The following is an 86,498-nucleotide window of genomic DNA, read 5'->3' on the forward strand; positions in this document are numbered from 1 at the left end:
TCATACCAACGGTAGAATGTGGTGCGGGGAATGCCGAGTTTGGCCAGTGTCAGGCGTGCTGACATATGTGATCCTTCAACCAACCGGATGATCTCAAGCTTCTCGGATGCAGGATACCTCATTCGTGGTCGCCCCCACCGTCGAACATGCTTTTTTTGAGCAAGCGGAGTTCGAGCGTTTGTTCCGCCACGACCTCCTTCAGGTCGCGGGCCTCCCGGCGCAAATCCTTGACCTCGTCAGTCGTAGCAGCACGGGCGGTATCGCCCGCCAACCGCTTTTTCCCGGCTTCCATGAAGTCCTTCGACCATTTGTAGTAAACGCCCTGGGAAATCCCTTCGCGGCGGCACAGTTCAGCATTCGACCATTGTCCTCGGACCAATGGCGGACAAGGTCTCATTGTCCTCACCACGCAGACCGTCCAGGACGATCCTGATCTTTTCTTCAGATGAATAGTGTTTGCGTGTGGCCCGCTTGATGTCTTTGACGATCTTCTCGCCAGGGCTTTTGCGTGTTCCAGTGGTCTGTCTCATCTTCCACTCCTCAGTGGTTACGATGAGCCAAGAACACTCTCTTTTCAAATACGGCTATTTGGACCCATAGGCGCTGACGTCAGACAGAGTACAGTTAAAGCCTTTGAAACTTTTGGGACTATGTAGAATGGAGCTATTAATCGGCACATATTCCTTGCCTTTTGCAGGGGTGGACGGCAATGGCGAAGGCATCTACTCGGTCCACTTTGATACCAATACCGGTGCCCTTGGGACAGCCCAGTTACTAACGAAATGCGTGAACCCCTCGGCGCTTGCCTATGATCCGGATGGTGCAATTCTGTTCGCCGGCAGAGAGGTTTTTGGCGATGACGCCCCAGCGTTGACGTCGTTCAGCATCTCGCCCACAGGCGATATGATTGAGTTGTCCCACCCGCCGATCACCGGTGAACTGCCCTGCCATCTGGCCTTTGACCCGGTGCATAACCGCCTGGCTTCGGCCCAGTACTGGACCGGGGATGTCGCTATATGCTCGGTGGTAGGCGGACAACTGCAGGCCCCCACGTATCTAACCCGAACGGGAAGCGGCGCAAATGCTGCACGACAGGACGGTCCGCATGCGCATTTTGTGGCCTTTAGCAATGGTGGAGAGGTGCTACATCTTATCGATCTTGGCACCGACTGTATTGTCAGTCACAGATTAGATGACAATAATGACAGTGTCGAATCCGCAACCTTGTCAGTCGCTTCTGGCTCTGGTCCGCGACACATGGCCATTAATCGCGACGCAACCCGTGCATGGGTTCTTTGCGAGCTGGATGAAAGCCTCATCACATTGTCGCGCGACGGGCTTGGCTGGAGAATTGGCCGCATCCAAGCTGGATTTCAAGTGCCCGTGGACGAAGATGGCACCGGCGCTGCGATCCGGCTCACCCCAGATGAACGATACATCTATATCTCAGGCAGGCGACAATCGAGTATTGCGGGGTTCTCTGTAGACGGGGCATCTTTGGGCGAAACCAACTGTGGCGGAGTATTCCCGCGCGACTTTATCATCAGCTCTGACGGAAATTGGGTAATTGCGGCCAATCAGCTTAGCAACACGTTGTCCAGTCTGCGTCTCGACAAGACCACGGGTGCGCTAACCCCAACCGGTTTTAGCACGTCAATTGGCAGCCCCGTTGCGTTGATGGAAGTCTAAGATAGTCGAATGAGATAAGGCGTTCAAAACTGGCTTTTGCTAGATTTGGGAAATGCTGTTCAAATTGGTGAAGTCAAATCCCGGCGTTCTTGTAAATAGCTGGTGGCGAGAATGATCCGCCGCCAATTTTGTTATAGAGTAGTGTACAGCAGAGCCGCTGGTACTTCGGTGTCAGGAGGATACGAGATGACGCCGCTTTACGACATTTTTAGTGCGGAGCCTTCTGTGGCCAGGAAGCACATCACACTTGGGCAAATGCAACTGGCGATGGCTGTAAGCGGCAAGAAACAGTATTATCGGATAGATTAGATTACACCACGATACTTCCTTAGCACTGCCAAGAAGACAGGTTTGGTGGCCACGCTTGCTGGAGAGGCTTTCGATCATATTACTGGAGCCGGGCAGAGCGTAATTGATAGTGTTCAGCAAGCACTCCCAGCGGGGTTCCCAGAAAACGTTTCAAAGCCCATCTTTGCGGCAGCCAGACACCGCTTGAATCTATTGGAAGCGCTTCATGCCTCCTGACATCGGAAAATCAGCCATGGAGTTCCCATTCACGATGAATAGATGAGCTGGAATTGACAGTATCCGAATTTGTGAGCGAGGAATTCATCCGCGGAAATTTGCTTTCCAAAACCGGCTGCGTATTTAACATAATAATGTGTGGATGCCCCGTCTTACTGTGAGTGAATTCAAAGTCATAGAACGCCTGATCGGGTGCAGTCATGTGTCCGGCCTCTGGTGTGCCGCAACACTGGCGGCGGGCCCTTATGGAGATGCGAGGGGTAGGTCCAGATCACCTTAGCGGGCTCGAGGGCCGCTTTATTATCCTGGTTTTCCTACTGCCGATCTCATGATCGTCGTGTTCCGTAACTTGTCCTTCGTCCTCTCAGTCCTGCCGGTATCCGGGTCTCGCGGTTAGGCGGTGACCTGAATTTCGTAATTCTGTTCTTTGGTCATCATTGCCCAAAGCCGTCTGGCCATTCGATTTGCTAATGCAACAGCAACAACCATGCGCGGCCGCTTCTCAAGCATATTCGCAAGCCATGGATCTTCGCAACGCCCTTTGCGTTCGCTTGCGCTGATGACCGACATGGCGCCGATAATCAGCAGCTTTCGCACGTCTCGTTGACCCATCTTCGTAATGCGTCCTAGCCGATCCTTGCCGCCGGTCGAATGTTGTCGCGGAACAAGACCCAGCCAAGCTGCAAAATGGCGACCCTTCTGAAAGTTCTGAGCAGGGGGGCAGAAAGCTTGGATTGCCATTGCTGACATTGGCCCGATACCTGGCATTGTTTGCAGTCGTCGAGCATCTGCATTGTGCAGAGCGCCTTTCTTGATTTTGACATCCAGGTCGGCAACCTCACGATCGACGGCCTCGATCTGCCGGAGATAGGCTTCCACCATGGAGATGACGGCTTCCGGAGCACCGCCAAACTCTGCGCGGCATCGTTCTGCGAACAACCGGCCATTTCGACGCTGTTGCGGCAAAACGATTCAATACTCAGCCAAATGCGCGCGCACAGCATTGATGAGCTGTGTTCGCTGCCGGACGAACATCTCACGTGTTCAAAATAGCATGGCCTGAGACTGCTGATCTTCATCTTTCACCGCAACCGTGCGCATGGACGGCCGAGACGCTGCCTCAACAATTGCTTAGGCGTCCAGCGCATCGTTTTTGTGGCGTTTGACAAAAGGTTTGACGTAGAGTGCAGGAATGAGCCGGACCTCGTGATCGGCAGCCTGAGCAACTCGGCCCCAGTAGTGAGCCGATCCGCAAGCTTCCATGGCGACAATGCACGGCGGCAGCTCTGATAGCATTTTCTGAAATTGCAGACGTGACAGTTTCTGCCTTAGTTTAACATAACCTTGATTATCGGAATCACAGATCGCGAATGGGTACATTCTAAACTGGGAAGCGACTTTTCCTCTATCCTACTGGAAAATCGGGAGAACAGTTTATGAAACGAACCGAGCTAAATCTATCCGAACGGCGCAAGATCGAAGACCTTTTGCATAGAAAGGGGCATTGTTGCGTAGAGGTGGGCCTGTCTGATAGCTGTCTGCTCTGCCCTTGATCTGGACACTTGAATGCCGCACAAATTCAACGCCACCCGCCGCCACAACTTTCCAGGGAAGAGGTATCGTGTGACGAACTGGGCGGAATACAACGAGAGCCTCCGACGGCGGGGCGACCTGACTATCTGGGTCACTGACGACGCGCTGAAACAATGGCGAGCGCCGCGCCGGTCAACGCCGGGTGGTCAGTCGAAATATTCGGATCTGGCGATTTCAACCTGCCTGACCCTGCGCTCCGTCTACAAATTACCACTGCGCCAGACACAAGGACTGATGCGAAGTATCGCGCTGCTGATGGGTGTGGCAATTCCGGTGCCGGATTTCTCGACACTGTCGCGCCGCACTCAGGGCTTGAGTTTGCCGGAAAAGCCACGGATTGACAGAGCCAAGCCGATCCATTTGACAGTGGATAGTACCGGTTTGAAGATATTCGGCGAAGGTGAATGGCAACAAAACAAGTATGAAACGAAGGTGAAGCGCAAATCATGGCGCAAGCTGCATCTGGGTCTGGACCTTGCAAGCGGAGCGATCGTTTGTGCGGATCTGACGCTGGACGACGTCGGTGATCCAACGGCCTTACCCGGGCTTCTGGACCAGATTGAGGGTCCGGTTTCGCGGTTCCTTGCTGACGGTGCCTATGATGGCACCCCAACCAGTAAGCTGCTCGCGACGCATTTCGGTGATGCCGTTGAAATCGTCATCCCGCCTCCTAGGAATGCCGTTTTCACCCCGAAATCGCTTGATGATCCATCACCCCGAGACAAGCACATATTTCAGATACAAGCCCACGGCCGATTGGCCTGGCAAGCCAACAGCGGCTACAATCAGCGTAGTCGGGCAGAAGCTCAAATCGGGCGCTGGAAAGCTGTGATCGGACCGAAACTGAGGTCTCGGATCTTCGACAACCAGAAAACAGAGGCAACGATCGGCGTGCAAGTTCTCAACAGAATGACCGAACTTGGCCGGCCCAGTTTCGAACGCTCCGCCTGAATTCCGTCTCGGGTAGGGCGCGTTTCGAGCTGTAGTTGATCCCTGCAACAACGCTCTCCTGCACCATTAAAATGCGTGGTGCAGGCAATCCTAAACACCCCGGAGAACCAGCCTTTAGCTGTCTGCGAGATTGCGTCGCTTAGCCCTGTGCCACGCGAGGGCGGCCGTTCGCCTCGGCGGTCAGCTCCGCCTCCACAAACACCTGCCGCGCCTCAACCTCAGCGGTGCGGATATCACGCTCCACATGCACATGAATATCCTCGGCTCCGGCCTCTTGCGCGGCCTCTCGGGCCCGTTCTGACAACATGTGTTCCAGCAGATCCAAGGCCGTATCAAGGTCAGAAAAATCCTCAGGCCCACTCTCCAGAAACACCCGAAACCGGCCTTCGAAAGGCGAGCTGACTGTGCCACTGCGCCGCATCGAGATACGGCCAACAACAGCACCAATGGCATTTGCCACACCAGCGTGTTGTGGTAAAATCATCCGGCAATGAAGACGCTCGCCCACCGCCGGGTAATAGCCCGGTGCCGAGGCCCCCAGCCCAACCACATCACTGTTCAAGGCGGCATCCAAGGCCAGCATCCCCCGATGCCCTGCCAAACCACGTTGCATCAAAACATGGCGCGCCAGCTGCCCAGCTGGCAGGCCAAAATCCTCTGCGTCTTCCTCAATAGCGGCTTCTAACAGGGTCAAAGCCGTTTGTTTGGTCAGCTGCTCAATAATCATCTTTGCCAAATCGTGCGGCCCTGTCGCCAAGACCGCTCCACTGCCAATCCGTCGGCGCGCAAATAGCGTCAACGCTTTTGTCGCGGCGTCCTGATCCCAGCAGTTCAACCGCCCCAACACATGGCTTGCATCCGAAGGCGTGATCCCAGCCACTTGCACCAACCCGCGGTCCCACAACCGGTTCAATGCCGCCTGATCCACCCTGTTGCGCAGGACATCACCAATGGAATGCACCTGCCCTTCTAGGCGTTGTAACACCTGCTGTTCACGGTCCGTCAGACCTATGGCACCTCCCCCTTTGTGAGCAAACACAAACTGCCCATCATGTTCGCTGGGCACCGGTGCGTTCAGCTGTCGGTCCAGCGCTGAATGCACCACTTCTGCCGCATCAACGGCGATCAGAGATACGGGCAGCACCCGTCGCGGTCCCAGCATCAAACCACCCGCCAATCCCTCGGCATTGGCGTGCACCTGACTGTCGCCGCCCAGCCCCGTGGTCCGCATGGCCACCGCCTCGACCATGGTCCGAAAGCCTCCAACCCGTGCACCGTTCGGGTCAATCGCGGGCTTTCCACCGCGCAACACCGCCACGTCGGTGGTAGTGCCGCCGATGTCAGAGACCAGGGCGTCATCCATCCCAGTCAGCCACCGGGCACCAACAATCGATGCCGCTGGCCCTGACAGGATCGTCTCGATGGGCCGTTCACCCGCCTGACTGGCTGACATTAACGCGCCATCACCGCGCACCACCATCATTGGCGCAGAGATACCCAGATCCACCAAACTGTCTTGTGCCCGCCCGATCAGCTTGTCGATCATACCGATCAACCGCGCATTTAGAACCGCCGTCAACGCCCTCTTTGGCCCATTCAACTTGGCCGACAATTGATGTGAACAGGTGACAGGCACACCAGTGCGCGCCTTGATAATCCTTGCCACCTCCAACTCATGAGTCGGGTTCCGGGTGGCGAACAGGCCTGCCACAGCAAAACCAGTGACGCCTTTTGCTTCGTCTTGCAGGAAGCCTTCCAAACTGACGACGTCCAACGCCATCCCTTCGGCCCCTGCATGGTTGTGGCCGCCCTCCAAGATCAAGGCCGGATCGCCTTTTAACGCGTTGGATAACCCATGCCGGTCCAGATCGCTCTCTTTGAAACCAATATAGATCAGCGCCACCCGGCCACCTTGGCCCTCGACCAATGCATTGGTTGCCAATGTGGTCGACAATGCCGCCATCGAAATCTCATGCGGAGATGTGCCGGATTGGTCCAGAACCTCGCGAATGGCCTCGCGAATGCCCAGAGCCAGATCCTGCCGCGTGGTCAGGGCCTTGGCCGAGGCCGCCACGGTTTGTTCATCGCGGATCAGCACGGCATCCGTATAGGTGCCGCCTGTATCTACTCCCAAAAGCAATGCCACGTATTATGCTCCTATCCATTTGCAGCTGACATTCCCCAAGTGGAACAGGATGTGCCGTCGGATCAAGACTTTTCGGGGAACTTTATCTGCAAGAGATGGCAGAGCTTATCGCAACCAATTTCTGCCGACCTGGCCTTCAAATGGCTGTTCTGCAAATTCGGCTACTCTGGCCGACAGCACTAATGCCTAGGGAATCGATCCGCCAAGAAATCTACAAACACCCGGGTCTTGGGGGCAAGGTTGCGTTTGTTGGCAAATATTACAGCAATATCCGCATTCTTTTGGGTATATTCGGGAAATAATCTGACGAGATCGCCCGAGGCAATTCTTTCAGCGACAAGATAAGTGGACAATCGCGCAATTCCCAAGCCGGCCAGCGCTGCCTTATATACAGCGTCGGCGCTATTGCCTGCAAAATTGCCGGTTGCATCAACCGTATGACTGACACCATCCAGATGGGCCTTCCAGGCGTTCCGGCCGACAAAGTTGGACGTACGGAGACAGTTAAAGTTCGACAGGTCGCTAAAAGATTTGGGTCTGCCATGACGTTCGATGAAATCAGGCGAGGCACAGAGGATACGTTCGTTCTTCATGATCTTCTTCGCAATGACATTCGGGTTTGTCAGTTGCTCCGCAAAGTTGATAGCAACATCAAATCCCTCTTCTTCAAGATCGACATGCCGGTCGGTCAGCTCCAGAGACACCGTGATTTCACGATAGAGATCCAGAAATTTGGGCAAAGCAGTGATAAGCTGCGACTTCCCAAAAACCACGCTGGAGGCAACACGGATCGTGCCCTTTGGCCGATCATTGACCGTGGAGAAATGATCCTCTGCTTCAAAAAACCTATCAGCCATTGCCCGGCACTTTTCGTAATACTTCCGGCCATCCTCTGTCACGGCCACACCCGCTTTGGTGCGGTGCAGAAGTCGACGACCGATCCGGTCCTCCAGGCGCCCTATCTGTTTGCTCACGGCCGATGGTGTTTGTCCGCTCGCGCGCGACGCCGCTGAAATGCTTCCCATTTCAACGACTTTCACAAAAACCAACATCTGCGCTGATGCATCCATCATGCGTCGTACCCTTTCCCGTTTGGAAAGCCCCCTATGCACATCAACTGGATTGGAGGGGCGAAATGTTTGCGCTATCTCTGCAGTGCAGCACAAATACTGCACCGCAGCGACAAAAAAGGAAGCGCAAGATGACGATAGCAATTTCCGGTAACAATGCTCGTTTTCCAGCCATTCTGGATTACCTGCGCTCACGCTTTAGGCACTATTTGTTTGTTGCTCAGCAGGCCAACAAGCGGCGGAGCATATACCGCGCCACCGTTCACGAACTCAACAGCCTCACAAACCGGAACTTGGCTGATCTTGGAATTTCTCGGTCGCACATTCGCAGGCTGGCCCTCGAGGCCGCTCAGCTGAAGGTCGCCAAATGAACAATGATAACAGCACGCAGCACAGCTCGATGTTCTGGGCGCAATCACAGGATGTCATTGGCAGTGCCTGGTCAACATTCAGATTATGGGCAACCACGGTTCGCAATACTGCCGCGCAGTGCATGATCAGGGTAAAAATCGCCAAAATGCAGTCCGCGTTAAACCGATTGACAGACGAGCAACTGAAACAAATCGGCCTTGCCAGAAAAGATATTGCGCAGCATGCAGTATACCTGATCGGCTACGAATACGACGGTCTTTGAACATTGGATTTAGCCCAATATGGGCGCAATCCATTCCGAAATCGGTGTCTGCCCGTTAAGGGCAGGATCGACAGATGTCGGCGCTCGCTCCTCCCAGAGTTTACCTGACATCGAACCCTGACGGACTTTCCTCCCGGAACCCGTTATTTTTTGGGGCTGGCAACTTCTCCTCCTCCCGAAGGTGCCAGTCCCATTTCTACCCAAACGATTGTAACAGACTACTGTCTGTTGATCAGGAATTCCAGTGGGCCAGAACAACCACACTACCGTGGTTCAAGCACCGCGCGCAGGTGGTGTGCGAACTGATGCCCTGATAAAAAGATAATTAGCCGTTGCCGAAACCGGTTTCGGAACAAATCATCGCCTCATGAACACGAATCGCATCACTTTGGTCAAAGGCCAGACATCTTCTTCTCCAAAGATTGGGGGGAGGGTCACAATCAATGACCTAGCACGCCACCTGTGTATGTCGAAAAGCACAGTGTCGCGTGCCCTGAACGGCTATTCAGATATTTCTGAATCAACCTGCAGGCGTGTTGAGCGAACTGCGCAGAAATTGGGGTATCGGCCACTCAGTCACGCCCAGGCCATTCGTACAGGTCGGGTTCGGGCCATAGCGCTGGTTCTTCAAAATGACGAACCGGACAAGCACAATCCCTTCCTGCAAGAGTTCCTTGCCGGAGCCTGCGAAGCGGCCAGTGACTTTGGCTGGACAGTGACCATTTCAACAGCCAAGTCTGACCAAGATATGGATGCGGTGCTGAACCGGCTTATCGAAGAACGCAAAGCCGATGGGTTCATTCTGCCACGAACCAAGGTCACGGACCCACGTGTCAAGCTGCTGCGTCGGCTTGGTGTGCCCTACACCATGTTTGGGCGCACGGGTCATGGTCAGAAACAGATCGAACCAGATGTCTCTTGGTTCGATATTTCAGGCGAAACTGCAATGCACGACGCGGTTTTGCGGCTGGTCGACTTGGGTCATCATCGTATCGGCTACGTCGGCAGCGACCCCGAATTCAACTACAGCCAATTGCGCCGCGAAGGTTTTACCCAAGGATTGCACACGACCAAACTCCAAGCAGATCCAGATCTGTTAAGAAAAGGTGCCAGAACACGCGACGAGGGGACTGCCGAAACCCGCGCGTTGTTGCAATTGGACCAGCCCCCAACCGCAATTGTCTATGCAACCGACATGGCGGCACTGGGCGCTTATAAGGCCATAACTGAACTGGGACTGACCGTTGGCAAGGACGTGTCCGTAATCGGTTACGACGGCGTGCCAGAAAGCCAATATGTACGTCCAGCTTTGACAACATATGACGTCGATACCCGCATGGCCGGGGAACGTCTTGCAAGTTTGCTGGTCCGTCAGATCCGAGGGGAACCGGCTGACCAGTTACGCGAATTGCAAGAGGCTCAGCTGATCGAACGGGACTCCGATGGCCCACCTGCGCTCAGCTCAACAGAATTGGCAGAGAAAATACAAAACAGTGATCTATTTTAGGGGAGGACTAAACATGTCACGTCACTACACAGCCAAGCTAATGCTTGGCACATCCTTGGCACTGGCCATGTCGGCCATGTCAGTACAGGCGGATAGCATCCGGTTCTGGACAACAGAAGAACAGCCCGAACGGCTGGCCAAACAGCAAGAAATGGCAGACCTGTTCAAGGCAGAAACCGGGACGTCGGTCGAAGTTATCCCAGTGACCGAAAGCGATCTTGGGACCCGCGCCACAGCGGCTTATGCTGCGGGCGATCTGCCCGATGTGATCTACCACACGCTACAGTATGCACTGCCTTGGGCAGAAGCCGGCATTCTCGACACCGAAGCCGCCAGCGAAGTGATTGCTGATCTGGGCACCGACACATTTGCGCCCGGCGCCATTGCCATGGCCGCGTTCAAAGGTGAAACCGCCTCTGTTCCGGTCGATGGCTGGACCCAGATGGTTGTGTACCGCAAGGATCTGTTCGAACAGCACGGTCTGGACGCTCCGAATTCCTTTGCCAATGTGCAGGCAGCACTGGCCAAATTGCACAACCCACCTGAATTGTACGGTTTTGTTGCCGCAACCAAGGTGGACGAGAATTTTATGAGTCAGGTTCTGGAACATGTGTTCTTGGCCAACGGTGTCAGCCCGGTTGATGAAAACGGCCTGAACGCGCTGGATGAAGCCAGCACCATCGAAGTACTCGATTTTTACAAGGCCATTGCCAAAGCGTCACCTCCGGGCGAACTCTACTGGAAGCAGTCGCGCGAATTGTATTTCTCGGGTCAGGCCGCCATGATCATTTGGTCCCCCTTTATTCTGGACGAACTGGCCGGTCTTCGTGATAGCGCTCCGCCAACAATCAACGATGACCCAACATCCCCAGCCCTCGCCGGGAAAACAGGGATTGTGACCAACTTCTCTGGGCCTTCAAACCCGGATGGCGCAGCCTGGGGGGATGTTCGGTATTTTGGCATCACATCTGATGCAGACACCGATGCCGCAATGGACTTTGTGAAATTTGCGATGGATGACGGATATACCCAGACGTTGTCGATTGCACCTGAGGGCAAGTTCCCGGTTCGACGCGGCACTGCGGACAACCCAACAGCCTTTACCGAGGCCTGGTCAAAACTGCCGGTTGGCGTCGACCGCAAAGCCCCATTGGGCGGGCTGTATGAGCAATCCATGATCGACGAGATCGTCGGCGGTTTGGACGTGGCCAAACGTTGGGGCGTTGCTGAGGGACAGTTGTCTCTGGCGTCCAAGATCATCAACAGTCAGGCGATCAACCGGGTCGTGCGACAATACATCGACGATGAAATCGATGCCAAGGCTGCAGTTGCTGCGATGAACGACGAACTGTCGAAAATCAACTAAGCCGAATCTAATTTGGCAGCGGAGGTTGTACCGCTGCCATCCCCCTTCGAGGTTTTCTATGTCTACGGCACTCCCTCCTTCCGGTTCGGGGGCTCTGGCCAAACGCGAGGCGCGTCTGGCTTGGGCTCTTTTAGCCCCGACGATGATCAGTATTTCTTTGGTTGTGGTCCTGCCGCTACTGGCGATCATCTGGATCAGTTTCAAACCCTTCACCCTGACCGATCTGCGGCCACCTGCACCAATCGTACGGGAAAGCCTGCGGGGAGAAGGTGACAATTTGCGCATCGAATACCGGATTCGGAATTCCAGCCAAGAGATTGCAATTACCAGTGTGACTCTCAGCGATACTTTGCCCCCGGGGTTGACGCTAAAAGACGACCTGCCAGATCACTGCCACCTTACCAATCGCAACCTGTTTTGTGATTTCGGCGACATGGACGGTGGCGCTCGCGAAAGATTACGGCTGCCGGTCTTGGCAACTGGCGATGTGGACGCGTTGGAGGATCTGGTCAAAGAGACCAAACCTGCCATGACCGGTGCAGGCCCAAGCATGCTGACAAACTTTGAATTCAGCATGGAAAACTTCACCCGTCTGTTTGACGGTGGCGAATTTTGGTCAGTTCTCTGGATCACCCTGTTCTACACGGTTTTTGGAACAATCGGCGCATTGGTCATGGGGCTTTTTGCTGCATTACTGTTGAACAAAAGCTTTCGAGGTCAGGGGTTTATTCGCGGGTTGTACTTGTTTCCCTATGTCGCGCCTGTCATTGCCGTAGCCTTCACCTGGGTAACCTTATTTGACCCATTCTCGGGATCTGCCAATGCACTGTTACTGCAAATGGGGCTGGCACAAACGCCAATCAACTTCTTTGGCGATCGCCCGCTGGCACTGATCATGGTGACGGTGTTTGAAATCTGGCGTTATTTTCCGTTGTCGTTCCTGTTCATTCTGGCCCGGATGCAATCCATTGATACCAGCATGTACGAAGCCGCTGACATGGATGGGGCATCTCCGTTCCAGAAATTCTGGCTTCTCAGCATCCCGCAGCTGCTGGGCATCCTGTCGGTGTTGTTCCTGCTGCGCTTCATTTGGACCTTCAACAAATTCGACGACATTTTTCTGCTGACAGGCGGCAATGCCGGAACGCGCACCCTGACCGTGAATGTCTATGAACAGGCCTTTGCCATCTCAAATATCGGCGCCGGGGCTGCGGTCGCTGTGGTGATTTTGCTGTGTCTTCTTTTGTTCAGCTTTGTCTTTTTCCGTTTCATCAGCCGAGAGGAGGGTCTGTGATGCGCAATGGCTATGTAACCGGCCCGATCCTGGGCGCTCTGTGGCTGGTCGTAATCGCCTCCACCCTTGCTGTAACGATGTCTTTTGCAACTGGTGCTTTGTTCCGCCCACAGGTTACACTCAGCTTGATCTGGGGGGCCATGATTGGATGGTCATTTGTACGTTTTCCTGCTCCAAATGGATTGATACGTCTGACGGTCAGCGCAATGGTGGGTTTGGCCTGCCTGACGGAATTCGGCCCAATTTTGATCGGCCCTGAGGTAACCTTGACCTCACGCCTGATCACTCTGGTGTCGTTGGCGGCTATCCTGCATCTTTCACTTCAGGCGATCCTGTTTGATGTGCCGTTTGCCACACTGACACGCCATGAATTCGAAGCCGCCGTGATCCGGTTCTGCACTGGGTTCGGCTATATCTTCTTCACCGCTATCGTCATTATTCCTTTCTACGTAATGGTAATGACCAGCCTGAAATCACAACAAGAGCTGCTACAAAACCCGCTGGACTTTTCGATCGAACTTAGCCGCGGTTGGGACCTGTTCCGAAGTTATGCCGAGCTGTTTTCCGATTTCAATTTTGGTACCTACCTTTGGACGTCGTTTTACGTTTCGGTGCTGACTGTGTTCATCACCCTGTTGTTCAGCGTGCCCGGCGCCTATGCGGTGGCACGGTTCCGGTTCAAAGGGCAAAAGGCGTTCTCGCGCTCGATCTTGCTGATCTACATGGTGCCAATGATCGTGCTGGCATTGCCAATCTACATTGTTTTTTCAATGACAGGGTTGCGTAACTCGATCCTGGGGATCGTGATGATCTATCCAGTCACTACAGTGCCTGTGGCGCTGTACATGTTGCAGGGCTATTTCCGTGGCCTGCCAACCGAGGTCGAAGAGGCAGGTCTGATGGATGGGCTCTCGCGCTTGTCGGTGATCTGGAAAATCACCCTACCGCTCAGCCTGCCAGCGCTGGCTTCGGTTTCGCTTTATGTTTTCATGATTGCCTGGAATGAATTCCTGTTGGCCTTCATGCTGTTGGACGACCCCTCAAAGTTCACGCTGACGCGGGGTGTGTCGATGCTCAACTCCTCCGAAATCCCCAGACAACACCTGATGGCAGGCGCGGTAATTGCAACCTTACCTATCATGGCGCTGTTCCTGGGACTTGAACGTTTCATGACCAAAGGCCTGACAGCCGGATCTGTCAAAGGATGACCCAAATGACGACAACACACAGCCTAGGCCAAGCCGCCCGACAGATCCTGATCCAAAACGATAAGGGTTGCTATACCATTCCAACCAAGGGGCTATACCCCTACCAATGGAACTGGGACAGCGCGATTGCCGCATTGGGCTTTGCCGAGTTCGACATCACTCGCGCTTGGATCGAACTGGAAACCCTGTTTTCCGGGCAATGGTCAGATGGCATGGTCCCACACATCCTGTTCCACCAACCCGATCCCGGCTATTTTCCCGGACCCGATGTTTGGGGATGTGATGGTCCAATCCCATCGTCAGGAATAATTCAGCCCCCGATTGCCGCCAGTATGGCCCGCCGGGTTTGGGAAAAAGACACTGGCGCAGGTGCCACACACCTGACCGCGCTTTATCCCAAGATGCTGGCCTGGCATCGCTGGATCATGCAATGGCGACTGGATCGCGGTGCTGTCTGTACCACCCATCCCTGGGAAACAGGCCGCGACAATGCTCCCGACTGGGATAAAACCATGGCCCGGATGGATGCCTCTGACGTAGGTGAATACACCCGGCGCGACACCACACACGTCAATAGTGACGACCGACCAACAAATTTCGATTACGACCGTTATATCAAATTGGTGCAGCTGGGCCGCAACCTGCACTGGGATCAGGCCGCCCTACGTGAACAAAGCCCGTTCCGGGTGGCGGATCCAACAATGACCTTCACCACACTGGGGGCAGCACGGGATCTTTTGGCAATGGGGACTGAACTGGGCTTTGACACGACCGGCCTGACCGAGGACATTAAAACCCTTGAAGCCGGAGCCGCCACCTTGTGGAACACCGATCTTGGCGCCTTTGACTCTCGTGATGTGTTGAGTGGCGAATGGGCAGGCTGTGTATCCAGCGCATCCTATTTGTGCTGGCTGGGCGGCATCGACTCGGACCAAATGATGGACAGGCTACGCAACACGCTGGAAACCGTCCCTTACCCGGTGCCCAGCAATGATCCAGATAGCGACACATTTGATGCGCGCAGATACTGGCGTGGCCCAACCTGGGCAGTGGTCAACATGCTAATCGGCTTAGGGCTTGAGCAGCAAGGACATCACGCAGAAGCCACCGAGCTTGCGCGCAAAACGGGGGCGCTAATCTCTGAACACGGGTTTGCGGAATACTTTGACCCGCTCTCAGGCAGCCCCGCCGGGGGCAAATCATTCACTTGGACTGCCGCGGTGTGGCTGGCTTGGGCGGGGAGAACCTAATGGGAAGCATCGCACTAAAGTCCGTCGAAAAATGGTTTGGCAATGTTCAGGTGATCAAAGGTATCGATCTGAATATTCAGGATGGCGAGTTTGTGGTCTTTGTTGGTCCATCGGGCTGTGGCAAATCCACCCTGCTACGCATGATTGGCGGGCTGGAAGATACGTCGCGCGGCGCTATAGGAATCAATGGCACGGATGTCACTGATCACCCTCCGTCCAAGCGGGGGCTGACCATGGTGTTCCAGTCATATGCCCTGTACCCGCATCTGTCGGTTGCTGAAAATATGGGGTTTTCGCTCAAGGTGGCCGGTGCCCCCAAATCGGAAATCAAAGAGCGTGTTGAACACGCCGCCCAAGTTCTGAAGCTGACCGACTTTCTGGATCGCCGCCCCAAGGATCTGTCGGGCGGACAACGCCAGCGGGTGGCCATTGGCCGCTCCATCGTACGCGACCCAACCGCGTTTTTGTTTGACGAACCCCTGTCTAACCTCGACGCCGCCCTACGGGTGGAAATGCGCTATGAAATCGCCAAGCTACATCAGAAGCTAAAACGCACCATGATCTATGTGACCCATGATCAGGTTGAGGCGATGACTTTGGCGGATCGGATTGTGGTGCTGGAATATGGCCATATCGCACAGGTCGGAACCCCGCGGGAACTGTATGAAAGCCCTGCCAATCTATTTGTGGCGCAATTCATCGGCAGCCCCAAAATGAACATCCTGCCCTGTTCAATCTCGGATGGACAGTATCACCTAACGGCCGGCGGTGGTGCCTCCTACCCATTCACACAGTCGGCCAAGCATGTCGGCATCCGCCCCGAACACATTCAACTGACAACATCCAACACCGGACAGTGTGACGCCCGGGTCGAAGTCATAGAATACCTCGGCGCCGATACATTCCTGATCATGGACTACGGACGCACCGAGAAACTGACAGTACGGGTCAGCGGGGATACCGATCTTGAGGTGGGACAAACAGTGGGCTTGCTCTTCAAACCAGAGCATCTGCACTTTTTTGATGACAACAATCAAAGAGTCCGCCGCTGATACCACAAGTCATGAGGCAGATATTTTAATTTTGCCTCATAACAATCTCAAACTGAAACCCCGTCCAATAGCACTTCTCGGGATAGCGTTTGCTTCGCCCCTTCAAGTATGATCTCGCCACGTCGCAGCACCACACATTGATCCGCCAACCCATAGGCAAATTCAAAGAACTGCTCGACCAAAATGATCGCCATCTCGCCCTGGTCGCGCAGCAGTTTGATGACCTCGCCGATTTGCTGGATGATATTGGGCTGAATGCCCTCTGTCGGTTCATCAAGGATTAGCAGCTTGGGTTTGGTAATCAGCGCGCGGCCAATAGCCAGTTGCTGTTGCTGGCCACCGGACAGATCGCCACCGCGACGGTTGATCATGTCGCGCAGAACCGGGAACAGGTCAAAGATGTGATCGGGAATATGGTGTTGGTCCCGCGGCAGACAGGCAAATCCGGTTTCCAGATTCTCGCGCACGGTCAGCAGCGGAAAGATGTCCCTGCCCTGCGGAACCGAGGCAATGCCCGCACGGGCGAGAACATGAGCCGAGTCCATACCCAACTCCTGACCGTCCAACCACATCTGGCCGCCGGATCGTAAATGGGTGCCAGTGATCGCCTTCATCAGGCTGGTTTTCCCAACGCCGTTACAGCCCATGACACAGGTGACTTCGCCGGACTTGGCCTCCATCGAGATGTCATGGAGGATTTGTGAATGCCCGTAATGCAGCGTGAGGTCTTTGAGTTTCAGCATGTTATCGCCCCAGATAGACGTCGATGACGTCAGAGTTTGAGGTCACGTGATCCAGTGATCCCTCGGCCAATACCGCGCCCTCGTGAAGGACTGTGACCTTGCAGCCCAGACGGCGGACAAATTCCATATCGTGTTCCACCACCACAACCGCGCGGGTTTTGGCGGCTTGCACCAGCAGTTCGGATGTGTGTTCACGTTCTTCCGGTGTCATGCCGGCAGCAGGTTCGTCGACCAGCAGCAGGCGTGGTTCCTGTGCCAGCAACATACCGATTTCCAACCATTGTTTCTGGCCGTGGCTTAGTTCTCCAGCCAAGCGGTCAAGTTCAGCCAGCAAACCAACCTCTTCGGCCAGAGCATCGACCTGTTCATGGTCCGCCTTGCTGGGCCGAAAGAGCAGAACTGACAGAACACCCCGATCCTTTTTCAATGCCATTAGAAAGTTTTCGCGAACAGTCTGGTCCTCGAAAACCGTCGGCTTCTGAAACTTACGGCCAATGCCCTCGCGCGCAATTTGGGCCTCATTCATCCGCAGCAACGAAACCGATCTCTCACCCCAGATCACCCGCCCTTCGTCCGGGCGGGTCTTACCGGTCACTATATCCATAAATGTGGTCTTGCCCGCCCCATTGGGACCAATCACCGCGCGCAACTCAGAATCAGCTATCTGAAACGAAAGGTTGTTGATGGCCTTAAACCCGTCAAAGCTGACCGAAACACCGGATACCTCAAGAAGTGTGCTCATGCCTTGCCCTCCTTTTTTTCATAAGGTCAAACAACCCACCGATGCCTTTGGGCGCAAACAATGTGACCCCAACAAAGGACAGGCCCAGCAGCACCAGCCACCAGTCGACCCATTTAATGGTGTAGAACCCCAGCGGAATATCGGGGGCCTTACCACCAGTGAACCAAGTCGAGATTAGACTGACAAAACCCGCGCCAATAACAGCGCCATACAGCCGCCCCCTGCCCCCGATGGCGACCCAGACTGCCAGATAGATTGATGCGATGGGCACTATTTCAGCCGGATTGATGATACCTGCCTGCGGATAATACAGCGCCCCGGCGATGGCCGCGATACAGGCCGTCAGGGTAAAGATGGCCAGTTTAAAACCTTCGACCGAATAGCCAAGAAACCGCACGCGGGTTTCATTGTCGCGGATGCCACGCAGGACCGAGCCGAACTTGCCCGACACAATCCATGCGGCCAATGAATACCCCAAACCCAATGCCATGGCAGAGGCGAGAAAGAACCACATCGACACAATGGATTGTGGGGCCTCTACGCCGGGCAAATTCTGCAAACCGGACAAGCCGTTGTTGCCACGCAAGCCGCTGTCGTTCTGGAACAGATACAGCGCCAGTGCCAGCGTCATGGCTTGGGTCAGGATCGACAAGTAGACGCCAGTGACCCGGCTGCGAAAGGCAAGCCAGCCAAAGACCAGCGCCAGAATACCCGGCACCAAAACAACCAGCAGCAATTGCAGGCCCAAACTGTCGGCAAAGGTCCAGATCAGCGGAAACTCATTGCTGCCAACCACCCCAAAGATCTGACTTCCGATGCTGTCGATCACTTCACTCCCAGTTGGCGGAATCTGACCTTGCATCAATGCCTCAGTCACGATCAGCCGGGTGCGTTCATACATCAGCCACATGCCGATCATGTAGCCGCCCAGCCCAAAGAAGGCGAAATGCCCAAGGCTAAGAATTCCGGCAAACCCCCAGACCAGATCCATGGCGACCGCAATCAGACACAGGCAGAGCGTTTTACCCAGCGTCTTGATAAAGCTGGTAGAAATCACCCCGATGCCAAACCCCTCGGACAGGATAGTCACGATGATGGTAAAACTCGCCAGTGCCAGCAAGAAAACAAGCACCGATGGGTATTTTGCGATAAAGGATGTCCGCATAAGTTAATCTCCTGCCGCACGACCCTTGAGCGCGATAATGCCTCGGGGTTTGAACTGGATGAAAATGATGATGAAGATGATCATGTAAGTTTGCGCGGCCAACGTGTTGGACGGGTAGCCCCACTCGATACCTTTTTGCAGGAAGCCGATCATGGTGGCCCCGGCCAGCGCGCCCCAAATGTTGCCAACGCCGCCGACGACCACGGTCATGAAGCTTTGCACGATATAGTCATTGCCCATTTCCGAAGTAACCTTGGCAAACAGCCCGATGGCTACGCCTGCTACCCCGGCAATGCCCGAGCCCAGACCAAATGTTAGCATATTCACTCGCTCAGGGTTGATTCCCATCGAAGCAGCCATGCGCGGGTTCTGGGTGACAGTGCGGGTTTCCAGCCCCAGCCGGGTGCGTTTCATGATAAACAGGAACACGCACAGAAAAATCAACGCGAGGATGAAGATGGCGATGCGGATGTAACTGATCGACACCACGTCGTTCATAACCCAGGCCCCATCCAGCCAACCCGGCGCTGTCAGTGGTCGCGCCTGCGTGCCAAAAATGTTCTTGGCCAGCTGTTGCAGTGCGATTGAGATGCCAAATGTAGCCAACAGCGTTTCCAGTGGGCGGTTGTACAGGTAGCGGATCACCAGCCGCTCCATCACGACACCGGCGGCAAAGGTCACCGCAAAAGCCAGCGGCAGCGCCACAAGGATGGAAACCGTATGGTTTGGAATGACTTGCTGTACTACGTAGCCGGTATAGGCTCCCATCATGATGAACTCGCCGTGGGCCATGTTGATCACGCCCATCACACCAAAGGTGATGGCCAAACCGATGGCAGCGAGGAAGTAGATAGATGCCAGAGAGATCGCATCAAGCGTCAGGTCCAGCGTCTGGTTCATACCGACATTCAAGTCGATCTTGGACAAGGCCGCCTGCGCGGCATCGGTCACTGCGACGGAAGTTTCTGCGAATGTTTCATAAAACCTATAGCCCAGCAGCTTTTTGGCGATGTCTTCTTCACCAATAAAGGCGGGTACCAAGGACTGTTCCGCCAACCTGTCATAGGCCTGCCGACGGATTTCAGGATCGGACAGTTGCGCAACCGAAATTTTGGCAACCTGACCGCCGTCGATATGCGCAACCAGCGCCGCGCGGATGTCTTCGGCTGAGGTGGCAGGCGGTGCAAGTTTGCCGGCAACCAAGAGGTCATAGGCCGCAGGCATGCTCAGATATTCGCTGCCGGGTTTGATGACGCGCGCGATGTTTTCATCTGTCGGCAAATCACCAGAAGTGATGTTCATAGAAGTAACCACCAGTGGATTGAGCGTTGCCCTCACATCCACGCCAAGACCACCTTCGAAGGATTGGATCGCCGCGACACGGGTGGCCGTATCGGGATCAAAGGAAATGGTCAGCAGACGTTCCAGCCGAGATTTGCGCGCCTTAAGGTCGGCGTCCTGCTCATTATCAATCGAGAGCCGTAGCGGGGCCAAATGCATGGCAGTGGGGACGCGTTCCATCGTCTGAAGTGCCTCGGCCCGTTTGGCGGGATCTGGGTCGAACAGTTGGAACTGAACCAGGGCGGTGGCGATCAGCGCCCGCACGCCGCTGTTGGGTTTTAGCTGCTTCAACTGTTTCTTGGTAAACTCGCCAACTGCCTCTCCACTGTCGGGATCAGTCAGCTCATATTGGCGTTTGGCCACTTCGGTTCCAAAAAAGAACAACCCGTCAGATCGGCGCTGCCAAACCTGTTTGCTACCCCAGGCCTCAAGGAAAACCTGCGCCTGTGACAAATTGCTGGCGGCAATTTGCGCGATCACCGGTCCAATGGTTTTGCGCGACGATTTCTCGACCAGTTTTTTGTTTTGTTGCAGGATCTCCTGCACAGTCAGTTCCTGGGCAAGCCCGGTCTGGCACCAGCACATCAGTGCAAGGCACGCAAATAGTGTTCGTAACATAGTAATAAGTCCGCCCAGAAAGAGACGAGAGCCCAACGGCTCTCGTCATATATTTTTCGAACCTTAGTAGTTCGACAAAGTCTGAACGCAGGTCTGTGTTGTGGTGTTGTACATACCGCAACCCAGGTCTTTCCAATCGGACTTCAGAACCGAAGATTCCGGCAAGAAATCAGTCCAGGCGTCGCCTGCGACCTCATCTGTCTGGCTGATTATGTCGAACTGGCCATCATCTTGAATTTCGCCAATCAGAACCGGCTTGGCCAGGTGATGGTTCGGCAACATCACCGCAGTACCACCGGTTAGGTTGCCGAATTCCTGACCGTACATCGCGGTACGGACAGCATCCACATCCGTGGTGTCAGCAGCCGTAGCGGCGTTCACCCACATGTTGAAGCCGATATAGTGTGCTTCCATCGGGTCATTGGTCACACGTTCTTCGCCCATGGTTTCTTTCCATTTGGCGACAAAGGCTTCGTTGACCTCGGTGTCTGCCGACTGGAAGTAATTCCAGGCTGCCAGGTGACCAACGAGGTTGGAGGTATCCAGACCAGACAGTTCTTCTTCACCAACTGAGAAGGCAACAACAGGGATATCGTCAGCCGAAATGCCAGCTGCTGCCAGTTCTTTATAGAAGCCGATGTTTGCGTCGCCATTGATGGTTGAGATCACGCCGACTTTTTTTCCGTCAGCCCCCAGTGCTACAACGTCTGCAACAATTTTAGACCAGTCCGAGTGACCAAAGGGTGTGTAGTTGACGAAGATGTCGCCGTCGGAAACACCTTTGCCCTGCAGATAGGCCTTAAGAATGTTGTTGGTTGTGCGGGGGTAGACATAGTCGGTGCCCAGTAGTGCAAACTTTTCTACGCCCAATTCTTCGAGGAAGTAATCGGTGGCTGGGATCGCCTGTTGGTTTGGTGCGGCACCGGTGTAAAAGACGTTCTTCGAACTTTCTTCGCCTTCGTACTGAACTGGGTAGAACAGCAGGCCGTTCAGCTCTTCAATCACCGGCAGAACCGATTTACGAGACACAGAAGTCCAGTTGCCGAAGATCACGTCAACATCATGTACAGAGATCAGTTCGCGCGCTTTTTCAGAAAACAGCGGCCAGTCCGACGCCGGGTCAACCACAACAGCTTCCAGTTGCTTGCCCAGCAAGCCACCTTTGGCATTTTGCTCTTCGATCAGCATCAACATGGTGTCTTTCAGCGTTGTCTCTGAAATGGCCATTGTGCCGGACAGCGAATGTAGAACGCCAACTTTGATTGTGTCACCGGCGAATGCCGCACCAGTCATGACGCTCAAGGCCAGTACGCTAGCTGCGGTTTTCTTTAAAAAGGTCATCGTATCTCTCCAGACAGAGCGCGCAGGAGTACTTGCCTTTTACAGACGGCACTACTACGTCGACCCTGCAACGTTTGTTGCAAATCGTGTGGCGGCCGCATCGAGGTCCAATTCGTTTGGTCGTCACACACCTATTTTTACTGAGATCACAAAAATGATTGCGCTCTCAGTGGCACCAGAGGTTCTGCTTGACCGGATGATTGGCAACTGCGGCACCCCTTAATTTCTGGGCAAAAATTACAAATGATCAATTTCTAGGCGAATAATTGCAGGTGCGCCCAATTATTACCCACCCGCCTTTTGTGCCCCAGCTTACACTGCCGGTTTTCTAGTTATCGCTACCTTGATGTGCTCCATATTCTGTCGAGAACAGGGTATCGAGGAAACCGGCATCACCATTCGCCAAGACATAAACGCTGCAACAGCAGAGGCTGCGCAACCCCGTGCCATTGGGGCTATGCGAGTTGTTGGGCATCTCAAAAGCGGCAAATCTTGCCTAGCAAATCTGCGCCAGTCTGGTGCGCTTAAACTACTGTTCCCGCGCAGGGTTTCCGGCCTTGAGGCCGTAATGATAAATACTGCGGGTGGCATAACCGGCGGTGACCGTTTCTCCATTTCGGTAGAGGCTGTAGGCAACTGTCATATGACCCTAACCACCCAAGCCGCAGAGCGGGTATATCGCGCGCAGCCAGGACAGACTGGTCGGATGGACACCCGCCTGCGTGTTGGCACCGGTGCGCGCCTGAACTGGATGCCGCAAGAAACCATTCTGTATAACCATTGTTCCTTCCAACGCCATCTCACCGCAAATCTGGCCAAAGATGCCACGTTGCTGGTGGTCGAACCGCTGGTATTTGGCCGAATTGCCATGGGCGAAGTGCTAAGTAACGCACGGTTCAACGATTGTATCGACATACGTCGCAATGGACAGCGTCTCTATTACGATGCGGTTCGGCTGCACGGGGACATTACAGCCAAACTGTCCCGCCCCGCCGTGGCCAATGGCGCAAATGCCATGGCCAACCTGATATTCACTGCTCCGGATGCAGGGCGTCACCTGACGTTCTTACGTGACGCCTTGCCTGACACCGGAGGTGTGTCGCTGATTGGCGATGACCTGCTGGTGTTACGTATGCTCGCCAAAGACAGCTTTGTCCTGCGCAAGTCCCTTTTACCCATTCTTGACCGGCTCACTGACAACGGTCTGCCGCTGTGCTGGAGACTCTGATATGAACCTGACCCCCCGCGAGAAAGACAAACTGCTGATTGCCATGGCCGCCGAGATCGCGCGCAAGCGGTTGGCCCGTGGCGTCAAACTGAACTACCCCGAGGCGATTGCTCTGATCACCGACGCCGTTGTCGAAGGCGCCCGGGATGGCCGATCCGTTGCCGACATGATGGAAGCCGGAGCCGAGATCATCTCGGTCGAGCAATGCATGGAGGGCATCGCCGAGATGATCCCCGAAGTGCAGGTCGAGGCCACATTCCCGGACGGCACCAAACTTGTCACCGTTCACAACCCCATTCGATAAGGACATTCCGATGAAAACTCTGATATTTCTACCGTTGATCGCTTTTGCCTCCCCTGCCCTGGCCCACAGTGGCGCCCATATCCACCCGCATGAAGCCAGCAGCTGGTTGCCGGTTGTGCTGGGCCTGACAGCCATCGCTGGTGCCGCCGCGCTAGCCTATGCGCGCAGCAGCCGCAAATGATCCCTGGAGAGTTGTTTCCAGCCGCGGGCGATATGGTACTGAACGACGGAACCAAGGCGGTGACGCTGATGGTTGCCAATACCGGCGATCGTCCGGTGCAGGTTGGCAGCCATTACCATTTTGCCGAAAGCAACTCGGCACTTGAGTTCGACCGGACCGTGGCACATGGCCTGCGGCTCGACATTGCCGCCGGAACAGCGGTGCGGTTCGAGCCGGGACAACGGCGCGAGGTGAACCTGATCCCTATTTCCGGGGACCGGCGGATCTATGGGTTCAATCAAAAAGTGATGGGGAACCTGTAACTTACCGTCGCTACCAGCCGAACCATCCTCAAAAAATCCGCAAGACACCACCGTATCCGACGCATTGGAGGCCACAAGATGCCAGCCACAATCAAACGCTCCGACTATGCCGCAATGTATGGCCCCACAACGGGCGACCGTCTGCGTCTGGCCGATACCGATCTGATTATCGAGGTCGAGCGCGATCTGACCACCTATGGCGAAGAAGTCAAATTCGGTGGTGGCAAAGTAATTCGCGACGGAATGGGCCAGTCGCAAGTCACCCGCGCCGATGGGGCGGTGGATACGGTAATCACCAACGCGATGATTATTGATCACTCAGGTATCTTCAAGGCTGATGTGGGTCTGAAGGACGGGCGCATTGCCAAACTGGGTAAAGCAGGCAACCCTGACACCCAACCTGGCGTAAACATCATCATCGGCCCGGGCACCGAAATCATCGCCGGTGAAGGCAAAATTCTGACGGCGGGCGGTTTCGATAGCCATATCCATTTCATCTGCCCCCAACAGATCGAGGACGCGCTGCACTCAGGCCTGACCACCATGCTGGGTGGCGGCACCGGCCCGGCGCATGGTACCCTAGCCACCACCTGCACCCCTGGCCCCTGGCATATCGGGCGCATGTTGCAGTCAGCCGATGCTTTTCCGATGAACCTGGCCTTTGCGGGTAAGGGCAACGCCAGCTTACCCTTTGCGCTGGAAGAGCAGGTAAAAGGCGGTGCCTGTGCGCTGAAATTGCACGAAGACTGGGGCACCACCCCTGCGACCATAGATTGTTGCCTTGGTGTCGCCGACGCCATGGACGTTCAGGTGATGATCCACACAGACACACTGAATGAGTCCGGTTTTGTCGAACACACTGTCAACGCCATGAAGGGCCGCACCATTCACGCCTTCCATACCGAAGGTGCCGGCGGCGGTCATGCGCCTGATATCATCAAGATCTGTGGCGAAGAGCATGTCCTCCCGTCCTCCACTAACCCAACGCGGCCCTTTACCGTCAACACACTGGAAGAACATCTGGATATGCTGATGGTCTGTCACCATCTGGACAAATCCATCCCCGAAGATGTCGCCTTTGCCGAGAGCCGGATCCGGCGCGAGACCATTGCCGCAGAGGATATTCTGCACGATATGGGCGCCTTTTCGATCATCGCGTCGGACAGTCAGGCAATGGGCCGTGTCGGCGAGGTGCTGATCCGAACCTGGCAGACCGCCGACAAAATGAAGAAACAGCGCGGGCGTTTGGTAGAAGAAACTGGCGAGAACGATAACTTCCGGGTACGCCGCTACATTGCCAAATACACCATCAACCCGGCCATTGCCCATGGCATCAGCCATGAAATCGGCAGCATAACCGAAGGCAAGCGCGCCGATCTGGTGCTGTGGAGCCCGGCGTTCTTTGGCGTGAAGCCCGAGATGGTCCTTATGTCGGGCAGCATTGTCTGTGCGCAGATGGGCGATCCAAATGCCTCGATCCCAACACCGCAACCTGTCTACACCCGCCCGATGTTTGGCGCTTATGGCCGGTCACTGGAAAACAATGCGGTTACATTCGTATCTGAGGCGGCACAGGCAGACGGTATTCGTGAAAAACTGGGTCTGGCCAAACAGACCGTGGCGGTGCGCAACACTCGCAACATCGGCAAGTCGGATCTGATCCTGAACAATGCCACGCCCGAAATGGACGTGAATCCCGAAACCTATGAAGTGCGCGCCGACGGTGAGCTTTTGACCTGCCAACCAGCTGAGGTCCTACCGATGGCCCAACGCTACTTCCTGTTTTAAGAGGCGAAATATGCAAAGAACTCATTACGATATCTGCCCTTCCCATAGGGCGCTGCCATGAGCGCTCCGTCGATGACCTGCCGCGCCTATCACAGCCATGCCCATGACACAGCCCCGGTTGATCGGGTGGTGCTTGATTACGATGCCCGATTTATGCGCCGTAAGGTACTAACCACCGAGGCTGGTCAAAAACTGCTGGTCGATCTGCCCCAAACCACATCACTGGACCACAAGGGCGTGCTGCTGTTGGACAGCGGTGGCGAGATCGAAGTGGTCGCCGCATCGGAAAAGCTGTTGCAGATCACCGGCGATGACATGACCCAGTTGGCCTGGCACATTGGCAACCGCCACACCCCCTGCCAGATCGAACCCACCCGCCTACTAATCCAGAATGATCATGTGATCCGCGACATGTTGAAACTATTGGGCGCCGAGCTTTGCGACGTGACCGAGACCTTTACCCCGGTTGGAGGCGCCTATGGTCACGGGCGCACTCATTCCCATGCTCACTGATCCCGACCTGACCCGGCTTCAGCAATGGCTGTCTCCGTCCTACCCGATCGGGGCCTTCGCCTATTCGCACGGCCTTGAGACCGCAATCGAGACTGGTGCAATCATCAGCAGTGCTGACCTACGGATGTGGTTGATTGACCTGCTAACAAATGGTGCCGGTTACAGTGATCCAATCCTACTGGTCGCCGCCTATCGCAGTGAAGACGCCAAAGTTTTGCAGGACATCGACCAACAGGCGCGGGCCTTTGCCCCCTCCAAAGAGCGTCTGGCCGAGACAGCTCTGCAAGGTGCTGCCTTTTGCCAGACCACCTCGGCGATTTCAGGCCATGACATCCCAGATCTGACTTATCCGGTTGGCCTTGGCTATGCAGTGCAGCTACATGATCTACCGCTGGATGTGACCATGCATATGTACCTGCATGCCTTTGTCTCCAACCTTGTCGCAGCCGCGCAGCGGTTGATGCCAGTTGGGCAAGTCGAAGGGCAACGCATTCTGACAGAACTGGCACCATTGATTGCCCAAGTGGCACAAGACGCACTGACATCAGATCTCACCCACCTCAGCGGCTCCTGCTTCCTGGCCGACGTCGCATCAATGCAACACGAAACTCAATACTCAAGGATGTTTCGCTCATGAGCACTTTTAATGGCCCCTTGCGGATAGGTATCGGCGGCCCCGTCGGCGCTGGCAAAACCACCCTGACCGCCGCCCTTGCGCGCAGTTTGTCCAGAACCCACTCCATTGGAGTCATCACCAATGACATCTATACACAGGAAGACGCCGAAGCGCTGATGCGGATGCAGGTGTTGCCGCGGGATCGCGTCATCGGTGTCGAAACAGGGGGCTGTCCACATACTGCCATTCGCGAAGATGCCTCGATCAACCTCGCCGCAATTGCTGAAATGCAAACCAGACATTCCGACCTTGAAATTGTCCTGATCGAAAGCGGTGGTGACAACCTGTCAGCCACCTTCAGCCCCGAACTAGCCGATGTGACCATCTATGTCATCGACGTAGCCGCAGGTGAGGAAATCCCCCGCAAGGGAGGCCCGGCAATCACCCGTTCTGACCTGCTGGTCATCAACAAAACCGATCTGGCCCCCTATGTCGGGGCCTCGCTCGAGGTGATGGACCGGGATGCAAAGCGAATGCGTGGCGACGGGCCGTTCTTCTTAGCCAGCCTTAAACACAACCAAGGGGTCCCGGATATTATCGCTCAACTTGCTGAGGTTGGTGGATTTTCCATTACCTAAGGGACTGTTGCATTAACCAGTCTAAGATTGTGAAGTGTTTTTTGAGGCTCTGTCGCAAAGTTTTCAATCCGCTGAAGCCAAGTATTGGCCGGGTGATCCGCTTGATGAAACGATGGTCCTGCTCGACGATATTGTTGAGGTATTTGGATTGAACGATGTTGATGATACGGCCAGTTCCCGTAAATTTGAGAATGACGTTCAGCTTTTGAAGACCAGCTAAATTGGCCCCGCTTTTGTCGATGGCAATACGGTCCGGGATACCGTTTGAGCCAACTGCTCGTTTGAAGAACCTTCGTGCGGCGGCGGTGTCGCGCCGCTCTGACAACATGAAATCAAGGGTTTGCCCGTCACGATCAACTGCGCGGTACAGATACGTCCATTTCCCTCGAACCTTGATATACGTCTCGTCCATCCGCCAGGAGATAGCGGTCGGCTTTTTTCTGGCTTGGGCGTTTGCCGCAATCGTTGGCGAGAACTTTACCACCCAGCGGTTTAACGTAGCGTGGTCGACTTCCACCCCGCGTTCGGTCATGATTTCCTCCAAATCTCGGTAAGAAACTGCATATCGGACGTAGAAGAACACGGCGTACAGGATCACCGACTTTGGGTAATGGATTCCTTTGAAATCAATCGTCACGGTGGTTGCTCGCCTTCAAATTTCGAGACCTTCGGCTAACATAATTCCGCCGTCCACCCCAACAGCCAAAACTATGCGACAGAACCCCGAGTGGCGCATGATTTTGCAAACGCCCCGGCTCTGTTGATGATAGACCCTTGGTTAGTGTCTTCCGATTGTTTTCCCACAATATGCTGAAATTGCTTGCGGGAATCGCGTTATTCTTCCATTAATATACGGAATATGTGGAATAACACGATGGAAACCGTAACAAACGGTTCCGACCAAAGGCCAGAGCATGACCCAACAGATCTCCCGTATCGACCTGCTCGTCGGGCAACACGCTATGAAGTTATCTGAGCGTTTACAGGCACATAGAGCAGAACTGTTTCCGCCAGATGCCCGCAAGGAGTTGCGTCGTTTTACCTCTGGAGAGGCTGCAGAGTTACTTGGTGTTAAGGATGCATACCTGCGAAAACTGCATCTCGATGGCAAAGGACCCTCGCCCGAGATTCGCAGCAACGGACGCCGTTTCTATTCGCCGGCCGAAGTTCAGGCCCTGCGTGAATTGCTGGAAGCGGGTGCCAAAACACCCGGCACCTACCTGCCAGGACGAAGTGAAGGCGACCATCTGCAAGTGATCACTGTGATCAATTTCAAAGGTGGATCTGGTAAGACAACAACCGCCGCCCATCTGGCGCAAAAAATGGCCTTGGATGGTTATCGGGTTCTGGCAGTCGATTTGGATCCACAGGCTAGCCTGTCCGCTCTGCACGGCTTTCAGCCTGAATTCGACCTGCTCGACGGCGGCACACTGTACGATGCCATTCGCTACGATAATCCGGTGCCCTTATCGCAGGTGATACAAAACACCTATTTCACCAATCTGGACCTGATTCCGGGCAATCTGGACCTGATGGAGTTTGAACACGATACCCCCCGCGCGCTCATGCAACCAGATGGTAGTTTGTTTTTCACCAGAATAGGCGAAGCGCTGGCTTCGGTTGAACACGATTATGATGTGGTGGTGATAGATTGTCCGCCTCAGCTTGGCTTTTTGACCATGTCAGCGCTGTCAGCAGCAACGGCGGTTTTGGTCACAGTGCATCCTCAAATGCTGGACGTGATGTCAATGTGTCAGTTTCTGCTGATGGTGTCGAATTTGCTCGGCGTGGTGTCCGAAGCCGGCGGCGACATGTCTTATGATTGGCTCCGCTATGTTGTCACACGGTACGAGCCTGGCGACGGGCCGCAGAATCAGATGGTCAGTTTCATGCGTTCGATGTTCGGTGATCATGTGCTTAATCACCCGGTGCTAAAATCCACCGCCATTTCGGATGCCGGTCTGACCAAACAGACACTTTATGAAGTGGAAAAGAACCAGTTCACCCGCTCAACTTATGAGCGCGCAATGGAAAGTCTGAACGCCGTCAACGGCGAGATCGAGGCCCTGGTTCAATCAGCATGGGGACGTAACAATGGCGCGTAAAAACTTGCTCAAGGGCCTGATCGAAGGAACCACCGAAGCCGCCCCGCCTGTCGGCGAACAAAGGCAGCGTGTGGACAGTGCCAAGCCACGCTATACCACCGGGGCAATTGGCGCGGTCAATCAATCGATTGCCGCACTGAAAAGCCGTTCGGTTGCAGATATTGACGCGCGAATGATCGACACTGCCGGAATGCAAGACCGTCTGGATACGGCGGATGATGATCTGCATATGCTGACCCAGTCAATCCGGGATTACGGCCAACAGGTGCCGGTATTGCTGCGCCCCAATCCCAATGACCCAGAACGCTATCAGGTGGTCTATGGCCGCCGCCGTGTCGCCGCGCTCAGGACCCTGGGATTGCCGGTCAAGGCGTTGGTTCGGGTTCTGGATGATCGGGCACTGGTGATTGCCCAGGGTCAGGAAAACGCGGCCCGCAAAGATCTCAGCTTTATTGAAAAAGCCAACTTTGCCCGCCAGATGCGCGATGGCGGCTATGACCGCAAGGTCATTTGTGACGCGCTACACATGGATAAGACTTTGATATCGCGCATGCTTTCGGTAACAGATCGCATTCCAGTGGATTTAATCGAGGCAATCGGAGCCGCCCCCACTGTTGGGCGGGACCGCTGGCTAAAGCTGGCAGATAAAATCAACGGTCGCGATCTTCTCGCCGCCGCACAGGGCGCAAGCTCTGAGGCCCGGTTTGATGCCGCGATGGCAGCACTGGTCACACCGCGGCACACTGCCCCACCGGCACGGAGCCATACCCTGGATAGCGGGACCGAATTAGCCAAATCCGCACGCAAGGGCGGCAAGACCGTTCTAACCCTACACAGCAAGGCCGCGCCGGGCTTTGATGATTGGCTGGTTGAAAACCTCAACCAACTGCATCGTAACTGGCTCGATGGCCGTGACAACTAAATTCTTAACAAAAACAACAACAGGAGGACACCTCAGACAGAGCCAATAAAAAGCCCCCCGAAATGGATTCCGAGAGGCCTTTAGTTCGTGTTTTTGCACTTCCGAACATAGAGGATCGAGTTGACAGCTGTCAACAGGCGCCGAGTTTGGCGGGCAAGAAAGTTTTGTCATGTGATCGAATATGGAGCAATTAACAACGACGCCCTTTGGGCAGCGGCCAATGACGATTGGCCTAATCAAGCAAGCTACTGATGCCCTACACTCCGCAGACATCCCACATTGTGATAAATGGCAACTGTTTCGAGCCCTGTGCACCGCACGCCTGCATTATGGCCTCAGTGACCGTGATCTGACGGTGCTAAACGCATTGCTCAGCTTTCACAAAGGCGCCAATCTCAGCGGCAATACCAATCTGGTGGTTTTCCCCTCCAACAACGCCCTGTCCGAGCGCGCCCATGGCATGGCCGAGAGCACCCTTCGCCGTCATCTGGCGGCTTTGGTGCACGCCGGAGTGATTAGCCGCCACGACAGCCCCAACGGCAAACGCTATGCCTCTCGCAACCGCGACGGCCAGATTACCCGTGCCTTTGGCCTTGATCTACATCCGCTGCTGCGCCAGGCCCGCCAGATCACCGAGGCAGCAGCCGTAGTCCAGGCCGAAGCAGCGGAGCTGAAGCAACTGCGCGAGAATCTGTCTTTAATGAAACGCGATGCCAGCAAACTAGCTGAATATGGGGTCGAGGTCGGCGTTCAAGCCCCCTGGGACGCTGTGCAACAAGAGCTGTCTGTCATTACCAAGTTCAAGCGCCGCAAACTCGACATTTATGCCCTTGATCAGCTTGGGGATAAGTTGCGGGCACTCCTGTATCGCATCCGGAAATATCTATCGATGACAGAAAATATGAGCGGCAGTGACATCGAAAATGGGCGGCACTATCAGAGTTCAAATAAAGACTCTAAAGAATCTGAACCAGTCATAGAAACAACCGCATCTGCTAATGAGCTGTCCAACACCCCTACCCTGTCCCAAAAACAGAACCCTTTGGAAGCCCAAGAAACAACCCATACCAGCCTTCCCTTGGGCTTAGTGCTCAAAGCCTGCCCTGCCCTGATCCCCTATGCGACAGAGCAGATAAGACATTGGCATCAACTAATCGGATTAATGACAACGGTCCGCGGCTTTATGGGCATCACACAGGATGCCTGGGACGATGCCAAGCGTGTTATGGGCGCTGAAGCTGCAGCAATCACTGTCGCGGCAATTTTACAGCGCATCGACGACATTCGGTCTCCCGGAGGGTACCTACGATTTTTGACCCAAAAGTCAGCTGCCGGAGGATTTTCACCAGGCCCGATGATTATGGCCCTCTTGTCCCCAATTAGGCAGGCTTGACCAATGTTGACAGCTGTCAACTCCATGGATCCCTTTGTTAGGGGAGCATGCATCACAAAGAGGCGCAAGTTTTTTAAAAAATCGACAACAACAATTGGCACAGATGTAGGGCTCTGATGTGACGACAGTCCAATACACTGGTTGTCAGCGTCTATGTCGAGACGTTGACAGACGTTCAGGCAAAATGTGGTTAGCCGGATGCATCTTAGCTGAGTAACAAATCGGTGCCAAAAAATAAGGAACATTCCCCTCTATGCCAAAGACAATAAACACCCTGCACCAAACTTGGCGATCCGCTCAACTCTACATCTGCTTTCACCGAGACCAGAAAGGCGAGCGACGGAACGCTCCTAAAGTCTGGCCACCGAAGAACGCCAATGCGATTATTCACAATGACCCACATGAGCAAGAAACCTTTGTTGTGGTTAAAAGTGCGCAAGGGGAACCAGCTCAAGACTTGCGAATCAAACTACGGCCCGACAAGGTTGTTCTACGTGGCGATTATCCAGATGCTTAGAACGGCATTCTTGTGTCTGAGCATTCAGTCTCCGTTCCCGTGGCGGGTATAACCTTTCGCATCAATCAATATGGCTCGATCACTTGGGAAAGCGAAGGCGCAGTAAACTGGAGCGACCCAATGAGCTTCACAGATCATCCCTGGTTGCCGCTTGCATTGCATCACAAAGCGCCCTGCCCTCCTCCTGAAACAGCCCTACCAAAATCGGTTTGCACGCTTCTCTGGCAACCCCAAGATCAAACGGGTCGAACCAATGATTTAGGTTCCGTGCCATATCTCCGGTAAATACCGCCGCATATCTAATAGACAGCCCACCCGGAGCTGGATCCGGAACTACAGGCTTTGTGCTTCCGCAGGCCAAGGATTTGAACCGTACTGCTGCCTTATTACGAAGTCCCTTTAGCAGCAGCTCCACCGGCTGGTCATGTGCATCAGCCAAACGCTGAATTCGCTCTGACAGCACATTGCCCAGGTTCAAGCGATAGTTGATCTGAATTGGCCTAGTGGACTGGAGACCCCGCGGCTTGGAAGCCGACTGGTAAACTGTCGGCTTCTTCTGAGACGGGTCATGTTTGTCGGTAAACTGACCGTGGGGTTCAACCGCCGTAATGTTGGGTACCGCTGCTGCCACTACACCATTGCTCGCGGGTTTGCCATCGTCAGCGGCGTCCCGTTTCGCATAGGCATCATCAACACCCGTCAGGATCAGGCGATGTTTATCCCGCTTCATTCTTTTGTCCTCAGTGCAATGTCCATACATGCTGTCAGAAACGCGTCTGCTTCATTGAGGGCCTTCATCATGTGTTTGGGGTTCTTGGCAAAGGCTGGAGATGTTTCATTCTGTCGGGCCAAAACACGGCCCAACAGACCTTGTCGATCCATTGTCTTGTAAGCCTCTCGTTCTTGCAGCACAGCAGGAAGGATCTGCAGGACCTCTTCTGGATGATCTACGTCGATGCCAACAAGTGGGTTGGAATGGATTGTGCGAATGAGTTCAGCGTCTCCTTTTGAAGCCGTTGAGGACAATCTGTTGAGCGCTACAGTGAACGCTGGCAAGAGGGCAGGGTTGCTTGCGCGATCCCGCATGCGGAACAGGTAATTTGCAGTTCCAACTGCGGTCTCTAGATCCGACTGCGACAGCAAGATGGGGCATAAGATCAGATCAGCCAGAATGGCAAAGGTATCGTGATCCCGGCTGGCATCCCCGGCGGTATCGATCACCAGAAGGTCAACGTCACCTTCGTCCTCAATTTCCTCGACGATCTCTGCAACCTCACCTGCATCAATTGTTTGATAGGCATCGATGCCGGAGGACCAGAGGCCAGCTGCAGCAGCCCGTATGGCCCAGTTGGCGAGATTGCCAGTCTGATCCGCGTCAATGAAGGCGCAGCGCAGTCCTTTGGTATCCGCGGCGCTCAAGAGTACTCGTGCAGCGGTGGATTTTCCGGCGCCGCCTTTTTGGTTCATCAGCGTGATGGTTTGCACTTTGGTATCCTGTACTTGTGGTGACTGGCACATCGCCAATCGTCGTATTGGCGTGTAACCGAATGGCCGATTGGCTTCTATTGTCCGACCGTCTGTGGTTTTGGCAGCATGTCGTTTTGTTGACCGGGCAGTCTGTTGAACTGTCAGAGTGGCAGCCTGTTAAACCGCACGCAGACGATTTGTCGTTTGAGCGACTGTCGGCCTGTCATTCTGTCATCCCGTTAGTACGGCGGGTGTAAGGCTGTCTCTTTGTCAGGTTTACATGCAGGGAGATGTTATTCTGTTCCTGTGTCATCGTGCGATCTGTCTCACTGTTTCTGTGCGCTTTATCAGCGTGTTTTTACGGTAGGTAATTTTCAATACATGTCAAAACGGAAAAATGCGCAATATCGATTATTGCGGTTGTGCGAAGCCGTTTGAGAGGCTAGCGAAGGAGGAGAGAGAAGAGTGACGTTGGCAGGATATGCCTAATGTATGCACATTATGTCAGTGGGGTCCTGCGGCGCATGAAGAGATCAAGGCTGACAGTTGAGCAACGCCAGGAGTTGGCTCGGCGCCACGCCGTGGGCGAGGACGTGAATACTCTGTCCAAGGCTTATCAAGTGACTATTCGCCAGGTCTATCGGGTGCTGGCGGATGAAAAGGGCGACACACGGGGCAGGGCCCGGGTGTCGAAGTCTGTGTCGTTCCGGGCGCCGACTGGGGAAATAGACGTGTTTCTTGCCAGTGCGCGCGGCGTTGGCATTACTGGATCCAGCCAAGCGTTTCGGGCACTGGTGCGGATGGCTCTGGGACTGTTTGAGTTGTTTCCGAACCAATTGGAAGACTTCAATCGCTCCGTTTGGCTGATTGGCAAAGAGGGACAGTTGCTCAATCAACTCGCCAAATCAGTTCACAAAGGCAAGCTGCGGCTCACAGATGAGGACCGGATTTTGCTGTCCAAATGTATCGACGTGAACAAACGGCTTTATGATGAGCTGCGGGACATCCTTGATGAGGCCAAGACGCGGCGCGGCTATGCGCTGTCACAGCTGTCCAGAGCAAAAGGGCAGGGGGATGGGTAGGCAGGACCCTTTAAGTCTCTACCACGCAGTTATGGGGGATCTGTGGGAGGAAGAGCACCGAAGGGCGGGAGTGATGCGTGATGGTGCTAAAGAGCGTCAGGCGCGTAGCTATAAAGCGTCAGGGCGCCCATCTGTGCGCAACATCGCCAAGGCCTCTCAGGGATCACGTGCGGCGGTGTTCAAGCGCATTAGGGCAGGGGGCTGCAAGACGCGCCGCTCGCTTGGCAATCAGTTGGACTATGTGAATGACAAGGCAGTGTTCACCTTCTCAGGCCAGGCCAATTCTCTGGATGGCGGTGCCACTCTGTCAGAGGACCAAAAGACCAAGATCTTAGATCAGTGGACGGGGACTTGGCGGGGCAGCTCAAAGCTTGGGTTTACCAGTCATATGCTACTCAGCTTTCCCACGGATGTCTCTGCAGATCAGGTGCACGACATCACCTTGGATTGGTGTGAGCATTTTTTTGAGAGCGGTCACTACGGTGATGAGTGGGATTATGTCGTTGCGGTTCACACCGATCGGGATCACCCGCATGCGCATATTTTGTTGAACAATAGAGGCAAGGATCAAGGGGTGTGGTTCTCATGCTGGGCAGAGGGCGTGATGTCACCCCAGCTCATGCGGGAGAAGCAGGCCGAAATTGCAGAGAATTACGGCGTTGCACTTGATGCGACCACGCGGTTGGAGCGGGGAGTATTTTCCAAGCCTGCGGGCCTGGAAGAGATCTACGCCGCCAAAGCTGAAGGTCGGTCCGCACGTGAAATCGCGTTGAGTGAAGAAGAAGCCTCGATGGCAGAGGCGGCCGTGATCGCCTTTGCAAAAGAATATATGGACGTTGCCGACGTATTGGATCGGGCTGATGCGTCTCATTTGGCTGCAGCTGTGCGCCTTATGGCGGGCTCCCTTGCAGCGGGTAGCGCGTGGACTATTGAACAAGGAGATTTTGATTTGGCTGAGATTAGGACTGTTGGGGAGGCCATTGACTATGCCGAGACCCGCATTGAAGAAATACGAGATCATGCGGAGACCTTGGAACAACCCGAGCGCACCAGTTTTGAGCTGCGGGCAGCACCCGTGATCGCGAGCCTGTCTCAGTTGGTACCTGATCCGGAATTGCGTACAGCCTATAATCAAGAGCTAGCGGAGCCCTATCCGCCGGGATCAGACTTGGAAGGTCTGGGAGGGATACTTGCCGATGCACAAGAAAGCGGCGCGCTTGCTGGGTTCTTGCACGAGGGTCAGGAGCTGGGTCTGGATACGGATGAACTCCTGGCCCGCATGGAAGCGGGTGGCACCAAGAACCATGGGCTGGCTCAGGAGTGGGTTGAGCGGGATCTGACGGCAATCCTGGCCAAGAATGGCATTGAGATTAGCGATGCGTCAGTTGAGCAGATGGATGATGGCGTTGAGACGTTGGATGCGTTCCAGATGCGCCTTGCCAGTGCGCTTGGTGTTGAGATGCAAAGTGCCTTTGCAGATTTGGAGCTTGAAGAGCTGGATGACAATTTGGAGCAAGTACAGGAGGAGGGCGCTCGCCACACCTTGCAGGGCGAGACTGCACGAGAACAGGGTCTTCAGTTGGCCGGTGCCAGGGGCGCAGCCGAATTAGGGGACACAGCCTACGCAACGGGCATTGACGTAACCGATACTGAAGAACCGGCGAACGATTATATTCGTCAGCTGGCGCAGGAGTTGCAGGACGGTGATCTGTCTGACGAACAACAGGAGGTTAAGCAGCGTACTTTGGTGGCCGAGCTACACAAAGAACTTGGTGATGAGGGCATGGCCGAGCTGGATCGCGGCCATTGGCAGGTGTTGGAGGTGGTGCTGCCCAATAAAGTTGATCAGATCAGCGTCACCAAACAATATCTAGAGATTGCCGCAGAGGATCGTGGAGAGCCGGAGTTTGCGGAGATGGCCTCTGATCTAGCCCAGGCCCGTGCCAATGAACGCGCCAAGGAAATCTCGGTTGAGAAGGCGGCTGAGAAATCATCCGAGAGGGCCCGCGACCGGGTTCTTGATGATGATATGGGCCTGTAGGGCAGGCTACAAATGAACAATCCTGTAAAACTGAGTGCCGGCGTTTTGTTTGGCCTCCTCTGTGGTGCAATGATCGGCACCATTATCGGTAGCGCTTATCTGAGCCTAGCGCTTCGGCGCGGCGTTGCCGGTTTTGATATGTTCAGCGTTTGGGCGGCGTCTGAGGCCGTGCGAGCGGCGCACCCTGAGGCCTTCAAGGTCGCCTTCGGTGCTGTTGCTCTCTTTGCTTCGGGCTTGGGTCTCCTGGCCTTTGTCTGGAGCTGGCGCAAACAGCGTGACGACTATGGCTCGGCGTATTGGCAGACCAAGCCCGAGCTGAGAAAAAACGATATGCTGCATCCGGTGGGAAATGGCTTTGTCTGTGGCAAACTAGGGGTGCCTAAATCGAGCGCCAGTTATGTATCCTCCAAAGAGATCCCACATGTGATGATGGTGGCACCGACGCGTGCTGGTAAAGGTGTCGGCTTTGTCATTCCCAATATTCTCGCCTTCAACGGCTCCGCCGTGGTTTTGGACGTGAAGGGCGAGAACTTTGAGAAAACCGCCCGCTACCGCATGGGCAATGGCGATGAGGTCTATCGGTTCTCACCGTTTGACTGGGCCAATGGGACCCATCGTTACAACCCGCTTGCTCGCATAGCTAAAGCCAGGTCTTTTGCGGAGCAGTTTACCGAGGTCAGTATTTTAGCGGATCTGTTTCTGGACAAGGACAACAGGCAGTCAGATACATTTTCCGAGGCGGGTAAGACCATTTTTGTCGCGGCTTGTCTGTTAGCGCTACAACGTAATAAAGCCACCCTCGGCGAGGTCTGTAAGATCGTGTCTGATGGGGTCGACAAGAACGCGCAGTACCAGACCTACGCTGAGGAAGCCGTCGAGCCGACGCTGCAAACCCTTTGGAGGAATGCGGCCAGCGCCTCTGATCGACTCCTGACCAGCAATATTCAGGCGTTGAAAACCGCAGGTCTCAAACAATGGGACAACCCTGCTGTTGTCGCAGCTACCAATGAGAACGATTTTGACTTTTCCACCTTCCGGAAAAAGCCGCAGTCGCTCTACATTGCCGTGTCCGAGGACCACATTCCTACGCTGGCCCCGCTCCTGCGGTTGATGTTCGCTGATATGATTGCCAGCTTGCGAGCAAATGAACCTGGGCCAGACGAAAAATGGCCAGTGATGATCATGATTGATGAATTCCAGCAGATGGGCGCCATGCCCTATCTGGAGCGCGCGATCCACACCCTGGCGAGTTATGGTGGCCGTATTGCCATGATTGCGCAGTCTCTGGCGGCGCTGGACAAGATTTACGGCCCCGACGGGCGTGGCAGCTTAGAAAATGGCGCAGGGTTAAAGCTCTATATCACCCCGCGCGACGAGCAAACGGTGAAAGAGGTCTCGGCATCTGTTGGCAAGACCACCTGCGAAGCGGTTACCCTGTCCTATGGCCGCAACAAGGGCATTCTGGGGGAGCAATCTTCAACCAGTCGCTTGGAGGAGCGGCCTTTGCTATCTGAGACCGAGGCTCGGTTCATGGATCCGGATGATGTAATAATTCTGGCGTCTCCCCAGCATCCCATCAAAGCAACGCGGATTAAGTATTATGAGGATCCGAAGTTCATGGAGATGATGGATGTGCAGGAGGGGAGGGTGTTGCCGTATCCGCCGCAGCAACGGCAGGAGACTACCGCTCGGCAGGACCAGAAAGCTGAGGTCAACAAGCCAGGGGCTGATGGTGATGAAAGTGAAAAAACTGAATTCAAAGCCACACGATCAACACAACGAAATAGACCCTCCCGCAAAATGAAACTGGAGATACCGAAGGCCGGGGCAGGGGGCCGTGGTACTGCTCCGATTAATCTCAGCGAGTTGGATAGAGATGCGCCTGTCAGCAAAAGCCATCTGGAACTCATCCGCGAAGGGCAGGCGTTCCCGCTTGGATGACTTGTCAAAATGATCAACTCGTGCCGCATTTTGAGCCCACCGATCGTAGCGCTCAAAACTGGTTTCTGCAGATCACTCTACCACTTGTAAATAAAGCTCGGTCAGTGGTTTTCCGTCTTGCACGATTTTATCGGTTTTCTGCACCTTGAACTTGGTGTTTGGCTCGAACAGGTATTCAACCTTTTCCGGCCCATCCGACAGCGGTGTAATGTAGGTCGCGTTATGCCAAATCGTGGCGCCATCAGGGGGCGACACAATCAGCACGATGCCGTTGGAATAATGCATCGCGTCCTGTTGGGAATCCGTGAAAGACATAAACGTTTTCAACGTCACCGTATTCCCAACCGCCAGAAAGCCATTTACGGCATCAGCCAACGGCATTTCAAGCGGCGGCAAAGCTGCATTGTTGTTCGCAGGCAGTTCCAGAAAATAGGTCGCAAAATGGACCGGACCAAGATTGGCGATGGCAACCTGCCCGCTGTAGAGTTTGGGTTTTGCATGGGTTGTCGTGCGTGGCATGGATTGCATGGCCGCGGACACCACGTTGCTTTCCGATGCCACACCACTGCTAAGCGCTGGTGCCTGCACTTCAAGCTGTGCCGTGACATTCGCCAACGTGTCGGCAGGCACCATCATAAAGGAGTTCATGTAGTCCTTGTTTTGCGGCGTATAGGGTGGCCAATTGGCTGACCAAATTGAATTGGCAATACTGTTCATGTCCAAAGGCGCGTTGGTAACGCCGGTATAGGCAAAAAGGCGCATAAAATCGATGCGGGTGAAATCCGCCGTCGTCCAGTCATAAACCGACATTGCCAGTTCAAAACTATCAGAAGAATATGGAAAAAATTGAAGGCCAAGGGCTTTCAACTGTGCCGTTGTTTTACCGGGCTCGTCCGGGATGTCCTGATAGGGGATGTAATTTTCCACCATCATCTGCTTGAACGTGCTCATGTCCTGGGCTGAGACTACGGGTGGTAATGTAAGTTGCCCACCCAAGTCGTTACCATCGCCGGTGATGAGATAGGTGCCGTCGTTATTGATAGTCAGGTCAATCGCGCCTTGCCCGTCATACCAATAGATCACGGTCCCAATCAAGATCTGCCAGTAATGTGGGCCACCGGGCTGATGGCCCATGTCCGTAAAATCCAGAAAGCCGAGGCTGTCGACGAATAATCGAAACGACGCTCCCTCTGGGCCACGTACAGCGCCAATTGCATCGCCGTCTGAAAAGGCGACGGCCTGCAACGGCACCGAATTATTCGTAACGCTATTTATTGCCCACATAAAATTTCCCCCTATTAATTGCGCTTCTTCGCCTAAGAGTTGCAGCCGCATGATGGGGTAAGCCAAAAACCGATCGCGCATGTCGCACTGCAAGGTCAAGAAAGCTGGAAGCCCACACGATGGTTCCAATAGAAATTTGTTGCTTTCAAAGCTAATTCGGTTCAGCCTACATCATTAAGTTGAATAGTTCCCATACGGTTCCCCATTAGGTTAGTGAGGCAGAGTGTACTGATGAATGACATCACCGTCACTTTTCAACCAAACACAACTGAAACGATCAACTATACCGTGTGGGGAGTCAATCCCAGCGGCGGCCAATTTCCAATTGCGTCTGGTTTTACCTCTGGAACAGTACAGGTACCGGTTTCCGGCTTCCCAAGTTATTTCGTCTCAGCTCAAGTCCCTCAGTTGCAAAGCCAGGCAGAGGTTGATGATACGAGTACGGTGACACTTGTGTTTGGGTCTCAGAATGATTTCAAAACAATTTTGTGGCTGGTCTTTCAGCACATCGGAGAACAATGGGGCAATGCCGCAGAGGCGGACATGCCTGAAGTGCAGTTTAATCAAGTGATCGACTGGCAGGTTGAGCTTGATCCCAACTATGCGCTTTATTATGCGGAGACGATTTCTGAATATACCAAGCTGTTACAACAGACCGGCAGTTCTGACGCAGCGCTAAAAATTCTGTTCGCTGAAAATCAGAAAGATGCGCCCAAACTCCCCAACGTTGCGAACTTCGTGTTGAAGGAGTTCATGATCTGGCAAGTGGCGTTCGGCGGGTTTCGCGCCTTCGGCCCCCCGTATCAGAATTACACGGGCTGGATGGGTGGCGGCAATTTCAACGACATCCCCACACCATACAGGACAGCAAAAAATGGGTGAGTCTGTATACGCTGTCATTGTCGGATCCGGTGTTGCGGGCAGTTTAGTTGCGCAATCAATGCTTGCCGCAGGCAAAGGCCCGATACTGATGTTAGAGGCTGGTCCAGATATCAAGATGGGTGATCCGGGGCGCTGGTTTAAGTACGTCGCAACCGGAGACGCGCCCTATACAGCAACCTATGACGAGGCCAGCGATTTCACCGCCACCGGCATTGAGCCCTGGAATATCACCGGTGGACGGGTGCAGGGGCGCGGTGGCACAACGAACCATTGGGGCGGTTGGCTTCCACGCTATATGGAAGAAGATTTCAAACAGAACACAAATACCGGCGTTGGATTAGACTGGCCGTACGACTACAGCGACCTGGAGCCTTATTACCAACAGGCAGAACAGTATTTCGGAACCGAAGGGGACTCATCCGAAATACGCCCGCCGCGTTCAACGCCGTTCCCTTTTGACGCTGCGCCTTTCCCTATTACTGCTGATCCATATATCGATGCCTTTAAGGCACAAAACATGACCTACCGACACGTTCCGATGTCGCGGTATGGCAAATCGGGGTCTGGTTTCGGCACACCGTGCCGCACAACAGGAACCTGTGATTATTGCCCGATCGGTGGTCGTTTTACCGGTAACCAACCGCTTGATGTGATCAGCAATAGCCAATTTGAACTTCGGCTCGGGGCTGCCACGCAGGAAATCCGCATGTCCAGTAAGACCACCGCGACCGGCGTGTCATACTTGGATACAAGCACCGGCCAAACCGTGGTCGTGGATGCACAGGTTGTCATCGTGGCTGCGGGCGCGTTTGAAAACCCAAAACTTCTGCAGCGCTCGGTTTCCAGCTTTTGGTCGCAAGGACTGGGCAATGACTATGATTTGGTGGGGCGCTATTTGGTCGCCAACAAATTCTTCTTTGTAAACGGAGTTTCGCCGACGAACCCAGAACAATACGAACAAGAACTTGGGTTTCCAAACCTTTGTTCGCGATACTATGATTCACCGGCCACTCAGAAAACAGGTAAGTTTTTCCTGACGATGGACTTTTCTGAGCCAACGATTGATGTGGCTTCGCTGATGTATCAGGGCAAAACTACAGCCGAGATTCAAGCTGCGACAACGGGGGCCACCAAGTGGGAACTGTTTGGAAACCTGTCAGGCATATCGCTGGCTGCGAACAGAATATCGAACGAAACCGGGGTTACCCGCTATGGATTGCCGAAAACCCTGATTGCGACACCTTCGGCGATGTATAGTTCGACTGCGATGGAAAACTACGTTGGGATCTGCACCCAGCTGCTTCAGCATATGAAATGCACTTCGATCGACAGCGGCTCTTACCCACAGCGCGGCGATCATGCCGCCTGTACGACCCGCATGGCAACCGATCCAACCCAAGGTGTTGTCGACAAGGATCTAAAAGTCCACGGCACAGACAATGTTTATGTCTTGGGCAATAGCGTGTTGCCATCCTTGCCAGCGGCGAACCCGACTTTGACGATGGTGGCAATGATCTACAAATCGTTGACTGAGTTCAGCGATCTACTGACCAGGGAATGATGATGGCGATTACAGTTACCTTTCAGGATCTTACATCCACATCTATGTACTCCGTAGTCGAGGTTGCGCCCTCTGGCCGAAAATGGGCCAACATTGCCTATCCCGTCAGCGGTTGGCAACAAGGGCAAAACCCATCAGGCGATGTCAGTGTTCCGGTTTCCGGCTACCCGACATACACAGCCACCGTATTCCCATCTGGCAGTATGCAAACCACACCATTTTCGTCTGACGCTACTATCGCGCTAGCAGTTTTCACATCAAAAAATTGAACTCGCTGTTTATTGTCGGCCTGCCAAAGTCCCTGACCGGCATAATATATAGGGCTGTACAAAAGGCACTGTCGTTACAAGGACCGACGTGGGTCAGCGATGGGCAGATTCTCAACACCCAAAGGTTCAAATTCTCCCCGGCCTTTGATGCCGGACGATTTTTAACCCGTGATAACGATCCAGACGCATTTAGCGCGGCCAGAAATTTCCTTGATGACGCACTAAACCGCGAAGGGCACATATACAAAGATGCCGTGCAGCCGTTTGTTGTCGCGGACTATCTCGCCGATCATCCGATGAGAGTTCTGCACCTGAGACGACCACTTGATGACATCGCCTTTCACATGTTGCAGCAATTGCCATACTTAGGCGATGAAGTTCTGGAAATTCTGCCCGCTGCACAATCCAAACTTGAAGGCATCAAGGACGCAGTCACACTGGATTATGACGAGGTTATTTTTAGTGAAGACGGCGTATCTGATGCGGTTGGCGAAAGAGTGTCATATATCACGGATGCGTTTTGCGAAGAACGCGACCGTATTCTGGCATTGCGATCAAGTGACGACTACCGCGAAATCAAAGCTCGGCTGAAGGACCTAACACAAAGAAACCCAAAGCAGATCCGCATCACCCCTCCCTCGAAGATCGGCAAGGAAACGGCACTAAAAACCGTCCTTCTCATGTCTGATGCCGGTGTGCCCACAGGGTTCTCGCGGGTTGGAGAAGAGATATTAAAGGGATTATCGCACCAAACCAGCGCGAGTTTTCGGCTGCACCAAATAGGTATCAACTATTCTGGCGCGCCGCACCCACATAGCTGGCCGATTTACCCAGCATCAGCCACAGGGGTCGACCTAAAGGAGCGCGTATCTTCACTGGCCACTCAGCTGATGCCGGCTGCCATCATACTGCTGAATGATCCATGGGTCGTTGCCGAGGTTGCTGCTCATCTGGATACCGCTGGCTTCACCGGTGCAATTATCGGCTATTGCCCGGTTGACGGCGCTCCACTACCGCTTAGCGCTGCCGATGGTCTCAGCAAACTTCGATCACTTGTCGCATATACAGAATTTGGCCGAAAAGCCTTTATAGATCTGTTTGACACGGCTGACGTTACGCTCCCAGCATTGGATGTCATTCCACATGGTGTCGACACTGGTGCATTTGGTTTGTTGATACCTGACGACCCAGCGGCAAGCCGAAAAGCCGCAAAGGCACAGTTGTTTCCGACGGACCCAAAGTTTCAGGACTCGTTTGTCGTATTCAACGGCAATCGCAATCAACCGAGAAAGCGCATTGATGTGACCATGCGCGCCTTTGCCAATTTTGCGCGGGACAAGAAACCAAACGTGATGTTGTACCTCCATATGGCCAAGATTGACTTTGGCTGGAACGTCGTTGAGCTCGCAAAGCGCTTTGGAATTACAGATCGCTTAATAATGTCATCGACTGAAAATGCATTACCCAGCTTGTCGGAAAAACAGCTTAATCTGATGTATAATGCCTGCGACGTTGGTTTGAACACCAGCGCTGCCGAAGGTTGGGGACTTGTATCATTTGAGCATGCGGCTGCCGGTGCAGCCCAGATCGTACCCGGAACCGAGACGCAAAAAGAACTTTGGGGCGGCGTCGCAAAAATTGTAGAGCCATGCCTGACGACAACGGCGATTGGTCAAGTGGCGGACTGGCACCTTGTGTCAGAACATGCCGTGACCGAGGCACTGGAAGCGCTTTACCACGACAAACATGCACTGGAAAACTACGCGGCCCAATGTCGGCGCCATGCAACCGCTTCGCGTTTCTCTTGGAAAAGCATCGGCGACCGTTGGACCTGCTTGGTTGAGTCACTCTGCTAATGTGATCCCCTCCCGAAATCCGTCATTGGATTTCTGATCCAACGGAAGGGGCTAGCTCGGTTCGACAGCTTTTATCGTGTACGATCAATGCAGAACCCCGCGCGAACGACCAATTTTGTGAAGCTACACGACAACGTCGAAATGATAATCGAGTGTCTCAAAAGGACCGATGGTGGCACTTTGCAAATTACGCTTCCTACGAATATTGGCCATCTGTCGTTCTCAAGGGCATACAGCCAACCATCCAGGCTATTCCGAGCATGTGCTTCGGCAACCCTTTGAAACCAAAGCCTGAATCTACACTTTGCCGAGGTCACTTTCTGCGCATAGCCGTTGTTCATGCTAACCGCTGCGAAAGTCTTCTAGCCTTCATTTTTTTGCTGCCTGGGTCCAGAAACTTTGTTGTTCAGGCCAGTCTGTCAAAGCCGACCGCTAGTTTCGGCAGGCGGGGTTGTTTTGAAGGACCTATAGTTGTGCCAGATGACGCCTTTATCGAGCAATTGGGAAGGGATTGTTGCATTAATCAGGCAGGATGCTGGATTCCTTGGCAGCCAGAAAAGGAAAGCCAGAATGTCATTCAACGACTTGGCGAAGAAAGAGGTCGCCGACAAAAAGGCGTCGCAAGAAAAAGACCCGAAGTCACAAGCCGCAACCGAGCGAAACTCTGAGCCAAAATCCGAAGCAACCGATCCGTAAACCGGTTGATAGACGCGGCTGAGCATGTTGGCTTCACTCATATCCAGCTTACGAGGACTGGCGCTACGTGCGCTGCGATAGGTTGTCGCCAATGATGATCTCATTGATCAATTTGGCGGTTGCAGCATCCACTTTTTGCTCGGCTTCCGAGCCTTGGGCATTCTCGTGGTGTGCTGCTGCATCGCGAAGAATTCCTACGATCTCGCGTTCCGGCAACAGATTGCGATCTTGCAGCGACAGCAAGAGAGCCTCGCAAATCGAGAGGGCAGCGAGGCCTGCAGGGTCTTGTTGGTCTGACATCGGGAGCAATCCCCTTCATTTGTTGACTCGCGATCGGGCGAGGTCGTGATAATGTTGACCAACATCGCAGATTGTCCGGCATTCTTTACTGATCGAAAGCAGTCCGGAAATAGATTAGTTCTTGGAGCATGCGCTGGTTCGGGAGGGACCGATGATGAACATTGAAGCCAGTCCACTGACCCAAAAGCTCTCTGCGTTCGTTGCACTCTCAGAGACAGAACTGACCGTTCTTGAGCGCTTGCACCAGCGGAGGAAATCTTTTGCCGTAGGGCGCGATTTGGTTCACCAAGGCCAATCCGAACAGGCGGCTTACATTCTGGCGACGGGCTGGGTTGTATCTTACAAGATCCAGCCTGACGGTTCGCGGCAGATCGTTGATTTCCAGATACCAGGGGATTTTTTGGGGCTGCGCAGCGTCCTTTTGCACACATCCGATCATGGGATCGAACCGATTGTCGATATCGAAGCCGCGGAGGTGCTGCAGAGCGATCTTCTGCAAGCCTTCGCAGAGACGCCGCGGCTGGCAACGGCCATTTTCTGGGCGGTGTCACGCGACGAGGCGATGGTTGTCGAACATCTTGTTGGGCTGGGGCGGCGCGATGCGGATGCGCGCATGGCGCATTTCCTGCTGGAGCTTGGCGTGAGACTGTCACTCGTCGGTATGGGAAGCCGACAGGGCTTTGCCTGTCCGCTCACACAGTATCATCTGGCAGATGCGCTGGGGTTAAGTGCCATCCACGTCAACCGCGTCCTTCGTAAGCTCCGTGAACGTGGGCTCGTCACGTTTCAGGGAGGGCAAGTAACCTTCGATGACTACGAGGGGCTGGTTGCATTGGCGGATTTCGATCCGGCCTATCTCGATCAGTCGCGGCCTCTTTTGCCGTGAAACAGCCGCCCGCAGTATGGCATTGGGCGGCCCTCCAGTCTTTTCACAGGTTTGCCGACTTCACACCAACGCGCGGCTTGCCTGCTTGAGCTCGTTGTATGCCTCTTCGTCGTTTTCGGCTTCATGCGCCTTCTCGGCGGCTTGATAATGCTTGAGAGCGGTGGCTTTCTTGGGGCCTTCGGGTGCATTGTCCCAGGCAGCCTTGACGGAGGCCATGTGTTTCACGGTCTGGTTTTCTGCGGTTTGGTCTTCTTCATTCATGGGAATGTCCTTTCCTGGACGGTCCGAGAAACAAGAGGCGCAAAATGTATGCAATTCTTTTGAGGGACTGCATGTGTCCCGCGCCTCTGAGCTACTCGGAAAATGCCACCATGACTTGCGGTGGACACGGCCACCTATTCGGTTTCCCTGCGTCTCCGCACTGACGCAAGTTAGCCAGTCTGAGCCAGATGGAGGATCCACGCCAGAACCACAACGATAACTAGGGCCATCTTTGTCTAGGAGATTGATGGTTTGGGAAAATTGCTGGTGCCTACTTCGCGTGAATTCGAAACGCGAAGCGGCGCGCGCTTAGGCAGCAATGAAACCAGCTTTGCCGCTCTGCCCTCGCTTGCCAGCGCCAGCGTCGGAGTGCCGGTAATCCCTTTAAAATGCGTCGTCAGTCTTACTTGCGCGTCCTCACGGCCCAGACGTGAAAGCGCACGCGCCTCGGTCCATGGCTCGAGGTCAAGGCGTGCAAGCGCTGACAAGACTGTAACCGCCGCGCCGGTTCTGTCCTCGACCAATTCCGCAAAGAGGAAGGCATCGTAGTCGCTGCCATCCGGATGAAGGGCGTCTGAGGCGGACATGGGTTTCCTTTCGGCGTGAAACTGAAACAGTGACCGTGGCGCAAGGGTCTGAAGCCCCGGAACGGCTTTGTCTCTCAATCTGACAGCAAAGAAGCCGACGGGGGCTAACCTCGATCAGCATCGCACCCCGAAGGTTCGGCTAGTGTGCATTCGACTACCTTGCTGCGACGAGGCGTTCCTTTCGACGCGGGCCACAATCGCGGCTGCGGAAAGTTCAACAATCAATTCAATGGAGGCTTGGGATGCTCACGCGTTCGACCAGATCAATGGTGACGTTTTTCAACGACTTCATGATTGGCGGCAGCCCGCGGGAGCTTCCATCCGGCACATATGAAATCCTTGTCGAGGAAGAGCTTCTACAAGGCCTCAGCTTCGAGGCATACCGGCGTACCGCGACATACTTGATGGTCCGGGGGCGAGGGAGCAATGCGGGTCGAACGACAATGCAAGTGATCACACAGGAGGATCTGGAGCACGCCATTGCAAGTGATCGGGCCTTCTCTGAAACCACAAATAACAGCGGCGCGGCGCTTTCCCCGCAGGAGGACACGACATGACCACACCTGAATGGCTGAAACCCGGTATTTACGGCGCACTGATTGGCGCGGCGTTTGTCGGCATCGTTGGATTCTCATGGGGAGGATGGGTGACCGGAAGCAGCGCTGAGAAGATGGCAGGCGAGATGGCGGAGGACAGCGTTATCGCTGCGCTCGTGCCCTTCTGTATCGACATGTCCCTAACCGACAATGAACGCATTGCAAAGCTGTCCACAATCCGCGAGGCATCGTCATTCAAGCGGCGCGACGCTGTCATGGAAACAGGCTGGGCGACGATGCCCGGATCAGATGGCCCGAACCGCGATCTGGCGCAGGCATGCATCGAAGGTCTCGACCTTGATGCATCGTAATGGCCTCAAACCGTCCCACGTTTCGTCAAGGGGCATCGCAGGCGTGCTTGCCGCGGTATCTTTCACTGAACTCCTTGCACTCGCTCTCGTCGCGCTCATCGCGATTGGAACGCCATCTTACGCCCAATCTCAGTCTGCCTTGACTCCCGCGAATGCGCAGCCCAAAAGCTATGGTGACGGATGGGAGTGTGATCGAGGGTACCGGCGTGACACCGATACCTGCCTTGCCATCATCGTTCCGGAAAACGCCTATGCGACAAATCGAACCTATGGTTCGGGCTGGGAGTGTCTGCACGGGTTCCAGGAGGTCAATGACGCGACATGTCTTGAGGTCGTCGTGCCCGATGGCGGATATCTCGACCCGTCGGGAAAGAAATGGAGCTGCTTTCGTGGGTACACGAAGGTTGATGATCTCTGCCTGGAGATCGACTTGCCCTCAAATGCCTATCTTGCAGACAACACCTATGGGGCTGCTTGGCAATGCAACCGGGGATTCGAGATTAATGGCGACACATGCCTTGCGATTGCCGTTCCAGAGAATGCCTTTCTAAACGGAGCCAGTTACGGGCAACCGTGGACATGTGAGCGGGGTTACTTCAAACGCGATGACACCTGTGAGGCCGTTGTCGTTCCGGAGAATGCCTATTTCGACGATGCAGGCTATGGCCCGGACTGGAAATGCAATCGCGGTTTTGAAACCTCTGGAGATCGCTGCACAGAGATTGACCTTCCAGACAATGCGCATCTCGACAGATCGGGAAACCGCTGGGAGTGCCACAGGAATTTTCAGCGATCGCAGGGGCGTTGCGTCCTGAACGACTAGCGCCTGCGATCTGGAAGAAAGCGCGATCCAGAAACCCGAACGGGTCATCCAATCGGAGCGCACAGAGCCACGTGAAAAAGGAAAAAAACATGGAATCGAACACTGCAGAGAAACCGACGACACGGCTTTCGATCACGGGCCAGCAAGCCCCAAATGACCGTCCCAAAATTCATCCATCTCGATCTGCTAATGCTGTTAGCGCATGTGAACCAACCGCAGTTGTCTACTGCGAGGCGAACTTCGGACGGATCGACGGCAAGACGGCAAACGGACTTATTCGTTATTCCCAAGCCTACCGCATCCTTTCAGTGATTGACAGCACATGTGCCGGGCGCGACAGCGGGCAAGTGCTGGACAATGTCGACAATGGCGTTCCAATCCTCAATGACATTGCGGCGGCGGTGACACGCGAAGCACGTATCCCCGATACGTTGATCTATGGGATGGCGCCGTCGACCGGCAAGCTGTCGCCGTCAGATCGGAAAGTTCTTTTGGACGCGATCGCACGCGGCATGAGCATTGTCAGTGGTCTGCACGAATACCTATCCGATGATCCCGTGTTCGAAGCAGCCGCCAAAGCCGCAAATGTGACGATCCGCGACATACGCAAGCCCCTGCCCAGCAAGGATATGCGCCTGTTTGACGGAAGCATCTCCACGGTGAAGGCTATCCGTATCGCCGTGCTGGGAACGGATTGTGCAATCGGCAAGCGAACGACGGCGACGATCCTCGCAAGGGCGCTGAATGCGCGTGGGATCAAGACGGTCCTTGTGGGCACGGGTCAAACCGGCCTCATGCAGGGCGCAAAATACGGGATCGCCATGGACGCCGTGCCACCGCAGTTTTGCTGCGGCGAACTTGAGCGCGTGATTGTCGCAGCCTCTCACGGCGACGAACCAGATGTCATCCTGATCGAAGGACAAGGCGCGCTCAGCCATCCGGCCTTCTGCACGTCGGCGTTCATTCTTCGCGGTAGCCAGCCGCATGCCGTCATTCTTCAGCATGCGCCCAAGCGCGCCTATCGCTGCGACTTTCCCACCATGCCGATGCCCGAGCCGAAAAGCGAAATCGCCCTCATCGAAGCTTTTGCTGACACACGGGTGATTGGTGTCACACTCAATCACGAGGCGATGACGGACGCCGAGGTTGGTGGGGAAATCGAAACGCTCTCGCGCGATCTCGGAATCCCGGTGACGGACGCGTTGACCCGCCCGGACGTGTATCTGACCGACATGGTGCTAGCTACCTTCCCACAACTGCGCCCCGTACCTCTCGTGGCCGCGGAATGACCTCGCCACGAGTGGAAATTGATCTGGGCAAAATCCAGTCAAACGCGCGATGTCTCGTCCGTCGCCTTGGCGCCCGTGGTATCTCTGTCACCGGTGTGACCAAGGCCGTCTGCGGGCATCCTGACGTGGCCGTGGCCATGGTGGAGGGTGGCGTTGCCAGTCTGGCAGACGCACGCATCAAGAACGTCGTTCGGATGCGGATGGAAGGGATCAAATGCCCGATCTCGATGATCCGCGCGCCGCTGCTGAGCGAGATGGAAGACGTCGTCCGGTGTTGTGACACGAGCTACAACACAGAGATGGACACGATCCTGAAGCTTGGAGCAGCCGCAAAGAAACAGGGCAACTCGCACGATGTCATTCTGATGGTCGAAATGGGAGATATGCGCGAAGGCATTTTGCCAGTGAACCTAAACGACTGCGCAACTCAGGTGATCGCAACACCCGGTGTTGCTCTTAGAGGCATCGCTGCAAATTTTGCCTGCATGAGCGACGTGGCACCAACGGCCGGTGACATGGCCATGCTTTCGCGACTGGCCGACCAAGTCGAAGGCGACTGCGGACCCGTTGTAGTTCTTGTGTCAGGAGGTGGCTCGGCCAATTTGCCATGGGCACTTGGCGAAGTTTCAACCGGGCGGGTCAACAACCTGCGTCTGGGTGAGGCGATCCTTCTGGGTACCAACCCCGTGACAGGGCATCCGATCACTGGCCTTCATACGGATGCCTTTACCCTTTTTGCCGAGGTTATCGAAACAAGCCGCAAACCAAGCCTGCTGTCGACCAAGTCAATTGCTCCGGCGCTTGGAATACTCAAATTGGTACAGAGTGATGACCTCCGTGCCCGAACGATCCTTGCTGTCGGGCAGCAGGACACCGACACAAGCGGCCTTAAGTTTCCATCGGGAATGGCGTTTATCGGGGCAACCAGCGACCACACCGTTGTCGACACAGCCAAATCCGCCGTTCCCGTTGGCTCCGAGATGAAAATGGGCATGAACTACAACGCCCTTATGCGGGCGATGAGCGCCCTAGATGTCGCCAAGGTTGTTTATGGCAAGCAAAAGATGAATGGAAGTGCTAAGGACCACGAGACCCACCCCTTCTTGACCTTGCTATGACGGCCAGATGATCGCCTGCGGGGCCTATGAAGATCATACCCCGCCGACTTGTCCGAAACCGCGCCATGGTAAAAGGGTCGGCCAATACACATATACAGATAAGCCGCATTCGAGAATTTGTGCCTGATCGAGGTCCGGAAATTCCAGCGGAAAACCCAAAAGGATGAAGAACATGTCTATCAAAGACCTAATGGCCAGAGCTACTGCCATACTGAAAGCTAAACTTGCGGAACCTTTGAATAAAGAACCGCAAGTTAAGGCGCCGGACCCTGCTGCGAAACCGGATTCTCCGGGTCCGAAGAATACCTGAAGCATGCTCCGGAAGCGGCTGGCTTTGCTCAAAGTCGTGAAACAGCAACTCAATTGAAAGGATCAAACGCAATGATCGACCAAATAGCCAAGACCATCGCAGTTTTTGACCGGCCTTTCAATCTTCCCGGCTTCGACGAAACGCTTCCTGCCGGGGAGTATGATATCGAGACAGAACTCGCTTCACCACCTGATCACAAGGATCCGGAAGCCTGGAAGGCCTCTGTTGTGGTACGCCTGCATCCACGCCTGTCCCATCCTGGATTGACGCGGAGCCTGTCCGTGTCATTGGCCGATCTCGACCATGCCCGCGCGAAAGACAAACTGTCCGGCATGGACCTCTCACAGGTCTTTCTCGAAGACATGCTGGCCGATCCGATGGTGCAACTGGTCATGCAGGCAGACGGGGTATCCGAGGCGCATTTGCGCCATCTCTACTCGGGATCTCGGATGGCACAGACTGACATGGATGACGTGGACGCTGAGACCGAAAACGCAACAGCGCAGGGGGCTTCGCGGGACGCTTCAGACATTCATGACGCCGAGAATGAAGGGATATGTGCCGACCGCGCACTTCATCCGTTTCCGTATGATGCCCGAAACGCATTTTCAGGGACCAAATGAACGCGAGGATCTGATGCAAGCAAAAGTCGACGACATCCTGATGGATCACCCCAGCCGCGCGCTTGGCGATGTGCCGAAGCTGCGGTCCTGCTTGGCTTGTAATGCTTCGTTTTGGAGCGAAGGGTTCGGCCAGCGCATCTGTGCAAGATGCAAAGGCACGACAGCATGGCGCGCGGCAGTGCCCGAAGGCGTCAGCAAAGGTCGGTCTCGCTCCGGCGGTCGGTCGACTTAGAGCTGCTGCCCTCGACGAGCACGACCACACACACGACCATCTATCGCTATCGCGCCGCCGTGTTCCTTAGACCGCACCAGCTGATGTTGCGTCCTCGTGAAATGCGGGATCTCATATTGACGGCATTCGATCTTGAAATTGCGCCAACTGCCCGCATCGACTGGTCCCACGATGTCTCAGGAAACGTTATTGCCATCGCCAACTTCGATGTCACAACGGATACCCTTTCGATCAGGTCCCACACGACTGCCGTCCTCACGGCGACTAATCGGCCTGTCTTCCCGATTGCGGCCTCTGCGACGTCATACGCGTTCCTTTACTCCGCCGAAGACTGGGCAGCACACCCGCACGTATTGCCGTTGGTCGAAACTCTGTTTGAGTGCATTCAATAGCCTTACATAGCTTTCGTTCGGGCTCCCGAATTACGCGGCGCTTGGCGGTTTGTCTGGGTGCCTCATTTGGCAAGGCAAAGGACCGATTCGGCGAAATTGGTTGCAACTCAACAAAACGCATGTCGCAGATGCGAATGGTTTCTGTGTCAGCGAAAGCCACAAGTGCATAAATCCACTTTGTCTGCATTGCAGACCTGCATGGTCGTCGCGGTGAACGGCGGCTCCGAGCCCATTGTGTGAATTTGGTTTTCCTGCTACGTGCGCTCGCGGCGCAAAAATTGCTGCGTCAGCGTGAGTCTGGCAGCTGCTGCGGGGCGGGAAAACCGGTCATTCTTGCGGACCACCTCGGAGAAGAACCCCCCAAAGGCCATCGCACCAGATCGAACTTTCGGAATTCGGCAGCTTCTTTTATGAAGTTTGCGACGGACTTTCTAGTTCATGTAGGATAGTGGTCGTTGATCTCGAACGTTCAGGTTTCTGAGCGATCGCGCGTTGAGAGCCGCAGATTGGCTCTGACTACGTTCTCCTCCAAAGTTCTTTCAAGGATTGCCCAAATGTCAGACGATAACGGCGACACGTCAAAAACCCATTACATTTGTCAAACCTATGTCGATGCCAAGGGGACAAAGGGCGCACCAGCGGGTGTGAAAATTGACAAACAGTTCCAGTATTCAACGGCACAAGAAGCCGAAAGCCGAGCGGAACGTGCGAGCCAATCGCCAGATTGCGCCGGTGCAGATGCCTATATGATTGTTGAGGATTCAAGTTCGGGCGAGATAAGTGCGCCGACGTTCCTTGTTCGGATTGGAAATGTGCCCGAATTCGACGATTTTTAACGGGCCACTGCGACGCAACCGGTGAGGCGTTTCATCTGAACGCAGGCCCATGTGCCCATAGTGTCAAGGAATGGCGCACGCCGTGTTGCACGGGAACCACCTGATGAAGCACAAAGCTGGGGAAGATGCTGACACACCCTTGAGCGCGGTCTGCAGATAAGACCTGAGCACTTGGCATAACCTCTAGATCGCCACCCTCGTACGAACTTGGCAAACTAAGCTGTAGTACCAATGTGAGCTTGCGTTTACGTGCCATGGGGCCATCGCCAATGTCGGAGTGCCAAGAAAAATGTCCTCTGTCTGAGGCCTTGTAACTTGCGACCTGAGGGCTCTCGGCAAACTCGCGCAGGTCAAAATCAAATTGGACGGCATTGGATTTTCGGACAATTTCGATTAAGCGGTCCATGACCCAGCCCAGCCCGTCGACGTCATCCACCCAGACCAGTTTTGCTCTGCGCACTGACTGGTCTTTCGTCTGACCTACAAGCATCGCATCGTTGGACGGCACAGCGGTGATGGCCGCAATGATACGCTCACACTCACCCGCGCTGAACGCCGCAGGCTTGGAGTAGAGTGCCATCATATGGGTCACCTTTTGTGAGACAAATGGGGGTCGACGCCGAAAAGAGGCCGCAAACCGGCGGGTGGTATCAGTGCGGTCGATTGCTGGCTTGGGACTGTGCCAGAACCATCTGTTTTATTTTTGTGGACGATGTGCGCGGGTTGTAACGCACCTGCGCGATTTCTTTGCCCATCTCTTTCAGATAGGAATCAACATCGAGGTTGTGGGAATTAGTGCCCCAATCTTCGCCAATTACAAAGATATCGGCACCGACAGCTTTGCAGCCCGAAACGTATTCTAGCGCGTGATAGGGGCGCACAATGTCGACGCAACTAAGGGCTTCAAGCATCTCAACCCGTTGTTCCAATGGGACAACTGGAACGTTGGGTTTGTACAGGTTCACGACCTCATCAGAGGCTACTCCAACGGCCAAGGTATCGCCCAAAGATTTACAGTGTTTCAACAATGCCAGGTGGCCAACATGAAGCAGGTCGAACGTGCCAACGGTATAGACGATCATTTTCGCTTTATCCTTTTGCCCACCCGTCATCGGTGGTAGCACAGGGCATCTGAATGCGCGTGTGCGTGAATTTTGTTCAGTTGTTTCAAACAATTAAACTGAGATATCTCTAGGCTTTCAGAAGCCCAGAGTTAATTGATGTTTTGAAACGACACGTTTCAAATGCACTCAGAATGGAAAGCAGAGATTGCCTGTCAAATGTTGACAAGGTGTCAGTTCTGTTAACTCAAAGGATGTCTCATGACAATCGAAAACGCTGCCGCGCCGAACCCACCGATCCTATCCTACATCAAAGATCTGCCCAATATCTGCTCGCTTGCGGGCTTGGGGTGTTCGCTGCTGGCGATCTATTTTTTGATCATTGGGATGTACCCGGCAGCGATGATCGGCATGATTTGGGCCGTGGGATTTGATTGGGCCGATGGATTGATTGCACGCAAAATGAAAGGCCGCACTGGGGATGATCGGGCCTTCGGCGGTACGCTTGATCTGCTGATCGATATTGTCAGCTACGGCGTCACGCCTGCCATTCTCATCCTGAGTTATGCCGATTTTAGTACCGTGTTTCTGCCCGTCGTGTTCGTGACGTTGGTCTTTGGTGCGATCCGCCTGAGCTATTTCAGCACCTTCGGGTTGTCGGGGGATGCTAAATATACGGGGCTAGCCATTGATAACAACAGCATCATTCTTGTGTTTGTCGTCATGTTTGCGGGATACTTTGAGCGCTCAACGTTTGCGATCATTCTGGCGGTGTGTGGTCTGTGCCTTGCGGGATTGAATGTATCCCAGATCAAGACACCGAAACTGTCTGGAAATCCGGTCAATGTGGTCATTCTTGCGGTTTATACACTTGGTGTGACCCTGTTTTATGGCTGGTCAATGCTGCAAACGTAGTTTGAAAGTACTTAGGCCGAAGCAGTCATAGGCACAGCCGCAGAGAAAAGGTGGTTCGAATTTCGCATCTGCTAATCTCGAATTCTAATGACTGCTTTGGTGACCTATGCTGCGTAGCTGCATGAAAGCTGCTGCAAGTTCGAGAAAATGCCGCGCCAGCGAAGTCGGGAAATCCAAGGTCGGTGTCGTCCGCACAGCGGTCTCCCGTCTGTCAGAAGGTGAATGTCCGGTCTTTCCATTTAGCCTGTTGGACATGATGACCGCTTTGGGCTGGAAGCTGCAGTTAGACGGGTTTGGCACGAACGGCAGGTTCGGGCCGTTTTCGACAGGATGGTCAATTTTAATGATTGATGACAAGATCTGTTCCGGGACTTAGGTTTGAAATTCGGTGAAAGTTTCCTAGGCTCAGGACCCATTAATCCGCTTGAGGCTGAGATGGCTGCGTGATTCAGAGTCCTCAATCTGGGGGACTTTATGAGCAATCTTTACTGGCTGAACGAAGATCAAATGGCGCGGCTTCGGCCCTATTTTCCAAAGAGCCATGGCGTACCGCGCGTTGATGATCGACGTGTCTTAAGTGGCATTATCTTCATCAATCGCAATGGTTTACGTTGGTGTGATGCACCCAAAGAATACGGTCCTGCCAAGACGCTCTACAATCGTTGGAAACGGTGGAGTGATATGGGGGTGTTTGCCCGGATCATGGAAGGACTTGCTGCTGAAGCACCGGACAACAAAACGATTTCAATCGACGCAACTTACCTCAAAGCCCACCGGACAGCTTCTAGCTTGTCGGTTATAAAGGGGGGCGTGGACGTCTGATAGGGCGCACCAAAGGCGGCATGAATACAAAGTTGCATGCTGTGACTGACACGATGGGGCGACCAATCCGGTTCTTATGAAAGCTGGTCAGGTGAGCGATTATACCGGAGCCAGAGCGCTTGTGAGTAGCCTGCCTGCAGCTGACTGGCTGCTCGGGGATCGTGGCTATGATGCGGATTGGTTTCGCAAAACCCTTGTGGGTATGGGTATCACGCCTTGCATCCCAGGCCGAAAATCACGAGACAAAGAAATCAAGTATGACAAGCGCCGCTACAAAAGGCGTAACCGGATTGAGATCATGTTTGGCCGATTGAAAGACTGGCGGCGCATAGCAACCCGTTACGACAGGTGTCCAAAGGTCTTCCTGTCTGCAATCGCACTCGCAGCAACCGTCATATTCTGGTTATGAGTCCTGAGCCTAACGGTAAGGTGGCTATAACTATTGTTACTAAGAGACAAACAAGATCGGATTGATATACTAAGAACTCGGTGAGGCAATCATTTTTACAATTGTATTTTTGAGAACTGCATAGAATTTTGTTAGTTCAGTAAAGGAATAACCATGGATTTGAGCTCTTATCCCACCAATGGACCTTCGCGCAGAAGCCTGCTGCAGATGGCTGCTGCAGGCGCAGCAGCGACAGTATTCCCGTTTACAGCACGATCTCAAACTGATCTTTGGAATGGTGGTGACCTTGTTCATCTCATCCCGACGGCAAGCCATGAACGCTTCCTGATCAAAGCCTCCTTTCAAGCTGCCCGCAACGAGGCACCGGTACTGCACGTGGATGGAGATGCCGTCACCGGGAGCAGAACCGATATTGCTGGGAAGTTCTGGCAGTTTGATGCAACTAGGCTGGAAGCAGATAAAGAGTATACTCTGCGATTGTTGGAAGGCGGTGGCGGCGAAATTACAGATACATGGCCACTCAAAACTTTCCCGGCCCCGGGCACCATGCCACAAAAGATGCGGATACTCGCCTTTACCTGTGCTGGCGGCATGGATGGGCCCCGGCTGGATGACGGTAAAACCGGTTTCTTGGACATGGCTGCTCGCCAGCGTCTTCTCGAACGCGGGATTGGTTTTGAGCCTGACGTGGTGATTTCCAATGGGGACCACATCTACTGGGACATCAAAACGTCGTTGAACAAGCCTTTTGCCGATTTCATGCGAAAGCAGTACTGGGATCCAATCGGTGGGGAGTTGGACACAACGCGCCCAATGCTGGACCCGCGAAACGCCCAGATCTTTCAAGCGCTTTGCAATCAGCAAATTGCTGGGCTCTATGGCACCCGATTGCGGTCTTCGCCTGCGTTTTTCGTGACTGATGATCACGACATGTTCGAGAACGATGAATTTACAGATGAACTGGCAACTCAGCCCGCCGATTCCTACGGGCTTCGGGCGGCTGAGCTGACCCAATTTATGTATTACCCAGAGCTTTTGCCACACGGCCAGCCGTATGAAGATTGGCTGGATGGCGGGTTGCGTGCAGGGCGGGCGGTCGGATCGAATATGCTTTATGGTTCTATCCGTTATGGCGATCTGCTGGAGGCTGTCATCTACGATTGCAGGCGTTTGATCGACTACAAAGGTAAGCATGCTCGGATTTTGCCGCAGGCGGCAGAAAACTGGATCATCGACCGGACCTTGGCCGAAGACACTCTGCACTTCATGCATTGCCCGTCGATGCCCTTTGGTTACTCATCGGGCAAACTTGGTGACTGGTACCCTGACAATCTGGATGAAAAGACCGGGAAACTGGTAATGTATAATCCCAAGCAGGGATGGCAAACCGGCTGGTATGGCCAACACCAACGGTTACTGGAGGCTCTGGCCGCGCAGAAGAAACGGGCTCCCGTTATTATGCAGGGTGACTTCCACGCCAGTGGTGCAGGGCAGATTTACCAGTCTGGGGAGCTGTCTTTCAAACGCCCGATTGAAACGGTTCTGACGGGCGCACTTGGTACTGGAGATACTGGTTTTCCGTCCTCAATGCGCGCGGTTGAAACGATGCCATCGCAGCTAATAGGCATGGAGGAGGTGATGCAGACCAGCGAGAAAAACGGCTTTACGGTCATCGATGTCACCGAGGATGCAATTACCTATTCGATGTTTACTTGGCGTCCGCCCGAGCCCATTGGCGACATCGACACGATGGAGCCAGTCCTGGTTCACACCGTTCCACGGACCATATGACAATGGCCGGAAAAGTACAAGCGGGATCCAGTTGGCGCTGGGTTCTGTTCAGCGTGATAGTTAGCACCGCAAGCACTGAGGCGATGGCGGAACCGACGCCACTTAACGAACGGGAACGGTTGCTCGATTTTGAAGGCAGCCCAACGGTTGCCCTGCGGAACATCGGAATAAACACGGAGCTCAGCCTGACCCACTTCGGACAGCAAATGACGAGCGGGAACGGTTCAAATGATTTTGAGAACAGCGGTGTTGCGCGCGCACTTATCAGCATCGACGGTGAAAAGCTCGGCCTGTGGCGAGGCTTTTACGCGACAATCGACTATGAGCATACCTATGGAAACAGCCTCGGTGGCGTGGCGAATGGTGATGGGGCAATTTTGCCCGTCAACACCGCCTACACTTTCCCGAGATTGAATGGCGACAATAACGCATTGTCGATTTCGTTCACGCAAGCCTTCAATGAAAACGTGTCGTTCAGTTTCGGTAAATTCAACGCTGCTTCACTTGCATCTAAAACACCCATCCTTGGCGGGGGCGGTATTAACACCTTCATGAATACAGGTCTTGCGGCACCTGTGTCGGGCGTGGTCCCGCCATATTTCGCGGGAGGCATCCTGACAATCAAAACGAAACCTGCGATCTTTACTGTATTGTTGTACGACCCGCGCAATGCAGATGACTCAGAGGTGTTAAAGAACCTGTTCGACGATGGTGTGACACTGGGCTTGGCAGCAACAATTCCTGTATCCAGCGGACGACTGCCAGCTTTTCATTCTATCAAGGGCTACTACAGCACGCAGAATGGCTTCGACCTCAACAACCTGCCGCAACTGCTTCTCCCTCCAGCTCTGAAGGGACCAATTGGCGACCCGAAGAACTACTGGTACTTGAGCTACGGCTATCAGCAGGCGCTGGTGTCACTTGGCAACGGAAAAAGCTGGGGCATGTTCATCGAGGCAGGTATTTCCGATGGTAATCCGAATCCAATTCGGGGGCATATTTTTGCGGGGCTGGCCGGCGACAGCCCTATACCCAATCGTGAAAATGACACTTGGGGCGTTGCCGCGTTCCGCTACAACTTTAGCGACCCATTGAAATCAGCCGCTTCTACAGCAGGTTTTCCGTTGCAGGACGAACAAGGGGTTGAGGCTTTCTACAATATTGCGATCACACCCTGGGCCCGGCTTTCAGCGGACCTTCAGTTGATTGATCCCGCCCGCGCCGATAGGGATACGGCGGTATTTGCCGGTCTTCGTTTGGAGATGAAGTTCTGAATTAGCTCGAGTTACTTTCGATTGCTGAAAAGTGGCGCGTATCTGGAAGGACTCGACTGATGTTGTCTACTGCAGTTAGAGCAAGCCCTAGAGCTATTGACTGACCAGCCATGCACTGCCGACCCTTGGTTCATTCGAAGTATAAACCTTCTATCTCCCGTCATTTCGGGCGCACGCGTCGGAAAGCTCCAACACCGGACTATTTGAGGGAGCGATCCGAAAATCGAAAGTGTCCGCTCAGCTGTCGCTGGTAATCTCCGCAGCGAACGGCTCCTTTCCGCCTTCGCACCCAAATGTGCCTGGTGCAGCAATTACACCACTTCCCGCTTCCATCACTGTCACAAACGGCCCTAACCGGTTCTTCGAACAGTCCACAGTTAACGGCAGCAAGGAGTCCAAACTGTTCGATGCTGCAGCTTGCGCGAATGACGGCAAACGGCCCAGTAACCTGAACTTGACTTTAGCGGGGCAGACGAACGTGGATAGATTTTGCACTCCCACTGTAGTCAACTCTAAAGCAGTCACTTTCTGGCGCGGCCTGGTCCGCTTATAATCTCAGGTTCGACGCGCTCAACTCGATCAGGTTGAGCTTAGAATAGCAGCTAAATCGTCCTGAGGTTGCGGTTTTGTATTCATGTCGAGACCGCTTTGGATATGGTTCAGGTGAGAAATCAGAAGCTCTTCAGCTCGATCTGGATCTCGAGACTGGATCGCGTGTAGGATCTTGGTGTGTTCGTCATCAGGACAACTCGCGTTCTCGGATGTTCCAAATAAGCCTACAATCAGCGACGTTCGAGTCACCAGCTCTCGCATCATCCTCGAGATGGACTTGTTTCCAGTCGCCTGGGCGAGTTTGGTGTGAAACTCACCGGACAGACGAATGACTTCCGTACGCTCGTTCTCTTTTCGCGCAGCATCTTCAAGTGCGATGTGATCGGTGAGAAGTGCCAAACTAGTTTCACTTGGGCCCTGGGCTAACTGCCGAACAAGCGGAGGTTCAATCAGTAATCGAGCGTCGAAAACATCTTTCGCCTCGGACTTGTCCGGACAGGCGACATATGCACCACGATTCGACTGTAGGTCGATGATTCCCTGACTAGAGAGAAGCAAAAGTGCCCGCCGAACACGCATGCGTCCAACACCGAAGGTCTCGCAAAGGCGCGATTCGCTCAACTTGGTGTTGGGTGCCAACTGTTGCTCCATGACAGCTTTGTAAATGCGCTCAACGATCAAATTCTCATCCGGTTCAGATGAAAAAACCGTTTCGCCTGGGTTTTTTGCCTGAGATTTGATGCTCACATTGAGACCTTTCAAGACCGATTAGTTTGGCAGCTGATGGTGCATGATACCGCTTAAATTACGATCAGTGTATGGGGAAAGCTGAGATATCGTTGATAATATTTTCAAAAGTGTTGACAAAAATTGTTAACAATCGTCAAGTTGGTGGCGCGGCATGTATGATGCTTTCATTAGATTGCCTGCCAATAAGGACACCAAAGACGCCAACAATGAATTCAACGGGAGTTTAAAATGCTACGTAGAACACTAACGAAAGTCGCACTAGCGGCCGTAACCTTCACCGCGTTTCAGGCCACAGCGGCCTTTGCTGAAAATCCAGTTCTGAAAATAGGCTTTGTTGGCGTGACCAGTGGCCCCGCCGCAGCGTGGGGTATCTCGAACCAGCGCTCTATGGAAACACGGGCGGCCTGGATCAACGAGACCGGCGGCTACACGATCAGCGGCACGACATATGACATCAAAATTGTGTCTTTCGACGACCAGAAAGACCCCAAGCGTGCGATAGCGGGTATGGAGAAGATGGCTCAAGAAGGTATCCACTATGTTGTGGGTCCGAACGTCGATGACGGTGCAGCCGCCGTACGTCCCGTAGCAGAGGCCAACGGAATTATGTATTTCCCATACGCATTCCCCAAAAGCCTGTACCAGGCGCCTGCGTCTAACGCCGTTCTTGGTATGGTCGCCAATTACCAGTCCGGTCCTGCGATCTACAAATATCTGATGGATGAAAAAGGCGTCAAAACCGTTGCCTTCATCGCCGCCAATGAATCTGATCCGCTCACCCAGCGTGATGGTGGTGTTGCGGCAGCAGAAGCCTTGGGGTTGGAAGTCGTTTCTTCTAACGTGACATACCAAGTTGATACCACAGACTTTACGCCTGTTCTGACACCCATCATGCGCACACGGCCTGATCTGCTGGTGTTGTCCGGTGTTTCGCCTGCCAACGCGCCACAGTTGATCCGTTCCGCCCGCGAACTGGGTTTTGAAGGCGCTATTTCGACAGAAACAGCACAGGATGCTGGTGTTCTGGCCGAAGGCGCTGGTGACCTGGCAAATGGGTTCATTTCGGTTGGCGGCGCTTCAACTCCAGAGCTTGCCTCGCCGATGATGAACGAATTTGTCCAGCGCTATACTGACTTGTTTGGCGAATATAATGACGAGTCCAACACCAAGGTCTATGCTCTGGAATACATCCTTGAGACGCTCAAGGCTGATCCCTCCGCAATCGATAATGTGAACGCGTTCCAAGCTACGATGGACACGTTTGAAGCGCCAAACCCTTATATGAACGGTGATGCAAAACTGCGCTATGTAGGTATGTCTTCCTTTGGTCAGCGTCGCCAAGTTGCTGTTCCGCTGGTTGTGAACGTCTATCAGGACGGTGCATTTGAAACGCTTTTCGTAGCTGAAGTCGACTGAACTTCCCTGACTGCTTAGGCTTGCCCTGAGCAGAACTTCCCCGGGCCTTAATGGCCCGGGGCCTTTCAACGAAAGAAAGCTCTCATGGAACAAATATTGGCCAATGGTGTCTATCTGGGGTCCCAATACGCGATGATCGCGCTTGGTTTGACCCTGATTTTTGCCCTGATGAATGTCCTCAACTTTGCTCATGGCCAGATGTATGTGATTGGCGGTTTCGTCACATATACATTCTACGGCCAGTGGGGAGTGCCGTTCATTCTGGCCCTCGTCATGTCATGCGTAACCCTGGCTATCCTAGGGGCGCTAATAGAGAAATTTCTGTTTGCCCCAGTGATCAAAGGATCCGCCCGCGACGAAAGCACGATGCTTTTGGCCGCAGGTATTGCGTTCTTTTTGGATGCGGTGATCCTATTGGTATTTGGTGAGAAACAGCGTGGCGTTCCGAAAATCGTCGACGGTGTGTTCAACTTTGATTTCCGACTGATCATGCCCTACGACCGTATTCTAATTTGTGTTTTGGCGATCCTGTCGATCGTCGCATTTATTGGTCTGATGCAATATACCAAAACGGGCCGCGCCCTGCGTGCGTTAGCACAGGATCGGGTCGCAGCTCAGTTGATGGGTGTAAATGTTGACCGTTATTCCATGATCGGCTTTGCGCTTGGCGCGATGCTTGCAGGCCTTGTCGGTGGCTTGTTGGTCACCATCACTGGTGTGAACCTTGGAATGGGCGGACCAACTTCCATCAAGGCGTTTATGATGGTGATGATCGGTGGTGCGGGTGTGATTTCGGGCGCGATCTGGGGGGGTATCATCCTTGGGTTTATGGAAGCCATCGGCCTCGCTGTGCTGTCGCAATATGGCGATATCACTTACCTGCTGATCTTCGTTTCGTTGATGATTTTCCTTACCATCCGGCCTCAGGGTTTGATGGGCAAGCCGTGGGGTTGATCTGATGTTGAACTTTTCTGCAAAGCAACTGGCCGCTGTCGGACTATTCCTCTTTGTTATCTTTGTCGGAGTGCCGCTGATGATCGGCCTGACTGGTCGCTGGGATTTCTACTTTACTCTAACATCGGTCGCCCTTTTGGCCATCGCAAGCGCAGGGGTCTGGCTGACATTCTACATTGGCCGGATCAACATTGGTCAAGGCGCATTTGCACTGATCGGTGCCTATGTTTCGGCAATTCTGGTCGTCAAAGCAGGGTGGTCGTTCTGGCTATCCCTGCCTGCCGCCGGGATATTCGCAGCCCTGGTCGCCGTTGCTATTGGGCTGCCCATCCTGCGTCTGCGTGGCGTCTATTTTGCGATGATCACACTTGTCCTTACACAGGTCGTGACGCTGACAGCACTTGCGCTGCCAATCACAAACGGGGCCAAAGGGATATCGTCAATTCCGCTGCCGTCGGGCCTGTCGCTGTTTGGTATTCCGCTGATCCCGGATTTCGCGACAATGGAGAACACCAAGCTGGCCTTCTATTATTCTGCCTGCATCCTGATGATCATGACCTATGTGGCGCTCTACCGGTTGGTAAATTCCCGCCTTGGGCACCTGTGTCGCTCGATGCAACAGAACGAGGAATTGGCCAGCTCTATCGGAGTTAATATCTCTTATATCCGCGTCGTGATCTTTGCCATCTCCAGCTTCTTTGGCGGTCTTGGTGGGGCCATGTTCGGGTCCATCGCGCAGTCGGTTTACCCCTCCAGCTTTCAGGTCGCAGACTCGGTCAACTTTATGCTGAACTGTTTCCTTGGCGGACTTGGCTATGTCTTTGGCCCGATGCTCGGCACGCTGGTTCTCTACTTCGGTTGGGACCTGCTGTTTGAATTCGGTAAATACCAAATGTTGATCTACTCGACCATTTTGATCGCAGTGATCCGCTTTTTGCCAAACGGCCTGCTGAGCCTGCGTATCGGCAAAGGAGGCACCAAATGAGCCCGCTTCTTCAGGTTAAGAATGTCACCAAAAAATATGGTGGCCTGACCGCAAACAACAGTATCAGCTTTGACGTGGGTGAAAACGAAATCTTGTCAGTGATTGGGCCAAACGGGGCCGGGAAATCCACCTTGTTCAAGATGATCTCGTCGTTCACGCCGACCACATCCGGCGAAGTTCTGTATCACGGTGAACGGATTTCAAACCTCAAACCGCATGCCGTTGCGCGCAAGGGCATCGTCAGGACATTTCAGGAAACCACAATCTTCAAAAGCATGACCGTGCGGGAGAGCGTCGTGTTGGCCCAACACCTGCGGGCGAAGGCGTCACTTGCAGGATATTTCTGGGGCAGCAAGGCCGCAAAAGAAGATGTCGTGGCCTTTGGTCAATATGCTGATGAGTTGCTGGAGTTTCTGGGCATGTCCGGGATCAGCAATGAACAGGCCAGCAATTTGCCGCAAGGCAACCTGCGCGCTTTGGGCATTGCAATTGGTCTGGCAACGGACCCCAAAGTGCTACTGCTGGATGAGCCTTTCGCCGGCATGAACCATGACGAAACGACGCGTATGGTCGAACTTGTGCGTTCGGTACGCGACGAGCGTGGGGTGACGGTCATGCTGGTCGAACACGATATGCCAGCGGTCATGAACATTTCGGACCGGATCGTGGTGCTGAATTTTGGCGAAAAGATCGCCGAGGGCACGCCCTCGGAAATCCAGAGCAATAAAAAAGTTATCGAGGCCTATTTAGGCAGCGTCGACGACGAGATCGGGATGTAAGCCATGACAGTCATGTTGAATTTCAAAGACGTCGAACTGTATTACGATCACGTGTACGCGCTGAAAGGTGTTTCGTTGACCGTCAATCAGGGGGAAACGGTGGCGCTGATCGGCGCAAATGGTGCGGGCAAATCTTCGATCCTGCGCGCGATTACCGGGCTCGCCGAACCAGTCAATGGCTCTGTCACGTTTGAAGGAGAACGCGTTGACGGCACTGATCCTTCTGACATCGTTAAACGCGGCATAGCAATGGTGCCCGAAGGTCGTCGCGTGTTTCCTTTCATGTCGGTGAAAGACAACCTGATGATGGGGGCATTCACCCGCAGCGATAAGGCTGACATTCAAAACACGCTTGACAGCATTCTATCCCGCTTTCCCCGCCTAAAAGAACGCTACAGCCAGGCTGCGGGAACATTGTCAGGCGGTGAACAGCAGATGATGGTGATCGGGCGCGCATTGATGGCAAAACCCAAGCTCTTGTTGCTTGATGAACCCAGCCTTGGCATTGCGCCAAAACTGGTGCAGGACATCGCGCGCTCAATCGTCGCCATCAATCGCGACGAAGGTGTCTCGGTGTTACTTGTCGAGCAAAACTCGCGCATGGCGCTGAGCATTTCGCACCGCGCCTACGCCGTCGCGACCGGTAATGTAGTGATCGAAGGCAACTCCAAAGAGTTGTTGAATGATGACCGGATTAAGGCTGCATATCTTGGCGGCGAGGTCTGAGCAGTCATGAAGATCCTTGTCATTAACCCAAACACGACCTCCTCTATGACAAAAAAAATTGCAGGGGCGGCGCGAGCTGTTGCTCGCCCGGATACCGAGATCGTGGCAGCCAATTCGCAAAGTGGTCCAGCAAGCATTCAAGGCTTTCTGGATATCGCCACATGTATCCCAGGACTGCTTGAAGAGGTCGCGCGACATCCCGACGTTGACGCTATTATCATCGCTTGTTTCGACGATACTGGGCTCGATGCAGTGCGCACTTTGGTTTCAGTTCCCGTTTTGGGCATCGGAGAAGCCGCCTATCACGCGGCCAGTATGATCGCGACCAAGTTCAGCGTTATCACTACGCTGTCCCGCTCTGTTCCGGGACTTGAAAACAACCTTTTGCGATATGGGCTCGTACAAAAGTGCGCACGCGTTCGGGCGACGGATATTCCCGTCCTTAAACTTGAAGAGGGCGATCCAGCGACCCTTCTCAAAATCCGTTCCGAAATCCGTGAGGCAATCGAGCAGGACAACGCTGAGGCGATTGTTTTGGGTTGCGCAGGAATGGCGGACCTTATGGCGCAATTGAGTGAAGAATTCGGCTTACCTATCATCGACGGTGTCGCAGCCGGTATCACCTTTGCAGAAGCGCTGGTGAACAACAGCCTTAGAACGTCGAAAATTGGGGCTTACTCAACCGGATAATTACAAAGTTGTCATAGAGATATTGGTAGGGAGTGGCTTTGTTGATGCCGGTAAGTGGGGACATCAACAAAGTCGGTCCAAGCCCAAAAGTTCCTAGTTGAATTCACCGGACACCGAATCCAAACCTCTCAGAACAACTTGAGGTTTGTATGCTTTAAAGGTCGCAATATGCCTTCCTAACTCTGGTAACAAAAGCGGAACCATGGGCTGCTTAAGGGGCAGCATCGCATGCTCCTCTTTTGGGTCGATATAAAGGTTGAAGAGCTTGCCCCCATAAGTGGAAGGGCTAACAGTGGATTGAAAAGGACTTTGCGCCGGCCAGCTGTCTTCATGCCTGTAATTCATATCGTTTATCAAGAGTTTATACTCGCCGAACCGCATACCGGAAAGCACACTACCTGCCCAGAAAAAGACCGAACGCCGATTTGAATGCCCGTTGTCAGCCAGCAGAAATGAAGTCTGATCAATTGCATCAATGTATTGATCTGTAGGTATTGCGCTGGTGGCCCCCCCAATACGCGCGGCAGTCATAAAAATGTCGGCCAGGTCGAACAGGCCATCAGAGCTTCTTCCCGGCTCAATCATTCCCTTCCAATATGCAATGGTCGGAACGCGGACACCACCTTCGTATGATGTGCCTTTGCCGCCCCGAAAAGGAGTGTAACCCATATCGGGAAAGGTCTCGAGCATCGGCCCATTGTCCGAAGTGATAAAAATAAGGGTGTTTTCTAACTGCTCGGTGCGTTCAAGTGCTGCAACCAACTGGCCAATACGGAAATCCAGTTCCAGAACCACATCCCGATAGGGATATTTGGCACCAGATTTGCCAGCAAAGTCAGGGTGAGGATAGTTATCAAAATGCGCACCACGGGTGGCAAAGTAGAGAAAGAACGGGTTTTCCGAATTTCCCATACCCTCAATGAAATTTACAGCGTGTTCTGTCAGTTGTTCGTCAACAAGCTTGATAGTTTCATTATCAATCGTAAAAACCGACGTAGCCTTTTCGCCAGTTTCACCTGCAACAATCGACAGGTCTTCGCTTTCCGAAGCCCACTTTCTCCGAGCGGGAACATTGGCAATGTCCGGGTTTCGCCAGGGTTCAGCAAATGAAGTATAATCGTCAGACGATGTCAGTTGACCGTAGTAATGATCGAAACCGACGTTCTGCGGTTGGGCACTTTCATGCTGACCCAGATGCCATTTTCCAATGGCCTGTGTTACATATCCGCCTTCTCGCAAGACTTGCGCAATCGTTTTGGCACCGCCTAGCCCTTTACCGCCTTCGCCAGGGAGTGCTGGTCGCAATAGTCCGGTTCTGACTGGTAGCTGTCCCGTCAGCATGGTGGCTCTTGTTGGTGTACAGCTTGGTTGAGAATACGTAGAAGTAAGTCGTAGCCCTTCTGCTGCTAGTAGGTCCATATTCGGGGTCACAGCCCCGATCGCAGCCCCACCACCAAAAGCGCCGATGTCACCCCAGCCCACGTCGTCCATGAGGATAACGACAATATTTGGCTTTTTGTTAGTTATTTCTTGCAACGCCGCAAGTTTTGCTGCTCTTCGCCTTGGTGAACAATAGCCGGTTCCAGATGGGCGGCAGTCGTCTCAGATTCCAGAAATAGGACATCTTCTGCAACATCATTTTGCAGAACCCTTCCATCCAACGGAAACGTCTGAGCAGTTGCATAGGGACTTGCCCCGGACTGCAAGACAAAACATAGAACTGAATAGATGCTCAAATTTGATTTCATTTTCATTGCTAACCCCTTTAACCATGCAGTCCACGAATAGAATTTCAACTCCTGCCTGCTGTGCTCCCTTTTTTGGTCCAATCAAACTCTTTGTGCAAGTCACGCCCACACGCCGCGCAACTTCGTTCACGGTGACGCCTGGGACCAAAGTCTCGGCAACCAAATGGCCCTTCACTTCGTCAGGCCAACGCCGATTGCCATCAGCTCCAATCAAAATCTCATGACCCGCTACGGACTCCATCCGTAGCTCCCGATGTACTCCCACGACGATCTCCTCTGCAAATCTACAATGCCAAGGGACTCGCAGAAACGCCCGGCTCGCAAAAGGTGGGGCCTAAGCTGCGGTTACCCATGTCTCGCTGTTGCTGCGAAAACTGCCATATTGGCATCAGCTTCTATAAGGCTGGCATCAGCCGCAAAGTGCTGACCGCTCACTAAACCGTCAGAAATGCACCGTGCCACGGTCACCTCAAACAGATGACGCAGCAGATCGCTATCGCGGAAACGACCGTGTCGGTTCTTGGAAAACGTCGAATGGTTGGGCACAGGATCGGACAGATCGAGGCGGCAGAACCAGCGGTAGGCCAGGTTAAGATGCACTTCTTCGCAGAGCCTGCGTTCAGATCGAATGCCAAGGCAATAGCCCACCAGCAACATGCGGATCAAGAGTTCGGGATCAATGGAAGGGCGTCCGGTGTGGCTGTAAAACTCAGAGAGATGTCGGCGAATACTGGACAAATCCACAAAGCGATCAATCGAACGCAATAAGTGATCTTGAGGCACATGATCATCGATTGAAAACTCGTAGAAAAGTGCGCCTTGCGCTTCTTGCTTAGGTCCTAACATCGTCAATCCTCCGCATTCACAGGTAAATTGAATCAGTGATGAACCCTCAAATCAACAAGAGTTTTTCAACAGAATTGGCTGGAAGCTGCAGTTAGACGGGTTTGGCACGAACGGCAGGTTCGGGCCGTTTTCGACAGGATGGTCAATTTTAATGATTGATGACAAGATCTGTTCCGGGACTTAGGTTTGAAATTCGGTGAAAGTTTCCTAGCCTTCGTATCTTTTGTTGCCGAAGTTCAGAAATTCAATTGTTCAGGCAAACCTGTCAAACCCGGCCACGAGTTTTGGCTGGCAGAGGGCTGTCTTTATGGACCTATAGGTGTGCGAGATGGCGCTTTTATCCAGCAATTGGGAACGCCAAGAGACTTCGCCTCTTTCTCCCCACAAGTAAAATAGCTGCGGACCGTGGCTCACTGCGTTGCGCCCGCACCATCAACGTCGATTTTTCTTGCCCCCTCCCATCTCCATCCTCGCCGGAAGCAAGGTTTCACACGCGAAGCCCTTGTTTAATTGGAGAAAGAAAGATGACACAGCTTTATGCCCAGCCCTACGATCTGAGCGCAACAGGTTTTTATTTTAAGACAACAGAGGAATTTGCAGTAAAGTCAGCTGCCTTACGCAACGACTACGGTGAGCCGGTCGAAGAGTTCGAAATTCAGTTTATTGACGGTGAAGAGATTGACTACGATCTAGCCGGGGCAATGGGCCTGAACCAGGTCAATTTTGCGCAGTACCTGTCTGCTGTTGATAATTGCGATGACGAGGAAAAACGAACCGTCATTATTGCCGTGGGCGAATGCGGTTACACCTTTGAAGCTGACCTAGACCCCACCCGGTTTGATGTGGAAATCTTCGAGATTGCTAGTATGCGCGATTTGGCAGAACAGTTTGTGGACGAAGGGCTGTTTGGCGAGGTGCTCATCCCCTCTGATTTTCAGGTGGGATCAGAAAGCCAGTCTTCGCGGCCATGGCGAACACGAATAATCCTGATATCGTCCCCTTCGATTTGATAGATGATCACATGTGAGTGAAACCTGTGAATGCGGCAGGGCTTGGTAAACTCTAGCCGCTCACGTGCCATTTTTGGGTTAGCCGAAAGGAGGTCGAAGACCTCGAACAGTGCATCGTGATAGCGACGCGCTTGGTTCACACCAAAGTTCTCAATCCCAGTCACGGAGATCCTGATCAGGTCTTCCTGGGCTGCGCGTGTCAGGTGGTAAGGCATTAGGCTCCGTCTGAACGCGCTTGAACACGGGCTAGGGCGTCTTGGAAGATTTCATCTTTAGATTGAGAGCTTGTTCCGCTTGAAAGGCCTTCATCAATGAGCGTCTGCATCGCAGCTATTTTGTCTTTGCGCTCTTGATCGCGACGGATCAGATCGCGCACATAATCGCTGGCATTGCTGTAACGTCCAGTTTCACTTTGGGCTTCAACCCAGGCCTTCATTCCATCCGGTAGAGAGACATTCATTGTTGCCATAGTTGGATCCTCCATAGGCAAAGAAGATATTGATTGGCAATAATTGTCAATCTTTGCCATTTGAAGACCAGTGCCAAAATTCTCAACCGACTTCATCGCCTGGAAAATACAGCTCAGTCACCCCCCGTCGGCCATCACTCCGACCAAGCTGAACAATGACATCTATTGAGCTGGCAATGTAGTCTTTTACCTCTGCAAAGGTCAGCGGCGTTCCGGCTTGGAGAACCATGATCGCCAAGCGATCGACAGCTAGTTTGGCTGTCTCAGCATGGAGCGTGGAAATCGACCCTCCATGGCCCGTGTTAATGGCCTCGAGATAGGTGATCGCTTCACGCCCGCGCAACTCGCCGACAATGATGCGATCCGGGCGCATTCGCAAGGACGCGGCCAATAAGGATTCAGTGGATCGTGGTGAATCTCTATCGCGCTCAGACAACAGGCCAACGGTATTAGGCTGCGGTGGAAACAGCTCAAAGGCATCCTCAATGGTGATCATGCGCTCCTCGCGGTTCACAAAGCCAAGCAGATGTCGAGCAAAGGTTGTCTTCCCGGTGGATGTACCGCCGCTGATTAGGATGTTGAGCCGCAGCTCTATCAGGCGCTGCAGAGCAGTGTTGAGATCCGCTTCAGCAAGTTTGCGAACCTTCGCCATTTTCTCACAGCGCTTGGCCTCCAGCGAGACCGCCTCGCCAAACAGGTACTCAGCCTTAAATCCAGGGATGCCTTGCGTGGAAAATAGGCGAATTGAGAGCGATGCGCCCTGTTCTACAGCAGGTGCTATGGCCACTTGAACGCGCAGCGGCCGGCCACAGTAGTCGATCTTGCCCGACACTAGAGGGCGGGACTTCGAGACCTTGGCCTTTGCATCCCCAACAATGGCCTGGGCAATGTCAATCGCGTTTGCGGGTTCAATCTTGTGGATCTCTGCAGAGATCATATGAGCCTCACCTGCGCGCTCAATCCAAACCTGACCGTCAGGGTTAATCACAAGTTCCGAGATGTCGGGATCTGTGAGCCATTCTGCGAAGGGTTCCAGGTAGGCATCGACGTAGCTTGTCTGGATCGGGACCTGCGCCTTGGTCACCAGATCACCACATCGCGGTCCACCAGAACGGTGACGCTGTTGCCCTGATCAATGTAGATGGTTGGCTTGCGCGATAGCTGTTCTGCAATCACGGTGCCGGTCGCGTCTTCAAGATCTTCGGTGATGGAGACCAGCGTATCAGAAGTGGTTTCACTCTCTACGCGGGCTGCTGCGATCGAGGGCGCTGCACCGATCACAGATATCAACGCCGCACCGCCAAATCGCTCGCCGAACTTAGTATCAATAAACCCGGTCACGCCCGACCGGCCAAGCCTGTCACCACCCACAGCTGAGATCTGCATGGAGTGTCCATCTGGCGTTAGAATACGGCTCCAGGCAATCAGGATACGTTTTTGGCCCGCATCAATACCGGCACTGTAGGAGCCAAACAGGCGAGAGCCGCGTGGGATCAGAATATTGTTGCCCGCAAAGGAGGGCACGGGTTCTGAAACAACCGCAATGACATTGCCTGGCAAGTCGCTGTTAATGGCAACCTGCAGGGCAGCCTGGACAACGGATCCTTGCGCCAGGGTACGATCTGGATCCATCATTTGTTCTGCCTGCTGAACAATCAGAGCTGGCGCAGACTGTAGAAAGGCCTCGTTTTCGGACAGCTTGCGTCCATCAGAGCCGCCTGTGGAGGAGCTGCCGCCTGTTGCGGCTCCGGATTGGCTATTTGCAAAGATCACCGCTGGCGATTCAATCTGTGCTTTTACCAGCTCAGCTGCATCCCGAGCGGCCTGTTCCGCGTGTTGTGCATTCAACGCCAAAGCCTCTCCACGTGCTACTTCGGCTTCCAGAGCCTCGCGTTGCATCCGTTCCGCCTCAAGCAGGGCCTGCAAGGAACTTTCCCGAGCAGCGGCGGTGGATTGCAGAGCAGCAAGTCTCAATTCAGCCTGCTCGACGTTGTCTTCCAGATCTGCAGCCCGAGTTTCAAAAGCCTCTGTCAACTCTGCGACGGCCTGACCAATTGCCTTGTCTCTATCGGCGCTGCTTTCTGCCAGGGCTTGGCGCATGGCGGCTAGCTCAGCTGCCAAGTCACTGGTCTGGGGCGCAACAACCGCTTGTGGGGCAGGGGATGTCAGCACTTCTTCTATTCGAATGATAGCCTCTTCAACTTGGCGCTCTGGCTTGGAAGTTTCAAAGCTAAGCCGACCAGTATTGGTCTGTCCACGTTGGAAATCTTCCACCTTGGATGTGTTGAGGGGGGCGTTCGCTTCATCTTGCAGACCTGCGGCTAGAAGATAAGCGCCAAAAGCACCAGCGAGAGCAAGACCAGCTCCAACGGCCGGTAGACCAATGCTGCGTCGAGGTTTTCCCTGGGTTTGATCTGCCATTGCGGCGAGGCGGGATTCTAGGTTTGGTTGCGTCACGACCTAATTCCTTACGTAGATGGTGCTGGCATCGCGGGCGACACAGAGAGCCGCGTCATCAATGCGCAGCGTCCAGTAGTCATTTACCCCAAGCACGCGAACGGTATTGCCTTGCTGGGTCCAATTGACCGTTCGCTCACGCCCCTGGGCATCTGCTTTGAAGATGGCCGGTTGGCGCATGCCCTCTGGAAACAGGAAATAGGTGTAGCGCCCATTGTCATAGATAGAGGTGGGTTGGAAATCCCCTTCCCCCGCAATTTTGTAGGCATGGTTCTTTGGTGGCTGGAACCCTTTGGGAGAGTTGCGCGCCGTTGTACGGCGCGCCTCTTCTGGGTATCTGAAGCGCACCTCATAAAACCTGCCCGTGGGACCTTTGATATGGCCCTCGCGCAGCTCAAAGGAATAGGTGCGCCGATTGGTGATCACCGTCATGTTGGTCACGGCGCGCGAGACATGCGGCTTGATTGAGATCACATTGCCCAGATCTGTGATGGGGGTGATTTCAAAACTCTCGGTATCACCCGCGATCACGGCTTCAAAGCGTTCTCCCCGACCAAAGTGAATGGTGGTCGAGAAACGAAGGTCTGTTTCTATGATAAACACCTGGTCTGGATCATAGACGGCGTTTCGGATGCGGATATCACGAATGCCTGCAGTAGGCGTTCCCGCAGCAAAGCTAGGTGAAGTCAGATTTGCACAGAACAGGAGCGCGATGGTTGCCTTCGAGATCAGCGGTCTGGATAGTTGAATAGGATTGCCCATCTCAGTTCTCCAGGGTTTCTGCATCGACGCGGTAGGAGGTCACAACAAAGCCAAGGGGATTGCCCCAGACTTCCTGCAGAAGCTGTTTGATATCGGGGCGGAACTCAAAGGCGATGGTGGCGACATAACCGCGGGTGACCCGGCGGTCGTCACGCGGTTTGCGAAGTGTCTTGGTAAACCGAACCTGTGCCACGCCTGTGTTCAGCTGGTTGACTGATTTGATGACCACGTCAATTTTGGCCTCCGGTCCATAGACCGAGATGGGGTAATCCTCAGCAGTTGAGTTCCACAGGTTTTTGAGCGTTCGCGCAGCGTCTGCATCGGAACGGCCCAGCACGGCATTGATGCGTTGTTCGCTGTCAGCAAGATCGTAGGTCTCGCGTTGATCGACGTAAGCGACCAGATGCGCCTGGATAACCGCGTCATTCTCATCCAGGGTCATGTCTTGAACGGCTGCAACCCGGTCCAGCTGGCCGCTGGTCTTATCAACGACGACCACATGGGTTTGTATGGTTTTTAACGGCAGCAGTGATAGGGCTCCGAGGAAGCCCGTCAGCCCAATCACAACACCGATGCCCGCGACCATATAGGCCATGCGCTCACGGCGGCGCGGGCCAAGGATGAGATCGGTTTCAAAAATGTCTTTTGCAGTAGTCACGAGGAAATCCTTCTGAGGGGTCGCCAAAACACCCCTAGTTTTCTTATTTTATTGGCCTGACTTACTTGTTTGGCCTGAGAGATTGGGTTTGAGCGAGCCGAGCAGCAGGGCTGGATCGGGGCGGAGGTGAGGAGGTGGCGTCCGAGGTTGGCACGCTCATCCTGGCTTGTGTCGTTTCGATTGCTTTTGATCCGTAGTACCCGCTCTCACCCATAGCCCGGCGTCCAACCTGACCAGAACGAACAACCCCGCGTTTGGCGAGCCCACTGAGGCCAGCAGCGTTTGAAGCAATGCCAATGGTTCCGCTTAGCCCCATGGCAATGGACGGAACGGCTAGCATGATGCCCGCTGCCAGGAACAGGACGACGATGAAGGGGAAAATCAAGTTGAGCGTGTCCACGCCATCTGGGTCTGGCGTGGTGCTGGCGATTTCTCCGGCAATTGCGATGACAATGCCAGCGGCACCCGCTGCGGCAATGGGCATGAATGCATAGCCAATGATCGAACGGGACCAAGCCTCAAATATTGACATGGTTGGCTTGAACAGTGAGCACAGGATGGCAACGGGTGCGACAACTACCATCAGGGTTAGAATGATTTTTGCGTAAGCTATGATGCCCGCTGATACGGCTGCAAAAATGGCGGCAATCACCCAGACAACAACCCCAAGAACAGCGCCAAAGACCCAGCCGGCGCTGTCGCCGATTGTATCGCCATATTCAGTAACCTGAGACACCATCGAGTCGAGCGCAGCATACAGGCCGCCAGTTGATGTCACTCCGGTCAGAGAAATGATGGCAGACCCGATGCTATCCGGAACCTGTGTGATGATGGTGTAGACCACTTGAAAGTTCGACCAGGATTGGGCAAATATTCCAACCAGCGCGATCTTGATACCAAAGGCGAAAAAGCTGCCAAAACTCATCGGTCGGATTTGGACGACAATGTTGATACCAAGCAGCACGACCAGAAGGACAGAACCAGTGGAGATCACGCCACCCACTGTTCCCGCGATTTCCACAAAGCCTTCCTGCGCGACGCCTGCTACAGCATCGTCAACGACGGACAAAATATCGCTGATGACACCCATTACTGAGAACAGGCCTTTAGACGCAACGCTTCCAATTCATCGGCCTGGGCAAGCAAGTCGGACATTTTAAAACGAAGATCCACTCCGTCAGTGCGTTCGAAATTTGGAGCTGCAAAGATCACATCATCCCAGCTCAAGTGATCATAAAAGCACTCGCATGAACCGGTTTCCTGCCACTTTTGCAGAGCGAGGATACGAAGTATTTGCTGGAGGCTGTTTCGAGTGAGCGCTGTTGCGCCAACACTCCTGGGTGGTTTTGGCAATACGCACTCTGGGATTTCATCAGCCGCCACTGCAATGCGTTGAAACTCTCGCTGCGCCTGCGTTGGTGCGAACTGGATGGGTTCATTAGGTGTGGCAAAATCGGATGGCGACGACGGAACAGGAGTTTCGCCTCGGTCCAGAACAAGCATGGAAACAGCTCCAAGACCTGCAATTAGGGCTGCGCCACCCAACAAAAGAATTCGAGTACCCATCACTCGCTCACCGTCATGGTTCGAAACCGGCGCTCCTCGGCCAGTGTTGCCGCATCCACCACCCCAAGTTGCCCAGCACTGACGCCGGCGGCAGCCTCTAGGCGCCAGATCTGTGTCAGGATGATGCCCAGCTCAGCCGTTACCCGGGTATTGAGGTCTACGGCTGATTTTAACCCATCCTGATCATCAATATGACCAACCATGGTCTGAATGCGGTCCAAGCTTTGCCCGGCTTCAACGTGGGACTGTTCGGCGGCTACGGACAGCATGGCACTGGCGCCAGCCTGCGTTGCTAGGTTGTTATCACTTGGTTTGGCAGAGCTTGAGAGGGAGGACAGCCGTTCACTGGTAAATCCAGCGTCTCCAAGAACACTGCCAATCCGACTGGCAGCGGCAGATCCTTCCCGAAACGCACCGGTGAAGTTCCCTGCTTTGATTTGGTCAAGGGCAGCAATGGGCTGCTCGATGACGCCCTTCAACCTCTCAAAGTCTTCAATTGTCGCGAGCAGCTGCCCCAAACCGTTGCCCTCAACCAAAGAGACCAGTTGATCTTCGAGGTTGGTTAGCTGTGAGATTTGAGTTTCCAACTCCTGTCGCATGGTGGCGACCTGCTCGAGCTGAACATTCAGGTCATTTGCCATGTGTTCAAGCTGGGCCAGCAACTGCCCGAGTTGGGTGCCGTCGATCGTGGGAACACCCTGGGCATGAGCGCCAGAGGCCATCGCGCAAAAGGAAACTGCTCCAACTAGAAGAAGGCGTTTAGAGCGCTTGCGCCCTATGTTAAATCCCAATTTCCAGACTCTGGCTGGAGCCAAAGCGGGACTTGCACCGCTGAGGATCCTACCTGAAAGTTGAAACGCTGCACTCATTGGGAAACTCCCATTTGTTTGAAGTCATGCTCAGCGAGGTGATCGGCAACGAGGTGCTGAGCGAAAGCCCCCTCGCGAACCTGGTTGGTGGCCATGAGCCGGGTGCGCAGTGTTAGGATGCGGGCGATCTCAGCGCGGGCGTAGGTGTTGAGCTCAATCGCGGCTTTGGCGTTTGGTTGCTCGTCAATTTGGTGAATGATGGCGCTCAGGCGGGCAATCACCTGTTGAGTGGTGGCATGACTGTCGGCCCCATAATAAATGCTGGCATCTGCTGTGTTGCTGTATTCGGCCAGGGTCATATCGCTGGGCGACAGTGTGCCAAGGGCTGCAACGCCGCCCACAACTGCGAGGTATTCATTGTAGTATTTGGTGACGTTGCGCACGTAGCCTTGGGTTTCAACAAAAGGTGGCACACCGCCATATTCAATCACCCGACCGGGCCCCGCATTGTAAGCGGCCAGGGCGTGCGGGATATTGCCAAAACGGCGCAGCTGGATGGTGATGTACTTTGCGCCACCGCGCAGGTTTTCTATAGGAACTTTGCGATCCACACCCATGTCACTTGCTGTGCCCGGCATAAGCTGGGTGAGACCGTAAGCCCCAACAGGACTGGAGATAGCTACGTTGAAGCGGCTTTCCTGTTTGATGAGAGCCTGAAACAGGCACCTAAACTGTGTTGGCGACAGGCCCGCCGCAGCTGCGGTGCTTGCATATTCCTGTGCCACCTGCGCAATCATCACTTCCACAGTTTGCCGCGCGTCACCAAATAGACGTGCACCCATTGGGCTGCTGTCGACAGCAGGGTAGATCACATTCGCCCCAATCGCCGTGTCTGTTTCCATCGCGGTGGCGTTGTATCCTAAACCGGTCATTGCCGTGGTCATGTCTTCCAGTGTGGAGAGTTGATCCGCCTGTACATCGGCGAGCGACTGGCGAGTGGTCCGGCTGTCGCGCTGAACCTGCAGGTCTTCGACCAGGGCAGAGGCCTTTGCGATCTGCTGCACAATAACTGCACGGTCAAACGTTGGGACACCTTGGGCTGAGAGTGGGCAGGGTGGCATGGGTGCCATCAACCCCATCACTAAAACGACCCTGTTCACGCTTCGGATCCGATTGGCCGGAACAGGCAATCAGAGCCATCGGAGTTTCGAGAAACCTCTGGGGTAAAGAAATCCGGCGCAAAGGAAAGGGCAGGGGAGGTGCTGTTGCGGCTCACGACGGGTTTGCCGCCGCGATCAAAACAAGGCGAGGTTTTGTCAGTGTAATTCTCACACCCTGCCAATACGGCCAAAGCCCCAATCAAAATTAGTTTGTGCATTATGATATCTTCCAAAAATCATTACGGGTTCGCCAACCAGGTCCGGCAAGGGCTTCGCCTGTGGCACCGCCACCAAGGAATGGCAGCAGGGGTCCAAGGGCACTCAGGTCTGCATTGATAAACACGCTGTCTCCGGCTGATCGTAGGAGTGCAGCCCGAGTGCCAATCATTGGCTGCACCAGCAGCTCCGCTTCTTTGTCGTTGAGGCGCAGAAAGCGATAGTCGGAGGGCTCTGCCTTGGGGTTTGGAAACAGGATCTGAGTGGAGACTGTTTCCACAATTACCTTGCCCACATGGGACTTCTCCAACTGTGATGGGAGCTGGGTCATCATAATCACCACGCAGTTCATCTTGCGCAGAGTGACCAACCAGTTTTCCAGACGGGCACCGAAGTAGCTGTCGTTCAGCAGCTTCCACGCTTCATCCAACACGATGATGGTGGGTTTGCGATCCTCAATGACCCGTTCAATCTGGCGGAAGATGTAAGACAGAACGGCCATGCGTTCCGTATCCATGTCGAGAATTTCTGTCATGTCAAAACCAACGATGTCACCTTTGACTGAGATGTCATGGCCCTCAGCGCTGTCTTCAAACACCCAACCAAACCGACCACCCGGTGCCCATTCTGCAACGCGGGAGAGCAATTCATCCCCGTCATCCAGTGAGCGGAACAGTTGTTCAAACCCAGAGAAGCTCTGCAGGCTTTGATGCGCATCGGCGTTCTGGCGAATAGCAAGCTGGAGATGGCGGGCTTGTTCTCCGTTTAGAGGGCCCGTGCGCGACAACAGCGTTGTCAGCCAGTCCGAGAGCCAGGCTTTACCTCGTGCATCTGTCTCAGTTGCGAGGGGGTTTAGCCCAGTGGCAACGCCTGCGCGGATTTGGTTGTAAGATCCACCAAGGGCGCGCACCGCCATTTCCAGGCCCTGATCCTTGTCGAAGAAAAACAGCCGGGCTCCAACGCGCTGAGCCTGTGCTGCGAGAAAGGCGGTGGTGAAAGTCTTGCCGGCACCCATGGTGCCCAGGACAATCGCATGACCAGCGGTTGGTTCGCTTTTTGCATCACCAGGCTCGTGAAAATTAAACCGATAGCCAGAGGATCCCACAGTTGGAAACACGGTGATGTTCTCAGCCCATGGACTTTTGCTGGGCGGGCGCCCTTCGACTGTGCCATGCAGAGCTGCGAAGTCCGCAAAATTGACCGAGGAGATAGGTGTCTTGCGGGGGCGGTAGGAGAAATTACCGGGATGCTGTGCGAAGTAAGTGGCTTTGAGCGCCATGTTTTCTCGGATCAGCACGGTGGAGGTTTCCTGGCCAATCCGTTTGACCTGCGCCACGCCCTGTTCAAGCAGATCTCGTGTCTTGGCATAGATCGCGACGGACAGGTGATGATCGCCAAAGGCAATACGTCCGGATTCCATATCGTCTGCAGCATCGGTCAGCTGATCGCGCAACGAGACTGCCGCATCATCGGCCGCTCGCATCTGGCGCACGGTCCGCTGGATGTTTTCCAGCATGATATTGTTGGGAATCGGGGTGAAGCTGTTGGTCAGTACCACATCGATAGGCAGGTCCAGCGCATCCAGCATAGTCACATCGGTGATCGAAGGGTAGGTTTTGATCGCAAAGACAGCCCCGTAACGCAGAGCGCCGTTCACTTCATCGCGGATCGTTACTCGGTCTCCCTCAAAGATAGCGCGGCAATTGCTGGCCTGTGAGGCGAGGCTGGTGAAAGCCGCACCTTCTGCGATTGGCGTAAAGCTTCCAGAATTGAGCGCGCCGAGATACCCAAGCCATTCGCTCCCCTGTCTCGTTAAGCGGACTGGTTTTGCTGCTGAGAGTGCCTCCTGGAAGAAGTTCATCACCTCATTGAGTTGCTGGGTGCGAGCCAGGCGGTCCTTGAGATAATTGCGGGCGGCAAACCTGCGCAGGAGTGGCAGACGCGCGCTGAGGTTGGGTCGCCGGATGACGCTGAGGTAAAGCCGGAGCTTTTTAGGTCTCAGGTCCCGAATGTGGTCTTGCCAGCGTTGGTCGATCTGGGCGGCAAAGCTGTCACCTTGCACAGGCGACAAGTCAAATTCCTGCGGTACAGAAATCCTGTGCACATAGAATCCAAATGAATTGCCCGTCAGAGAGACGATGGCTGAGACAGCCCGTTTGAGGGCATCAAGATCGCTGTCCCCGGCAGTCATCGGATTGACACCGTCAAAGCGTAGAGTGGCCATGAGGTCACCCTGCTTCAGCATCATGATCTGATCCTCAACGTAAGCGAGGTAAGGCATGTGCTCAGACAGGTAACTTTCCTTGGCAAAATCATCGGCACCCAAAGACTGAAGGGCAGGGCTGACGCCCTTGAGGTTGGATCCATCAAGAGCCAAAGGAATCCCCTCCCCAGATATGTGCATTCTTGGTGCTGCGGACCTTGCCGTATGACACCCGCAGGACCTCAAAGAATTTGGGTTCTTTGTCGGCGGTAAACCACATGATCACATAGGCCGGGGCACCAAGCAGCAAGAGAGTCAGGGACTTGGTCCAGATGAACGGCAGAATGATCCCCATACAAAGGACCGCTAGGTACCCAACAGGGAGGCCAAGATGTTTGGGTGGCCTGGTGAGGCCGAGAAACAAAGGGGAGCGTTGTGCCACGGGGTACCTGTTTTGCTTAAGTTAAAAGAAGTATCCTCCAGACGAGCCGAGGCAGCGTTTGCAAAGCACAACGCGTTCGGCTCGTCTGGAGGATTCGAGTTTGCAAAACAGGAACTTGGCTCTGCCTGTTTCAAGCGAACCCAGCAACAATGGTGCCGGCCGAGAAGATCAACACGATGCCGATGATCACCGAGGCAAACCAACCCCAGTTCAAGCGCCCCATCATGCACATAAAGCCGGTTCCGATGACGGCGAGTGTGGCCACCGCAATCCCGATAGGTCCTGTGAGAGCCGCTTCAACGGACTCCAACATGTTTTGGATTGGAGACAGGTCTTGAGCCAGAGCAGGGGAAGACATGACTATTGTGAAAGCCACCAAAACGGCGGCCTTCTGGGCAGATTTGAAACTCATAGGTTTTGTAGTCCTTTTAAATCTTAGTCCAACACGACAGCAGTCTGTGTTTTGGGTCTGGATGATGTCTCTGATGACGCGGCGAGAACACGCTGTAAGACCAACCCATTTGAGAGCTGATTTATGCGGGTGATGTAATTGCGGGTTTCCCGGAACGGTGGGACACCGCCGTATTGCTCAATTCGATGTGGGCCTGCGTTATAGGCTGCCAGTGCCAGCTCAACGGTTCCAAATGTGGAGAGCTGCGCCAGAAGGTAGCGCGCTGCACCATCCAAATTCTGGTGCATGTCATGTGGGTCTACGCCAAGCTGCTTTGCAGTACCCGGCATGAGTTGGCCAAGGCCAACGGCACCTTTTGGGCTGAGCGCATTGGGATTGAATGCGCTTTCAGCCTGAATGAGGGCTCGAAACAGATGGTGCCACTCATCAGAGCTAAGACCAACAGCCGCCAATGCCTGGTTGCTCTGGTGTCGTGCAGCTGTTTTGCGAACGGCAGTTAAGATCTCCACACGTGCTTGAGATACAGGGGCAGGGGAACGCGGGATTTGGTCACTTCCACCTGGAGCTGTTCGAGAAAAACCAATCAGTTCAATATGTGCAGGTGGATCTCCGTGAAACGTCCAGCCAGAGGCGCTAGCGCTTCCGTCCTTGTGGAACATCATTACGTCCGCGAAGCTCGCCTGTGGTAATGATAAGATCGCTATTAAAAGTGAGGTCAGTGCCGTCGCCAAATTCGAAGTGATGTTTGAACAGGCCAGGCCAGAGATTAAACAACCGCGGCTCCACACCATTCTCCGACACGCGGTCTGAGATAAGGATGCTTTCCTTGCCGGCGGCAAGGTAAATGCACTGATAGCGTGGTTTGCCATTGGTCAGCTCGATCAAGTCATACCGACATTGAAACGCCACACCTTCAGACACCAGGGCGCGCACGCCTCTGATTGTGATCAATTGGTATTTTCGTTTTATCGGCATATGTCGTCCCTCGCTTGAGACGACTTCTAATACGTGCGGACCCTCTGCGGAAAGGCATTCACTGTCAATAGTAAAAATCACACTTAAATTCCAAATAGTACAATATTCAATATTGCCTGACGTTTGATATCTTGACACTGTGCGATCAGGTGATGCCGCTTCCAAGATTACGCTGGGTCACGCTTCATCATATGCATCTATGGGGGAGTCAAGTGCGTATAGCGCACCTATTGGTAGAAAAGTGATTGGTGATTTTGGAAGGGTGTTTGGGATGAAAATGTCGTTTGGCTCTGTGCTTCGGCGAACTCTTTTGGGAGGTGTGGTTGCTCTTGTGAGCCCGGCGGCCTCAAGTGCCTATCCGGTGGATTGTGCAATCCTTCTGTGTCTTGCTGGCGGATGGCCCGCGTCGACAGAATGCTCTCATGCTCGAGCCGTGTTCATTCGCCGGATTACGCCCTGGCCGATTGAGCCGCCGCTGCAAATATGGCGATGTCCGATGGGGGTTGCTCTAAATGAAGATCCAACGGGGCCATTGCTCGCACGGGTTCAAAAGGTGGCGCTGGTGGGTAGGCCGGTAGCGCCTCAAGTCACCAACCCTGTTTTCCAATCCGGTGAAAGCACTGTGGGGAAGGAGATTGCTTCCCAGCTCATTAATGCAAGTGCGACAGGAACTGCTGACATCGACATTTCTGATCCGGCGTTTGATTTTGTCCGGTCCCTGCGTGTTTATCATATGGAGTTTCGGCAATGGCGGAGCAGTGATGAATGCCATGAGAGTGATAGCTCTCGTCTTGGTACCTATGGACAGCAGGGGGGCTTTGCATGGAGGCGCCACAATCTTCGGTCGGGATACAGCTCTGGGTCTCAACCCTCCCGATCCTTGTCTTGGAACGCTCCGCCGCAGTCAGCAGTTCACCGCGTTAGGCGGAGTGGCGACTGTCCCAATATCCGCTTTCGCGCGGTTGGGGTTTATTGGGAGGATTTTGAGGGTGCCCCTGGATATGAGGAAGTTCGATTTTGAAGCGGGGGAGAGCTTCTGCACGGAGGCTAGGATTGTATCTAAAGGCAGGGGAGGTGGGTGACACACACTAGACTTTCAACCAGTAGCGTGTTCCTTTACGTTCCCCCGTCTTCGTAAGAGCGGATTTTGCCACAAGATCGTTGAGATCACGGGTTGTTGTAACGGTCGTGGCTCCCGTAATTGAGATATAGTTTTTTGCGCTCAATCCACCAATAAAGCCCTCAGGTCCTGCATCAAAAAGGCGAATGAGTGCCTTCTCCTGCCGCGGGTTTAGTTTTCCTCGAAGTCGATCTAGGGTCTGGGTTTTTGCGATAATATGATCAATGAGTGCAATTGAGTAGGCTTGTGCTTTCAGAGCGGTTTCAGCAAACCAGATCAACCAAGGCGTGACTTCCATGGTTTTGTTGTTCGCTTCAAGTACATCGTAGTATGCGTTTCGCTCCTTCTCGATTTGATAGGAGAGCGCAAGCAAACTTGGCTGCCCTAGGGCGCTTGCAAAAACATGCTCACTGAGAGCCCGTGCAATTCGACCGTTTCCGTCTTCAAAGGGGTGTATGGAAACAAAGTAGAGGTGCGTCAGTCCAGCCTTGGCTAGGGCAGGGATCTTACTCCCCTGGAGCCAATTTAAAAAACCGTCCATCTCATTGGTAACGACACTTGATTCTGGAGCTTCAAAATGAACCTTGGGTCGATCAATCCTCCCTGAAACCACCTGCATTGCTTCGGTATGTGTCCTGTAAGCACCAACATCTTTGAGATCAGTACGTCCACGGCAAACAAGGGAGTGCCAGTGAAATAGGCTTTCGTGGGTTATAGTTTCAGCGTAGCCCTGAAAGCAGGCCACCATGAGTTCAGCTATCCCGCTTTCCGCAGGCTGTGAGCGGCGATCAGTACTCATGCCAAACTGACGACGAACTGAGGACTGGACAGAATCCCTGTCCAAAAAATCTCCTTCGATTTCGGAGCTTTTTATGGCCTCATTGCTCAGTAAGCTTACCTTGAGCTGATCTTTGTGCTCATTGGTAAGGTGCTGCCATGTGCCCATAAGACGACCAGAACCAAGTAAAAACTGTTGTTCCAGTTCTTCAAGTTCCCGAGCATCGAAGCTCCAATTGGCCCAGTCAGGCTGCTGCCAGTTCCATGTCATGAGGAATACCGTAGTAATTTATTCCTCATAATGTAACTAAAAATGAGGAATAACAATATTTTTATTCCTCATTACTGCTGTGTGGAGCTTTTCGGCTTGGAAATAGGATATCGCAGGTACATTCGCACGATACACGGAATGACCGCATCAGCGTGCGTCGCAAAAGTGTTAGAGTGTGCGTCGGCAGAGTTTTTGGGTCCAAATGCGGCCTAAACTAAGAGAGAGTTTGGCTCATCTGGTTGGTTTGATTATGCGGCGCGTTGTCTGTGATGCAAGCGTCGCGCTTCGAGCGTCTTTCGTTTGATCCTTTCTCGCTGTTTTAGAATGGCTTTGTCCCGTCCGAAGTAGACGTCGGCAGGTGTGACGTTGTTCAGGCTCTCGTGGTAGCGCTGGTGGTTGTAGTGGTCGACGAAGGCCTCGATCTGGGCTTCGAGATCACCGGGTAGGAAGTAGTTTTCCAGCAGGATGCGGTTCTTCAAGGTTTGATGCCAACGTTCGATTTTGCCTTGGGTCTGGGGATGATATGGCGCTCCGCGTGAGTGCTTCATGCCCTTGTCCTGCAACCACTCAGCCAGATCGCCCGAGACGTAGCTGGATCCGTTGTCACTGAGGAGGCGTGGCTTGTGAACGACGTGGACCTGATCGCAGCCTGACGCTTGAAGAGCCAAGTCCAGGGTGTCAGTCACATCCTCAGCCCTCATATTTGTGCAGAGTTTCCACGAGATGATGTAGCGGCTGTAATCGTCGAGGATGGTGCTGAGATAGAACCAACCCCAGCCGAGAACCTTGAGATAGGTAAAATCTGTCTGCCACAGCTGGTTGATCGCTGTGGTCTTGTTCTTGAACTCACTGGCAGCCTTGATCACGATGAAGGCCGGGCTGGTGATCAGGTCATGCGCCTTCAGCACGCGATACACCGAAGCTTCTGATACAAAGTAACTTTCTGTATCCGTGAACGTCACTGCGAGTTCACGCGGCGACAGCTCTGTTTCCTTCAATGCCAGCTTCACGACCTTGCGCCGCACCTCGTCAGGGATACGGTTCCAGACATGCTTTGGCTTGGGAGATTGATCCTGTAGGCCAGCCTC

General features: G+C 54.0%; 88 protein-coding genes and 6 pseudogenes. 52 read left to right on the plus strand and 42 right to left on the minus strand.

The genetic code is table 11. The annotated features are described in order from the left end of the window. Positions 1-530, minus strand: a pseudogene (locus AC2T28_RS21630) (transposase); the annotation flags it as partial. A 127-nt stretch (positions 531-657) separates the two neighbouring features. On the opposite strand from AC2T28_RS21630, the gene AC2T28_RS21635 reads away from it, so the two are divergent. Both AC2T28_RS21635 and AC2T28_RS21640 read left to right on the plus strand, forming a co-directional pair. After that, positions 658-1,689, plus strand: a complete 1,032-nt coding sequence (locus AC2T28_RS21635) for a lactonase family protein (protein ID WP_486750725.1) — start codon at positions 658-660, stop codon at positions 1,687-1,689. A gap of 186 nt (positions 1,690-1,875) precedes the next feature. Then, on the plus strand, positions 1,876-1,998 hold the full coding sequence (locus tag AC2T28_RS21640) for a hypothetical protein (protein ID WP_486750726.1): 123 nt from the start codon (positions 1,876-1,878) through the stop codon (positions 1,996-1,998). Between the two features lie 609 nt (positions 1,999-2,607). On the opposite strand, the pseudogene AC2T28_RS21645 reads toward AC2T28_RS21640, so the two are convergent. Next, positions 2,608-3,594 (minus strand): annotated as a pseudogene (locus tag AC2T28_RS21645) (IS110 family RNA-guided transposase). Between the two features lie 186 nt (positions 3,595-3,780). On the opposite strand from AC2T28_RS21645, the gene AC2T28_RS21650 reads away from it, so the two are divergent. Beyond that, positions 3,781-4,758, plus strand: a complete 978-nt coding sequence (locus AC2T28_RS21650) for an IS5 family transposase (protein WP_486750727.1) — start codon at positions 3,781-3,783, stop codon at positions 4,756-4,758. Between the two features lie 139 nt (positions 4,759-4,897). On the opposite strand, the gene AC2T28_RS21655 is transcribed toward AC2T28_RS21650, so the two are convergent. Together AC2T28_RS21655 and AC2T28_RS21660 are read right to left on the minus strand one after the other, a co-directional pair. Continuing rightward, the gene (locus tag AC2T28_RS21655) at positions 4,898-6,904 is read right to left on the minus strand and encodes a hydantoinase/oxoprolinase N-terminal domain-containing protein (RefSeq protein WP_486750728.1); all 2,007 of its coding nucleotides are present in this window, start codon (positions 6,902-6,904) and stop codon (positions 4,898-4,900) included. Between the two features lie 179 nt (positions 6,905-7,083). Then, positions 7,084-7,977: a LysR family transcriptional regulator gene (locus AC2T28_RS21660; protein WP_246079578.1), complete on the minus strand. Its 894-nt coding sequence runs from the start codon at positions 7,975-7,977 to the stop codon at positions 7,084-7,086. A gap of 62 nt (positions 7,978-8,039) precedes the next feature. On the opposite strand from AC2T28_RS21660, the gene AC2T28_RS21665 reads away from it, so the two are divergent. From AC2T28_RS21665 to AC2T28_RS21700, 8 genes are all read left to right on the plus strand, one after another. Further along, entirely contained in the window at positions 8,040-8,345 is a 306-nt protein-coding gene (locus AC2T28_RS21665) for a DUF1127 domain-containing protein (RefSeq protein ID WP_486750729.1), read from the plus strand. After that, positions 8,342-8,608: a DUF1127 domain-containing protein gene (locus tag AC2T28_RS21670; protein WP_138165408.1), complete on the plus strand. Its 267-nt coding sequence runs from the start codon at positions 8,342-8,344 to the stop codon at positions 8,606-8,608. The genes AC2T28_RS21665 and AC2T28_RS21670 overlap by 4 nt, the downstream gene beginning before the upstream one ends. Before the next feature lie 367 nt (positions 8,609-8,975). Further along, on the plus strand, positions 8,976-10,115 hold the full coding sequence (locus tag AC2T28_RS21675; protein ID WP_138165407.1) for a LacI family DNA-binding transcriptional regulator: 1,140 nt from the start codon (positions 8,976-8,978) through the stop codon (positions 10,113-10,115). 13 nt (positions 10,116-10,128) lie between these two features. Next, positions 10,129-11,481 (plus strand): ABC transporter substrate-binding protein, encoded by a 1,353-nt coding sequence (locus AC2T28_RS21680; protein WP_486750730.1) that lies wholly within the window; start codon positions 10,129-10,131, stop codon positions 11,479-11,481. 58 nt (positions 11,482-11,539) lie between these two features. After that, positions 11,540-12,775 (plus strand): carbohydrate ABC transporter permease, encoded by a 1,236-nt coding sequence (locus AC2T28_RS21685; protein WP_486750731.1) that lies wholly within the window; start codon positions 11,540-11,542, stop codon positions 12,773-12,775. After that, a complete protein-coding gene (locus tag AC2T28_RS21690; protein ID WP_138165405.1) occupies positions 12,775-13,983 on the plus strand; it encodes a carbohydrate ABC transporter permease in 1,209 nt (402 codons plus the stop codon). Before AC2T28_RS21685 ends, AC2T28_RS21690 begins: the two co-directional genes overlap by 1 nt. Before the next feature lie 5 nt (positions 13,984-13,988). Further along, positions 13,989-15,233, plus strand: a complete 1,245-nt coding sequence (locus tag AC2T28_RS21695; protein WP_138165404.1) for an MGH1-like glycoside hydrolase domain-containing protein — start codon at positions 13,989-13,991, stop codon at positions 15,231-15,233. Further along, positions 15,233-16,285, plus strand: a complete 1,053-nt coding sequence (locus AC2T28_RS21700) for an ABC transporter ATP-binding protein (protein WP_138165403.1) — start codon at positions 15,233-15,235, stop codon at positions 16,283-16,285. Before AC2T28_RS21695 ends, AC2T28_RS21700 begins: the two co-directional genes overlap by 1 nt. 47 nt (positions 16,286-16,332) lie before the next feature. On the opposite strand, the gene urtE is transcribed toward AC2T28_RS21700, so the two are convergent. The 5 genes from urtE to urtA all read right to left on the minus strand — a co-directional run bounded on the left by urtE (position 16,333) and on the right by urtA (position 22,235). Continuing rightward, positions 16,333-17,028, minus strand: a complete 696-nt coding sequence (gene urtE / locus AC2T28_RS21705) for an urea ABC transporter ATP-binding subunit UrtE (RefSeq protein WP_138165402.1) — start codon at positions 17,026-17,028, stop codon at positions 16,333-16,335. 1 nt (position 17,029) lies between these two features. Further along, positions 17,030-17,770 (minus strand): urea ABC transporter ATP-binding protein UrtD, encoded by a 741-nt coding sequence (gene urtD, locus AC2T28_RS21710; protein ID WP_138165401.1) that lies wholly within the window; start codon positions 17,768-17,770, stop codon positions 17,030-17,032. Then, complete coding sequence (urtC, locus tag AC2T28_RS21715) at positions 17,754-18,935, minus strand: urea ABC transporter permease subunit UrtC (protein WP_138165400.1); 1,182 nt, start codon at positions 18,933-18,935, stop codon at positions 17,754-17,756. The genes urtD and urtC overlap by 17 nt, the downstream gene beginning before the upstream one ends. Before the next feature lie 3 nt (positions 18,936-18,938). Then, positions 18,939-20,894, minus strand: a complete 1,956-nt coding sequence (gene urtB / locus AC2T28_RS21720; RefSeq protein WP_138165399.1) for an urea ABC transporter permease subunit UrtB — start codon at positions 20,892-20,894, stop codon at positions 18,939-18,941. A 63-nt stretch (positions 20,895-20,957) separates the two neighbouring features. After that, a complete protein-coding gene (gene urtA / locus AC2T28_RS21725; RefSeq protein WP_138165398.1) occupies positions 20,958-22,235 on the minus strand; it encodes an urea ABC transporter substrate-binding protein in 1,278 nt (425 codons plus the stop codon). A gap of 346 nt (positions 22,236-22,581) precedes the next feature. On the opposite strand from urtA, the gene AC2T28_RS21730 reads away from it, so the two are divergent. The 8 genes from AC2T28_RS21730 (at position 22,582) to ureG (ending at position 27,805) form a co-directional block, all read left to right on the plus strand. Continuing rightward, positions 22,582-23,463 carry an urease accessory protein UreD gene (locus AC2T28_RS21730; protein WP_246079574.1) on the plus strand — a complete coding sequence of 294 codons (882 nt, stop codon included), beginning with the start codon at positions 22,582-22,584 and terminating at the stop codon, positions 23,461-23,463. Between the two features lies 1 nt (position 23,464). Beyond that, positions 23,465-23,767, plus strand: a complete 303-nt coding sequence (locus AC2T28_RS21735; RefSeq protein WP_138165397.1) for an urease subunit gamma — start codon at positions 23,465-23,467, stop codon at positions 23,765-23,767. Positions 23,768-23,777: 10 nt separating this feature from the next. After that, entirely contained in the window at positions 23,778-23,948 is a 171-nt protein-coding gene (locus AC2T28_RS21740) for a hypothetical protein (RefSeq protein ID WP_171021796.1), read from the plus strand. Further along, the gene (locus tag AC2T28_RS21745) at positions 23,945-24,250 is read left to right on the plus strand and encodes an urease subunit beta (protein ID WP_486750732.1); all 306 of its coding nucleotides are present in this window, start codon (positions 23,945-23,947) and stop codon (positions 24,248-24,250) included. The genes AC2T28_RS21740 and AC2T28_RS21745 overlap by 4 nt, the downstream gene beginning before the upstream one ends. Positions 24,251-24,328: 78 nt before the next feature. Beyond that, positions 24,329-26,038, plus strand: coding sequence for an urease subunit alpha (gene ureC, locus AC2T28_RS21750; RefSeq protein ID WP_138165395.1), 1,710 nt, complete (start codon positions 24,329-24,331; stop codon positions 26,036-26,038). Positions 26,039-26,095: 57 nt separating this feature from the next. After that, positions 26,096-26,551 (plus strand): urease accessory protein UreE, encoded by a 456-nt coding sequence (locus tag AC2T28_RS21755; RefSeq protein WP_138165394.1) that lies wholly within the window; start codon positions 26,096-26,098, stop codon positions 26,549-26,551. Further along, positions 26,517-27,188 carry an urease accessory protein UreF gene (locus AC2T28_RS21760; RefSeq protein WP_486750733.1) on the plus strand — a complete coding sequence of 224 codons (672 nt, stop codon included), beginning with the start codon at positions 26,517-26,519 and terminating at the stop codon, positions 27,186-27,188. Before AC2T28_RS21755 ends, AC2T28_RS21760 begins: the two co-directional genes overlap by 35 nt. Beyond that, positions 27,185-27,805 carry an urease accessory protein UreG gene (gene ureG, locus AC2T28_RS21765; protein ID WP_138165392.1) on the plus strand — a complete coding sequence of 207 codons (621 nt, stop codon included), beginning with the start codon at positions 27,185-27,187 and terminating at the stop codon, positions 27,803-27,805. Before AC2T28_RS21760 ends, ureG begins: the two co-directional genes overlap by 4 nt. A gap of 40 nt (positions 27,806-27,845) precedes the next feature. On the opposite strand, the pseudogene AC2T28_RS21770 reads toward ureG, so the two are convergent. Continuing rightward, a pseudogene (locus AC2T28_RS21770) lies at positions 27,846-28,442 on the minus strand (IS6 family transposase); the annotation flags it as partial. Positions 28,443-28,719: 277 nt separating this feature from the next. On the opposite strand from AC2T28_RS21770, the gene repA reads away from it, so the two are divergent. From repA to repC, 3 genes are all read left to right on the plus strand, one after another. Then, positions 28,720-29,910: a plasmid partitioning protein RepA gene (gene repA / locus AC2T28_RS21775; RefSeq protein WP_486750734.1), complete on the plus strand. Its 1,191-nt coding sequence runs from the start codon at positions 28,720-28,722 to the stop codon at positions 29,908-29,910. Continuing rightward, positions 29,900-30,832, plus strand: coding sequence for a plasmid partitioning protein RepB (gene repB, locus AC2T28_RS21780; RefSeq protein ID WP_138165390.1), 933 nt, complete (start codon positions 29,900-29,902; stop codon positions 30,830-30,832). Before repA ends, repB begins: the two co-directional genes overlap by 11 nt. 181 nt (positions 30,833-31,013) lie before the next feature. Continuing rightward, positions 31,014-32,225, plus strand: coding sequence for a plasmid replication protein RepC (repC, locus tag AC2T28_RS21785; RefSeq protein WP_138165389.1), 1,212 nt, complete (start codon positions 31,014-31,016; stop codon positions 32,223-32,225). 644 nt (positions 32,226-32,869) lie between these two features. Here the strand turns inward: repC and AC2T28_RS21790 are convergent. Together AC2T28_RS21790 and AC2T28_RS21795 are read right to left on the minus strand one after the other, a co-directional pair. Continuing rightward, entirely contained in the window at positions 32,870-33,472 is a 603-nt protein-coding gene (locus AC2T28_RS21790) for a hypothetical protein (RefSeq protein WP_138165388.1), read from the minus strand. Continuing rightward, on the minus strand, positions 33,469-34,227 hold the full coding sequence (locus AC2T28_RS21795; protein ID WP_486750735.1) for a ParA family protein: 759 nt from the start codon (positions 34,225-34,227) through the stop codon (positions 33,469-33,471). Before AC2T28_RS21795 ends, AC2T28_RS21790 begins: the two co-directional genes overlap by 4 nt. A gap of 470 nt (positions 34,228-34,697) precedes the next feature. On the opposite strand from AC2T28_RS21795, the gene AC2T28_RS21800 reads away from it, so the two are divergent. The 3 genes from AC2T28_RS21800 to AC2T28_RS21810 all read left to right on the plus strand — a co-directional run bounded on the left by AC2T28_RS21800 (position 34,698) and on the right by AC2T28_RS21810 (position 39,273). Beyond that, a complete protein-coding gene (locus AC2T28_RS21800) occupies positions 34,698-35,291 on the plus strand; it encodes a hypothetical protein (protein ID WP_486750736.1) in 594 nt (197 codons plus the stop codon). A 73-nt stretch (positions 35,292-35,364) separates the two neighbouring features. Further along, a complete protein-coding gene (locus tag AC2T28_RS21805; protein ID WP_246079571.1) occupies positions 35,365-37,332 on the plus strand; it encodes a relaxase/mobilization nuclease domain-containing protein in 1,968 nt (655 codons plus the stop codon). A 12-nt stretch (positions 37,333-37,344) separates the two neighbouring features. After that, the gene (locus tag AC2T28_RS21810) at positions 37,345-39,273 is read left to right on the plus strand and encodes a type IV secretory system conjugative DNA transfer family protein (protein WP_486750737.1); all 1,929 of its coding nucleotides are present in this window, start codon (positions 37,345-37,347) and stop codon (positions 39,271-39,273) included. Between the two features lie 72 nt (positions 39,274-39,345). On the opposite strand, the gene AC2T28_RS21815 is transcribed toward AC2T28_RS21810, so the two are convergent. Continuing rightward, positions 39,346-40,638: a hypothetical protein gene (locus tag AC2T28_RS21815; RefSeq protein ID WP_486750738.1), complete on the minus strand. Its 1,293-nt coding sequence runs from the start codon at positions 40,636-40,638 to the stop codon at positions 39,346-39,348. Positions 40,639-40,788: 150 nt separating this feature from the next. Between AC2T28_RS21815 and AC2T28_RS21820 the strand changes: the two genes are divergently transcribed. From AC2T28_RS21820 to AC2T28_RS21840, 5 genes are all read left to right on the plus strand, one after another. Then, a complete protein-coding gene (locus AC2T28_RS21820) occupies positions 40,789-41,439 on the plus strand; it encodes a hypothetical protein (protein ID WP_486750739.1) in 651 nt (216 codons plus the stop codon). Further along, a complete protein-coding gene (locus tag AC2T28_RS21825; protein WP_138165381.1) occupies positions 41,432-43,000 on the plus strand; it encodes a GMC oxidoreductase in 1,569 nt (522 codons plus the stop codon). Before AC2T28_RS21820 ends, AC2T28_RS21825 begins: the two co-directional genes overlap by 8 nt. Positions 43,001-43,002: 2 nt before the next feature. Then, on the plus strand, positions 43,003-43,269 hold the full coding sequence (locus AC2T28_RS21830) for a hypothetical protein (RefSeq protein WP_486750740.1): 267 nt from the start codon (positions 43,003-43,005) through the stop codon (positions 43,267-43,269). 296 nt (positions 43,270-43,565) lie between these two features. Continuing rightward, positions 43,566-45,125 carry a glycosyltransferase family protein gene (locus tag AC2T28_RS21835; protein WP_486750741.1) on the plus strand — a complete coding sequence of 520 codons (1,560 nt, stop codon included), beginning with the start codon at positions 43,566-43,568 and terminating at the stop codon, positions 45,123-45,125. A gap of 570 nt (positions 45,126-45,695) precedes the next feature. Then, entirely contained in the window at positions 45,696-45,821 is a 126-nt protein-coding gene (locus AC2T28_RS21840; protein WP_281278376.1) for a hypothetical protein, read from the plus strand. 63 nt (positions 45,822-45,884) lie between these two features. Here AC2T28_RS21840 and AC2T28_RS21845 read toward each other — a convergent pair whose 3' ends face one another. Further along, the gene (locus AC2T28_RS21845; RefSeq protein WP_138165379.1) at positions 45,885-46,121 is read right to left on the minus strand and encodes a hypothetical protein; all 237 of its coding nucleotides are present in this window, start codon (positions 46,119-46,121) and stop codon (positions 45,885-45,887) included. A gap of 151 nt (positions 46,122-46,272) precedes the next feature. Here AC2T28_RS21845 and AC2T28_RS21850 point away from each other — a divergent pair, with 151 nt between their 5' ends. Beyond that, the gene (locus AC2T28_RS21850) at positions 46,273-47,007 is read left to right on the plus strand and encodes a Crp/Fnr family transcriptional regulator (RefSeq protein ID WP_138165378.1); all 735 of its coding nucleotides are present in this window, start codon (positions 46,273-46,275) and stop codon (positions 47,005-47,007) included. A gap of 60 nt (positions 47,008-47,067) precedes the next feature. Here AC2T28_RS21850 and AC2T28_RS21855 read toward each other — a convergent pair whose 3' ends face one another. Continuing rightward, a complete protein-coding gene (locus AC2T28_RS21855; protein ID WP_138165377.1) occupies positions 47,068-47,268 on the minus strand; it encodes a hypothetical protein in 201 nt (66 codons plus the stop codon). A 236-nt stretch (positions 47,269-47,504) separates the two neighbouring features. Continuing rightward, positions 47,505-47,855 (minus strand): hypothetical protein, encoded by a 351-nt coding sequence (locus tag AC2T28_RS21860; RefSeq protein ID WP_138165376.1) that lies wholly within the window; start codon positions 47,853-47,855, stop codon positions 47,505-47,507. A 242-nt stretch (positions 47,856-48,097) separates the two neighbouring features. Between AC2T28_RS21860 and AC2T28_RS21865 the strand changes: the two genes are divergently transcribed. The 5 genes from AC2T28_RS21865 (at position 48,098) to AC2T28_RS21885 (ending at position 51,992) form a co-directional block, all read left to right on the plus strand. Continuing rightward, entirely contained in the window at positions 48,098-48,412 is a 315-nt protein-coding gene (locus AC2T28_RS21865) for a hypothetical protein (protein WP_138165375.1), read from the plus strand. Beyond that, the gene (locus AC2T28_RS21870; protein WP_486750742.1) at positions 48,409-48,762 is read left to right on the plus strand and encodes a hypothetical protein; all 354 of its coding nucleotides are present in this window, start codon (positions 48,409-48,411) and stop codon (positions 48,760-48,762) included. Before AC2T28_RS21865 ends, AC2T28_RS21870 begins: the two co-directional genes overlap by 4 nt. A gap of 139 nt (positions 48,763-48,901) precedes the next feature. Further along, positions 48,902-49,585, plus strand: coding sequence for a hypothetical protein (locus tag AC2T28_RS21875; RefSeq protein WP_486750776.1), 684 nt, complete (start codon positions 48,902-48,904; stop codon positions 49,583-49,585). Positions 49,586-49,674: 89 nt separating this feature from the next. Then, on the plus strand, positions 49,675-50,874 hold the full coding sequence (locus AC2T28_RS21880) for an N-acetyltransferase DgcN family protein (protein WP_486750743.1): 1,200 nt from the start codon (positions 49,675-49,677) through the stop codon (positions 50,872-50,874). Then, positions 50,871-51,992 carry an alanine/ornithine racemase family PLP-dependent enzyme gene (locus tag AC2T28_RS21885; protein ID WP_138165371.1) on the plus strand — a complete coding sequence of 374 codons (1,122 nt, stop codon included), beginning with the start codon at positions 50,871-50,873 and terminating at the stop codon, positions 51,990-51,992. Before AC2T28_RS21880 ends, AC2T28_RS21885 begins: the two co-directional genes overlap by 4 nt. Before the next feature lie 33 nt (positions 51,993-52,025). Here the strand turns inward: AC2T28_RS21885 and AC2T28_RS21890 are convergent, their stop codons facing one another. Continuing rightward, positions 52,026-52,307 (minus strand): hypothetical protein, encoded by a 282-nt coding sequence (locus AC2T28_RS21890; protein WP_486750744.1) that lies wholly within the window; start codon positions 52,305-52,307, stop codon positions 52,026-52,028. A 66-nt stretch (positions 52,308-52,373) separates the two neighbouring features. Here AC2T28_RS21890 and AC2T28_RS21895 point away from each other — a divergent pair, with 66 nt between their 5' ends. The 4 genes from AC2T28_RS21895 (at position 52,374) to AC2T28_RS21910 (ending at position 54,385) form a co-directional block, all read left to right on the plus strand. Continuing rightward, entirely contained in the window at positions 52,374-52,925 is a 552-nt protein-coding gene (locus tag AC2T28_RS21895) for a hypothetical protein (protein ID WP_486750745.1), read from the plus strand. A gap of 13 nt (positions 52,926-52,938) precedes the next feature. Next, positions 52,939-53,157, plus strand: a complete 219-nt coding sequence (locus AC2T28_RS21900) for a hypothetical protein (protein ID WP_486750777.1) — start codon at positions 52,939-52,941, stop codon at positions 53,155-53,157. After that, complete coding sequence (locus AC2T28_RS21905) at positions 53,091-53,549, plus strand: transglutaminase N-terminal domain-containing protein (protein ID WP_486750774.1); 459 nt, start codon at positions 53,091-53,093, stop codon at positions 53,547-53,549. Before AC2T28_RS21900 ends, AC2T28_RS21905 begins: the two co-directional genes overlap by 67 nt. 554 nt (positions 53,550-54,103) lie before the next feature. Next, entirely contained in the window at positions 54,104-54,385 is a 282-nt protein-coding gene (locus AC2T28_RS21910; protein ID WP_138165368.1) for a hypothetical protein, read from the plus strand. A gap of 31 nt (positions 54,386-54,416) precedes the next feature. Here AC2T28_RS21910 and AC2T28_RS21915 read toward each other — a convergent pair whose 3' ends face one another. Beyond that, positions 54,417-54,968, minus strand: a complete 552-nt coding sequence (locus AC2T28_RS21915) for a 2OG-Fe(II) oxygenase (RefSeq protein WP_486750746.1) — start codon at positions 54,966-54,968, stop codon at positions 54,417-54,419. A 67-nt stretch (positions 54,969-55,035) separates the two neighbouring features. Further along, positions 55,036-55,467 carry an FAD synthase family protein gene (locus AC2T28_RS21920; protein ID WP_138165366.1) on the minus strand — a complete coding sequence of 144 codons (432 nt, stop codon included), beginning with the start codon at positions 55,465-55,467 and terminating at the stop codon, positions 55,036-55,038. Positions 55,468-55,707: 240 nt separating this feature from the next. Here AC2T28_RS21920 and AC2T28_RS21925 point away from each other — a divergent pair, with 240 nt between their 5' ends. The 5 genes and pseudogenes from AC2T28_RS21925 to AC2T28_RS21945 all read left to right on the plus strand — a co-directional run bounded on the left by AC2T28_RS21925 (position 55,708) and on the right by AC2T28_RS21945 (position 60,657). Continuing rightward, positions 55,708-56,361 carry a CDP-alcohol phosphatidyltransferase family protein gene (locus tag AC2T28_RS21925; RefSeq protein ID WP_138165365.1) on the plus strand — a complete coding sequence of 218 codons (654 nt, stop codon included), beginning with the start codon at positions 55,708-55,710 and terminating at the stop codon, positions 56,359-56,361. Between the two features lie 121 nt (positions 56,362-56,482). Continuing rightward, complete coding sequence (locus AC2T28_RS21930) at positions 56,483-56,737, plus strand: hypothetical protein (protein ID WP_486750747.1); 255 nt, start codon at positions 56,483-56,485, stop codon at positions 56,735-56,737. A gap of 98 nt (positions 56,738-56,835) precedes the next feature. Next, positions 56,836-57,592, plus strand: a pseudogene (locus AC2T28_RS21935) (IS5 family transposase). 153 nt (positions 57,593-57,745) lie between these two features. Continuing rightward, positions 57,746-59,383: an alkaline phosphatase D family protein gene (locus AC2T28_RS21940; protein ID WP_486750748.1), complete on the plus strand. Its 1,638-nt coding sequence runs from the start codon at positions 57,746-57,748 to the stop codon at positions 59,381-59,383. A gap of 2 nt (positions 59,384-59,385) precedes the next feature. Continuing rightward, a complete protein-coding gene (locus AC2T28_RS21945) occupies positions 59,386-60,657 on the plus strand; it encodes a carbohydrate porin (protein WP_486750749.1) in 1,272 nt (423 codons plus the stop codon). 579 nt (positions 60,658-61,236) lie between these two features. Here AC2T28_RS21945 and AC2T28_RS21950 read toward each other — a convergent pair. Continuing rightward, positions 61,237-61,956 (minus strand): GntR family transcriptional regulator, encoded by a 720-nt coding sequence (locus AC2T28_RS21950; RefSeq protein WP_486750775.1) that lies wholly within the window; start codon positions 61,954-61,956, stop codon positions 61,237-61,239. Between the two features lie 231 nt (positions 61,957-62,187). Between AC2T28_RS21950 and AC2T28_RS21955 the strand changes: the two genes are divergently transcribed. The 6 genes from AC2T28_RS21955 to AC2T28_RS21980 all read left to right on the plus strand — a co-directional run bounded on the left by AC2T28_RS21955 (position 62,188) and on the right by AC2T28_RS21980 (position 67,509). After that, entirely contained in the window at positions 62,188-63,375 is a 1,188-nt protein-coding gene (locus AC2T28_RS21955; RefSeq protein WP_486750750.1) for an ABC transporter substrate-binding protein, read from the plus strand. A gap of 84 nt (positions 63,376-63,459) precedes the next feature. After that, a complete protein-coding gene (locus tag AC2T28_RS21960) occupies positions 63,460-64,329 on the plus strand; it encodes a branched-chain amino acid ABC transporter permease (RefSeq protein ID WP_486750751.1) in 870 nt (289 codons plus the stop codon). Positions 64,330-64,333: 4 nt separating this feature from the next. Next, a complete protein-coding gene (locus tag AC2T28_RS21965) occupies positions 64,334-65,314 on the plus strand; it encodes a branched-chain amino acid ABC transporter permease (RefSeq protein WP_486750752.1) in 981 nt (326 codons plus the stop codon). Further along, positions 65,311-66,093: an ABC transporter ATP-binding protein gene (locus tag AC2T28_RS21970; RefSeq protein ID WP_486750753.1), complete on the plus strand. Its 783-nt coding sequence runs from the start codon at positions 65,311-65,313 to the stop codon at positions 66,091-66,093. Before AC2T28_RS21965 ends, AC2T28_RS21970 begins: the two co-directional genes overlap by 4 nt. 3 nt (positions 66,094-66,096) lie before the next feature. After that, the gene (locus AC2T28_RS21975; RefSeq protein WP_486750754.1) at positions 66,097-66,819 is read left to right on the plus strand and encodes an ABC transporter ATP-binding protein; all 723 of its coding nucleotides are present in this window, start codon (positions 66,097-66,099) and stop codon (positions 66,817-66,819) included. Between the two features lie 6 nt (positions 66,820-66,825). Next, complete coding sequence (locus tag AC2T28_RS21980) at positions 66,826-67,509, plus strand: aspartate/glutamate racemase family protein (RefSeq protein WP_486750755.1); 684 nt, start codon at positions 66,826-66,828, stop codon at positions 67,507-67,509. 93 nt (positions 67,510-67,602) lie between these two features. Here AC2T28_RS21980 and AC2T28_RS21985 read toward each other — a convergent pair whose 3' ends face one another. The 4 genes and pseudogenes from AC2T28_RS21985 to AC2T28_RS22000 form a co-directional block, all read right to left on the minus strand. Then, entirely contained in the window at positions 67,603-69,045 is a 1,443-nt protein-coding gene (locus AC2T28_RS21985; RefSeq protein ID WP_486750756.1) for a sulfatase-like hydrolase/transferase, read from the minus strand. Next, positions 69,033-69,263 carry a hypothetical protein gene (locus AC2T28_RS21990; protein ID WP_486750778.1) on the minus strand — a complete coding sequence of 77 codons (231 nt, stop codon included), beginning with the start codon at positions 69,261-69,263 and terminating at the stop codon, positions 69,033-69,035. The genes AC2T28_RS21985 and AC2T28_RS21990 overlap by 13 nt, the downstream gene beginning before the upstream one ends. A 139-nt stretch (positions 69,264-69,402) precedes the next feature. Next, positions 69,403-69,498, minus strand: a pseudogene (locus AC2T28_RS21995) (IS66-like element accessory protein TnpA); the annotation flags it as partial. 140 nt (positions 69,499-69,638) lie between these two features. Next, positions 69,639-70,103 (minus strand): annotated as a pseudogene (locus tag AC2T28_RS22000) (transposase); the annotation flags it as partial. Between the two features lie 524 nt (positions 70,104-70,627). Here AC2T28_RS22000 and AC2T28_RS22005 point away from each other — a divergent pair. Then, positions 70,628-71,113 (plus strand): antirestriction protein ArdA, encoded by a 486-nt coding sequence (locus AC2T28_RS22005; RefSeq protein ID WP_486750757.1) that lies wholly within the window; start codon positions 70,628-70,630, stop codon positions 71,111-71,113. Here AC2T28_RS22005 and AC2T28_RS22010 read toward each other — a convergent pair. The 18 genes from AC2T28_RS22010 to AC2T28_RS22095 all read right to left on the minus strand — a co-directional run. After that, positions 71,038-71,328 (minus strand): type II toxin-antitoxin system RelE/ParE family toxin, encoded by a 291-nt coding sequence (locus AC2T28_RS22010; RefSeq protein ID WP_486750758.1) that lies wholly within the window; start codon positions 71,326-71,328, stop codon positions 71,038-71,040. The genes AC2T28_RS22005 and AC2T28_RS22010 overlap by 76 nt on opposite strands. Further along, positions 71,328-71,642 (minus strand): type II toxin-antitoxin system ParD family antitoxin, encoded by a 315-nt coding sequence (locus AC2T28_RS22015; RefSeq protein WP_342770992.1) that lies wholly within the window; start codon positions 71,640-71,642, stop codon positions 71,328-71,330. The genes AC2T28_RS22010 and AC2T28_RS22015 overlap by 1 nt, the downstream gene beginning before the upstream one ends. A gap of 22 nt (positions 71,643-71,664) precedes the next feature. After that, positions 71,665-72,666 (minus strand): ATPase, T2SS/T4P/T4SS family, encoded by a 1,002-nt coding sequence (locus AC2T28_RS22020; protein ID WP_486750759.1) that lies wholly within the window; start codon positions 72,664-72,666, stop codon positions 71,665-71,667. Continuing rightward, positions 72,663-74,003 (minus strand): TraB/TrbI/VirB10 family type IV secretion system protein, encoded by a 1,341-nt coding sequence (locus tag AC2T28_RS22025; RefSeq protein ID WP_486750760.1) that lies wholly within the window; start codon positions 74,001-74,003, stop codon positions 72,663-72,665. The genes AC2T28_RS22020 and AC2T28_RS22025 overlap by 4 nt, the downstream gene beginning before the upstream one ends. A 39-nt stretch (positions 74,004-74,042) precedes the next feature. Beyond that, complete coding sequence (locus tag AC2T28_RS22030) at positions 74,043-74,801, minus strand: TrbG/VirB9 family P-type conjugative transfer protein (RefSeq protein ID WP_486750761.1); 759 nt, start codon at positions 74,799-74,801, stop codon at positions 74,043-74,045. Between the two features lies 1 nt (position 74,802). Continuing rightward, the gene (locus AC2T28_RS22035; RefSeq protein WP_486750762.1) at positions 74,803-75,459 is read right to left on the minus strand and encodes a VirB8 family type IV secretion system protein; all 657 of its coding nucleotides are present in this window, start codon (positions 75,457-75,459) and stop codon (positions 74,803-74,805) included. Positions 75,460-75,520: 61 nt separating this feature from the next. Beyond that, a complete protein-coding gene (locus AC2T28_RS22040) occupies positions 75,521-76,549 on the minus strand; it encodes a TrbL/VirB6 family protein (protein WP_486750763.1) in 1,029 nt (342 codons plus the stop codon). Continuing rightward, positions 76,549-77,025 (minus strand): hypothetical protein, encoded by a 477-nt coding sequence (locus AC2T28_RS22045; RefSeq protein ID WP_486750764.1) that lies wholly within the window; start codon positions 77,023-77,025, stop codon positions 76,549-76,551. Before AC2T28_RS22045 ends, AC2T28_RS22040 begins: the two co-directional genes overlap by 1 nt. After that, positions 77,025-77,747 (minus strand): type IV secretion system protein, encoded by a 723-nt coding sequence (locus tag AC2T28_RS22050; protein WP_486750765.1) that lies wholly within the window; start codon positions 77,745-77,747, stop codon positions 77,025-77,027. The genes AC2T28_RS22045 and AC2T28_RS22050 overlap by 1 nt, the downstream gene beginning before the upstream one ends. Before the next feature lie 143 nt (positions 77,748-77,890). Then, on the minus strand, positions 77,891-78,994 hold the full coding sequence (locus AC2T28_RS22055) for a lytic transglycosylase domain-containing protein (protein WP_486750766.1): 1,104 nt from the start codon (positions 78,992-78,994) through the stop codon (positions 77,891-77,893). Beyond that, complete coding sequence (locus tag AC2T28_RS22060; RefSeq protein WP_486750767.1) at positions 78,991-79,212, minus strand: hypothetical protein; 222 nt, start codon at positions 79,210-79,212, stop codon at positions 78,991-78,993. The genes AC2T28_RS22055 and AC2T28_RS22060 overlap by 4 nt, the downstream gene beginning before the upstream one ends. Beyond that, the gene (locus AC2T28_RS22065) at positions 79,212-81,614 is read right to left on the minus strand and encodes a VirB4 family type IV secretion/conjugal transfer ATPase (RefSeq protein WP_486750768.1); all 2,403 of its coding nucleotides are present in this window, start codon (positions 81,612-81,614) and stop codon (positions 79,212-79,214) included. Before AC2T28_RS22065 ends, AC2T28_RS22060 begins: the two co-directional genes overlap by 1 nt. After that, a complete protein-coding gene (locus tag AC2T28_RS22070; RefSeq protein ID WP_486750769.1) occupies positions 81,577-81,855 on the minus strand; it encodes a VirB3 family type IV secretion system protein in 279 nt (92 codons plus the stop codon). Before AC2T28_RS22070 ends, AC2T28_RS22065 begins: the two co-directional genes overlap by 38 nt. A gap of 130 nt (positions 81,856-81,985) precedes the next feature. Next, on the minus strand, positions 81,986-82,267 hold the full coding sequence (locus AC2T28_RS22075; protein WP_138165356.1) for a TrbC/VirB2 family protein: 282 nt from the start codon (positions 82,265-82,267) through the stop codon (positions 81,986-81,988). 23 nt (positions 82,268-82,290) lie between these two features. Then, on the minus strand, positions 82,291-82,776 hold the full coding sequence (locus tag AC2T28_RS22080; RefSeq protein WP_486750770.1) for a lytic transglycosylase domain-containing protein: 486 nt from the start codon (positions 82,774-82,776) through the stop codon (positions 82,291-82,293). A 124-nt stretch (positions 82,777-82,900) separates the two neighbouring features. Beyond that, the gene (locus AC2T28_RS22085) at positions 82,901-83,242 is read right to left on the minus strand and encodes a hypothetical protein (protein WP_486750771.1); all 342 of its coding nucleotides are present in this window, start codon (positions 83,240-83,242) and stop codon (positions 82,901-82,903) included. Positions 83,243-84,330: 1,088 nt separating this feature from the next. Next, the gene (locus AC2T28_RS22090) at positions 84,331-85,410 is read right to left on the minus strand and encodes a Fic family protein (RefSeq protein WP_486750772.1); all 1,080 of its coding nucleotides are present in this window, start codon (positions 85,408-85,410) and stop codon (positions 84,331-84,333) included. Between the two features lie 248 nt (positions 85,411-85,658). Continuing rightward, the coding region (locus AC2T28_RS22095) for an IS3 family transposase (protein WP_486750773.1) at positions 85,659-86,498 on the minus strand (840 nt) is incomplete at its 5' end.

The sequence above is a fragment of the Parasedimentitalea nitratireducens genome (genome assembly GCF_057444295.1).

Bases quoted from the DNA above. Each gene is read 5' to 3' on its own strand.
- AC2T28_RS21965 (WP_486750752.1), top strand. From the start codon at position 64,334: ATGTTGAACTTTTCTGCAAAGCAACTGGCCGCTGTCGGACTATTCCTC.
- AC2T28_RS21885 (WP_138165371.1), top strand. From the start codon at position 50,871: ATGACCTCGCCACGAGTGGAAATTGATCTGGGCAAAATCCAGTCAAAC.
- repC (WP_138165389.1), top strand. From the start codon at position 31,014: ATGGAGCAATTAACAACGACGCCCTTTGGGCAGCGGCCAATGACGATT.
- AC2T28_RS21940 (WP_486750748.1), top strand. From the start codon at position 57,746: ATGGATTTGAGCTCTTATCCCACCAATGGACCTTCGCGCAGAAGCCTG.
- AC2T28_RS22005 (WP_486750757.1), top strand. From the start codon at position 70,628: ATGACACAGCTTTATGCCCAGCCCTACGATCTGAGCGCAACAGGTTTT.
- urtC (WP_138165400.1), bottom strand. From the start codon at position 18,935: ATGCGGACATCCTTTATCGCAAAATACCCATCGGTGCTTGTTTTCTTG.
- AC2T28_RS21805 (WP_246079571.1), top strand. From the start codon at position 35,365: ATGCGTGATGGTGCTAAAGAGCGTCAGGCGCGTAGCTATAAAGCGTCA.
- AC2T28_RS21690 (WP_138165405.1), top strand. From the start codon at position 12,775: ATGCGCAATGGCTATGTAACCGGCCCGATCCTGGGCGCTCTGTGGCTG.
- AC2T28_RS21955 (WP_486750750.1), top strand. From the start codon at position 62,188: ATGCTACGTAGAACACTAACGAAAGTCGCACTAGCGGCCGTAACCTTC.
- AC2T28_RS21650 (WP_486750727.1), top strand. From the start codon at position 3,781: ATGCCGCACAAATTCAACGCCACCCGCCGCCACAACTTTCCAGGGAAG.
- AC2T28_RS21910 (WP_138165368.1), top strand. From the start codon at position 54,104: ATGTCAGACGATAACGGCGACACGTCAAAAACCCATTACATTTGTCAA.
- urtA (WP_138165398.1), bottom strand. From the start codon at position 22,235: ATGACCTTTTTAAAGAAAACCGCAGCTAGCGTACTGGCCTTGAGCGTC.
- AC2T28_RS21745 (WP_486750732.1), top strand. From the start codon at position 23,945: ATGATCCCTGGAGAGTTGTTTCCAGCCGCGGGCGATATGGTACTGAAC.
- AC2T28_RS21635 (WP_486750725.1), top strand. From the start codon at position 658: ATGGAGCTATTAATCGGCACATATTCCTTGCCTTTTGCAGGGGTGGAC.
- AC2T28_RS21675 (WP_138165407.1), top strand. From the start codon at position 8,976: ATGAACACGAATCGCATCACTTTGGTCAAAGGCCAGACATCTTCTTCT.
- AC2T28_RS21925 (WP_138165365.1), top strand. From the start codon at position 55,708: ATGACAATCGAAAACGCTGCCGCGCCGAACCCACCGATCCTATCCTAC.
- AC2T28_RS22030 (WP_486750761.1), bottom strand. From the start codon at position 74,801: ATGGGCAATCCTATTCAACTATCCAGACCGCTGATCTCGAAGGCAACC.
- AC2T28_RS22025 (WP_486750760.1), bottom strand. From the start codon at position 74,003: ATGGCAGATCAAACCCAGGGAAAACCTCGACGCAGCATTGGTCTACCG.
- AC2T28_RS21695 (WP_138165404.1), top strand. From the start codon at position 13,989: ATGACGACAACACACAGCCTAGGCCAAGCCGCCCGACAGATCCTGATC.
- AC2T28_RS21900 (WP_486750777.1), top strand. From the start codon at position 52,939: ATGCAAGCAAAAGTCGACGACATCCTGATGGATCACCCCAGCCGCGCG.
- urtB (WP_138165399.1), bottom strand. From the start codon at position 20,894: ATGTTACGAACACTATTTGCGTGCCTTGCACTGATGTGCTGGTGCCAG.
- AC2T28_RS21855 (WP_138165377.1), bottom strand. From the start codon at position 47,268: ATGAATGAAGAAGACCAAACCGCAGAAAACCAGACCGTGAAACACATG.
- AC2T28_RS21915 (WP_486750746.1), bottom strand. From the start codon at position 54,968: ATGATGGCACTCTACTCCAAGCCTGCGGCGTTCAGCGCGGGTGAGTGT.
- AC2T28_RS21960 (WP_486750751.1), top strand. From the start codon at position 63,460: ATGGAACAAATATTGGCCAATGGTGTCTATCTGGGGTCCCAATACGCG.
- AC2T28_RS21890 (WP_486750744.1), bottom strand. From the start codon at position 52,307: ATGCTTCAGGTATTCTTCGGACCCGGAGAATCCGGTTTCGCAGCAGGG.
- AC2T28_RS21685 (WP_486750731.1), top strand. From the start codon at position 11,540: ATGTCTACGGCACTCCCTCCTTCCGGTTCGGGGGCTCTGGCCAAACGC.
- AC2T28_RS21730 (WP_246079574.1), top strand. From the start codon at position 22,582: ATGTGCTCCATATTCTGTCGAGAACAGGGTATCGAGGAAACCGGCATC.
- AC2T28_RS22050 (WP_486750765.1), bottom strand. From the start codon at position 77,747: ATGGCCTCTGGCGCTCATGCCCAGGGTGTTCCCACGATCGACGGCACC.
- AC2T28_RS21740 (WP_171021796.1), top strand. From the start codon at position 23,778: ATGAAAACTCTGATATTTCTACCGTTGATCGCTTTTGCCTCCCCTGCC.
- AC2T28_RS21860 (WP_138165376.1), bottom strand. From the start codon at position 47,855: ATGTCCGCCTCAGACGCCCTTCATCCGGATGGCAGCGACTACGATGCC.
- AC2T28_RS22065 (WP_486750768.1), bottom strand. From the start codon at position 81,614: ATGCACATATCTGGGGAGGGGATTCCTTTGGCTCTTGATGGATCCAAC.
- AC2T28_RS21840 (WP_281278376.1), top strand. From the start codon at position 45,696: ATGTCATTCAACGACTTGGCGAAGAAAGAGGTCGCCGACAAAAAGGCG.
- AC2T28_RS21895 (WP_486750745.1), top strand. From the start codon at position 52,374: ATGATCGACCAAATAGCCAAGACCATCGCAGTTTTTGACCGGCCTTTC.
- AC2T28_RS21980 (WP_486750755.1), top strand. From the start codon at position 66,826: ATGAAGATCCTTGTCATTAACCCAAACACGACCTCCTCTATGACAAAA.
- repA (WP_486750734.1), top strand. From the start codon at position 28,720: ATGACCCAACAGATCTCCCGTATCGACCTGCTCGTCGGGCAACACGCT.
- AC2T28_RS21830 (WP_486750740.1), top strand. From the start codon at position 43,003: ATGGCGATTACAGTTACCTTTCAGGATCTTACATCCACATCTATGTAC.
- AC2T28_RS22040 (WP_486750763.1), bottom strand. From the start codon at position 76,549: ATGGGTGTCATCAGCGATATTTTGTCCGTCGTTGACGATGCTGTAGCA.
- AC2T28_RS21975 (WP_486750754.1), top strand. From the start codon at position 66,097: ATGACAGTCATGTTGAATTTCAAAGACGTCGAACTGTATTACGATCAC.
- AC2T28_RS21870 (WP_486750742.1), top strand. From the start codon at position 48,409: ATGACCACACCTGAATGGCTGAAACCCGGTATTTACGGCGCACTGATT.
- AC2T28_RS21850 (WP_138165378.1), top strand. From the start codon at position 46,273: ATGATGAACATTGAAGCCAGTCCACTGACCCAAAAGCTCTCTGCGTTC.
- AC2T28_RS21845 (WP_138165379.1), bottom strand. From the start codon at position 46,121: ATGTCAGACCAACAAGACCCTGCAGGCCTCGCTGCCCTCTCGATTTGC.
- AC2T28_RS21930 (WP_486750747.1), top strand. From the start codon at position 56,483: ATGAAAGCTGCTGCAAGTTCGAGAAAATGCCGCGCCAGCGAAGTCGGG.
- AC2T28_RS21835 (WP_486750741.1), top strand. From the start codon at position 43,566: ATGAGAGTTCTGCACCTGAGACGACCACTTGATGACATCGCCTTTCAC.
- AC2T28_RS21905 (WP_486750774.1), top strand. From the start codon at position 53,091: ATGGCGCGCGGCAGTGCCCGAAGGCGTCAGCAAAGGTCGGTCTCGCTC.
- ureG (WP_138165392.1), top strand. From the start codon at position 27,185: ATGAGCACTTTTAATGGCCCCTTGCGGATAGGTATCGGCGGCCCCGTC.
- AC2T28_RS21755 (WP_138165394.1), top strand. From the start codon at position 26,096: ATGAGCGCTCCGTCGATGACCTGCCGCGCCTATCACAGCCATGCCCAT.
- AC2T28_RS21665 (WP_486750729.1), top strand. From the start codon at position 8,040: ATGTTTGCGCTATCTCTGCAGTGCAGCACAAATACTGCACCGCAGCGA.
- AC2T28_RS21945 (WP_486750749.1), top strand. From the start codon at position 59,386: ATGGCCGGAAAAGTACAAGCGGGATCCAGTTGGCGCTGGGTTCTGTTC.
- AC2T28_RS21760 (WP_486750733.1), top strand. From the start codon at position 26,517: ATGGTCACGGGCGCACTCATTCCCATGCTCACTGATCCCGACCTGACC.
- AC2T28_RS21800 (WP_486750736.1), top strand. From the start codon at position 34,698: ATGTATGCACATTATGTCAGTGGGGTCCTGCGGCGCATGAAGAGATCA.
- AC2T28_RS22045 (WP_486750764.1), bottom strand. From the start codon at position 77,025: ATGGGTACTCGAATTCTTTTGTTGGGTGGCGCAGCCCTAATTGCAGGT.
- AC2T28_RS21660 (WP_246079578.1), bottom strand. From the start codon at position 7,977: ATGATGGATGCATCAGCGCAGATGTTGGTTTTTGTGAAAGTCGTTGAA.
- AC2T28_RS21640 (WP_486750726.1), top strand. From the start codon at position 1,876: ATGACGCCGCTTTACGACATTTTTAGTGCGGAGCCTTCTGTGGCCAGG.
- AC2T28_RS21680 (WP_486750730.1), top strand. From the start codon at position 10,129: ATGTCACGTCACTACACAGCCAAGCTAATGCTTGGCACATCCTTGGCA.
- ureC (WP_138165395.1), top strand. From the start codon at position 24,329: ATGCCAGCCACAATCAAACGCTCCGACTATGCCGCAATGTATGGCCCC.
- AC2T28_RS21700 (WP_138165403.1), top strand. From the start codon at position 15,233: ATGGGAAGCATCGCACTAAAGTCCGTCGAAAAATGGTTTGGCAATGTT.
- repB (WP_138165390.1), top strand. From the start codon at position 29,900: ATGGCGCGTAAAAACTTGCTCAAGGGCCTGATCGAAGGAACCACCGAA.
- AC2T28_RS21735 (WP_138165397.1), top strand. From the start codon at position 23,465: ATGAACCTGACCCCCCGCGAGAAAGACAAACTGCTGATTGCCATGGCC.
- AC2T28_RS21670 (WP_138165408.1), top strand. From the start codon at position 8,342: ATGAACAATGATAACAGCACGCAGCACAGCTCGATGTTCTGGGCGCAA.
- AC2T28_RS22060 (WP_486750767.1), bottom strand. From the start codon at position 79,212: ATGCACAAACTAATTTTGATTGGGGCTTTGGCCGTATTGGCAGGGTGT.
- AC2T28_RS21990 (WP_486750778.1), bottom strand. From the start codon at position 69,263: ATGAAAATGAAATCAAATTTGAGCATCTATTCAGTTCTATGTTTTGTC.
- AC2T28_RS21920 (WP_138165366.1), bottom strand. From the start codon at position 55,467: ATGATCGTCTATACCGTTGGCACGTTCGACCTGCTTCATGTTGGCCAC.
- AC2T28_RS22010 (WP_486750758.1), bottom strand. From the start codon at position 71,328: ATGCCTTACCACCTGACACGCGCAGCCCAGGAAGACCTGATCAGGATC.
- AC2T28_RS22085 (WP_486750771.1), bottom strand. From the start codon at position 83,242: ATGCCGATAAAACGAAAATACCAATTGATCACAATCAGAGGCGTGCGC.
- AC2T28_RS22075 (WP_138165356.1), bottom strand. From the start codon at position 82,267: ATGAGTTTCAAATCTGCCCAGAAGGCCGCCGTTTTGGTGGCTTTCACA.
- AC2T28_RS22015 (WP_342770992.1), bottom strand. From the start codon at position 71,642: ATGGCAAAGATTGACAATTATTGCCAATCAATATCTTCTTTGCCTATG.
- AC2T28_RS22090 (WP_486750772.1), bottom strand. From the start codon at position 85,410: ATGACATGGAACTGGCAGCAGCCTGACTGGGCCAATTGGAGCTTCGAT.
- urtE (WP_138165402.1), bottom strand. From the start codon at position 17,028: ATGCTGAAACTCAAAGACCTCACGCTGCATTACGGGCATTCACAAATC.
- AC2T28_RS21880 (WP_486750743.1), top strand. From the start codon at position 49,675: ATGGAATCGAACACTGCAGAGAAACCGACGACACGGCTTTCGATCACG.
- AC2T28_RS21970 (WP_486750753.1), top strand. From the start codon at position 65,311: ATGAGCCCGCTTCTTCAGGTTAAGAATGTCACCAAAAAATATGGTGGC.
- AC2T28_RS21810 (WP_486750737.1), top strand. From the start codon at position 37,345: ATGAACAATCCTGTAAAACTGAGTGCCGGCGTTTTGTTTGGCCTCCTC.
- AC2T28_RS21825 (WP_138165381.1), top strand. From the start codon at position 41,432: ATGGGTGAGTCTGTATACGCTGTCATTGTCGGATCCGGTGTTGCGGGC.
- AC2T28_RS21790 (WP_138165388.1), bottom strand. From the start codon at position 33,472: ATGAAGCGGGATAAACATCGCCTGATCCTGACGGGTGTTGATGATGCC.
- AC2T28_RS21865 (WP_138165375.1), top strand. From the start codon at position 48,098: ATGCTCACGCGTTCGACCAGATCAATGGTGACGTTTTTCAACGACTTC.
- AC2T28_RS21815 (WP_486750738.1), bottom strand. From the start codon at position 40,638: ATGCGCGATCGGTTTTTGGCTTACCCCATCATGCGGCTGCAACTCTTA.
- AC2T28_RS21820 (WP_486750739.1), top strand. From the start codon at position 40,789: ATGAATGACATCACCGTCACTTTTCAACCAAACACAACTGAAACGATC.
- urtD (WP_138165401.1), bottom strand. From the start codon at position 17,770: ATGAGCACACTTCTTGAGGTATCCGGTGTTTCGGTCAGCTTTGACGGG.